Genomic DNA, 115343 nt, shown 5'->3' on the forward strand with positions numbered 1-115343 from the left:
TCATTCCAGCCCATTGTTACCTGCTTTGGCATTTCGCCAGCTTCCAGTATTTCGATATGGCGGGGTATTTCGTAGTTAATCGCTGCTTCGGCAAATCTAAAGCTGTTGATATTTTTCACTTCAACTTTATACTTGGGCAAAGTTTCTTCGCCCGGCTTGCGAACAGAAATATTCGGCTCGCAGCGCATAGTTCCCTTTTCCATATCTGCAGCACCAGCGCCAACATAGCGAACAATTCTCTGCAACTCCTGTAAAAAAATGCGGGCCTCTTCGGCAGTCTCTACATCTGGTTCGGTTACGATTTCTAATAACGGACAACCAGCACGATTAAGATCCACCAAGGAATACGGCAAGCCTTCTGGATGGGTGTTTTTACCGGCGTCTTCTTCCAAATGAGCGCGGGTGATGCGAATGCGCTTCGTGTATGCCTCTGGATTACCGCCCCACTGGGCTCGACTTGAATCCGCCGGCACACTGATTTCCACCCAGCCATTTTTGGCAATCGGTTCATCGTACTGGGAAATTTGATAACCCTTTGGAAGATCCGGATAAAAATAATGCTTGCGGTCGAACTTGGAGAATTCTGGAATTTCACAATTCAAAGCCAAGCCTACCATAACACCCAGACGCACTGCTTCTTTGTTTAATACCGGTAAAGTTCCTGGCTCAGCAGTAACAACTTCGTCTATATTAGTATTTGGCTGTTTCTCATCAGGATTATTCGGTGCGCTCGAAAACATCTTGCTTTTAGTAGCAAGCTGGACGTGGATCTCTAATCCAATGACTGGTTTATAACCTTTTAGTTCCATAAGTTACTTTTGATGAATCAATTTTTTTATCAATTCGTACGCAAACCTTTTACCTCGATGTTTTTCTCCCCAATAATTCTGCTGAGTATTAATACTCTTTTCCAAATCAAGAAGTGATTTAATCTCTTCTTCGGTCTCTGCGTGCTTGTCTGTTCTTAGAAAATCAATCGCTGCTCTATGTTTATCTATAACTGGGGCGAAATCAACCTCGAGCCAATCAAGCAAGGTATTTTTTTCTTCATCAGTTAATTCAACTTTTGCATCTTGAGAGGTTAATGCCCTGAACATATCTGGATACTTATCCTTAATAGCAAGACTTACGCCTGTCTCAAATACGTCCATATTCTTGAGCATTGTGCCAATATCAGCATTTTGCTTTAACTCAAATTCTGCATTAAGCTGATTGTAATCAATTTCTCTGTGCATATTTTAAATTGCTTTCTTAGTGTGCCAATCGGTTGCATCCTGATAGGCAGCTCCGACGTTAAAGACTTTTTGCTCGCCCCATTGCGGGCCGATAATTTGCAATCCCACCGGCATCTCTTTTTCTCCCCCATCGCTCGGCTTTGCAAAACCGCAGGGAACAGATAGCCCAGGAGTCCCTGCTAAAGAACCAGGGATATTCAACTGATCGGCAATATAACCAAACAAGGGGTCGTTAGCTGCTTTGCCTAAAGGCAACGCTACATTCGGAGAACTCGGCGCTACTAACACATCTACCTGCTTAAATATTTCCTCGAACTCTCTGAGAATCAATCGGCGCACGCGCTGAGCTTTTTTGTAATAAGCATCGTAATAACCAGCAGATAACACATAGGTGCCGATCATAATTCGGCGCTTGGCTTCGTCGCCAAAGCCTTCGGCACGGCTCTTCATATACACGTCCAATAAACTGCCTTCTTCTGATGTTGAATGGCCGTAACGGATGCCATCATAACGCGCTAAATTAGATGATACTTCACTGGGACAAACAATAGCATAAACCAAAGAACCATATTTCGTGTTCGGCAAGCTCACATCGACAATTTCTGCGCCCAATCCGCGCAGAACCTCGATCGCCTCCATCACTCTAGAACGCACATCTTCTTGCATACCCTCTATAAAGTACTCTTTAGGGACGCCAATTTTCATGCCTTTAATATCGGCATTGAGAAGCTTCGAGTATTCTGGAACTTCCATAGGTCCTGTTGTAGAATCTTTTTCGTCCTGTCCGCTAATAACTTCGGCAATCATCGCCAAATCGCGTACGCTCTGTGCCATCGCACCCATACTGTCTAATGAACTTGCCATCGCTGCTACCCCATAACGAGACACGCGTCCGTAAGTCGGCTTCCATCCGCTCACGCCAGTTAAAGATGCTGGTTGGCGAATGCTGCCACCGGTTTCTGTTGCCAAGGCCCAAGGAGCGAGCCCTCCCGCAACTGCAGCAGCGCTACCGCTGCTAGAGCCGCCTGGCATGCGAGTGGTATCCCAGGGATTGCGAGTCGCTCCGTAGTAAGAAGTTTCACCGCTAGAGCCGTGCGCAAACTGATCCATATTGGCTTTGCCGATCATCACAGCTTTCTGTTCTTTCAATTTAGCAATTACAGTGGAGTCATAAGGAGGAATATAGTTATCCAAAATTTTCGATGCAGCCGTGGTGCGAATGCCTTTGGTTAAAAACAAATCTTTTGCCGCAAACGGAATGCCGCACAAAGGAGGGTTGCCGCCTTCTGCAGCAATATATTCATCGGCCTCTTGCGCCTGACGCAAAGCATCTTCTTCGTCTACGGTAATGAACGCATTCAATTTATCCTGATCGCCGACCGGAGACAATTCTTTAATGCGTGCCAAAAAATATTTCGTCAGTTCCACCGACGAAATCTCTTTGCTATCTAATTTTTGACGCAGCTCATGCAGCTGCAGCTTTTCCCATTCCATTACAAAATTGATTTCACTTTATAGTATCTATCTTTGCTCTGTGGAGCGTTTTTTGTTATATCGTCTTGGTATTCGATCATAACGGCTTTATCTGGGCGCACAACATTTTCCAAACCAGTTACCGAAGAGACGATTTCCAGCCCTTCTGTATCGACATCTTTAAGCTCGTCTACATAATCCAAAACAGAAGACAGGTCGGTTTGGAATTTTTCCACTTCCCCGTCTCGCAGCTCTATACGCGCTAATTGGGCGATTTTTTTGACTTCATCTGTACTTAACATAGCTTAATTATAATGAAATTATTCGAAAAAGAAAATACTGTATAGAGTGGTTCTAAGTATGGATTTAACCGCGAAAAATTGCTATACTTAGCCCAATCATTAATCTCTATGTATATATGTGGATTTTCTTAGGAATTATTGCGATTGCAGTAATCGCTATAATCTTTGTTTACAACTCGCTTATTCGCTCCCGCAATCGCGTGGACGAAGCATGGGCAGATATCGAAGTTCAGCTTAAGCGCCGCTATGACCTGATCCCTAACCTAGTAAATACCGTTAAAGGTTTTGCTGCGCAGGAATCCGGCGTGCTAGAACGCGTCACCGAAGCCCGCACCCGCGCGATGGGCGCGCACAACCCGGCCGAACAGGCTCAGGACGAAAACATGCTGTCCTCTACTTTAAAAAGCTTGTTTGCTGTTGCAGAAAACTATCCTGACCTAAAGAGTAACCAAAATTTTGCTCAATTACAGGCAGACCTTACTGACACAGAAAATAAGATTCAGGCCGCTCGCCGATTTTATAACGGTAACGTCCGCGACTTTAACACCAAGATCGAAGTCTTTCCTACTAACTTGTTTGCTTCCATGCTTGGCTTTACCAAGCGGGCGTTCTTCGACATCGACGACAACGGCCCAGAAAGCCAGAATGTTGAAGTTAAGTTTTAAACTTCAATTTTCAAGTAATTAAGGATCAAAAGTCGCGTGCTCACTTACACAGAAATTGGTAAAAATAAGACCTACTCAGTTTTGCTGGTATTTATATTCCTAATCGTCATCATCGGGTTAGGCTGGTTTGCGTCGCAAATGTACAACAACCCGGCCATCCTAATCGGCGCTGTGATCTTTAGCTCGGTCTCTGCTTTGATTTCTTATTACTACTCAGACAAAATCACTTTAGCTATTTCTGGAGCTCAGCAAATTGATTTAAAAACCCAGCCGCAGCTCTACCAGCTGGTAGAAAATCTAACCATCACTGCCGGCCTGCCAATGCCGCGCGTGTATATCATAGAAGACACGGCATTAAACGCTTTTGCTACCGGACGCAATCCCACCAATGCTGTCATCTGTGTTACGACCGGATTATTGCAGCGACTAGACAAGACCGAACTGGAAGGCGTACTAGCCCACGAACTCTCCCACATTGGCAACTACGACATCCGTTTTATGACCTTAGTGGTGGTGTTGGTCGGCGTAATCACATTACTCGCCGACTGGATGCTGCGCCTTTCCTTATTCGGTGCAGGTGATGACGATAATAACAATAAAAACCCGATCTTCATGCTCATCGGAATCGTCTTAGTGATTGTCTCTCCTATCATCGCTATGCTTATCCAGCTCGCTGTCTCTCGCAAAAGAGAATTTTTAGCCGACGCATCGGGTGCACTACTTACTCGCTACCCAGAAGGGCTCGCATCCGCGTTAGAAAAAATCGCCGGCGATAAAGAACCGTTAGAAGCTGCTAATAAAGCTACTGCTCATCTATATATATCAAACCCGCTTAAGGAACACGAAGGCGATTCGCAGAGCTGGTTCGCTTCCTTATTCAACACTCATCCGCCAATCGAAGAGCGCATCAAGCGTTTGCGCGGGATGGGCAAATAATTTTACAATTATGGGCGAAATGAACAACAACCCCGACATCATCCGTTCGCTACTGAACGCAGATGAAGATATGTATCCTAAATTTACCGAAGCCCAAAAGCTCCAGGAATTGGAATATATAAAATCGCATATTAGCCACTTGAAAGAAAAGACACTCGACGCCTTAACCGATCCTCAGAGAACCTCCGAAGCGCAAAGATATTTCGATCAAACCGAATTCTGGTCCTACAAGTTGGATGAATTTTATAAAAGGTATCCGGATTTACAACATTCCACATAACCTCACCACAGCAGCACAGACCCCTCGAATATGAGCTTATTCATCAAGCCAGATTTGTCGTTACTTAAAATTCCAACACGCAGGTCTTTTATCTTTTAAAAAATTTTCCATTATCAGAAACCAAATCTCAACTTGACAAATTACTAACTTTTCTGTATAATGCCTGAAGTTAGTATTTATTGAGTTATTGAGGAAATTTAGGAGGAAATATGCCAAAACTAAGTCCGCGCCAACTAACCGATATTGAGTTTTGCGAGCCCGATCTGATCTTTAGGTTCCAGCCGAGAACGTCTCTGGCTCAAGTAATTTTCGATCAGAGAATGAAAGAGCATATCCATGACTCAGGTTTTAGAAGTCACTACGAAGAAAGTTACCTTAACGACGATGGAAGAAACTCCATAATCCCAGGCAGAGCGATCTGGCCCTGGCCAACACCCAAGGATATGGAGTTTGATGATTTCTTCACCGAAGAAGATTATCAAAGCGCATTTCCTATGAGTTCGGTTCGACCACAGCGCACACAACCCGCTCTCGACTTAACTGTATTAGCCGACGAGGCCGAACGATCTACTGAAAATTTCTTCGAACATGAATTCGAAGAACAGCGACAAGCTCGGTTGCTTGAAGAGTTCGAGATCGGCGATCGGGCCGAAGCCTACGGAGAACGTCTCCGCAACTACGGAATCTGAACGCCTCCGGTGAAAACGAACCGCGACACAAATTAGTGTCGCGGGTTTTTTATTTAATTAGCTTAGTCGCTATGTCCATCCCAAATCCTCTACTCATCAATTTGCGCATCCATTTCTGCTTGTCCTCATAATCAAGCTTAGCCAGCAGAGTAAAATCCTTAAAATCCCTCTGCAAATATCTTTTGGCAATTTCTAATTCATCCTTTACAGACACCAGCTCTTCTAATTTCTCTTCAATTAATTCCTTCGGCAACTTTTTTTCGTAAAGCTTTTTCTTCATCATAAACCTACCCCAAGTTTTATAATTTTTCATGCTATTAATAAAAACCTCAGCGTAGTTTTCGTCATTTAAATATTTATCCTCAAGCAGTGTCTGAATTGCGCGGTTGATAACTTTTGTATCATAACCGCGCTTGCTCATTTTTTCTTGCACTTCGCCGACTGTGCGCATGCTCAAATTGAGCAAGAATAAGGCATATTGGTAGGCATGATCGTAGTCGGACGGGTCTTTTAATGGCCGAGCTTTTTTAAACATTGTCATATGATTTAACCGGGTTTTTCCGTGTTACAATTTAGGTAGATATAGCGTTATTATAGTAGCAGACAGTTCTTGACATAGCGACATAAACACGATATAACTTAATTAGCAGTCTAAGAGCGAGAGTGATAACAACACTTTTTCTCGACCGCCAACTAGGGCGGAGGCGCTACTATATATATGAATAATTTTGCTTTTATTTTAGAAAGGCTTTCCAGCCGTGCCAAAAATGCGCTTATTGCAGCGCAGATGGTATCCGAAGAACTCCACCACGATCACATCGGGACGGAGCATTTATTGTTTGGGGTGGTTGCAGAAAAGTCCAGCTTTGCCGGGGAGATCTTAACCAAAGCCAAACTTACGCCAGATCTAATCAAATCAGAACTAGAACTTGTTAACCAAAATAACCAAATCACGGTTTGGAAACCGGTTCTTTCTGCGAATTTAAAAACCGCGATCGAAAAATCGGCTATCATCGCCAGCCAATACGGTTACCAATTTATCGGCACCGAACATTTCTTGTACGGACTCATTACCACAGAGCACAACCGAGCGCGGGTGATTTTATCTAAGCTTGGAGTTGACATTGGCGAACTTGACCACAACCTAATTACAGTTTTCGAAAATATTTCTAAATTCCCAGAGATGCCAAATGATGGCATGCCGGGCGGTGCGCAAAACCCAGACGGTCATATGCATCAGTCCCCTGTCGGACCAGATCCGAAGCGCGGCAACATGCTGGAATATTTTACGACCGACTTAACCAAGAAAGCCGCACAAGGAAATATTGATCCGGTTATTGGACGCAAAAAGGAAATTGAACGCTTGGTGAGCATTCTTGGCCGACGTACTAAAAACAACCCGGTCCTCATCGGTGAAGCCGGCGTCGGTAAAACTGCTATTGTTGAGGGTTTGGCTTTAGCTATCGCCAACCGCGAAGTGCCAGATACTTTATTAGATAAAAAAATCATGGCGTTAGACTTAGCGCTGATTGTTGCCGGTTCGATGTTCCGCGGCGAATTCGAAAACCGCTTAAAGCAGATTATTGATGAAGTTAAAGCTAATCCAAACGTAATTCTATTTATAGACGAACTCCACACCCTGTCTGGCGCCGGAGCAACCACCGGCAGTTTAGATGCAGCTAACATCTTTAAGCCGGCCTTGGCACGCGGGGAGCTTCGCACCATTGGTGCGACTACTTTAGCCGAATACAAAAAGCACATCGAACATGACGCCGCCTTAGAGCGCCGCTTCCAGCCAATCTTGGTCGAAGAACCAAGCAAGGAAGAGGCTTTGGCTATTCTTAAAGGAATCCGCCCAAATTACGAAAAACACCATAACGTTCATATTACCGACGAAGCGCTGCAAGCAGCCGTAGACTTGTCCGACCGCTACATTCAGGATCATTTCCTGCCAGACAAAGCTGTGGACCTAGTAGACGAAACTGCCGCGTTTTTGCGCAGCATTCACAGTAATTCAAAATTGGCCAAAACTAAGCGCAAAGTAGAAACCGAATTAGAGCAATTAGAAGAAGAGAAAACTAAAGCAGTGCTCTCACAAGACTTTACCACTGCCCTGCACCTGCGCGCACAGGAAGAGCGCCTGTTAGCTCAGAAAAAGGAACTGGAAACATTGAGCAAGGAAGACACAGGTCCGGTCTATTCCATCTCGGCTGAAGACATTGCCCACACAGTTTCTTTGATGACTAAAATCCCCTTAAAGAAGCTGGCCCAAAACGAAATCGGCAAGCTTACTAATTTAGAAAAGACTTTAAAGGCCCGTATTGTCGGCCAAGACGAAGCACTCGTCGAAATCGCCAAGACTATCCGCCGCTCCCGTGCCGGCTTAAACGACCCTAAACGCCCAATTGGCTCTTTCATGTTCCTCGGTCCGACCGGCGTGGGCAAAACCGAAACAGCCAAGATGATAGCGCAGGAAGTTTTCGAAGATGCCGATGCTCTCATCCGCGTAGATATGTCTGAATTTATGGAACGCCACAACGTTGCGCGCTTAATCGGCGCTCCGGCCGGCTATGTAGGATACGAAGAAGGCGGCCGCTTAACCGAGGCTGTTCGCCGAAAACCCTATGCAGTAATCTTGTTCGACGAAATCGAAAAAGCCCATCCCGAAGTGTTCAACGTTTTGCTTCAGATCTTAGAAGACGGCCAGCTAACTGACGCGCAAGGCAAGCGTGTCAACTTCGCCAATACGGTCATCATTATGACTTCCAACTTGGGCATGCAGGAACTTAATACCGCCAGCGTCAAGATCGGCTTCGCAGACCGCGACGAACAGGTCACAGAAAAAGCCAAAATGGAAAAGGAATACGATCGCATCAAGGAAGGCTTGCTCGAAAAGCTTAGGAGAGACCTGCGTCCGGAATTCCTAAACCGCATCGACAAAGTGATTATCTTCCACCCTCTCGGTATGGCTGACCTCAAACGCATTACCCAGCTACAGATTAGCGACCTTCAGAAGCGCCTAGATATTCAAAAGATAAGCTTAAAAACAACTCCAGCTCTGATAAAGTTCATCTCCGAAAAAAGCTTCGATCCGCTCCAAGGGGCACGCTATATTCGAAAAAATGTTCAGGATTTAATTAGCGACCCGCTGGCTGAACAGATCATTCAGCAAAACCTCAAAGAAGGCGCAACGATTACAGTTGGCGTAGACGGCGAAAAAGTTTCGTTTAAAACCGAAAAAAGCAAACGCGCCGCTGCTGTACCAGCGTAACCTAATAATAAAACCCCTCACTTAGAGGGGTTTTTACATGCCTGCTGGTCGAAAAGAAGGTTATTAATAATGACGGTATTACCGTCTGGATCCACTATGTGCAATCCTCGTTTTTCGAAATCTGAGACCTGTGCACTTTGGGTAAACGAACCTAAGATGAGCCTTTTGATGACCATGCCTAGCTCCTTTGTGCCAAATTCAAACCTATATCTGCTCTGGTACTGTTCGGATGGGTAGAATTCGATGAGAACATTGTTCATCTTGCAGGAAAAGTGCTGCGGACCATCGCCATGCTTTTCTTCTATTAAATCCAAGCCAATCGCCTTGTAAAAATCTCGCATGCGGCTTAGCTGTCTTGTATAAACAACCATGCTTAACAATCTTGCCATATCCCCTCCTTCGTTTTCCACTTATCTTATCATAGCTTGAATGAATCTTGAACCCAAGCATGCGATGATGAGTATATGCCCAACTTTTATCCATCGCTATTGGACATTGCCTTCCCTAAACAGTGTCTCAACTGCCAAACCTGGGGAAAGTACATCTGCAGACTCTGCAGGCAAGGTTTAACATTGATCCAACAACAACGTTGCATAGTGTGCCAACAGCCGAGCCAAATGGGATACACTCATGCAGATTGCAAAACAGATCATACCCCCGACAGGTTGATTAGTATTTTTAAATATCAGGACAAGCTGGTTAGCAAGATGCTGAACACCGGGAAAATCGGTTTAATCTCCGACCTGTTTTTCGAGCTGGCATCAATAGGATTCGAAAAAGTTGATGTTAGATATCAAAGTTTAGATAAATTCGTACTTTGCCCCATCCCGTTGACCCGGTTTAAAAAACGGTTTCGCGGCTTTAACCAAAGTTATATCATTGCACAAATCTTTAGCTGGCGCTTTAACTTGGCTATTGACCCTGTTCTGATCAAATCAAAATCCACCAGACAGCAAAAACAACTCAACCGCCAGCAGCGCCAGGAAAATTTAACAGAAAGTTTTTCCATCAGCGACCCAAGTTATCTGCCGCGCCAAGTTCTACTAATAGATGATATTACCACGACAGGTTCAACTTTTATCGAAGCCGCTCGGGAATTAAAGGCAAATGGCGTAAAAACAGTCTGGTGCTTAGCTCTGGCCCAAGATTAACCAAGACCACATTGACCAACGCTGTATTTTTAGATAAGATAGTAAGGATTTATGGAGAGGTCGCATAGTGGCCTAGTGCGTCGGTTTGCTAAACCGATGTACGGTTGTAAAGCCGTACCGAGGGTTCGAATCCCTCCCTCTCCGCCAGAAAACAATCACAGCAATGTGATTGTTTTTTGTTAAATAAAAAACACGGAAATATTCCGTGTTATTTGTCTTCAAAGCGATAGTACATTACTGCACGCCGCGGGATCCTGCGGATAATATGACGCGTTTTACCCGGCGCTATCTTTTCTACTTTGCCTCGATCTTCCGCCGTGATATTACAGATGGTAACAAACATCACCTCTTTCATCTTGTTGGTTACTGAAAATTTAGTTGAATAATTTGCTGCGCGTCCCAAGTTCACGTTGAGTTTGTTGGAAATAGACGCACCTGTAGCGTGGGCCAAATCGAAGGTAATCGCGTCCCACTTAAACCCATCTTCTAAATCGTAGCCTTGCCCAAACCCTGCTGGAAAACCCATAATCTTTCCTCCTGAAAAATCAATTACTAACTAAAGAGTTTACCGCTCTTTAATGGTATCGTCAAGAATGGTATCGTCAAGCCGGGTGATTGTTTTTGTTGACCAAATTATATTTTTATGATTCAATCAAAGGTCAGCATACGCTGAAAAACATCTTCAACAGGAGGAAGTATGGATCTTAACGTTGTAATGACTTCGGCAAGAATACCAGCCGTAGTGAGCCAAGCTACTGAAGAAGTAGCCAAAAGGGTTCTATCGAGAGCTATGAAAGCTTCTAATGTTCATACGGTAAATATCATAGACCGGGATACACAGCCACTTAAGCCACGCTATCCCGATGGCGGCTTCAACATTTTTCTAGACAGTTACATACTGACGCCTTACTCAATGTCCGGCAAAGTATTGGCCCCGGATCAGATCTGGAAAACCACCTCCAATATGTATGACAATCATCTCATGTACACCCCTTCGGGTGAAGGCATGCTGATAATTGATTCTACCAGCGACACGGTCGTAGCTGAGTATACGGACTACAACCTATATATCTTACTTGATCCGTATGCCCTATGCTGCATTGCAAACAGAGGATGGTTGTATATCTTTGAGCAAATTCTCAAGGAAACTCTGCTATATCTTCCAGCCGGACCTCCGCAAATTTGCGAGATCTACGATGGCCGGTTCAGGATCCCTAAGATTGCCGACATTAAGGATATGGTCGGCGACCTCAGATACCTACGCGATCAGTTAGCCAAACATGTAGGAACAGGGACAGAATTGTACGATCAACTGGCAAAAATTTCCGATACGGACCCAAGCGAACGGGTACTAAAACAGCTCGCCAGGATCCCGGAAATTAAAACCATGTCCATAAAAAAGCAAAGCATTACAATCGTCACCTATACCATGTACGCTGAAGATCGTAGCCGGCATAAAATTCATGAACTTGGCCCTTTCCGGATAACTTTGAACTTCGGCGAAAATGCCAGTGCGGAATTCAGAAATCAAGGGCACAGATATGGCGGTTACGGACACCCTCACGTTGATAGGGACCGGGAAGGATACTGGTGCATGGGAGAAGGCTCAGCTATCCTTGACTTGCTAAAAACCTTTGAGTTCGAAGCAGCTATCTTGTTTGCCATCAAGGCAATTGAGTCAGTCAATCCTCGTCCTGACTATCTTAGCATCTTAAGACAGTTTCCCATTGTGGAAGAAAGGTTAAAATACCCCAAAGCAGAAGCAGAGTTGGACGAACACTCAAAAGAATCCTTTCTAAAAATGTACAGCGACGATAATGACGGCATTCACAAGCGGATTCTAGGTAAAATTCGTAATTTCCAAAACTCCGCGAAAGGTGCTCAAAGTGAATTATTTCTAAGCGTATTCGGTTCCACTCTCATAAAAGAGCTTGCCGACCCGAATGGTGCCAGGAACTTAACCGAGAAGCTACAAAGCCAGATTAAGGAGCTTAAAGACTTCCCATGGGTAGATAGAGTCACTATTCGAGACGATCTTGTTGGCGTTCGAACTGTCTCGATGGTCATTACAGATACAGACACCCAGGAAAAATTCAGAGTCGGACCATTTGGTATTGCTTATAATTTCTCTGATGGCACAGTGAAGGTGCAAAGCGAACGACCGTTCATGGTCAACGGGCAAATCTACCAGGCTCCCCAGATCCCCAATGAAGATGGCGACCTGATACTCAGCCAGCTCACGATGACTCTCCCAGAACTGATGGGAGAGCTAGAAGTAGCAACCTGTACAGAGCTGTTTGTAAATTACATCGCCACTTTCTCTAGCGTAACCCTCGGAGTCAAACCCCCGGAAACGCTAAGAGTGATTAAATAGAACAACCCCTGTTATTTACAGGGGTTTTTACTTGACAAAAGGCTTCTCCCCCGCTACTATAAACAGCTATAAAGGAGGACATATGCATGGGCAAAAAGAATAAGCCAGACAAGAAATCGGAAGATGGTCCTGAGATGGAAACTGCTAATAATGAATCGGCAAATAAAGCCAAAAACGCAGCCGAGGCGGAGCAAGCAGAGGAAGCGGTAAGCGAAGCTGTCGATGATGGGGAGGTTCTGGAATTACCGGAAGCACCACAAGCGGAAACCAAAACTGCAGGCCAGCAAAACGAAGAAACAATAATCGAAGTTCTGGAAGCCGAAGTTGTTGTGGAGACCAAGCCTGAACAAGCAGAACCAGATGAAGAGGAAGAGGAAGGAAAAGAGGAACCTCCTCAATATACCTATCACTGGGATCTTGCCAGGCGACCGGCTCAAGATTTTAAAAAACCTCGTTACTTTGCAACCAGCGCCGAATTGCTCAGAGTTCCTGCAACGATTCCCGTTATCCACGTCAGCTTATTCGCAGCTATGAAGATGTATCTCATGCTCAGTTATATCGAGCAAGAGATTGGCTGGCTGGGAACGGCATACAGGCACAACGAGAAAGATTTTCGAATCGCCGATGTATTTATCTTTCATCAAGATATCAGTGCAGGGCACTCGGAGCTGTCAAAAACCAGCATGGCTGACTTCATCTGTGAAATGATGGGCACACCAGATGGTGAAGAGATCTTCAATAACACCAAATTTTGGGGACACTCTCATGGCTCCGGCGGCACATTCCCCTCCGGCCAAGACGACACGCAGGCTGAGTCCTTCGCTCAGGGCGGAGAAGATTTCTTTATTCGAGGAATTTTCAATCGACAAGGGGATATGAACTTCAGCGTCTACGACTGGGAAAAAGGGATAGCCTTTCACAGGATACCTTGGCTCATTCAAGCTGCGCCTGCGGATATGCCGGCTGATACCTATGACCGACTGAAAGAGTTTATTCTGCAGGAGATGAAAACCAAAGTCGTCCATCGCCGAAAGGTATACAAACACAAGCGCGGACGAATATCTAAACGCGGTAAATCATGGATAGAACGGACGTTCGACACATGGCTTGGAGGATAAAGGATGCTGGATACAATAAGGCACATTGATGTTTTTTCTGCGGCTCAGTTTGGAGACCTTCGCGTTGACATTATCGGCGCTGGCGCTACCGGCTCCCGGATAGCGTTAGAGCTGGCAAAGCTAGGCCTCTCGAACATTCACGTTTGGGATTTTGACAAAATCGAATCCCATAATGTCCCCAACCAAGTCTACGGCAACAATCATATTGGCGAAGTCAAGGTGGAGGCATTAAAGAGGATCATCGAAGAGCAAACGGGCACCGTCATCACTTGCCACGAGGCAAGAGTCGACGGCACTCAGGAACTTGGAGATGTGGTATACTTGCTAACTGACACTATGGCCTCCAGGCAGGAAATCTGGAAGAATGGTCTGAGGTACAAGCCTCGGACTAAACTGATGATAGAAACTCGCATGGGTGCCAATAGCGGTCGAGTCTACTGTGTTAACCCTTCTTCTCCCAAGGACGTGAAGGGATGGGAAGCAACTTTATATTCTGATGATGTGGCAGTAGTTTCTGCCTGCGGAACTAGCATAACAGTTGGAGCAACCGCAGCTATGGTTACGGGCTATGCCGTTTGGCAGCTGATCCGTTGGCACAAAGCAGAAACAAGTTTAAAGGAAAACAAGGAACCTGATGACCGACCCGAGAATGAATTAATTTTTTCGGTTCAGCCAGCAATGGTTAATACGTCTGACTTTTAGGAGGAAAGAAATGATCGAAGAAAATGACAATGCTAATGGTCTCACTAAAACAATTACCGTCAAAATGGGATCCTACCCGGGGGGCAAGGTTAAACCCTACACCTTTCCCGAGGGCACCGATTATGGCGAAGCACTTCGTCAGGCCAACTTGACGCGAGGCAATAACGTTGAGGCTCTCGATATTCGAGTTAACGGCCAGAAGATCAGCAGCCCCGATGCTCTGATCGAAGAAGGAGATCAAATTCTCGTCTTCGAGAACATCCGAGGCAATAATTAAATTCAAACGCTCGAAAGAGCACTTACACAAAGCACGGTTTACTGTGCTTTTTTTATTTGCAGGTCTTGGAGGCTGGTTATGCTAAAATATAGCTATTAGCTTGCTACATTCAAACAAAATCCGCATAATACTAATCTTCTTCGGACCTGTAACAAAGCCCCTCTTAGCTCGTCTATATGAATGAACATACAAACATAAATCCTAATATTATAGTGCTCGCAAAGTCCGGAGCCCAAGAGGCTCTGGCCGATATCTACGAAGCGTATTACATGCGGGTCTACCGATTTGTGTTCTACCGGGTCAGTCATAAAGAGACGGCCGAAGATATCACGGAAGATGTGTTCATTAAGGCATTTGCGAGCCTCAAAAACCTTGAAAAAGTAGAAGCTTTCGAAGGATGGCTATTCCAGATTGCCCGCAACATGGTCATCGACTATTACCGAAAAAAGAAGCAGCTCGTTCCCCTGGACAGTATAGAAAACACCCTAGAATACGATACTAATATAGTTGAGATCATAAACCTACAGATTGAGCAGTCGATACTCATCAAACTGCTAAAAGAGCTAAACGACGAACAACAATCGGTAATTAAGATGAAGTACTTTGACGAACTCGACAACTCCACCATCGCTACCGTCCTTAATAAAACAGAAGGCGCAATCCGAGTAATCCAACATCGCGCCATTGCGAAACTTAAAGACATCTTTGACGACACCATCTCCAAACAATAATGAAGGTAATTAAATACAATTCAGGAAATTCAGATTCTCTCTCTAATGAGAATGATTTTGATTTCGTCCAGGAATTTACCCAGGAAGAAATGAAGATCGTCGAAATGCTTTCATCTATTCCTAAGTCTAAAGTCCCAACCCCGACCAAGCAATATCGTTTCGCCCAGCAAAAGCCAAGTCTGGCAAATTCCCTGCTCCAATTCCTGTCCGGCAACAAGCTTGTTACTTTTACGGCAGTGTTTGCGTTAATGTTAGTGGGAGCTTATACTGTTGTCCAAAGCGCCGAAGACAGCTTGCCGGGGCAGCGCCTATATTCCATTAAGCGCGCCGGCGAAGAAGCCCGCATCAATCTGACCTTTAATAAAGAAAAAGCTGCCAATCTTCACTTAGCCTTAGCAGAAAAGCGACTAGAAGAAACCAAGCGGGTCATCGAGTCCAATGACCCCAAACTGGAAGCTGCCGCTATCACCGCCCTTACCAATCAAACAGAAAAGACATTCGAAGCAGTGTCCCAAATGGCTACAGCTAAGGCTGTCTCAGAAAACGATACTACTCTCCTAAGCAACCTCGTAGCAATTAATAAGCAGCAAAAGACAGTCTTGGAATCTGCGGGGAAAACCGAGCAAAGCAAAGAAACTGCAGCAGTAGCGTTATCTGCTACCAAACAGGCCAACAAGGCCATTGCTATGATGATTGCCACTGTGAATGAGCAGATCCTACTGGACTTGCCAAACAAAATCTCCATAACCGGAGATGTAACCAGCTATGCAAAAAATAAGTTGGTTATAGAGAAAAATTCCTTCATCATCAATGATGCCACTATCTTACTGGATGAATCCGGAGATATCGTAGAAAAATATGATAAACTGGAAGGAAAAATTACAGTGATTGGCACTAAAGACAACAATACTCTAATCGCCAAGAAGATTATCATTATCGATGGCCTAGCTTCCCTAACCCCAAGCCAGCCTCAAGTTAAGGGTACAGCTACAGTTACACCGAAGCCCGAGACAAAAGCCGCTACTCAGCCAACTACTACTCCGACTCCGAAACCAGAAACAAAGCCAGAGCAAGAACCAAGCACCACAGAACCTCAGAAGCCTGCTCAAGCTCAAGCTGGATTCATCTTAGAGCCAAGCGACAGCCAGTACGCGCCATAAATTTTCGATTTATCCTTTCTGGATCGCTGCCCATGAAACTCACGGGCAGAAATCCCGAAGCGATAGTACCTGACGATACACAAACCATCAAAAAAACGAGCCTATTCTAGAGTCTGGCTCGTTTTTGATTTAGCTGGATTATTGGTATAATAAACTGGTACGGAGAATACCAAAATCGAGATATACGGAGAGGTCGCATAGTGGTTTAGTGCAACGGTCTTGAAAACCGTCAGGTCTCAAAGCCTCGAGGGTTCGAATCCCTCCCTCTCCGCCAGGGATTTTTACACACTTACAAAAATAAAATGCCCCCAAAACAACCCTTAAACGTTTTTGAATGGGATGCGCCGGAATTTAGGCACTACCCTAAGAATCCTGCTTGGTACATTACCTTGCTCATTCTTGTAGCTTTGCTCATCACCTATGAGATTATTGCCAATGACTATTTTGGCGCAATAAGCTTAGCGGTTGTTGCTGGGTTTGTAATTTTCTTTGGACGCCAAATCCCTAAACAGATACCTATTCGAATCAGCGACCAAGGAATTCATATCAACAATGACCTTATTCCGTACCAGCGCATCAAGCACTTCTGGGTCGTAGATGACGCGGCGCACAAAACTTTGAATATAGAAACTACCGCTTACTTAAACCATCAACTGACAATCGAACTGGAAGATATGGATTCCGATGAAGTGCGCGAATTTTTAGCTGATGTACTGCCGGAACACGAAGAACCTCAACCCACCACAATGCAGAAAATCTCCCACCGCATTAAATTTTAAACTACAGCCACAGCTTACAGGCTATGTTTACACTCAATACTAAAATCGAACGACTGCCTGGCATCGGACCAAGCTTAAAAAAGACCCTTAACCGCTTGGGGCTTTTTTATATCGAAGATCTATTTTTCCACCTCCCTTTCCGTTATATCGACTTCTCTAAAAAGATCCCTATCGGCAAAGCCGAGCAAGGACAGATGGTAACACTGGAAGGACAGATCCGTAACATTCAGGCGCGTCGCTCATTCCGCAGCCGCCTACAGTTTACAGAGGCGATTTTAGAAGACAGTACCGGAGACATCCACCTGATGTGGTTTAATCAGCCGTACTTAGCCAAACAATTTGCAGAAGGCGACCAGATCATAGTAGCTGGAAAGGTGGAATGGTATAACCGGAATCAATTAACCAACCCGTACTGGGAGAAGATCTCAAACACTGACAATGAAGCTCATGGAAAAATTTTGCCTATCTATCATTTGACCAAGGGAATTACAAACCTTAGATTAGCTAAACTTATTAAAATTAGCTGGGATAACACAAAAAAGGAATTTACAGAGCTCTTAAGCGTACCTCTACTGAACAGGTTCGAACTGTCGTCGCTAAGCGAATCGGTTCAAAATCTCCACTACCCTACCGACCAAAACCAAATCAATGCCGGCCGTTTTAGAATAGCAGTTGACGACTGCTTGCCACAGCAAGTTGCATCTACCATTAAGCAGCGTGCCCTTAAAGGAACCAGAGCGCCCAAACTGAGCAATGACGTGGAAGCTATAAAAAACGCTGTCAGTAAGTTGCCATTCGAACTCACCGATAGCCAAAAACGTGCCACTTGGGACATTCTGCAAGATATGTCCAAAGGGTCGCCTATGAACCGATTATTGGAGGGAGACGTAGGCAGCGGTAAAACAGTAGTGGCCTGGCTGGCTAGTTACATGGCCGCTTTGGACGATTACCAGACTATTATCCTGGCTCCAACAGAGATACTAGCTAGTCAGCATTTTGATACTTTTATCAATCTAGCGGGTCCGATGAGCAGCCAAATTGGATTGCTCACGAGAAACTTTTGCAAAATCAACTCTGAAGACGTTCCTAGGGATGAAATGTTAAAAAGACTTGCCACCAATGAATTAAAAATAGTGATCGGCACACATGCGCTGTTATCAGAGCATATTGATGTAGGAAAACTTGGGTTGATCGTAATAGACGAGCAGCATCGTTTTGGCGTTGCCCAAAGAGCTTTTTTGCAAAAGACTCATGGCAACAAATCTGGCGACAACGAAGAAATCCCGCACCTATTAAGCATGTCTGCAACACCAATTCCTCGCACGCTGGCACTTTCGCTTTTTGGAAATTTAGATATCTCGCAGCTAAATCAAATGCCAAAAAATCGCCAAAAAATTACCACCCAGCTATTTTCCGAAAGCAACCGCGCGGTGGCTTATGCTAAAATCCGCAAAGAAATAGAAAGCGGCCGACAAGCATTCATCATTACTCCCAAGGTAGAAGAATCGGACACGAAAACTAAGTCCGTAAAAGCCGAGTTCGAACGCTTAACAAAGCTTTTTCCAGAATACAAGCTAGGTCTGGTATACGGCGCTTTAAATGGAGAAGAAAAAGATAAAGTCATGAATAGTTTTGCCAATAAGGAAATCAACATACTGGTAGCCACTACCGTCATCGAGATTGGCATCGATATGCCAAATGCAACGGTTATGCTAATTGAGGGTGCAGAAAATTTTGGTTTAGCCCAATTGCATCAGCTTCGCGGACGGGTTGGGCGCGGTAGTCACCCAAGCTACTGTTATCTCTTTACCACTACAGAGGAACACATGGAAACCAAACGGTTGAAGATATTTGAACAGATCTCGGATGGCTTTGCATTGGCTGAATACGACCTAAAAGAAAGAGGGTTCGGGGACTTATTCGGACAGCAACAGTCCGGCTTCAATTTCCGCTTTCCCGAATTTGTAACCATAGCTGCCCTGCAGAAGGCACATGAAATAGCCACAGAGCTACTGGATTCTGATCCAACCCTCGCTGACTATCCTAAACTAAAAGAGTTATCTTCCCCTTATTTGCAAACAATTCATACAGAATAATTCTGTTGACAGCTCCTGACAGTTTTGGTATAAATATCAGGTGCACCCCCTTGAGCTTGCACAATTTTAGTTAGATAGGAGAGGAAATATGAAAGGAAAGAACGGGAACGGAAAACGTAACGGCGCGGCAGAGAGAAAACAATGTTCGGGATGCTTCATACTGATGGCAGAACAGGAAACCGGCATGCAAAAAAAATACGGCAAGTATTTCCACGCAGGACCAGTATGTATCAAAAAGTACGACCAGTATGAACAGAATCGAAAGGACAAAGAAGCCTCTCGACCGACCGCAGTGAATGCTGCACAACCCCTTGCCTCACCCGCCTAACCCGTTTAAGAACAAAGAGCGACCCCCTTGTCGCTCTTTTTATTTCGCTTGTGCCATATTAGACTATTTTAAATTTTTTATAGACTTTAGGCTCTTACTATGGACAACATCGCCGAAGCCCAATTTCTTAGCTTCCTTCTGTCTCTTATCGACTTGCGATACTGTACGGACTTCTCCCAATAGGCCAATTTCCCCGAAAGCGGTAGTTTCTTTACTCCAAGCTTTGCCATTATACGAGGAAAGGATAGCCATCACCACCGGCAAATCTGCGGCTCGCTCTGTGACTTTGAAACCGCCAGCCACATTCACATAAACATCCTGATTGCTTAAGTTTATACCCAAGGTTTTTTGCATTATCGCTATCAACAGCTGCAAGCGATTTACATCGAATCCAGATGCCACCCTGCGGGGATAGCTGGCGTTGGAAGTGTTAGTTAAAGCTTGAATTTCTACCAATAAAACTTTATTGCCCTCCAGCAAGGTCGCAACGCAACTGCCAGCCAACGCCTGTCCCTTGTGCTCCAAGAACATTGCTGCCGGATTATCCACTTCTACCAAACCGACGTCGCGCATCTCGAACACACCGACTTCGCCAATGCTACCAAAACGATTCTTGCTACTGCGCAAAATTCTTAAATTACCTAAGCGCTCTCCCTCTAAATACAAAACGCAGTCGACCATATGCTCGATTGTCTTAGGGCCGGCCAAAATCCCTTCTTTGGTAACGTGGCCAATAAGAATAATGGTGACCTGCTCAGCCTTAGCTAAACGAATTAAAGAGTTGGTAACGTATGAAAGCTGAGCCACGCCACCTGTGACGCCGCCAGCACTGTCGCTATACATCGTCTGTACGGAATCGATAACCACAACTTCGGGCTTTGCGGATTGGATAGCTGCAATACTTGATTCTAAATTAGTCTCGGCCAGCACCATTACATCTTGCTTTAGGCCCAAGCGATTATTGCGCATTGCAATCTGTTGGCTCGATTCTTCTCCAGAAACATATAACGCTGTGTGTCCACTGCCGGTTAACAGGTTAGCCAGCTGGAGCGCCAATGTAGATTTTCCTATTCCTGGGTCGCCGCCTAGCAATATCACCGAACCTGTAACGAGGCCGCCGCCTAAAACTACATCTAATTCGTCTATTCCAGTTGAAATGCGAAGAACTTTACTCTGCTTTACTTCCGATAATAAAATCGGCTTAATTACAGTCGCGGAGCCACTAGCAAAAGCTGTCTTTTTTGAGGACTGAACCATCTGCTCGGTAAAGGTATTCCATTGGTCGCAAGATGGGCATTTTCCTTGCCAGCGAGGACTGTTATAGCCGCAATTTTCGCATATAAACACTGTTTTTGTTGCCATATATAAATTATACCGCAAAGCCCATAAAGGCTCTATCAATATTGCATAGAGTTTAAATTAGTAAATATACAAACAAAAAGTACTACTTTCTCACTAGTCCTCGGCCCCCCAGTAATCTCAGGTAAGGCCTGCGGAATCGTTCGAAAGCAGCACTTTTTGTTTTCTTAAAAACTATCTCAAAAATAAGTAATACAGAGAGCCGTCTTGGTTATTGCGGAAGAACAATACATTGCCGTCAAAACTCAGGAACGGATCCTGCACATCTACGTTCGTTCCGGGAGCAAATTCGGTGCGGCTGCCAGACATGTCGATCTTGTAAACCGTATCAGTGGTGATACCCTGATTAGCAGTGCCCGCTGTCGGTACACCAACAACAATTGCCGTGCTGTCTTTGGTCCACACAGCTTTGGTAGCAGAAGTCGTCACGCCCAAGCTACGGCTTTCGTTAGTGATAACGTCGAAGTAGTAAAGTTCGTAAGTAGAAGAAGAGGAGTTATACCTAGTGAACAAAAACTTCTTGCTATCTGGCGACCAGACTACTTCCCGGTTATAACCATCGCGAATTAGAGACTTAAAAGTTTTACCGTCTGGAGTGACAGTGGTAATGCCGTTACGGCTCATGTCCGAAGTTTGAGTCCTGTAAAAAGCAATGTGTTGACCATCCGGGGAAACACTGATGACATTGTCCGGTTCGTACAAGTCTGTGAGCAGCTGATAATTCTTTGTATCGGGATCGGAAACATTTAAAGTTGCTTTGCCGTCATTGCCAACCCATACAAAATAAATCCTGTCGCCATTAGTGTTCCAGTCTAAGCTGCGAACTTGCAGAGGCAAATCTATATAATTACCGCCATCTGGGCTATAGTAGCTCCACTTTCTGCTGGTGCCGCTTCCAGATTCTGCAATATAACTATTACCGACATTGGGCCACAGAATCTTGGCAATGTCGCCTTTCGCTGGAACGCTAATTTCTGTCTTATCGCTGAGCAATACAGAAGCAGTATCGATATTCATGCTGGTGCGGAATAATTGCCCTTGTCGATTAAAATAAGCAATGCCATCGCCCTGGAAAAATAAAGCTGGACCGATTACGGATTCGTCAGTTAATTTGGTGGCCTGCTTGTTTGTTGGCGTTTCCTCTATGGGATCTTCCTCAATTTCTGTCGGCTCCTCGACTATAACCGGAGTTTCCTCTACAACTTGTTCAGGTTCTTCTTTAGATGAACGCTGCCAAATGATAAAGCCCAGTGTTCCGACTATGAGGATAAATATCGCGCCTAAAATGGCAATTGCTCTTTTATTCACAGTGTTTTTGTTTAATTTTGTTTCAATTTGTTAGGTTTTTTACACCTATTTAGTTGTTCACTTTTGTTCATTATATCATAATATTTGCAAAAGAACAAACCAGAGAACACCCCTATTGAGTTAATCCAGTGCTGGGAATTGCGCTGCCCACATTCTTGCAAGCCTCGACAAAACTGCTACCCAAAGTATCACCACGAAACCAATCCACTGCCCACGTGATGGGACCACCAGCAATTGTGGCAATCCAGCCGCTGCCGTCTGCACCGCTTGCATGACAGGCGGCCACAAATAGCACAAAAGCTAGCACAAAAATCATCAGTACAATTACAACGATAATAATGTTAACAGTATGAACCAACCAGCGCTGCCACCAAACTAATTTCACTCTTAAAATGAAGGCCACCAAGACGATTATTTCCATTAGGATAAAAGTAAGGCCGAAAGTTGGAACCAGTCCATCGAGGCAGGCCATATAGGCCTTATCCAGAATAGCGGCCAGACCAGCCTTGGCCGCCTGCTTAGCAGCTCCTTTTTTATCTCCGCTCAGAGCTTTGCTTGCGATATCCTGTATCTCCTTTGGGTCTATTCCACCCTTAGCTCCTTTTGCTCCGCCCATCTTACCGCCCGCGCCTGCACCCATCTTACCGCCTGCACCTGCGCCAGCTCCCGCGCCGCCTGCCTTTGCGCCCATACCACCTGCGACTCCGCCCATCTTACCGCCCGCGCCTGCACCTGCGCCAGCTCCCGCGCCGCCTCCAGGCGCACCTATGCCACCTTTAGGCATAGAATTACCCCTAGCTCCGCCCAACTGAGACATCTTAGAATTCATTGCATCCGGCCCCCCTGCCCCACCATAACCTTTCAGTTTTTTAGGATCCTTGCCTAACTTTTCGAAGGCTTTGCTCTTTTGAGCAGGATCTTTTAATTGATCGGGGTTATCATTTTTCTGAGCGGCGGAGCGCTCGTCCTGCTTTTGCTCCTTTTGCGGGTCTTTGGATTCATTATCCTTCTGATCTTTTCGTTCATCATCTTGTCGGTCATCTTTCTTATTGTCTTGCTGCTGGTCTTGAGGTTCTGTATCTACTTCGGCATCATCAGCAGAATCTTCCTCACTTTGATCTTCTTCATCATCCACATCCTCCGACCCTGCAACAGTCTCCGCAGACTGCTCATTAAGCAGCGCTTGCTGCTGACGGCGCAGATCTTCTTCGTACTTCTCATTTGCTTTGCGGCTCTCTGACTTAGCTTGAGTTTCATTTTCCTGGATCATCTGTTCCATCGTTTCATCGTCCACGTCTAAAATCGGCTCCTGCTCCATGCGCTGCCGCTCTCTTTCTATTACATCGTCCGGCAAATACATTTCTGGCTTATCTTTACTAGCCTTAAACTGAGCCGGCGATTTTTGAATACCACCTTGTGGCGGCCAGTACTCTCCGCCTATTTTTTTATTCAGCTGTGCTTCGTCCCATGCCTCTTCTGCCAACTTTTTATGAATATCCTGACCCTTGTGATGCAAACTGCCATCTTTGTTGTATACATCCTGCGCACTGTAACCAAAACTTTCGTGGAACCCGCCAGAAGTAGCCATGCCCTCATAATTTTGCATACCGCTCGGCAAATGAGCCACTGTGAGCTGCACTCTTCCACCTGCGCCTTTCTTTAAAGAATACTCAGCTGCTATTTGGTGCATTAGCTTCCCGACGCCCTTATACTCATCGCCATAAGACTTCATTGACTCTACGTACACCTTAGGTTTATATTTTCCAGACGGATCCGAACCATAAGTGAGGCGCTCGTGATTTTGGTGGAATTTGCCAGTTGTTTGTAAATCCTGAAGCTCAGTCTGACTATAATATTTTAAGAGCTCTTTTCCCACCATTCGGTCTTTGGGATCAAAAACACCAACCTCTAACATGTCCCCATACTTACCAGCTCTAACGGTTACGGGAACTTTGCGGTTGGTGCCTTTTTCTATGACAAAACCCTGACCCACTTTAGGGCCAAAGGAATGAGACTCTGTTAATGAATCCACTTTAGCTCGGTCTTTTGCATCCGACGCCATAGGATTACCTCAAATCTTCTTTGCTTTGCTCTATCTCTAACAGCTGCTTCGGATCGGTGGTGATAATCTGGTCTTCGACATAAGAAGCATAAACCTTGATGGCTGCATGCTTAAGACCGGCGAAGAAAATACCCTCGCCCACATCGCTTTCCAGTAATAAATACTTCTCACCCTCCGTGAGGAAAAATGTTTCAGTGACAATATCGATAGCAGCAGGACTTTGCTTAAGCAGCAACTGAATAGATGAGTTCGTAACAATCGGCTTGCCGTAAGTACTGGCCATGAAATCGGCTACATCCTGAGTAATGGTGGTGAGTCCTAGATAATACTTACGGGCTCGCTTGGCAATACCGAATACGAACCGAGCGGAGTCTTCGTGCTGCATCAAGATCCAGGCTTCGTCCAACACCAAAATACGTTTCTTTAATTCGCTTCGCACCACATTCCAAATGTGGCCAAGAATTATATACATAGCAATCGGGCGCAACTGCTCTTCTAGATCGCGGATAGAAAACACCAGCAGCTGATTCTGCAGCACTACATTGGTTTGGTTATTTAATAATCCGGCAAAAGTACCTTCGGTGAACTTGCCCAAGCGAAGCGCCAAGCTTTCGCCGCCAACCATGCCTCCCAAAATTTCTATCAAATCGCTCATGACCGGCATTTCGGCGGTAGCGAAATCAGAATTCTCGGTAATATCTTTTTTAGCATAAGTCTGCCAAATCGCCTTATCCATAATGGCTTCTTCGGTCGGATCCAGCTTGCCCAACACCAAGCCCATTAAGCCGATGAGGCTGATAACCGCGCTACGTAAAATATCTGCCTTGTCCTCGTCTTGCAAACCGATCGGCAAGTCAAATGGATTAATACGAAAATCGGAGTTAAGAGAAATGTTTAAGAAGGTTCCGCCTACAGCTTCGGCTAAATGCTGATACTCATTTTCGGGATCGATAACAATAACTTCGATGCCGATCATCAGCGAACGCAAAATTTCTAATTTTACGGAATAAGACTTGCCAGCACCAGACTTAGCGAACACAACGGAATTAGCATTTTCCATTGCAAAGCGGTCGAATAAAACCAAACTATTATTGTGGCGGTTAATTCCGTACAGAATACCGTCGTTGCCGGTAAGATCCGAAGATACAAACGGAAAAGTGCTAGAGAGCGGGCTGGTATTAAGGTTGCTGGTTACATCTAGATCATCCAAGCACAATGGCAAAGTAGAATTATACCCCGCCTCTACCGCGAGCATGGCGCGTTTGGTCACTACTAATTTCGCACCCAAAGCGCTTTCTAAAACCTTAGAATTCTTGTCTAGCTCTTCGAGTGAGTCGGAGTACAAAGTAAAGTAAAGGGCAAAGCGGAAGAAGTGTTCTACTCCCTGCTGCAGCTGATCGCGAAGCTCTTCTACGTCGTGGTAAGCGGTCTCCAGCAATGGGTTGCGGGCCAAGCCTTTTTCCTGTTCGATCGTAATCTGGGAGCCGATTTCACCCACTTTGCTACGCAGTTTTTTAAGTACCATGCCGGAATCGATCGGGTAAATGAACATGGATACATCTAGAGCGCTCTCGGAGTTGATAATAAAAGATAGCCAGTTAGAAGACAAGAATCGCGGATATGCCAAAACGAAAAAGCTGCGCCCAAACTTGCCGTTAAGTTCGAACCAAGAGTTGGTAAACTTTAAGCTGCTGGGAGCTAGTAAATCTTTTAGGGTAGTGACGCCTTCCCGATACTCTTTCTCTACTTCGGCCAGTTTGCCCTCGGCCGAAATCTTACCTTTAAGGTGTTCGAGCTCTTCCTTCTTCTTTTCTAATTCGGTTTTGTTAAATGAAAATAAGCTCATTATTTTTGAATGTTTTTAATATCGGCTTTGCCTAATTGACTGGCATCGATGCTCGGACCGGACGCAAAGTTATAAGAGTTGTACACCAGCTCTATGAGCTGGTCGGTGGTGAGCTTTACCACGCGCAGCCCGCTGCTACCTAAAGCCGCCGCGACAGTATTGGTGCGTTCATCCAACTGTTTTTTGTAAGTCTTTAAGTTAGATTCCCTGTCCGTAATCGCTTTAGTTTTTCCTGTGCCGAAAATCTTGCTAAAAATGCTGATGTTAGTCGGATTAATGCTCGTATCGTAAGGCACGATGACGTAAAAGTTCTTGCTCATGACGTTGGCTGTTTCTACCAAGCGGTCGATAAACTCTATATATTCCTGAGTCTGCATGCGCAGCAACTCGTTGTTTTGCTTTTCCATCATCACGCGCAGCTTTTCTGTATATTCCGCGATATCCATTTTGCGGGATTGGATCAAAATCTGAACATGAAATTCTAAAGAGTTTAAAAATCTTTGATAGCTATAAATAAGCGCGTTCTGCTCTTCTTCACTTTTTAAATCGAAGTTGGTGCTAGACACCGCCAATACAGTACGCAATGTGCCGTTATCCATCACGATTAAATCGTCACGGATTTCTGCGAGACGTAAAAATTGCTGTGTCGGATTGCCTATTTGTTGTTTTTGTTTGTTTAACGCCATTATTTAGCCTGATTTTGTTTGTTTTGATTGATTCTTTCGATCAGTTTGGTTTCTTCGCTCTGCTCCTTATTAAGCAAATAGTTGAGCTCCTTAATCTTTAGAGCAGTTTCCTTTAGGTCCTTTGGAGCGACTTTTTCTTCTGTTGGGATCGGCAGTGTCTGTTCGGCTTCTTCGTGGCCTGTCTTGTGGTAAACATACTGCTTGGGCCCGAACAAGAATTTAATAAAATTACCGAAGCTAGCATAAAGCGGCCGGCCGTTTAATTTGCCAAAAGTTAACGCCAGAGCTGGAACGCCAGATCCGAGACCCGCTACCACAGTAGCTGGAACATTTTTTGTGATAGTGAAGATAACAAAGGTGAATACGCCTGCGCCAAAAATGATCGCAAACTGCTTAAAAGTTAAGCCTGCGATAATCTTATCTTCTACATCGGTAAATTGTGGGACTGGGAATTGCATGTTAATTATATCACTTATACACGGTTGACCTTAAGCGAAAGCAGAATGTCGCTAACGAATTCAAATTCCTCTTGAGATAAAGCCAAATTTTGGGTACGACCAGAGAGCATGCTCTTACCGTAATTCAAATAGTCCTTATATAGAGGGCTGTTTTCGAAACTGGTGAGGACTTGGAAGTATCCCTGTGTGGAAGCAAGATTTGTAATGGCTTCATGAAAGGTTTTACGATTCTGAACATGCAAAACCGAGCTGGTTATAGCGGCGACGTCCTCTGGAGACTTTAATTCTATATTCTGCGTAGGAGTATAGTTGTAAGCAGCCTGGCTTACAGGTTGAGCTTGGGGAATTGGCTTTGGCTCTACAGGAGGCATAGGAACAGACTCTTTCGCAGGTGCGGGTCTTTGGGGCACAGAAGCAGGCTGAGGCCTTGGAGGAGGAGCTGTCTGCACTGGCCGCGGCGCTGGCCGAGGCGCTAATTGTTGAGATGATGAGGCAGGCGAATATTGTGCGGGATTCGGTTCGGCTTGCACTTGATCCGGCCTCATTATCAAATGAGGGCGAGGATTAATTGGCGGCATAGCGGCGGTAGAACTCGGCCTTGGAGTCTGCGGCATCGATTGTGGCTGTTCCGAAATCGGGGTAGGTCTAGAAGCACCTGGCTTAGGAACATTGACTTTGCTCGGTAAATTGCTTATATGAGACAGGGAGGACGCATTGATATGAGGCAACGGCTTAGAAGGTTTTGGTACAGGCTGAGGCGCAGGTTGTTGTCGTGCCGGTTGCGGTCTTGGAGGAGGAGCTGTCTGCACCGGTTGCGGCGCGGGAACAGGCTGTGGTCGCGGTGCCGGCCGTTGAAATACTGGAGCAGGCTGAGGTACAGGATTTGGAGCAGGCTTCGGTTCTGGCTTTGGTCCCATTAGAATTTCTTCCAATTCGGCTACCTGCTTATCATTCATAAGCTCTATTAGCGCCATCCACTCTGTTTTTTCCTGGTCGGTTAAAACATTGGAGGTGCGTACCAGGTTATGTATTTGTTTTAATTTTTGATCGCTAAGCATATATTTATGAATTTTTCTTTTTGCGCTTTTTTTAAGTCGTCCAATTTAACCTGAATTTTGAGAAGCTCAACCTGGCGATGCTGGCGGGCCTTAGCTTCTGCATCAATATCTATATTTGTGGGGGTGTCGTAAACCAAACCTTTTTTATCCTGGCCGCCGAGCTTAAGCTTATCTTTGGTTCCAATTTTATACAAAGGCGGTGCGTCGGGCTGAGAAGGAATAATTGGTACAGGTTTTCGTTTTTGTATAGGCTGTGGCTTAGGAACAACCGGCGGCTCTACTACTGGAATAATTGTTTGCTGAGCAGCGTACTGTTCGGCACCTTCCGCCAAGGCATTATCCATTTCTTCTAAGTAAGCTTCGAATTCTGCCATTTCATCTTCAGGAATCTCTTCCGGTAACTCTTCCCAAAACTTCGCATACTGAGCCATGCGGTCATAGATTCGGAAAATATTCTTTAGAATTTCGCGTCGGGCGATAGTAAGTGTTTGAGGGTTTGGAGAACGGTTTATATAGCGAATCTCTTCTAACACATCGTGACGAATAGTGACGGCATCCGCTAAATCCTTAATCCAGTTGGAAATGGTGGGCGGTACATTTTTCTCCTTCACTACTATTGGCTTATCCCCCAGCAACTCCTGATGCTGTTCAATAATGCTCTTTAATCCTGTTATAAGCTCTACCTGATCTGGAACAGAATCGATTAGCTCTATATAATCGGATAATTTTTCTTCCAGGTTAAAATCCGGGATCTCGTAGGCAGTTAAAATGGATTCTTTAACCAAATTCATTAGTCTCTGCGGGCTTAAACTGCTCATGGTTAAATAGCTCAGCTTGAGATAAGCTTTTTTATCCAGCCTCATCTCATTATCCCGATTTGAGGCAATCAAAAGCTCGCGGGCAAGAATATTGTCCTGGTATTGGATTGCATAATCGATTTTTGATTGCAGAGCAGTGTTCATTTCAATTTATTTTTATACTAAGTCGGGAGGATTAAAATCCGGCGGTAAAGGGTTTGCGCCAGTAGTTGTATTGTTCGTTCCGGGGTTTGTTGTCCGACCACCTGTGCCGGTTCCACCACCAGGAGGTGTGCCAGGATTAGCCGGTGGCACATACGGTCTAGCCATCGTCGGACCGCCTCCTGCTATAGGCCCGCCTCCGCCTCCCGGTGCGCCAGGAGCGCCAGGGGCTCCGGGAGTTCCAGCTGGGCCAGCTGGGCCTGCTGGGCCAGCTCCGCCCGCTGGACCTGTTCCACCCCTGCCTCCACGTCCACCGGTTCCGCCAGTCGCACCAGCTGCACCCGTGGCGCCTGTTGCGCCAGGGGCTCCAGCAGCGCCGCGTGGACCTGCTACAAATTTCCTGCCTGCGACATCCTCTAATGCGGCTCTAATCTCCTTGCCCATATTTTTGCCCATTGCCTTAAAATCATCCTCAGTGATCACATCCAAAATCTGACCAGCTCTCTCCTTAGACATATCGCGTTTTACCTGTTTGGCCTTCTCTGTAGTATTCAATGCAGACAACCATTTAACCAACCCTGGGGTGGCTTCTTCTCTATTAGTTGTAGGATTGAAATGCTTAATATCGCCTTCTTTAACATCTTTGATTCCCAGCTTTGCAAACCGTTTTTCTACGTCCACCATTTGCGCCTGGTAAGACTTGATGATGCCGCCGCCACTAGGCATGTTCTTTACGGCATATCCCAAAGGAATAGCGCCGTTTTTAGCTGCGGTATTGGAAATCTCTCTAAATACGTTGGTCTGGTTGCGTTCGGAAGTCTTAAACTTATCTTTCACCATTTTCTCCAAGCCGACAATATTGTACTGGTAGGGATCCCCATTATCATCCTTCATGTTCTTCATAAGCTTGTCGGCCATTCCTGTTTCGGCAATCTGCTTAACATATGCTCGCGCTTGTACAAAATTATTCTTCTTTAAAGCATCTAAGAAACCGGCTTCCAGCTGATCATAATCTAAATCCAAATCGGCAATTTCCTTCTTTTGCTTCATAACCTCCATAGCTTCTTCCTTCTCCAAAGCCTTAGAATATGGGCGCTGGTATTTTTCTGCTTCTGTATTTAGTCGGGTAACTTCTTTTAGCAAAGCCTCCTTTACGCCATCGTTCATAGGGCCGTTGTAGCCCAGCTCTCGGCGCTTCGCTTGATCATTATCAATTACAGAAGTAGCATCGGCAATTTTCCTCTGCAGTTCATCCGTTATTTTTGTGGTGTCCACTACTGGTTCGATAGGATCACCTGGTGCCATTAATCCCTGCTGAACAAGCCCGCCTGGATCGGTGACTATGCCGGTAGCCGGGTCTACGACTTCCGGATGATCAACCTTCATGTCCAAATTAACCTGCAAGTCTGCCAGGCTCACTTCGGTCGCTCCGGTAGCAACTGCATTGTTTACTGCATCTTCCAGAACATCGCGGCGAGCCTTAACTTGAGCTTCCTGATACTTAAGATCGCGGTTGCCAGGATCCTTCAAAACAGCCTGTTCTGCCTTTTCGGAATCTTCATTCAATTTCGCAAGCTCGTCCTGAGCCTGAGCCAAAGTCAAACGGCCGGCTGATAGATCATTATATTTCTGCTGATCAGCGTCACGCTGGTCTGCTACGCCCCTAATTTCATCGTCATTCTTGATTTCCGTAGCAATGCGCTGATTGCGTTTTGCTTCTTCGAGCATAGGCGCACCAGGATCTTTTCCGCGCAGCTTGCGCCATGCCCACTGGGCACCCATGATTTTGTTTTCACCAAACGGCTGCAAGAAATTACTAACTTTCTTAAAGTCATCTGCAAACCGGCCGTTCATCTGTTCCTTTGGAATGTCGAAGTAACCTTTCTTAGCCGCCTTTAAGAACTCTTTCGGCCTTGCTACTGCGCGAATGGCTTTTTGCAAGCCAGGCTTCTTGTCTATGCCAAACAGCTTAGAGTTAGCCAAACTGTCTGCGCCGGTATCCTTAGCCCATTTGCCGCCCCAAACGGCTGCTTTGCCGGCGCCGCCGGCCACGGCCAATGGAGCGGTTTTGGTAACGAAGTCAAAGCCCTTCTTGGCAAACTTAACAATCTGCTGGGCCCCAACCGTACCGCTGCTTTGGGCAAACTTCATACCAAGGAACAGGAAAAACAGCACGACGAAATGCGAAATAACTGTAATTACATACTCAGCCAGCTCTCCGGAAATCCCTCCTAGCAAGAAGGTGCGATCGCGTCCCGCTACCACTGTATCGCCATTCTTGGAAGCAAAAGTTGTAGCCATTAGAGCGGCAATATTTAGGAAGAATGCCAATATGGGAACCGTAAAGGCATGCTTGATAAACATATCCCACCATTGATCCCAGTACTTTTTTGTATCCGGTAAAATTCTGGCAACGTAGGCTATTGGCGACACCATATACAAAATCCACAGCACAACCAGCCTGATGATAATGAAGGCGATCAGTGCGACGAAGGCAAAAAATGCAGCTATTGCCAACACAAGTAGTATAATAGGCTTGGTAAGATCACTAGCACTGGCATCAACCGAGAAGTTGCTGCTATCCGTAACTCCTGCACCGCTGCTTTGACCCCTAAAAAACTTGATAGGATCAACCATCAATTTTTGACCGAGCGCTTCTATGACCTTGCTTTCTGCTGGCAGGAACTGAGCCTGCACAGTGTCGGCGATACCAACTACTCCTTGCGCAATGACCAAGCTAAAATTGACCAGCAATGCCATCAGCACGAGCCACAAAATAAAGCCCCGGGTTTTGCCAGAATCATCGACTTGAAACAGAACACGCAGACCCATCCATAACAACGCGACTATGAACCCGATGTTTGCTAGGTTGCGCATAATGACCCAGCCCGGGTAAATGAAGTTTACGAACTCATCTTTATGAGCGTAAATATTTAGCAATGCGTTCAAGACCGGCACAAGAATGAACGCGAAGATCCAATAAATTACACCAGTAATTAACAGAACAATGTAAGAAATGACCCTGCGGATAAAGTTGAATAGATCGCTTCCGTTAGATTTTTCAGGATCTTCGTTGGAACTGGTGGTTTGGGTCACTGTGTCCGCAAAGCCAAATTTTGCATAATTGTCATCATCGCATTTTGCTTTTTCTTCGTCAGTAGTTTTTTCCGCCTTACAAGCAGCCTTAATATCGTCTATTTTTTCGTAAACTTCTACAGTAAATTTTTCTAATCCACCAGATCCAGCAATTAAAATAACACCATTGCTAACCAACAAGTTAAAAATCGAGATAGGGATACTGCCCTTTGTGCCGCCTATGGCAGGCAAAGCAACGAATTCCGCAGAGCCATAAGGCTTACCAGCCTCGGGGGTTTTTGTTGTATCTACCTTGCTTAGCCATGCCTTAGATTTCAATAACGGGCTGTAATCGTACCCTCCCGTCGGAGGGATGTACTCCGCCTGAGAAGGATCCCCCAAATCACCAGTGCTGTGCTTTGAGCTAAAAATTAATCCACTACAATCAGTACCAGTAAAAGTCGGTAGACAAGCGATCTTGCTCTTCCCCTTAACAGACGAAGCATACCCAAAATATATAACACTGCCGATGTACTTAGGAGTAAAATCTACCCCCGTCCAGCTATCGTCTTTTTGAGGCAGGGTAAAATACTGGAGTTTACCTAGCGGAGTACCACCCCATTCCACATGGACTTTATCCAGACCGCCAGTACCGGCAAATCTCATATCCCCGTCTGTTTTTAGAACGCGATATTTTTTTCTTAGGCCATACCCGTCTTTATTGGCCTTTATGGCAATAGATATCTTTTGATAATCAACAGTTTGGGTATTATCGGTGTCACCATCCCCGCTGCCTTCCACATTTGGCAAGTCTCGAGCTGGGGGGCTATTATCCGTTTTATCCTTATTATGCTGAATAGTCTGATTTGCCAACCAAGTTCCGGACCTGTTTGAACCGCCATACATATAAGCGTACAAGTAATATTCAGACCGGTACGACCCGCGTATGCTTCTAACGCTCTGTTCCAATTTTTCGACAGTAACACCATTCTTGCGGCAATGAAACCCGTACGAATTATTCGCTTCGTCATAATACATCTTGGCCGTACAGAACAGTTCGTAATTTGTAGGGCGAACTGTGGGTATATAAGAAGTCAAACCTAACGCTGCAACATACGCATAAACCTCAAAAGTATAACTATTTTCCTTATTTTGCTCCTTACATTTATCTGCCAATTCCTTAGTAATCGGAACCTTCATATAAATATCGAATGGTTCCTTAGTACCTACAGTGTCTTTGCTCAGCAACATCTGGTAGCCGCTGCTGATGACGCCTGCTGTGTCAAAAATACGGCCAATAGAAACATTGGTACAGTCTACTGCCGCTTGAGCTTCCGGTATAGATGTTAGTGATTCAAAAACAGCTCTACCGTCTGAATTAGGTGAAATAAGACTGAGAAAAGGCAAAAACAAAGAAGCGATCAGAATCCCCAGGACAGTTTTCTGGAAGATTCCAATGCCTCTTTTACTATTCCTGCTGCCGGCTTTATTCCGCAGTTTTTGAGTCAAAAATTGAATGAATTTTGGTATTGATTTCTGTATCACAAGGGCTAAAATAACCTCTTAAACTTAAAATAATTATACCACAGATAACCCTAAAAACCCAAGAAATTTTTCGCACCAAAAAACCACCCTTCCTGGGTGGTTTTTAATTATGACTTTTATGGCATTTCGCCGCGGGGAGCGAAGTTAGAACGTCTCGGGGAGAACTCAGAAGTTTGCACCCCCTGGACGTTGCCGCCGCCAGAACCCCCGGAGCTTGGTGTGCCCGGCGGAACGATAGGAGGAGTAAATCCTGGTACGCCGCCCTGAGGCAACTGGGAAACCAAATCCCCGATCGTCCCATTAAGCGCTGTCATGCCGGCTTCCTTAAAGATTTTACCGCTGCTCTTACCGCCAGTGATTAAGTTGGTAAGGAAGTTGCTGGCCACATCAGACAAGAAGCTCGCGTAGAATGGCAAGTTGTCGCTCTTCAGCTGAGAGCCCTGATCCAAATGCTGCTTAACAAAATTAGTTAGCTGATCGCTTACAAAAGTTGCAGGAGAGTCTATTACCGGACAAATGTCTGAAACAGGATCAGGGTCTTCTGCAGGCAACTGTTTAAGCTTGGCGTCGAGTTCGTTAAACTTAGCTTTCGCTTTGTCCAATTCTGCCTGAGTTGTTTTCTTGGCGGCCAATGCCTGCTCCAATTTAACTACTATATCTGCCGCAGCCACTACTTCTGCAGATAACTTTTCCCACTTTTGATCGATAGAAGCCTGGCGGCCCACTAAATCTTTACAATCACGCGGCGGAGCAAAGCCATTGCTCTGCTGAACTTCCTTAGTGGCAGTTTCCATACCAGCAGCTTTTACCTTTTGAGCATTATCTTGGCTGACTTGAAGCTGAAAAGCCGGGCTGGCATTTTCGGCTCCATATGCCGCCAAGCAACGCAGAGAGTTTGCATCGTTAACATTAAGTTGCGGAGTGCTGCCGCACATCGCTCCCAGATAGTCTTGGGCTTTGGTTGTAGCAAATGCCTGGGCTACCTTAGCCTTGTTAGGCAATTTTTCACTCTGAATTAGAGAGCGAAGCATCATCTGGGTACGGGCGTCGCCCTTATAATTCTCGTTAATATACTTCATCGAGTAAATTTGCACTCCCACAGCATCGGCATAAGCCAAGTAATCATCAATCTTATACTTCTGAACCATGCCGTTAACCAGCTTTGTGGTTAAGTTTTTGTTGAGGTTGAGCACCAGCTTAACCATGAAGGCTTTAAGCACGTCTTTAATGCTAGCGCTTTGGCGAGCCTTTAGATCTTCGATTACCACGCGCAATGCCTCACTGGTCTTGCTAAATTTATCCTGCTCTCTTTGCAATTCCTGGCCCATAGTCACGGTTACTGTGGGAGCAGCCCGCAAAGCGGTTACATAAATATCAATACATTCCTTGGCTGCGGTGGCCTTAACTATTTTCGCAGTCAATTGAGTAGACTCACCGATGCCTCCACCGATTACGCTCAGAAAGGAGCTGGAAGCAACATCTGTAAAGCTTTCTACTGCATCGGAGTTATCTGCAGCTGCGATGACGGTCGTACAAGTGGAGCTCAATGTTCCACGGATGGAATTAATCGCGGCCGAAGCATTGCCTGGCAAGCCAATTAAATTATTTGTCGTGATCACTCCTGTCGTCAAAGGAGACAACGGCAATTCCGAAGTAGGAACAGCCAGCTGCGCCTGAGCCTGCGCGCTAAACGAAAAAATCGCTCCGCCTAGGGAAGCTAGTGTGATGCTAAAGATTAAAAAAGAAATTAGGGCGCGCTTCATTAGAATTTAATTTTGTGTTTATTTTCAATCTGAGTTCTCAAAGACGCCAGGCGGTCGGTTAGGCTGAACATGGCGCTGCTGTACTGAGCAATGTTTTCATCGCCTGTCATGAAAGCCAAACCGAGCTTGCCGATTGTTTGATAATACAAGGTATTGTATCGGTGATAATCTACCAATTCGGTAGGAACAGGAATGCCGTTTAACGATTCGATGATGCCCTTCACCTGGTCCTGAGTTTTTTGTAAAAGATTTTTATCGGAGCTGTTTAAATTTGCAAATAGTTCTGGGGTATTGTAGTAACTTTCGATCTGCAGCATTTTGTTTGCGTAAGCTTCTACTGTCTGTTGGTTTGTCGGAATCATCTCTTTGATCGGAATCAAACTCAACTGCTCATTGCTGTACAATTGTTCGACGCTTGGAATTTCATCCAAGCCGATTGCTTCTCCTAATACTTGTCCATTAGCCTGGCCGCGGTCCAATAGTGCAAATTGGTTTTCCAAATGATTGATGTACTCTTCTGTTTCTGCATCCAATCCATTTAATGCGTAGACTTCGCTGCGAACGTCTTCGTACGTCAGCATAGGTTCTTGAGTCTCCTCTGCCTGAGTAAACACTGCCGATAATTTTATATCCATTCTAGGAACAATTAAAACAGCAAAAACTAAAACCGCCGCGCCTAGCAAGTAAGCGTGGTTGCGAGTGAAGCCTAAGCTTTCTAAATTTGTGTTTTTGTTTTGCATTCTTGTTTCTGTAAATTGAGTTGGTAATAACGACTACGCGCTACGCAGATGTTCCTACCTGCGCGATTGGATAAATTAAATACGGAACCGCACACGGTACCGGGGCAGGCAGATACGTACCGAGTATAAATGTTCCCGGCTTTACCAAATTATAAAATGGGTACAACTGCGAACCATGAGCCATCGTTAAAGCTATCGGAGCACCATTAAATGAAGCGACAATCGTATGGGCAACTGGGCATAGCGGAGTCGGCGGAACAAATGCTGCTACCACTCCTCCTACCGGAATACCGGAAGGAAGTATAGCCGCTTGGGTGCTTGGTACTTGTCCAGGCAAAACAAAAAAAATCCCAGTTAATAAAAGAACGGATAATATTTTCTCAATAAATTCGTGTTGCATATTCAATTTTATTTTTATTTTTGTTTCGTTTGAGCATTTTGCCGTGGCAAAACTTTCAATCTATAATATTATTATAGCAGAAATTAACAAATTTTGCAAGTGACGAAATCAAAAAATATTTTTATTCTCTTGACACTCTCTTCCCTGCTTTTAAGCGCCGGTTGCATACGGCAAAACCCCCAAAATTCTACCCCGCAATTGAGAGAAAAAAATGATTACAATTCTGAAAATTTAACTGCAGAATCAAGCGAGTACGAAAAAGAAATGGACAAACTTTACAGCACACCTGTTCAAATTGGAAACAATAAACTACTTGTGCAAATCGCCGACACAGACAGTTTAAGGCAAAAAGGATTGTCTGGAACGAAACGGCTTACACACAACCAAGGCATGCTGTTTGATTTTACAAACACAGCAAACCGACGTCCAAGTTTTTGGATGAAGGATATGAATTTCTCTATCGACATTATTTGGATAAAGGATAATAAAATAATCGGGATAGAAAAATCTGTACCGGCACCAGAAATCAACACTCCGGACTACGAACTAAAGACCTACTCCCCTCCCGGCAGCATCACTCATGTTCTAGAAGTAAATGCGGGATGGAGCGATCAAAATGGAATTAGTGTCGGCGACAAAATAGAATTGTAGCGCGTTCAGCTCGTAAAACCTTTGAGCTTTAAAAAAACTCCTCGCATGGCGGGGAGCTTTTAAATTATGCAATAAAATTTTAAGTTGAGCAGATCTCAAATTTGTTCGGAAAGTTTGATCCACTGTTCGATGCTCAATTGCTGCGGCCGGAGTTTTGGATCCAAATTTACTTTCTTTAAAACTGCTGCCACTTGTTCTTTACCCAGACCCAGATTGGAAACTAAAGTATTATGAATTTGTTTCCGCTTCCCTGTAAAGCAAGCGCGCAGAAGTTTAAACAGTTTTTGCTCGTCTGCAACATCATACTTTGGCTGCTCATGCAGCTTGATGGTTATAACGGCACTATCAACTTTTGGAGCCGGGTAAAATTTTTCCGCGCGCACGATCTCTGCTAGTTCAGCTGTTGCATAGAGTTGGACAGAGATAGCCAGCAAGTTAAGATTGCCTTCTTTAGCAGTAATGTTCTGGGCGACTTCTTTTTGCATCAACAGAGTCATGCTGACCGGCTTGCGCTGCTGCTTTAAGAAATACTGTACTATCTTTCCGGTCACATAGTATGGAATATTAGCGACGACTTTATAAGAACTCTGCTTGCCAACCCCAGCCTGCGCCAAAGCTTCGTCTATATTCTCCTCAAGCACGTCGCCCAAGACATAACTAAAATTTTTATTCTTATTGCGAAGCGAGTTTAGCACGTTGACGAACTGCGGATCCTTTTCTATGGCTAACACTTGGCCGGCGCGGTCGATAAGAAATTTGGTAAGGTTGCCAATGCCGGGTCCGACTTCTACGATCACATCAGCATTGCTTACATCTGCGCTATCCAGCATATCCTGCAAAACGATTTCATCCATCAAAAAATGCTGCCCGTAAGTTTTGTTAGGGCTAAGTCCATAATCCATTAGTAATTGCTTGAGTGTTTCTGGTGTCATATATTTATTCATCGAAGGGCTCGTAAGAATAATCATCTTCATCGCCGTTTAAAGCAGCAAGATTGCCTTTGGCTTTGATAACGTTCTGAGGCAGGGCCCGTAAAATACGGGACGGCGAATTATTCTGAAAACTGCCGTACATCTGCCTGCTTTGAGCATACACTAAAAACAGTCGCTTGCGGGCGCGCGTCAGACCCACGTAGGCCAAGCGTATTTCTTCGGCTAATTCGGACGGGTCCAGCAGGCTGTTGGAATGAGGCAGCACCCCTTCCTCCAAACCCACAAAAAAGACCGTGTCAAATTCCAGCCCTTTGGCGGCGTGCAGGGTCATTAATGTCACCAGATTTCTGGTATCGCTGGTTTTGTCCAAATCTGTAATTAACGCGACTTCCTCCAAGAATTCCTGCAAGCCTTCCTGCCATGGCAGATGATCAAACTTGGAAGTTACGTTGAACAATTCCTTGATATTCTCTATGCGGGTCTCGCCCTGATCGGTCCCGTCTCTATAATAATCCTCTATCCCGGTTAGTTTAACCACTACTTTTAACAACTCGCTTAGCGTGGTCTCCACTGGCACGATCTGCGCCTTATGCAGCACTCCGTAGAAAGTTTGAAGGCTCTCGCGCTGGCGCTGCGGCAGATTTATACCAAGCATCCGTGTCATGGCTTCGTTAATTGTAGTTACCCCTGTCTGGGTTAAGACGAACTCGCGAATCGCGTCCATAGCCTTGTCGCCAATGCCGCGAGGGGGCAAGTTAACTACGCGGCGCAAAGAAGTGAATTCAAAAGGGTTTACCAGCAGCCGCAAATAAGCCAGGACATCTTTGATTTCTTTACGTTCGTAGTATTTAACGCCACCCACTATTTGATAGGGAATCCCAGCCTCAATAAAGACTTCTTCTATTTCACGAGACTGGGCGTGCGTTCGGTACAGCACGGCAATCTCGTCTAAGCCATCGTGCTCCTTTGACAGCTGCGGCACGAGGCCAAAACCGCGGCTACTATTTCCAAACCCGCCGGTCTTATAATTCTGTCTTTGCTTAGCTAAAAATTTATCCAAGATTGAATAGGTTTGTGTTATCGGTTCGTCGGCGTACCCTGCTTCTGGCTCCTCTTCATATTCCAGCTCGCCTCCCCCCGATTCGGCCTCATCGGCCCTGCTAGCTAGTTTAACAATATTCTTTGCCACATAAATTGCCTCTGCCCGACCGTCAAAAACCTCCTCGATGATTACTTTGTCTCCTTCATCATTGTCGGTCCATAAAGTTTTCGGCTTTTGCTCGGAATTTAGTTCTATAACTTTTTGTGCTGCTGCCAGAATATTTTTAGTGGAGCGGTAATTCTGTTCCAGCTTAATCACCTGCGCTGCAGGGAAATCTTTTTCAAAGTTTAAGATATTAGCAATGTTGCTGCCGCGGAAACCATAAATGCTTTGAGCATCGTCTCCTACCACAAACAGATTCCCTTTGTTGGCTAGCAAGTGCAAAAACATGTATTGAGCCTGGTTAGTATCCTGATATTCGTCCACTAAAACATATGGCCAGAGAGTTTGAAACTTGCGCAAAATTTCTGGGAAAGTCTCGAATAAAATAATCGGCAGCATTAGCAGGTCGTCAAAATCCACAGAATTTTGCTTGTATAAAAAGTCCTGATAGCGAGCGTAGACCTGTGACACAAGTTCGTGCATATGGCCTTCCAGGCCCACTGCCATATTGGCTGGAGTTTGCAAAAGGTTCTTGGCTCCAGAAATGTACGCCCTAAATAAAGTCGGAGCATACTGTTTCGGGATATTTAGATCCTTTAAGATGTCTTTGATGATTTTTACTTGATCATCACCATCCAGAATCGCAAAGCCAGAATTATATCCCAGCTTGGCAATATACTTGCGCAAAATTCGTACACCGATGGAATGAAATGTCCCAATTGCCGGCTGCGAAGTAAGTTTTGCGCTCGACTCCTTGAGCAAAACATTGACCCGGCTCTGCATCTCCTTAGCAGCTTTGTTAGTAAAAGTCACAGCTAAGATCTGGTCTGGCTTAAAAAGGTCCTGTTCTATAATGTAAGCGATACGGTAAGTGAGGACCCTGGTTTTGCCGCTGCCGGCACCTGCCAAAACCAAAACCGGCCCAAGGGGGGCGGTCACGGCGGCTAGCTGTTTGTCGTTTAATATAGAAAGATTCATGCGCCTAAAAATTATACCATTTTTAGGTTGAACTTATGTCCACCTAAATTTGACCTGCCTTAAGCCAAATTCCCTCATATTTATGCGCTAATTGTATAAAAAAGAGCTTAAGTTCGGGGTAAATTCTGAGTAATCCCCAGGCTTGCTTGAAATACCGATATGACCCTGTTAAACTTGGATAGTAATTGCTCAACTTGTTAAGTTTTGTTAGCAATTTTTGCTTTAAATAAGCCAATTTAGACTAAAAATTATTCATATATTTCGGTGGCACCGGGGGTGATAATGTCCGTTATGGAAGGAATCAGTGCTGATCGAAAATATGTATTGTTAGGCAAGCTATACCCGCTTCACATTTAACTCAATATATCCTGAAACAAGTTAAGAGATACTGGCTCATTGGTCAGTATGTCTTTAACAAGATCTGGCACTCACTCAAAGCCCAGTACCCTCGTTTATCCAAGCTATACACTAATCACTTCCCTTCTGTTCAAATCGGACAAAAGATGAACGGATGGGATTATTCCATCAACTTCTCCAGTGAAATTCTAGTCGGAGCAGTTGTTTTTGTTGTAGCGATTATCAACCTAATCGTCTTCAATCCATTACAGTCTGAATATGATCACAATGACAACAGCTTATTAGCTCAGTTATTGCGCTACCATCCAAACCTCAACGAACAATTAGCCGACAAGCAAAATACTATCAGCACTAAAGTAGCCAGTGAAGGCGTATTCTCCCAAGCTAGCGCCAGCAACAACAGCCTGTTAGGTACGACCGAAGGCGCAGAAATTTTGGCCGAAGAATTTCAAATTGAAGATAGCGGCATTACCAAGCCAAACCCGGACAGTATTAAAAGCTTAGCAGCGCGCCAGGTCCAAATTTATAAAACCAAGCCTTTTGATACAGTTTACACCGTTGCTGCTCAATTCGGCCTAACGCCTAAGACTATCCGCGAAACCAACAGCTTGCCTAGCAATGCTTTGCTGGCCGATTGGGACTTAATCATCCCTCCTGTAGACGGTGTTGTGATTCAAGTTACCAACCCAAATCTTACCCTATCTGACGCAGCCCACTACTATTCTGCCGATATTAAGCAGATCGTTGCGCGAAACGGCTTGGAAGACGATGAAGACATGGTGGAACTAGGCGGCTATTTGGTTATCCCTGGCGGCAGCCTGCCAAAGCCAAAGGTAGCTACTCCGGCTCCGTCTACTACTAATAACAAAAAGTTTACCCCTTCTGTACCTCGCTCTGTAACTATAAAAGGTAATCACCGCTTTGCACCAGGATACTGCACAGACTACGTAGCCCGCAATGTGGCCGGCATTACCTGGGGCGGCAACGCCAACCAATGGATCACCAACGCTAAGGCTCAAGGCGTTAAGGTTGACCGCAATCCGGTAGCAGGCGCAGTACTGGTTACCAGCGAAAACCGACGCTATGGCCACGTAGCCAAAATTGATAGCGTAAGCGGCGACAAGGTTACCATCTCTGAGTGGAACTATGCCGGCTTGTACAAAAAGACTGTTCGCACTTTGGACATTAGTGACCCGATCATCAAAGGCGTCATCCATCCAAATCAGAAGTCTAATTAAAAGATAAATACTAAAACCGCCCTGCTGGGCGGTTTTTTAATTGCAAAATATTATCATTTACCGAATAATATTTATTTACTGAATGACGGAGGCGGCTCGGTTCGGGAGTTTCGCACCGGAGCTTTATTCTGAAGCAAGATATCGGGATCGGCCACATAGATGATGCCGATAAAGAATCCCGCAATAAATAATACAATAACAGCAGTAAGCCAGATATTAGCCCGGGCTTTGGCCACCATGGCAAATTTCGATCCCATTTCACTGCGCACAAAATTTAATTCTCGGTCCACTGCACGGGGCGAAGCATTCTTACGGAGAGTATCGTAGTAGCCCTTATCATGCTTTGGAGTCGGCGGTGCCAGCAAACGGACCAGGTCGCTGCGCGACACTATGCCAAGCAGCTTATTAGCATGATCTACCACAGGAATAGGACTCTGATTATAATTTACAAAAATTTCGGCAAGCTCATCAACCTCAATTTCGGGATGAAGAAAATAGGTATTTCTGCTCATTACATCCTGAGCGCTGATTTTGGTAAGCTGCTGCGCTGCGTAAGGCAATTCTTTGGCCTGCCCGCTTAAGAACTTGGTATCCTGCAAAACCCTCATGAATCCCGGCAGGTAAAACTTAGAATCACTGGAAAATAATTCTTTCTCTGTGATCATGCCTAGCACTGTCCCCTGCTCATTAACCACCGGAACGCCATGAAAACCATGACTATGCATTAACTCAGCAACTTCACTGAGCGGCATAGCAGGAGGGATCGTCATTACTGACTTAGTCATTAAATCACTGACTAACATATGATTTAAATTATTATGTTATTTTTTAACGCGGCCGTTACTGGATCCACCCGGAAGATTGCTGGTTCCAAGATCGCCCAGCTGGAGACTCTGGCCTTCGCCAGTAAAGTCGTCAGTTGCAGAAAAAGTAATATTTTTAAACAATGTAATCGCTTGTCCTGCCTGAGAGCTGGACGGAGTTGTCTTTACTGTAAACTCTAGCTTCCGCTGAGGCCTTCCATCGCCGCTATGAGCCAACAATTGGCCGACATTCCAGGTAAGCTTGCCTGTGGTGGCATCATATTTGACCAAATTCTTTTCTGACTGAGTAATTGAGCTTGTATCCAAAGACACGCCCACTTGAACTGATCCGGTTAACACCCCATCTCGGAAATCATTGGAACTATTATCAAGGAACAGAGAAACTTTAAAGCTGCTTTCTTTGCCCACAGTCGGCGGCAAGCTGCCGCCGGCATGATCTACGCTTCCAGTAAGCTTGGCCGGACTAGAGATTTTTATGCTCAAATCTGTCCCAGGAATAAAGGTGCTGTTCTGATTAGATTTTATCCGCGGCTTAATTACTACTGTTAAGCTCTCATCGCCAGAATCCGTGGCAGGATCTTTAATCTTAAAACTAAATTTAACTGTACCCGAATCATTAGGATTAAGGCTCGACAAAGCTGAAAGAGAAGAGCCGTTCCAGGTTACTGTCTGGTCTTGAACATACCCGGATTCGGTTTTGATGCTGCCTGGCGCAATAGCATCCGATTCTATCTGCGCTACCACCTGCGCTCCCGTATTCACAACTTGGGTATTGTTTTGGAATCTAACCTCTACGCTCACCGTATCGCCCGGGTCAACAATGCCGCCCGCTGCCGTGCTGCCTGTGGTTCTGGCTTCTACCGAGAGAGGCTTAGTTGCTATAGAAGTCGCAAAGCTGGTGCTGGCCTGAGTGAAGTAATTGCTATTATCATCCAGTACCAATAGTTCGGCGCGAAAATCGAACGATTGTCCAGACCTAGCGGTTTTAAACGAACCCTGAAAACTAATCTTTCCATTACCATTCGCCTTGAGCGTGCCAAGATTCCAAATATTATTGCTCAAGGAAGGTTCGGGACTGGCCGATCCGTAAGTGAATCCATTCGGGTATGTGATTTGGATGCGGGCATTGTCTATATCTTTGCTCGAACTATTGCGGTAGAACAAATCATACTTTACAACTTCGCTATTATTAGTTTCCTCAGGGCCCGACAAATCCAAAACCACATCCGCAGCCACCAATTTGGTAGTATGAGATGCCTCTAAAGTAAATGGTGAATTAAAATTATCAAAGCGGTAACGTAAACGCGCCACCAGCTTCTTTTCATCGTTCACATTTCCTTGCGCAGTGGTCTTAATTATCAACGCTGCATTTTGGCCAGTACCTAAATCCGGCACGGCAAAACTGGATCCGGAAAGATTCTCTGCCTTAGGGGTACTTGTGCTATAAGTAACTCCTTCGTCATACACCAGCTCGAGATTCATATCCACCAGCTTTGAAGGATCCTGATTCAAAATTTTTACTTTATAAATGAGTTCGCCGCCGGCTTGGGTTGTCTCTGGCGCGTCAATGGTCATCTCTACTTTAGCTTTTTGAGTGCGCTCTTCCTGTCTGGGCCAAAATGCGAACGCAGCCAAAGCCCCGATAATAAGTACGCCAACAATAATAGCAGCTACATACCATTTGTTGGCTGCTAAAAAGGCTCTAAAACGAGAAAAGCCGCTCTCACCCACAGGCGGAGTCGGTTCGGGCGGAGTCAGATCGAATTGATTAGGACTATCCGGACCTTTTACTTGTTGAGGAGTGAAGTCTTCCATTTACTTAATTATATCACGAGAAAATAGCTAGGGGCCCGTAATTCGCGCTCAAGCTGAAAACTGGCAAATTTTGTAAGCAGCATCAACAGTTCTTTAACATCTGATTCTCTTGCATCTAGCACATCGGCAGCCCCCCTATTTTCATGTATTACAGATTCTGGACTAAGCAAATCCTTCAACATGTTATAAGCTGAACGAGAAATGCTTTGCCCTGCGCCGGACGAGTAGTCCAAGCTAAAGCTGCCATCACTATAACTAAAATATATCTGCTTAAAATCCGGGACAGGGCGTTGCTCCAAAAGCCTAGGAGCAAACCCAAGAGCGATCAAACTGTGCAGGTAAAATTCCGACACAACCTGCGGGCTTTGTTGAGGATGATCGTTGAGCTGCCGAAGACTATGGTTATAGATCCTATATAAATCAGAGTTAGGCTGGCCATCTGCCAACGAACGCAGAACAAGCTCCTGCATGGCCAAAACAGCATGCATAGCCAGCGAGCTTTGCATGACCTCTGCATATTTTTCAATTAATACTACGTTGATGACTTTAGCCAAGCCGCCGTTGCCAGCCAATGTAATTTTAACCAGGTTATAAGGCTGCAGGTTGCCGCTCAGCTTGCTGGTCATTTTTTTGGCCGATTTTACCATAGCCCTCACCTTGCCTTCGTCCTCTGTTAAAAAAGTGAGGAGCAAATCTGCCTCACTTAGGTCCTGGCTCTTGATTATGAATCCGCTAAGGACTCTTTCGGTGGACATAGTTACCTTCTCTGATTAGCTGGTGCATAATTTGGACCGCTGTTGTTCTTAAAAATATTAGGATCGGCTACGTAAATAATTCCAACAATAAAACCGGTGATAAACAACACCACCGCAGCTGTAACCCAAATATTGGCACGCGCCTTGGCCACATAAGCAAAAGTCGAGGTAAATTCGCTGTGAGCAAAGTTAACTTCGGAATCGATCATGCGCAACTTGGGCGGCTGTTCCTTATTCGGTATATAAGAGCTTTGCAACATGGTTGGAGAAAAAAATTTAATCAGGTCGCTGCGGGAAATAACTCCTAATAATTTATTAGTACTGTCTGTAACAGGAACCGGATTAACGCGCTGTTCGGCAAACATGTGGGATACTTCTTCGATTGTGCTGTCCGGACGGGCATAAGGGATGTTTTGGTTCATAATCTCCTTGGCTTTGGCATTCACAATCTGATCCACCACATGAGGAAGGTTTTTGCCGCCACCCTGAACATACTCCATATTAGAAAGCATATGGATGTAAGTGGGCAAATACAGATGGGAGTCGGCGGTGATGAAATCACGTTCAGAAATAGTTCCTAAAACCCTGCCTTCTTCGTTCACAACCGGCACGCCTGTAAAGTGGTGGGAGTGCAAAATCTCTGCTACTTCGCTTACTAAGGTCTCTGGACCGACGGTGATGACTTTTGAGGTCATTAAATCTTTGGCTAACATAGTTTTATTATATCAGAAAAGCCACCGAAAACGGTGGCTTTAAAGGATTTTTTATGAATTTATCGGGGAGTAACCCCCCCCGGGCGCCCCCCCTGCCCCCCCCCCCCCGGGGGGGGGAAAAACCCCCCCCCCCCCCCCCCCCGGGGGGGGGGGGGTGTGTGTCCCCCCCCCCCCCCCCCCCCCCCCGGGGGGGGGGGGGGGGGGGGGGGGGCCCCCCCCCCCCCCCCCCCCCCCCCCCCCCCGGGGGGCGGGGGGGGGGGGGGCGGCCGCGGGCCCGGGGCCGGGCCCCCCCCGGGGGGGGGGGGGGGGGGGAACAAACAAGGGGGGGGGAAAAAAGTAACCACCAAAAACCACCACACAAAACCAAAAACCAGTAGGGTTAAAAAGGGACTGTTCATTTTTATTAATTATACTAATAATAAATTATTTGCCGCAGAGCCAAAGGCAAGGCTGGCTGTCTGCGGAGGCAGAGGTGGCGGTAGGACGCTTATCGGTGTCTATTAGGAAATTTTGAATAATCTCCTTTGCCTCAGCTTCACTCTTAGCCTGAGCAATGGCATTAGAAAAAGCAGCCATTTTTTTGTCTAATTGACGCTCCAGATAAGTAGTCCAACCCAGCAAAATGGCACTGGTGACTAAAACCATAACTAAGGCATATTTTAAACCTTGTACTGCGTTCATGAGATGATTAGATAATTATTCAGAAACCTTAACTGTTGCATTCACCGTGGCTACGTCACTAAACAAAGGATGCTTTGCTTGGGTATCGTATAGGCCTATCAAAAGCCCTCCTGCTATCAATCCCGCTACAAAAGCAAATATCGTTTGTCTATAAATAAAAGATACTGGTTGATTCATTATAAATGTTTAATCAGCTGTATCTTAATTATAACCTGTTTTTGCTGCCGATTTAGTAACTTTTCATCTGGAATGTGGATAACTAAACTCCCACTAGACCAAGCCAGATTCCGACGCCGTTTACGCTGGTCTGGACTTCATAGTCAACTTCCACTTCGAGGCTGGTTTTAACCTGGTTGATAAAGGTCTTTTTGCGGTCCACAATGATGGTCAATACGTTGGCCAAATTTTCATCGGCGGTTGTGTAATACAAATCAACTAGCTGCCCCACCTGAAAACCGCTTTTCTTGCGCAAATCCTGAATGGCACGCTCTAATTCTCGCGCTAAGCCTTCATTCTTTAATTCCGGCGTAATTTCCAAGTTCAAACCAACGCTCAATTTTCCTTCAGATTTAACTGCCCAGTTGCTGCGCTCAACAACTTCGGCGCTGGTGACCTTTTTTACATTCAGCTCCTCCGCCAAAATAGCTTCGAGGGACGAGTCCAAAGCCTGACCTTCTTCGCCAAAACTATACTGCAATTCTCCCAGTGGTTGACGGACCTTTAGATTCTGCTCCTTGCGCAAGGACAAGCCGAGCTCAACCAGGCTGCGCATCGCTTCCATTTCTTCCAGAACGCTCTCCCTGTAATCGCGCACCTCGCTCCACTTGGCCAAGTGCACAGATTTTTCTCCTGTTAGATCCCTATAAATTTGTTCGGAAATGTACGGCATGATCGGGGCAAGCATTTTAGAGATTTCCACTAGAGTAAAGCCAAGCACAGACAAAGCTGCCTTGGAGTCTTCATTACCGGCCTTCATGCGATCGCGGCTGCGTCGAACGAACCAAGTAGAAAGCTCTGTTACCAAGTCGCTCAAAGCGCGCCCCGTCTTGGTAGTGTTATAGCGGTCCATTTGTTCGGTAACTTCTTTGTGCGCGGCGGCCAACTTAGTGAGCATCCACACATCCATGCTGTGAGTTACATTTGGAATTTCTGTACTGACTTTGTCCTGGCTGTACATGCGGAAAAATTTAAAGGTATTCCACAAAATTAAACTCAGCTTGCGGTTTACTTCCGAAACCCCCGTCTCGGAGAAGCTTAAATCCTCTCCGGCAACCACCGGGCTGTTAACTAGATAGAACCGAATCGGATCCATGCCATAGCGTTCAATCAGTTCGTACGGATCCGGGAAGTTGTTCTTGGATTTGCTCATCTTGCTACCGTCTTCAGCCAGAATCGTACCGGTAGTTACCACATTCTTAAATGGAGCTTTATCGAACAATATCGTACTCATCACATGCATCACATAAAACCACGCGCGCGTCTGAGGAATGTATTCTGCCACAAAGTCAGCCGGCATGCGCTGTTCAAACAATGCCTGGTTCTCGAAGGGAGCGTGAAGCTCCGCAAAGGGCATGCTGGCAGATTCCACCCAGCAATCCACCACTTCCGGAATGCGTGTCATTGTCGCTGCGCCCCACAGGGCTAGGTGCCGCTGATTCGCACTTAGCGCACTTCAGCTTTACTTTATCGATATAGGGCTTATGCAGATCCAAAGCATTCAAATCATTCGGGTCATAATTTGGATAAACTTCATCGAAGTTAACTGACCGCTCCTGCAATTCGGCGATTGAGCCAACACAAACTACGTTATCGCAGCTTTCTGAATCGCATTTCCAAAACGGCAGCGCGGTAGCCCAATAGCGATTGCGCGAAATATTCCAGTCCGGCGCATTGGTAATGCCTTGGGCAAAGCGGCCTTCTTTTAAGTGCTCCGGATACCAGCTCACATTCTGGTTCAGCTCAAGCAAGCGCGGCTTCACCTTCTGGATATTAATGAACCATGCAGACAATGCGGAATAATACAAAGGAGTGCCGCATCTCCAGCAGTGCGGATAGCTGTGGGTAAAGTTGAGCAGTTTGTAAACCAAGCCTTTTTCGCCAAGCTCTGCCAGTACAATCTTATCTGCATCTTTAAAGAATTTGCCCTGCAAAGACATTGGGGCAGTGTCTAAAAATTCACCCTTATTGTCGAGCATTTGCTGGCGGGGCAAGTTGCGGTTCTTGGCAGCTACGTAATCTACTTCTCCGTACATCGCTGCATTATGAACGATGCCCGTACCGTCTTCTACGGTCACATAGTCTTCAATGTAAATCTTCCAGGCGGTGTTGTCCGGATTCTGAATGACGTTGGCGTACAACGGTTCATAAGACAACCCTTCCAGCGAACGGCTGGACACTTCCATCTTTACTTCGTACTCGCCTTCTAAAATTTCCAAACGGTCTTTAGCTAAAATGTAATTTTGGTTGTTTTGTTCTACCACTACGTAAGTTATGTCGGGACCGATATTCAGCGCCGTGTTGCCGGGCAATGTCCAAGGAGTTGTCGTCCAAGCCAAAGCGAAAGTATTGTCGTTGGTTAAGAAGTCGACGATGCGCTGGCCGGGGGTCAGTTTGAACTTAACAAACACTGATGTTTCGGTAACATCCTGGTAGCTGTTATCCATCGCAACTTCAAAGTTAGACAGCGGGGTTTCGCAGCGGCTGCAGTACAAAAGCACTTTATTGTCTTCGTAGATCAAGCCTTTATCCCAGGTTTGTTTAAGAGCCCACCACACGCTTTCCATAAAAGTGGTGTCCATGGTCTTATAGGAATTTTCAAAATCCACCCAGCGCGCCATGCGCTCTACCATCTGGCCCCAGTCGGCAACGTAAGTGAGTACGTTTTCGCGGCAGGCGGCATTAAACTTATCTACGCCGATTTCTTCGATCTGCTTTTTGCCGGAAATCTGCAGCTTTTTCTCAACGATATTTTCGATCGGCAAACCATGGCAATCCCAACCCCACACGCGACGCACATATTTGCCTTTCATAGTTTGGTAGCGTCCGAACACATCTTTTACCGTGGAGCCCAAAATGTGGCCATAGTGAGGTTGGCCAGTTGCAAATGGCGGACCATCATAAAAAATAAACGGTTCACCGTCTTTAGTCTGTTCTAGCGACTGCTCGAACATGCTTTGCTCTTTCCAGTATTTTAAAACTTCCAGCTCCTGCTGGTTAAAATCCAAAGCGGTTCCTTTATGTTGTTCTGTATTTTCGTTCATAATTTTTACATTTGTTCCGGCGCCTGAATACCAAGCAAGCCTAGTCCGTTTTTTAATACTTGAGCGGTTGCCATTATTAAGTGCAGTCTGAAGCTCTGAATATTCTTATCTTCTTCCTTCAAGATTGGAGAAGCTTCATAAAAGGTATTGAAGTCTTGAGAGAGCTCGAAGAGATAGTTGCACAATAAGTTAGGAGTATAATTTTGCGCTGTCATTTCGACTACTTCTGGGAACTGATTAAGTTTGCGCAAAACCGCAGAATCTTCTACAGATATATTTTTAATTTCAAACTCCTGGGAATCTCTAATGCCTGCTTTGCGCAAAATCCCATTAATGCGCGCATGGGTGTATTGCAAATAAGGTCCAGTATTGCCTTCAAAACTGAGGGCTTTATCCCAAGTGAATACGATATCGCTCTTATAATTATGGGAAAGATCAAAATACTTTATTGCCCCTTGCATAACTACCTTGGCTGCAGATGCCTTATCTTCCAGTCCTGGATTCTTCTCTTCGATAATTGCCAAGGCTTGCTCCTGAGCTTTTTGAATAAGTTCGTTAGCGCCGATGATGGTTCCCTTGCGGGTACTCATCGCGCCTTCCGGCAAGCTGAGGAAACCGTAGGCAATATGAATAGCTTCGCTCGGGCTTTCTATAACCCCCAATAGTTCGAGGATTTTAAAAGTCTGGTTGAGCGTATGGCTCTGGCGGTTATCAACTACGTAAATTTGCTTCTCAAAGCCTTGCTGCTTTCTATATATATAAGTAGCCAAATCGCGCAGCAAATAAGTAGTGCCGCTGTCCGATTTTACGAGCACAGCCACACCCAATTTATGATCCTCTAAATCGACAATCTGAGCGCCTTGGGATTCTTGCAATAACCCTGCGGTCTTTAAGCGGTCTAAGACATCCTGCATTTTGTCGGCAAAAAAGCTCTCCGGCCAGTCATTGTCGCTTTTACGCACGCCCAGGTCATCATAAATAATGCTGTATTCTTGCCAACTCCAGTCGCGGAATTGCTGCCAGATCTTTTTAACCTCTTCATCACCCTGCTCTAACTTTACAAACTCCTGCTTGCCTTCTTCGCGCAATTCCGGATTAGCTTCAATTTCGGAATTAATTTTTACGTATAGTTTATTAAGTTCGGTAATCGGGTCTTTTTCAATTACAGACAGGTCTCCCCACTTCTTGTAAGCTAGAAGCAACAAACCGAATTGAGTCCCCCAATCACCTAAGTGCGTATCGGATTCCACGTTAAAGCCGGTAAACTTTAGAAGCTTAAACAGCGAGTCGCCGATAATCGCCGTTCGCAAATGTCCTAAGTGAAGAGGCTTAGCCATATTCGGCTGAAAATATTCCACCAAAACCTTTTGGTTGGCGCCAATTTCCGATTTTCCAAAATCATCTTTGGTTTGCAGAATGGTTTTTAAGTTTGCAGTTAAGTATTCTTCGCTGAGAGTGAAGTTTATAAATCCCCCAGCATTCTCTATCTTAGAAAAGTCTGTGCGCGGTCCAGGTCTTTAGCCTTGGCTGCGATCGCGGCTGCAAATTCAGCCGGGTTCGACGCAGGGGCGACATTAAATTTCTTATACAGCACCATAGCCGCGTTGGTAGCGTAGTCTCCAAAGCCGGCTTTTGGAGTAGAGACATCAAATAATGTAGAGGAACCCAAAACCTCCCCAGATTCCTGAGGGCTAATTTGCTGAATTGCTTCGGAAATCAATTGGGAAATATACGCTTTCATAGGGTTTATTATACTGGATATAGCCGCTTTTTTAAAGCGAAATTTTAACTGATTCCTCTGTATTTTTCGGTTTTCTTGCTAAAATTAAGCTATGAAATCCTTAGCAGTCAACAAACGGGCTCGTTTCGACTACGACATCAAAGACACCTTTGATGCCGGTTTAGTATTGGAAGGACGAGAAGTTAAGTCTGCTAAAACAGGCAATGTTTCTCTTACGGGCAGCTATTTAAAAGTTAATGCCAAAGGAGCTACTTTAGTCGGCGCTCATATCGGTGCTTATAAATACGCACCTGTAGAAGACTATGACCCCACGCAAGAGCGCCAAGTATTACTGAACAAAAAAGAACTCAACCAGTTACTTGGAAAAGATAAAGGCAGTATTATTGTTCCTTTAGAAATTTATATCGGACCACGCAATTTAATTAAACTCAAAATCGGCGTTGGGTTTGGACGCAAGAAACAAGATAAAAGAGAATATATTAAAACTCGTGATGCTAAGCGCGAAGCCAACAGCAACACTGATCGTTAGCTTAAAATATTAAAAACAGCTCAGGAAACTCCGCTTTGGTCTTTTAAAAAATTTTAACAGGATTTGAACCATCCTGTTTTATAATGAAAATATGAAACTCAAGTTCAATCGAGACATTATTTATATAACCATTATCGTAGCGTTAGTGGCGGGGCTGGCTCAGCTCTATTTTTCCTTAAACTTCCAGCCGGCGTGGGAAGATCATAGAGCCCGAGAAGTTAAGGTTTACTACAGCAAAGAAGTTGCCGCTAATGAACTTCTCATCGACCAAATCCTGAACGCCAAAAAGTACGTACACTTCAGCATCTACACATTTACCATGCCCGACATCAAAGACGCTCTCATCGCCGCAAAGTACCGGGGCCTGGAAGTGAAAGGAATTATCGACAAGGAACAGACTGATAAAATCGATGCGCAGAAAGCCATCGTCAAAGAGCTGCGGGCTGCAGGAATTCCTATTGGTTTTCAGGATCACAGCGCAATCATGCACTTGAAAGTTCTAGTAACAGACCAGTCGTATGTTTCTGGTTCATATAACTGGACAGCCAGTGCGACGGACAAGAACGACGAAGTTATAGAAGTGAGCCGCGACCCAGAGCTGCGCATCCAATACCAAAAATTGTTAAATAAAATGTTTGCGCTTTATCCCCCGCAGCTGTAACGCTTAGTATACGCAATCCGTTATACTAAATGTGATATAATTTTTTATATGGAATCTTTAACTCTCACCGACTTATTCTTCTGGTTAACGGGCCTGGCAGTAATATTAATTACTGCTTTGTTAACTGTGGCGCTGGTATACTTGATCTCTTTCCTGCGCACTATTAGGCTAGTTGCCAGACAAGCACAGCGTGCTACTCAGCTTGTCTCCGAGGACTTAGTCGAGCTGAAAAAAAATATCAAAGACCAAGGTTTTAGCATAAAGTCATTAATTAAATTTCTGTTTGGTTTAAAGACCAAGCAAAATAAAAGGAAGTAATTATGAAAAAGTCACAAAAGAAGGCAGTCGCTGTCGGGGCAGGTTTAGCCGCTGTGGCCGCAGCAGCCGCAGGGGTATATTTTTTAACCGGTAAGAATGCTAAGAACCGCAAAAAGCTAGCGAAGTGGGCCGGCGATATGCAAAATGATGTAGTTCGCGAGCTCAACAAAGCGGGCAAACATACCAAGGCTAGCTACCACAAAGTAGTTGATACGGTTGCTAAGAATTACAAAGGCATCAAAAATGTAAGCACTGCCGAACTGGCAGAAGCAGCAGCAGAATTAAAAGGCCATTGGGAATCCATTAGCAAGGAAGTTGGTAATGCGGCTAAAGTAGTAAAAAAAGCCCTCCCAGCCAAGAAAGCAGTCAAGGCCGTAAAGGCAACAGTCAAAAAAGCAGCCAAAAAGGCTACAAAAAAGACCACTAAAAAAGCCAAATAACAGCTTAAAACCTCACCAAACCCCGCCTAAGCGGGGTTTTTGAATTTCTTGACCATAACTGATATATTTGGTATAGTAATCAGATTCAACACCAAGGAGGACATGCAATGTCATGAAAAAAGAAGTCAATATAATTGACGCTGCCATCATAGATATTGCCTGCAAAAATCCCGACATATCGGAAATCGATGGAGTCAGATTCTGGAATATTCCTGAACCTGAACAATTGATACTCGAGCAATTGGGAAATAGCAGCGATATCCAGCAAATCCGAGAACGGATAAAGAAGCTTAAGACAGGGAGGTTGATCCTGACAAAATCAACTGGCAACGGAAAAAAGTATAAGCGGTTAAGCATAAACGAACAGTTCTTTGTTCGTATTAACGGCTATGCTCCGGCAGTCCAGGCGAGCAAACCTGAAGTAAAGGTGGACTCGCCGTCAGAACTCCCGGCATCGGTTCCAACCGTTCCCGTACAGCCATCGGTCCTTGTTCCCCGTCCTAACATTCGAGGTAAGAGCAAACTTATCTACGTGGCCGTAGATTTTGAGAATATCCTCTACTCCGAACGTCAGTACGAGACAAGGGTTTCTTTTTACCGCCTTAAAGAATACATTCGAACTTTCGGAGCCATTCGGCAAGCGCAGATCTTTTTTCCGCTCCACTATTTGGACCGCAACAAAAGCCGCGAGGTTACATACCTCACAAGCACGCGCGGCGGCGGTTGGCAAGTAGTTATCTGCGGACAGTCCACTAAAGACAAGGATCAGGTCGATTTCCATATCGCCCAAAGCGTTAGGGATCAATGTTACCATGACCCGGATCTGGACATCTGGATAATTTCCCAAGATTCGGACTTCGTGTCTTTGGTGGAACAGTCTAAAGATCGCGGCTTGAATAATATCAAGCTTTTGGATCCATTCACTATTCCGTTCTTGCTCGGGGGAGAACCGCGGGGCACCTCCCAAAAAATGAGCCGCGCTTTTTCTATGGTCAGCAACGAGATTGACCGTATTGGAGAAATCCCCCATGACAACGAAAGTGCCGCAGCAAAACTCATCCGCTACTCGGCAGGGTTCGTACTGCTCAACTCTAACTCCGACAACTATCCTCATTTGGATTCTTTGTACAACGACCTTAAATTGTTCTTAGAGAAGAATTGTCCGGGCGAATTCAACTCCGACCCAGGCATCTATAAGACGATAATAAAGGTGTTTAAGGACAAGGGTATAGTTGCCCGAGTTGGCAAGGCAGATGATGGCAAAATCATTGTTAACCCGAGCCATCCTCAACTTACCAAGCTGGCACCGCCTCATTTTGTCGGCGCACTGTCAGCGATAAGCGGCAACGGCCACCACGAAGTTGCCGTGGCATAAAGATTTAAACCTCAGTTTTCACTGAGGTTTTTTTAATCTTCCGGGTACATTATGTCTACGAACTCAGCTGCTTTCGCATGGTAATTATGGTACAACCGCATATTCTCCGAATGCTTTAACCCGTTAAGCATCATGCCTATTCGTTCGTTTTGCATATACTTATCTTCTGTCGGAAACTCTTTATAAAACTGTTTGATATGTTCGATAGTAATCCGTTCTTTCAGCTGTTGCGGCATTAGCAATCGGCCAGTGGTCATATACCCAAGGATCTGAAAGAGCATTTCGTCCTGATGAACTGTGTGCCACACCTGCTCGACCGAAGTGCGGTCGGCGTTATAATCCGGCAGAATACTTAACTGAGCATCGGGGTTTAAAGATTTAAAAACATTATAAAGCTTGCCGCCAATTTCTATTTGCTTAACTACCTCGGCGTTAACGCGCGCATTCATATTGGCTGCGTGGCGAGTTTCATTGTAATCCTTTAAAATGCTTTCTGCTTGGTCCAAAGAATCTGCAAAGTCTAGGCGCTGCAACGTCCAAGGTAGTAAATCTTTCTCATTCTCCTGCCGCTCCGTTTGCTGTTCGGCCCTAACAGCTCCCTTCTGGGAGTAAGGAATTACAGTTTTACCCTCGCTGCTTCTAAAGACCGGTTCGGGCATTTGAAAACCGCTATCCTTCTTTAAAAATTCATTTTGATCGGGATGAGATCCGCCTTCGCTTAACATAATTACAATATTTAATTGCATTTTAAGAATACCATAATTGCTCGGGCAAATAAAAAAGACTCGAGTGAGTCTTTAGTTATTTTTGGCGGGAATAAAATCCGCGGAATCAAAGCGGCCGTTGATAATACGGCCATCTAGAGCTCTCTCGACTACGTATTGGCCATGCGCATCTTTAATAAAGATGCGAGGCGAATGAGGGGTGCACGGATGGGCCGGCTTGATTTGATCGACAAAGAATTGCTGTTCCTCCATAAAAGGAGGGTATTCCCTGCTGCGAGATTCTCTCGGACGCAAGATTACAGGATCACCAATGGAAAGGTGAGATGTCCCAAGTTCAACTTCCAGTTTCTGCATGACTAACCTCCTAGGGTGTTTTTCCTATTATATAGCAATGTTTTGATCTTGACAAATCGGCTATTTTACCGTAAAATACTGTGGCTGGGGATGCCGGATTTCGACAGGACTTCGACATCGCTCTATATGCAAGACGAGCCAGCTTGCAAGCTCGTAAATCTTACAAGCAACCATAAGTGTAAACTCATGGAACAAGGTCGTTACCGCATTTAAAAATGCGCAACTTGCACCTGCGTTCGCTTAACATTTAGGCAAACGCCTGGTCCTCTGCCCCGCTCTGGGCAGAGATCCGCCAGATTATTTTGAGCTATAGTGTTGTTGTCCGATATATGCAATAACACCGAAATTTTATATATCGACCATTAGCTTAGTTGTTCGTTGTAAGGCTAGTGGTAACTTAAACGAACTAATCTTGTGAACAATGGAACGGTGAAAAAGACTTGGACGCGGGTTTAACTCCCGCCATCTCCACCAACCTAAAAACCCTCTTGTTGATGAGGTGTTTTTTGTTTATATTTGACACGATGTCAATAAACGATATATTATCAGGCATAAGCTCCGGCTTAGTTTTTAGATACTACAAATCTTAGGAGTGAGTATGAAACAACTTAATTTACAAGGGCCTATCTTTTTAGTTAGGCACGCCGCTTACGCTAACGGCCCCAATCCGGGCTTATCGGAGTGTGGCAAAGAACAGTCTTTAAGGCTTGCTAAAAAGATAAAGAGGAGTATTAACGAAGCGGGTTGCGAGATCACGATCTGGTCCTCCTCCGCAAACCGCGCAGTAGAAACAGCCCAGATTATCAGGCAGGAAATGCAACTTGCCGAAATGATCGTGGAAGAAAAATTGTGGAGCGATAATTCTCACCGTGAGGATTTCGAATGGCTTAAGCAAAAACTTGAAGGCCACAAAGGCGGTGTTTTGATTATCGTGTCCCATTTTGAATACGTCAGGCTATTTCCCGCTGAGATCGGCTTCAAATGTAATAGTGCTGGCTATGCCGAGGGAGTTAAAATCGAAAATGGCAATTGCGTTGATTTCTAGAATATCAAGTACAGTATTTAGACAATCCCCAGAGACCACATCAGGGGATTTTTTATTCCCCAAATTTATCATCCCATACATCTACATGATCTCTTCATACGGGTGTTTAAGGTTTTTTGAGATGGTGTCCGCCAGTAAACTAGCCACCAGCTAAACGCTGGTGGCTTTTATCTTTGCCTGCCGTAGCAGGCATCTAACACTTAGAAGAGCTTTGGCAGTTCTATCTGATGATGTTCTTGGTTCTGAACATAACGCTTAACTATTGCTTCATCAATGCCTACAGTGGATACAAAGTAGCCTCTGGCCCAAAGAGCTCCTTTAGGAAACCGCTTAGTCTTCTTCTTGAGCCAGGCACTTGATTTAGACTTAAGAACTGCCAAAGCATAGGCAACAGAATACTTGGGTGGTATTCCAATGTAGAGATGAATATGATCATCGCCAATGTGCCAAGCAGACATTTCCCAGCTTTTCCACTTGCAGATGGCCAGAAATATTCTTTTGAGTTCAGCTTTGGTATACTTGTCTTGCAATGCCTTGTTTCGATACCTTGGAGTCCAAACCACATGGTAGAAACAACGGTAAGTGCTATGTTCAAGTTGGTACAATCTTCGACTTGAAACCATTTTTAAAATCACCTCCTTTCTTGCTTGAGGTGATTTTATTGTAGCGTGCTTTTGCCGAGAGCTACGCTTTCAAACGCACACCCCAGCTAAAGCTGGGGGTTTAGATGGGTAAAGAAAAACACCCTTGCGGGTGTTTTAATATTGTATAAATTAGGGACTAGAAATTTAATACTCCTGCCAATCTTTCTGCTAGAACTTGGATCTGGGAATATGCTTTGTCGAAGGTATTGGCTAGGACTGCATGAGCTGGATTGTACCCCCAAGAGGTTAGAATCTGCATAGAAGGAATACCAACTAATGCTCCGACAGAGATAATCTGCAAGGTGCCAGAATTGTTGATCAAAGTACCGGCAAGATGTGCTTGTTCTGAAGTGGAGAGGTTTGGGGCAGTTTCCATAAAAGAAACATCTCCATAAATAGCATTTCCAAACGAGAAGCCCAAAGCTTTAAATACAGCGCTAGAAGTAAATCCAGCCTTCTTGCCACCCGTAATAAGGTAACAGGTACCTTTGTCCGAACCTCTGTCCGAGCAAGCAATCGATCCGTCCCGAACGGGGATAAAGCTACCAATTTCTAAAGCTAAATCGGCGTTATTAGCTGGAACGACATTCGTCCATGTATTAAACCCATAAGATAAATAAGCTCCGGCAGAAGTATACGGCCTGCGCTTGCCATCGCGTGTGAGCGTGTAAATCGTTCCGTCTGAAGTAATGATGTTAGTCCCAAGCGCATGAGGCTGTTCGACGGGTGCAGGATGACTGCCGTCTCCTGTCCAATTTCCACTCGCTGCCGCGGCCACCTCACCAAACAAGCCAAAAACTGAAAATGAATCGGTTTCGCACGTCACGGTATTGGCATTTGTATCTACCGTGCAAGGAGCCAACGATGTCCATACCCCGCCACTGTAATGCCAGATTTCCAAAGAAGACTCATCAATACCATTTAGGTCATCTTCATCGTAGGTAACAGTAATTTCGATAGGCTCGTCAAAGCCGGGGGCAACTCCAGTGTTAACATCGTAAATATTCTTTAGATCGAACACCAAGTTGCTTGCGGTCTTACCTGTTGGAATTCCTGTGCCATTAAGACCGTCTGCTGGATCAATTAATTTAATTTGGTAGAACAGGTTATCTGCCGTTGCTCCTGCAGGAATATTCAACAGAATAGTGTTTCCGCCATTTGTTAACTGAGCAGTACCTCCTGTAGATGCATCTATGGCAGTGGTTTCATCTGCTAGGATTTCGGCCGAACCAACACAACCATCTGTTGTAAATGTTGCGTTAGGGCTGGTAGTCGAAACAGATGAAGAATCTACAGAGACCACACTATAATGGTACGTGGTACATGCTATTAATGACGAAATAGTTTTTGAATGAGACAACACTCTGGGAGAAGTGTCGGTAACAGGAGCAGTAACAGTATGGGTTGAGGTTAATCCGTAAGTCATTCCTGTAGAAGCCAGTTTGTTAGTAGTCCAGGTAATTACTGCGCTTGTTGTAGATGGCGTTGCAACGACCGAACTAATAATTGGCCCTGTTGTATCAATAACCAAGGCTTTATTAGCAGCCAGATTAGTGGCTGGAGTAAAGTTCACCATTGGGTTTCCGTCCAGATCCGCGATGGTGCCAGAAATTGACCTAACTGTTAAATCCGAACTTAAATCACCGGCTTGCACAGTGTAATCACAAGTTCCAGTAGTATTAGAAGTAACAGTAAAAGTACAAGTTCGATCCGTAGCACCTGTCTCAAGGGTTACAGTAACGTTACCGGTCGAAGACACGGCTTTGGAAAACACGACATCAATGTCGATTACTTCCCCGACACTGTACGTGCCGTCAGACTTACTAGAAGATATGGAGGCAATGATAGGAGCGGAAGTGTCTAAGGTTATTGCTTTGTCGAAATGAACTGCCCAGTTGTACAAGGTATTACCGTGCAGAGAAGGAGTGCTGTCTGTATCACGCAAGTTACCGCGAGCAGACCCTGCTACGGAAGCTCCCGGCTGAGACCCCGGGGTACCCGTGTACGCGTATCTCAGTCGCTGGTTTGACCCAGTAGGAGTGCCAGACAAAGTTATCTTGACCGTATCACCATCTAAAATTTCTACTGAGCTGATCGTAGCCGAAGAAGTTGAGTCATAGTATTCAAAACCATAATTAGCTTTAGCACTTACTATGGTCGTATCAAAAGCTAACTCACCTCCTGGGACATGAAAGTTGGCCAGTATGACGTTGCCAGTACGAACGATAGAATCTGGACTTAACGGCCGCCAGTCTTGGTGATCAATCAAAACTTTTTTCATTACCTTGCCGTAATACTCGCCCAACCATCGATAACTTGCTGCGGTTAAATGCGCTGAGTCAGAATAGTTTAAGAAGTATTTTGGACCGACCAATATAATTTCGTCTGGATTATTCTCCGAGGCGGATAATTGAGCGATGGGAATACCCGAAGTAGCGGCGTTATATCCTGTATGGGAACTCATTTGGTCGGTAAATAATGGGATATCACCAGATTGACCAGTAATAGCCTTAACATCAGTTTCATAATCATTCTGCCACTGTACCAAATATGACTCATAAGCAGCACTATTCCCTGCCAAATGGTCTGATTCACCGTGAATAGTAGTTACTCCCACAACTCGGGCAACCCGCCCTAAAGCCGTAGCGGCATTTTTTACGTTCGTTACCTGAGTCATACCAGTACTATAAGGACCTGTTCCCTTCTTTAAACCAGAATAAGCAGTCCCACCCACGCCATGACGAGTGACTACTGACTGATAATTTCCACCCGGAGATAAAGAAGTAAGCGTGTTCGCTAAGGCACTGCTCATAGTTTCTACTCCGCTCTCAACCAAGTTGACAAGGGACGCCCCATTTAGCATTAGATTACTATATGGCTGAGTAGTCGATAGCGCCGGTGCGCCATTAGTGCCTGTAGAAAGACTTTGACCTGTAGAAAGAATGTGATTTAAATAATCAACCTCGTCTATTTGTACAGTGGCACTGCTTAAAACTGGAGTACCGATCGCTGGCGAGTTGTTTGCAGTAGGTGTGACCTCAAATTTGATGTATTTGTTTAGATCATCAGAAGTAATTGTGTAATTTTGGCTAGTAGCGCCGGAAATTGCTGAATAACTCCCTCCAACAGTGTCGGCTCTAAGCCAACGGAAAGAAGTGCTTCCTTCGGTGTCGCCATTAGGATCGGCAAAGGTATAAGAGCCCACTAATAATTCGCCTACAGTTGGCGTGCCAGTAATGGTAACAGATACAGCCGAAGGAGCCTGAGGGGTGGCAGACAGCGGCGTTGCTGTGGCAACTGCTGAGGTATCGCTGGAGCCGTTTGTATTAATGGCAGACACCCTAAAGTTGTATGAGGCGCCATTTGTTAAACCGGTAACAGTAGCTGTGCTTTCGTTCGAAGTGCCATCATTAAAGGTTGCCCATGAGGAGTCAGAAGCTAGTTTATATTCAACTAGGTAATCTGTAATTGGCGAACCGTTGTCGCTTGGAACCGACCAAACCAATTACACTGCACCATCCCCTGCATCTGCTTGGGTAATAGATGGTACACCAGGGCCAGCAGCCGGTTCAGTAACAGTTATGCTTCGAAAGGTCGTTGTTACTCCCGCGGAATAATTCTGCAACCACACCGGAGCGTTGGTAAAAGTTCCCCATGCTTGAGTACCTGCCGGAGTCTGTGAATCATTAAAATAAACTTCGGCTCCACCCTCTTGCAAAACCACTAGCTTCAGAGTTAAATCCGTATCGGCAGTACAACTAATTCCAGTCAAACTTGTTACTCCAGCCGAAGAGCCGTTGTTCCATGAATATAATTGCCACGCACCAGCATTCTTCGTGACAATATAGCTTGTTCCCGCGTTAATGATATCCATGTCACCATAACCAAACTCAAAACTATTGCCAGAAGTACAATGAGAGGCTCGCATCACCACTGTAATTTCAATATCACCGTCGGTCCGGTCAAAAGTATCGTCAGATTCAACGCCATTAGTACCCCAATTATCGTTGCCGGTTACTGTCAGCCCGTTGTTCTGTTGGACATTTCCTGCAGAACCACCTATCCCATTGACGGCAGAATCAGTTTCATTCCACTTATCAGTGTCAATTATTGTGCCACTAAAGTCATCGGACAATGCGTAACTGTTGGGGGTTGCTGTAATCGAGGAAGAAAAAACACCTGTACCGACCGAGTTAACGGCCGCGACTTTAAAATTATAGCTTTGCCCGTCGACCAAGCCAGATACAAACGCTGACGTAGAGGTAGACGTACCGTCGTTAAAAGTCATCCAAGTGGTTGGTTCGCTTGAGAGCTTATACTGCACAATATAGTCAGAAATTGCAGCACCACCATTGGACAGTGGGGTATCCCAATCCAAGCCAACTTGCCCACTAGAACCAGTGTCGGCTGTGAGAGCCTGGGGAGCCGAAGGGGCAGACAAGGCCGGAGTTGCCGATTCCGCGCCAGAGGCAGTCCCAGTCCCGATGGAATTAACAGCTGAAACCCTAAAATCATAGCTTAGATCATTTGTTAAACCTGTTACGGTTGCAGAGGTAGTAGTGGACGTACCATCGTTAAAAGTCGTCCAAGTGGTTGGTTCACTAGTCAGCTTATACTCGACCAGGTAGTCTGTAATTGCCGCGCCTCCATTACTTCCAGGGGCAGTCCATGATAATACTACTTGACCTGAACTTGGGCTGGCGGTTAATCCTGTTGGCGCATCAGGCGCAGCTGGATCGGATACATCCACAATAACACTATATACAGAAGTGGTCGTAGTGGAACTATACGAAGTGGTCAAAAAATGGCCAGTCGAAAAGGTTCCCAAGCTTATAGAGTTTACGCCGCCAGCCAAGAGATCGGTATCTTCTCCTGCATCTTCAAAATCATTATCCTCGTTGGAATCTTGATACAGCTGAAAAGTGACGCCTTGCGTTGGATTCACGGTCATAACAGAACGATAGCGCCGGTTAGCTACTATGGATACTCCAGTGCTAAGCAATGATTCCCAATTACCGCCATCCAAACCGTAAGCTAAGAAGAAGTAACCACTTGAATGACTCAAAATAAAATAATTATTAGATGTCACGGCATCTAAAGTGGTGTTGGAACCATAAACCATAGGGGCAGCAAAAGTGCCGATATTACTAAAGGAAAACTCTGTGGTTATTACTGGCGAATCCTCCCTGCTGTACTGTTCTTGACTTACCAGCCTAGCTCCCCCCCAGGTGTTATTCCCAGTAGTGGTTAATTTATTATTCTGCTGTACCAAGCCGGACGTCCCCCCTGCTCCGGCTGTATCTACTTCAATCCACTTATCGGTATTAATGGTGGTGCCTAGAAAATTATCTGATAGGGCGTAATTGGTGGGAGTGGCTGTCACGCTAGAAGAATTTGCTCCCGTTCCAACCTCGTTGACTGCAGCAACGCGAAAATTATAACTCACACCATTAGTTAAACCTGTTACTGTGGCAGCTAATGTTGTTGAAGTGCCATCATTAAGAGTGATCCATGTGCTAGGCTCGCTATTTAATTTATACTGCACTATATAATCGGTAATCGCGCTGCCGCCGTTGGTTAAGGGTGAAGACCAAGTCAGGCTTGCCTGACCATCTACTCCTGTACTTGCTGCCAGACTCAAAGGGGCAGAAGGCACGGAAAGCGCTGGGGTCGCAGAGTCGGGCTCCGATGAATCCCCAGTCCCCACCAGATTGGTAGCCGAGATTCTGAAGTCGTAACTCAAACCATTGGTTAAGCCTGTAACAATGGTGGCGGTTGTAGTAGAGGTCCCGTCGTTAAAAGTGGTCCATGTAGTGGGCTCGCTAGACAACTTATACTCCACTAAATAATCTGTGATCGCCGATCCTCCATTATCAGCTGGTGCGGACCATGTCAAAGCCACCTCTCCGGCTCCCGGAGTCGCAGACAAATTTGTTGGAGCATCTGGCTCCACGGCATCTACTCCCTGAGTAACGGACAAGTTATCTATGGTAATAGTAGAAGTGTCATACTGCATTATTTGAATAGTATGATTGTTGAAACTATTCGGCGCCTGTCCAGCAGTCAGACTCCCGTTTGGCGTTGGGCTGTTATTTAAATATACATCAACCCCTCCTGCTTGCTTAATAACCATGCGCACATGAATCGGTGTTCCATTAGTGCAAGTCACACCTGTCACATCTGCAGAGGTATTAAAAGACCAAAGCTTAAAGGCACCACTTAATCGGTTAAGTAAAATGGTGTTATTTTGCAAGGTGCCGTTAACCCAGCTCCCGTAGGTTAAACCACCGGTGGTAGCCGCGCAGTTGCTTAAAGTCCAATCCGCCTCTATATTAATGTCGCCCTGGCTGCGGTCAAAGGTACTTACTGATTTTATGCCGTTCGAATTCCATGCGTTATTTCCTACCACAGTCAAAGATCCGTTCTGTTGAACATTACCAGCAGAGCCTCCATTACCAGCCCCTTGGTTTTCGTATTCCATCCATTTGTCTGTATCAATAGTAGTGCCAGAAAAATCATCCTCTAACAAAACAGCAGCCTTAGCCTGATTGTTTAAAGATGGTTGCGTGAAGAAACCTGAAAATACAGCTATGCACAGCAACACCGCGACAGATGTTCGTAGTATTTGTGGCAAATTTTCTATTTATTTTTGTTTCTTATGATTCCGAATAATGCTTAGATTCGTGCCAGCATCCTCAGAACAAACAAAGTGTATATCTGGCTTAATTATAACATAATATTTGGATTTTGTAAATACTAATATCTAAGTGGTATTTAAAAACGTAGAATTGAATACTCATACGTTCGTAATGCCTACTACACTCAACCCAGTTGACCTGCCCATGCTTTAGTGATATTTTACTTATTCTAGGAGGAAGTATGAATTCAGGACAAAAACAGTACGCAGACAATATGGTTCGTCATAATTTCGACGAGCTGGTACCGTTCTATACCGTTACGTATGAGGAGATAATCACTGACCCATCGGACTGCAACCACAAACCAAGCGATATTGACATTTCATCCCACCTTACGGGAGCCTTTGGTGCATTCGAAAATGAAACTGCTGCAGCCAAGATCATCGAATTCTGCAGGGAAAGAGATAACACTTGGGACCCTTTCACTTTTGAACAAATCCATAGCTACTTCAAAAGCAAAGCTGGAACAATCAAAGATAACACGTATTATTTTTCTTTTTGGGGTTTGCTCCTTGGCGAGTATATTGCCACCGACGACGTGGGCAATTATTATGTGACCAAGGGTTTCGTTGCCCGCTGCATCGAATCTGTCGAAGGCAGAAAAGCCAATCGAAGAATAACCGGTAATTGCCGTTTCAACTCGGCAACCGTTCTTGCACTATAAAACTTAAGGAGATGAAGTTTTTAAGCCGCTACGAACCCTCGGACGAAGAAGGTGTCTATAACGCAAAAGGATATTGCCGAGCCATCCCCAACCCCTTCAACGAGCCCATCGAAATTATGGCTTCGTGGGGCGCCCCTCAAATGGGAGATGAAAATTGCATGCTCGCCGATACGTGCGATGCAGACGGGAACACTGACGGCGAACCATATATTATAGAGGCGAAGGCTTTTGCAGAGACTTACAAAGTGCTGAGACTTACAAAGCTGCATTGACTGCCCAAAGCTGGAAACCAGCGCCTTTACAAATACCACAAACCGTGGTATTTTTATTTATTAAAATCACAGGAGGAATATATGGGAAAAATATTCTTAGGGCTTTTTGAACTGTCTGTGCTTGCTTGCACGAGCGCAATGAACAAACCTTATGGCGTTCAGATTGTAAAATACATCGAAGAGTCGTTAGGGAAGAAAGTTTCGAAAGGCGCAATGTACACAACCCTGCAGCGTCTCAAAAATAAAGGCTATTTAAGCACCGAAAAGAGCAAAATAACCCACAAAAGAGGCGGCCGCAGGCGCATTATGTATTGCATTACCGACGAGGGCAAAAGAGTCTTGCACGAAAATATGCAAACCATGACCGACCTCTTTTCAGCTCTGATCAGAGATAGCCAAAAAGGTGCGCAACTCAATTTATTCGACGAAAAGGAATCAATACAAGGGGACTCCCAAAGCAACATCTGGACACCATTCCAAGGCGAAGGATACCAACTTGTCGATTTGGGACGAGCCGCTCAATTTTTACTGCCTTCTCATAAGCTGCAAACCGAACTCGGCGAGAGCACTGTCGAAAAAGATCTGGAAAGGTTTATGTTCGACAATTTCGGTGCATTCAGCGCCACCACTCTGCCGACAGCCGGTTTCTGGAGAAACAATCAGCAGAAAATCGTTTACGACGAGTGTCGGAGATACGAAGTATCGTTCGTAGGCAAACAAAAAATTCCAGTGCTTCTAAAAAAGCTTGCCGATATTGCGAAGCATATCAAAGAGGATTGCATCTACTTTCAGGCCGGTCAATACAACTGCCTGATTTTCCCGAAAGAATAATTAAAAACCACTAACTAAATGTTAGTGGTTATTTTATTGATTGACCGAATTGGTCTGATACCTGCCTTTAGGCGTTGTGCTGATACTACATCCTCCCCATAATCCTAGGCTATTCTCACGGGCAATGCGCTCGGCATTTTTCAGCTCAGCCTGCTTAGAAACGTCCGGCGGGTAAGACACTGCAAAGGCGTAGCCAGACTTAACCAGCTCCAGATTCACAAACGTTCCATCAGCTAAGTAAACGTAACCCAGAAGCCGGCCGTAACGGTCCTTCTCGTTAACATCATGGACAAACCAGATGAACTTCCCTTCTACTAATTCCCTATTCTTTTGAGTCGCCTGCTCGGCAAAACATTGCACAGGTTTGCGAGGATCATTTTTTTCCGGGGTGTCGATGCCAATATACCGCAAACGACTATTGTTCTCCAGGACTATTGTATCGCCGTCGACAACCTGCTTTACCTTAACGTAAATTCTGCTGGCCGGCGCTTTGGATTTCTTGGGCTTGTTACGGGCCACATTTTGTTCCTTATCATTCGCTTTATTGGCCGCATTGGAAACAAGCGAAGCAGTATTTTGGTAATAGATGGTAAAGCCTATGAGCAAAGCCCCAAAACAGCACACTACCAACACCAAAAATAGTGATTTCATACAGCCCTCCTTAGCTGGTCTTCAAACATCTAATAGTGCCAGAAAATGGCTTATCTGTCAATGCTTTTTTCAGCAAGAAGTTCGCTATACTGAATATATGAACAAACTATCGAATAAACTATTATTGCCAATTGCATTCTTATCATTTGTAGCCGCTGGCTGCTCTCCGCAAACTCAAGATTCCAACCAAAATCAGGGCACCGACAACACCACCGCGAAAGAAACTCAGCAGGAAGCGGATCCCGTCTCCCTGCCGGCATTAATGCAAAAACAGTTCGACGGCCGCGACTTAACTTTAGGGCAAGTGCAAGCCCAAACAGCAACGTACACCCGCTACTATATAACCTACAAAAGCGGCAGCTTAACCATTTCTGGAATAATGAATATTCCAAAAGGGACCGGTCCGTTCCCTGTGGTAATAATGAACCATGGCTACATTGATCCGGCTATCTATACCAACGGCCGCGGCCTGCGCCGGGAACAAGACTATTTTGCCAGCCGAGGCTATATCGTCATTCATCCAGACTACCGCAACCATGCGCAATCCGGCAAAGACGACAATGTCGAAGGCAACATCCGACTGGGATACATAGAAGACGTTATCAACTCCATTTACGCGCTTAAGGCAGCTGATCTTGCCTCTGCAAATACTAACCGCATTTATATGATCGGCCACTCCATGGGCGGCGGCATAGCCCAAGCCATTATGGTTACCCAACCAGACCTGGTAGAAGGCTTTATGCTCTATGCTCCAGTATCCAGCGATGCAAGAGAAAGCTATTATCGCTGGACGGAGAGCCGGCCCGAAGCAGTAGCTCAAATAAAACAGCAGCATGGCGATCCGCAAACTAATCCTAAGTTCTGGGACAACATGTCGCCGGTCAATTTCTTCGACAAAGTTTCTGCGCCGGTAATGATCAACCATGGAGTAAATGATGCCGACGTTCCGCTGGAGTGGAGCCAACGCACTTATGATGCACTGAAGGCAAAAAACAAAGAAGTTGTATTCCACCAATACCCAGGCGAAGGACACGAATTCGGGCCGGCGTGGCCGACTGTAATGCAGCGCACCATTGACTTCTTCAACTCAGTAAAGTAAATGGCAAAATAAAAAAGGTGTCCTACACGGACACCTATTCGAATATCGAAATACTACCTGATGGGAAAAAAATCCGGTAAGGATTGTTTTGTGCTGTGCCACCATACAACACCTCGATTATCATTTTTTCCTGGTATGCTAAAGTCCTTACCCCGTTCTCAAACTCTCCTGTAACTGACTCAGCTTTAAATTTCTTACCAGTTTCGTCAGTCAAATAGGTTGCCAGAAGATCTTCGGAATTAAGCGAGACAGGCAGGCGATAATACCCACCATCATTATCACAACTAAACCGCGCTATATAACCCACATTGGTGGCAGATAGCCTCTCCATATAGAAGTCCAGGTATTTGTAATCTACCGTCCCCCCTCTCCAGGAACGGCCAGAGTCGACCAACGTATTAGAGGCCAAACTCTTAAGCACACCACCAGATTTTGATTCACCTGGTTTATTAAGTCTATTAAACTCAAACTTAAAGCCCGGGTTCTGAGCCACGAACTCGCCCATTACATCGGTTGTCACAGCTGGTAAAGCTACTCCTAAGATTGGGTGATGCTTTACATCTGCAGGAAATAACTCCACGACTCCCTCTGTGGTTTTGTAGTAATTATAGTTAGCCTGCCCGGTGATCGGATTGAATATCAAATCACCGCTGTTGTAAGTAAATAGGTAAAGTAACAGAAACCAACTGGCATACAGCGCAACTATTCCCGCCACTGCCCTTGTCCTCTGAAACTTGATAAAACTAAAGATCAAAAGGGGTACAGCGATGTACCATATTGCCGACACCACCACTGCAATTGTCTTGGCAAGGTAAACATTCTTTACACCACCGGAATTAAGAATCCCCTTAAAAGTGGATTGATAAAGAAAGAACCCTGACGCAATGTCAACTGCAATAATAAAAATACCGGCCAGGATAGCGACACAAATCACAATCCCTACACCCAGAGAGATCTTCGCAAACGTCTTCATATTTCCTCCTCTAAGCTGCGGTGTCTAAATTATGACGTCCGCCGACTTGCGGTCATTATATAGTTTATTTCAATTTTGTCAACTCGAACTGACAAAACCTACAAGCCCCATGCATTGACAAATACCACCGCATGTGGTATTTTTCTAAGTCTTTATGCAAGACCTTAAGGAGGATAGTAAATGAAAAGATTGTTGTTTTTGGTAGTAGCGCCCATCGCTTTGCACAGGAGCATCATGGATAAAATTACAACTGGCTTTAAAAACCACTGTCAGTCGCTTTCGGTGATAACTGCTGAAGCTCTGGAAGAGATTGAGCCGTACCTGAATGGTACAATCAACATCGATCGGGACTCTACGGCGCTGATCTGCACCGACCAGGTTCTGGAACCCAGGCAATATGTCTATAAAGACGTTCTCTGTGCTCCTATCCATGCAAAAGCCAACTTCGAATCGGAAGTCTGTGAAGAGCATTCAACCTGCTGGGACTGGATCATCCAATTCATCAGCAGGGATCTTAAGCTCATCAAGCACCGTGATCCCCAGCCGCACGTTACCAAGCGCCGGCCAGGCAGAGTACTCATCGGTGATGATCCCGACAAGATGGGATCAGCCGGAATTAACAACGCCCCAGGCGTGACAGCAACACCGCGCACGCCGAACCCGCAGAGACTGGACACCCCGCAAACAGTTACGGCCGAGGAGCGCGATGCGCGCAATAACGCATCCAACTGCGCCTAAAATGGCAATACAATTGTAGCCTTATATGGCAATCCGCTATCGTTATAGCGGATTTTTATTTAGACAGAACCAAAACTATTTTTCTATCCGGTTTCATTTCCTGAGCATGGTTGTCCCAATCTGCAGCTGCGTTGTGCAAATCCTGAAAAGTGAATTCATTGCCATTCCCCCGTTCTGTGCCAGGATCATTAATAATAAATTTACCATTCCGATAGCCGCGGATTACCACCATATGGTATGTGGGGCCCTCATTGCGGTACTGCTGACCCTTTATTAGCTTGGCATTGATAGGCAGCAATATAGGATAACCCGAAGCTAATTCTCTCTTGAGGTCCTGCTCAGTAAAACCAGCTATTTGAGTCACTTTCAAAGAGAAAGCCCCTTCAGCCATTCTGGTTGTAGCGTCCGCACCAGTATCCACATTGAAACCCAAATTAGCATCCTCCCAAATTTTTAAATTATCAATAGATTTTTGGGCTTCACTTGACTCAAGCGTATTGGAAGTATTGCCGCTCAAAAACGCATTCGCCATAGTGATGCTTGTCTCTTCACAGTCTTCATTGCGGCTCCAGTTATCATTGGGAGCTTGCGGGCTAAAGGGTATGGGGAGAATTACCTGATCGGGCAAATTCTCGGACCGATCGGAAGAAGCAGGGAATGATTTTGTAAAAGTAAATAAGCCTGCCACGGCAAGGGCGACTATGCCAATTGCCAAAGGTAAATTAAAAAGTTTTTCTTGTGCGCTCATATTAAGTATTTTAAGGTTGTACCGTATGAATCGGATATTTAGCAACAATTGTTTCAGAAAATATTTGAAACTTTTCTTAACTAACAGCGATTTTACTAACATGGAACAACAAATCGAACAATCTCAAACCCCAACGAGCAAGCCGCATTACCACGGTCCCGTGGTGCGCTACCTGTTTCTCACTACAGCCGTCATGCTGCTAGTGAGTCTCCCCTATGCCACTAAAGAAGCCGGTGGATTTTCGCAATCGGTATTAGTTATGGTCATTGCCATATTAGTTATAGCTGCCGGATTCACCAGCCGTATCCAAAAAGCCGGAGTGGTGGTAGATTTTGTCATCGCCATGATCGGCTTCTTTATTGCCGAAAGCTCAGCGCTAAGTCTGTACCAAGCAGAGAATTTAGATACTAAAATCTTCACTACATATCTGGCCGTTTCGATTATGATGCTTTTTGCTATGTACTTTAGTATCCGAAGTATAGTAAGATTGTTTTACACAGACAACGATTCGCGGACGGGGTAATTTTTAGGGGGGTGTATGAGCAGCAACGAAGCTGATAAGATGATCTTGAAGGAATTAAAAGCTCGCGCCGAGAAAGAAAAGCAACTGTAGGTTAAACAGATGCTGCGCCAGGAACAAACAAGCAGCCGCGCCGAAAAGGTTTCCGAAGAGACCATTCGCGCAGGGGTTTTATCATCTCTTCTTAAGCAGCCTCAGCACATTTATATCAATGTAAAGCAACAAAGGCTTTTTCTGTCTCCGGAAGGCAAGGTGGATCTTAAGTCCGTACCTTTAAGAGAAAGGGTTTTAGCAACAGGCGAAAAGGTGATTATCCTCACAGATACCAGTGAGTACAGTGCGGCTGTCATTAGCGCCGTAAGATGTAAAAATGCTACCCAGCTCGGCCAAACCGATATCGTCGTTCAACGCTGCTAAAAATAAAATGAATCCGCACACAGCTACTTAGCTTAATGAGCGGATTTTTTTATTTACCCTTATTTGAAACATTTTTACTTCCGGGACGATTTACCTAACAGAGGGAAATAAATAATAGAAAGGATATATATGAACGCATACAACTCAAACGCTACCCGCCCCCTATACCGCGGCACGCAAATTGTCTGGTATATTCTCGGCATCATCGAAGCCCTGCTGGCATTCCGTTTTGTCCTAAAGCTGCTAGGAGCAAATCCCAATGCAGGGTTTACCGACTTCATTTATTCTGTCACCTACCCTTTTGCGGCTCCCTTCCTGGCTGTATTCAATATCACCCAGGTAGAAGGCAGCGTCTTTGAATGGACAACTTTGCTAGCGATGCTAGTCTACTACCTCATTGCCCTAGCCCTTATCCAGCTATTTGTTATGAGCAAACCAGTTTCCACGCCCGAGGCTGCGGTAAAGTTAGACAACCAAGAATAGGCAGCAGTGAACTGCTGGTCAGTAACCTTATATAGAATCAACAAGAATAAAAAAACGCAATTATAAAAAGCTGCGAATTACTTCGCAGCTTTTGTATTATCTACTCTCCGGTTCGGGCATCGCCTCCAGCGGTTCCACCTGAGGTATAATCTCAGTCTCAACCACGGGCCCAGCCGGATCCAGCCGGACGAAATCTTCGCCTTCGGTTGCAACATACTGGGCAGCGGCGTTTTCGTTTACGACAACAGGATCCCCGTTGTCATCCAAGCCAAGTCTTATGGCCGCGTCGTTATTCCGCCTAATCATACGCATGGAAGCGAGCGCGAAAAGGACAAAAATCAGAACTATAAACACAAGCCCCAGACTGTCCCCAGTGGTTGAAAAAAAGAGAAAAAGTGAAAACATAATTGTGCCTCCTAAAGGTTATTCGAACCCAGTAGTATATAAAAAAATTGGCCGGCTGTCAATCAGCCGACCATGGCAATTATTGCTCCTACAGCAGCCACCGTCATAAGGACCAAAGATATATACCCCACGGCCTTAGACCACAGACCGTTGACCCATTTCCCCATTACGTTGCGGTTGCTGCTAATTTTAACAATAAAATAAATAATGAACGGCGCTACGATACCGTTTAGCACCGCCGACCAAATCAGAGCCTTAATAGGGTTAATACCTATCAGGTTGAGAGCAAAACCAAACATCATGGCAAAAATTATTACCCCATAGAAAGCCTGCGCGTGCTTGAGTCCACGATTAAGGCCGAAACTCCAGTGGAAGCTTTCAGCCAGGGCATAAGCAGCGCTACCCGCCAGTACCGGAACTGCCAAAAGGCCGGTTCCAATAATTCCTAATGCAAACAAAGTATAAGCCTGTTGTCCTGCTAATGGTAGCAAGGCTCTGGCCGCATCTTCGGCCGTGTTAACCATGATCCCCTGAGGAAAAAGCACGGCGGCACAAGTAACTATCACGAAAAACATCACTACATTAGAAAACAACATTCCAACAGTAACATCTAAGCGCATGCGGCGCACTTCCTTTTTTCTCAAAGACTGGTGGCGAAGCTTGATGTTAATCTTCCCGTTTGCCCTACGCTCCTCTACTTCCTGTGAAGTCTGCCAAAAAAACAGATACGGCGAAATTGTAGTTCCAAGTATTGCGGTCACGATAACAAAACCTTCTTTGGTAAGAGGCATGTGGGGCACTAGTGTATGGTACCAGATTTCCTTCCAGGGAAGATTATCCAGAGTTAGAGCTGTAGCAATATATAGAAGTAATACAAAAGAGAGATACTTTAGAAATCTTGCATAGCTGGAATAAGAAACGAAGACCTGCAGCCCCATACTAACAATCGTAAAAATTAAAAGCAGGGTGAGAAAGTGAAAGCCGGGAAGCATTAATTGGGCAGCTTTAGACATCGCCCCTAAATTTGCTCCCAGATTAAAAGTATTAGTGAAAAAAAGCACAGCAGCCAAAACTGCTACCACATTCTTAGAATAGCTAGTGCGAATATTAGACGCCAAGCCCCGACCAGTCGCCATACCAATGCGCGCGCACATCTCTTGAATCGTAGCCATCAATGGAAAAGTCAGTGGCGCGAGCCATAAAAACATATACCCAAACTGGGCTCCGGTCTGTGAGTAAGTCGCTATGCCAGAAGGGTCATCATCGGAGGCGCCGGTTGTTAATCCTGGGCCAACAGCATGCCAGTAGTCTTGAGCCTCATGCAAAGGCTTGTTTAAAGAACTAAGCGCGTGCTCGCTGCCAGCAATGGCATCTTCTAAAGCTTTTGCAGGAGCCTCTGCAACTTTAGTTATTATTTCTTCGGTTTTCATTTAGGGCTTGTTTTGATTTCTATTAGTTAAATGGCAGAAAATGCCGCTGTCTCAACAGCACTCCTCGCTTCGCCATCCGGCTCGCTCGTGCGTTTGCGGACTGTCTCGCCATCGGCATTTTCTGCCAATATGTCCTAATAATAACCAAATAAACAGCCTTTGACAAATTCAGGCAGAAAAGTTATAATATACAACAGTTATACTAATATTTAAGCCCTCAATTGCAAAAGACCAGAGTTAACAAGCAAATTACCGCACCGGAAATCCGTCTTCTAAACGATGCCGGCGAACAGCTGGGAATCTTCCCTATAGCTAAAGCGCAGGAATTGGCAGCTGAATACGGCTTAGATTTAGTAGAAGTGTCTCCAGGCGCACAGCCTCCTGTGGTCAAACTTATCAGTTTTGATAAGTTTAAATACCAGCAGAAGAAAATGGAGCAGCAACAAAAAAAGAAGGTTAAGAAAGTGGAAGTCAAAACCATCCGGTTGAGCGCCAAAATCGCTTCTCACGACATTGCCACTAAAGCCAAGCGCGCCGATGAATTCTTGCAGGATGGCGACTGGGTAAAACTTGACCTCCGCATGCGAGGCCGTGAACAAGCTTTTGTGAATCTGGCCGAGCAACAGATGGAACTGTTTAAAACTTCGCTTACTACCCCCTTTAGAATCGAAGTGCCCCCAAAGCGTGCTGGTAATTCACTTAGCATGACCTTGGCTCCATCAAAATAATTATTTCATTTAACATTATGCCTAAAGCAAAAACTCATCAAGGAACCGCCAAACGTTTCCGTAAGACCAAATCCGGCAAAATTATGCATCGCGTAAGCGGCCAGGATCACTTTAACAGCCGCGAAACTGGCAAGACCACCAAGAATAAGCGCCGTGACGTAACCATGAGCGCTGCTAACAACCGCCTTAAGCAGTTGATTGTTCACAAGTAATTCTGTAACCATATAAACCCATGACAAGAATCAAACGAGGCGTTGCTGCTAGCAAGCGCCGTAAAAATTTAATTAAGCGAGCCAAAGGTTTTGACAACCGACGCTCTACCAACTTCCGCCAGGCACGCGAGGCTTTGCTTAAAGCAGACAGCTATGCATACCGCGACCGCCGCAACAAAAAGCGCGACCAGCGCGCATTATGGCTTGTACGCTTAGGCGCAGCCCTCCGCGACAATGGCACTACCTGGAGCAAGTTCGCAGCAATACTTAAAAAAGAAGGCATTACCGTTAACCGTAAAATGCTTTCCGAAATGTCCATCAAGGCTCCAGCCGGATTCGACAAATTAGTAGCAGACTTAACGAAATAATAAAAACCGGCTCCGGCCGGTTTTAAATTTTTAAAGACCGGCCAATGCCGGTCTTTTAATTTGTACGAATTGCGGATTAGCGATTAGTGCCAGTTGCCGGTGTTTGAGTCTGCTGTTGATTTTGGTTCTGCTGTTGCTGTTGCTGCTGTTGGTTGTTAGTGCCATTAGCGGTATTAGCTTTGTCTTCGCGGATCTTGGTCATAACTGTACCATCTTCTTTGATGTCTTCGTAGAACAAGATCTGGTCGCGGTTGATCTTCATTTCATCTACAGGACCATGCAGCTCTTTGCCTAACTTAACCAGCAATAGTTGCTGTTGTTGCTGTTGCTGTTGCTGACCGTTCTGACCAGAACCTTGCAAGCCTGGTTGAGGAGCTACCTGAAGATAATAAATGTCTGTCAAAGTGGCGTAAGTTGCGCTAACATCGCTAAGCTTGCCAAAGTAAACCTGGCCGTTTGTTAAGAATACAGCCTGATACCCAGACGGCTTGGATTCTTGAGCAGTTGTAGATGCATTATTGGCTGCATCGGACGGGAACAAACGATCGCGGAACAATGCTACGCCCAAGATAATTAATAAAATTACTACTGCCAAGATCACCCAAGGCAAATTGCTGCGGCCAGCAGATTGGTTCATTCCAAATGACTGACCATTACGGTTATTTTCTTCTGACATATTTGTTTAGTTAATTTAATTTATTAAAGGATAAGGAAACGGGAACTGCTCAACAGCGCATAACCACAAGGTGGTTATTGCCGGGAGAAACCCATCGGACAGGCTCATCAGCAATGGAGTCGGTTTGCTTTAGGGTCCATTCCCTTGTTAATTCATTTAGGATTTTAACCCCCATAACAGGTACTATCCCCGCATCCGCCCTTTTATCGCTGGGAGCGAGCACAGGTTCCGGGATAAAGGAATCTTGGGTTGTCTTTATGGCTATTTCGGGCAAATTATTAGGCACCGAAAGTAACGCCACTGCATAGTCTGTTCTTGCTTCAGAGATGGCGATAGAATTACACCCTTGCCATAACATTAAGCTCACTGTGTCTGAGGAACTGCCGCATAAAACAGCGTCTGCTTTTGGCAATGAATTAGTTATCGTCACCGTTGAGCTTGCCGAATTAGCTAACTCCAATACAGCTTTGTTTTCGGTTGCAGGGGATATTGGTTCGAATTTATTTGCCTGACCAGAAGCAACTTGTGGTCCTAAGCCGCTTAATAACACGCTGGTTATAGCAATGATTTTGTATAATATCTGTCTCATTATTCTGTAGGTGCTGCTACTTGATCCCCGGCGACTTGAGGAATAATTGTTTCTATCGGCTGGCCTTTATCCTTATAGATAACCGTGGTCATCTCTACTGCATCATTATTCTTCAAATTACTTAAAATGAACATGCTCGAAGCAGCAATTGCCAAAACCATCGCTAGGGCCGGCCATAACCAGACTATCTTTGTATCATTCGGGCGATATGTTTCTATGGGATCGGCAAACTCGAGCATGTCGACGCCTGATTGATGGGAATTTGTGATGCCCAGGCTCGGCACATATTGACTGCGCAGATCTGTACGCCCTTGCAAAATCTGCTCATGGCGCATCAGCATTTCTTTTTGCTGTTCCTGTTCTGCGGCAACCCTCTTTACCAAACCGGACATCTGCAACACATCGGTGCGCAGCTCTTCCAGGCGCATCTTGGTTACTAAAGTTTGCAGGCTATGATGAGAACGAGCCGCTTGCGGACGCTGCTCTAAACGAATAGGAACGCTGTTCACTTCGCTAATCAAGTAATTAGAAGTCACAACCGGGGACTCCTGGACTCCGCTTTGCGTCTCCCCTTCTTGCGTGTCAGCTGCCATAGGTTCGATTGCTACAGACTCGGGCTGAATAAATTCTGCGACATCAGATGCTGCAGGATTGCTTAACAAGGATTGAATCTCGGACTGCGTCGTATACCAGTTGCGGCCTATTTTTGCAGCTCGCAACTTACCAAGCCGACAAAGCTGTCCTAAATAATCCTGGTGGTAGCCAGAGATTTGGGCAGCTTGGGATAAAGATATCCTGTGAGGGAATTGGGTTTTGATGAGGATTGAATCCACTTTTACTTTTGTTTCAGCCAGTTTTGGCATATTGCAAAACTCTGTCATTAAATATTTAGCAACAAGGTTTTACTATGAGGTTTACCGAATTATTATAGCACATTTGGGTGCTTTGTGTCAGGTTTTGTGAACTTATCTAACTTTTTATACTTGACGGATATAGATATTAAAATGTATGATGATTTTGCGTTAAATTTTTAAACATTCAGACAAACATGCCACGCCCCCTCTCTCCATTCTCACAACAAATTCTTCTGCATTTGCAAGACACCGGTCCACAGATGCTGCACAAGCTGTATGAAAAGTTCGGAGACAAAGCCAGCAAGAAAAAAATTTATGACACCATGTTTCGCTTAGTATCTCAAGGTGTTGTAAATTTGCAATCCGACCGTTACAGCGTTAGCGAAGATGCCAGTATTCTAATGCACACCATCAGCAAAGAGCGCGACGGCATCTGGAAAATGGTTATCTTCGATATCCCAGAAACCCAGCGCCAGGTTCGCAATGTACTGCGCGCCAAGCTTATCTCTTTAGGGTTCAAAAAATGGCAGAACAGCATTTGGATGTCGCCTTACACCTTGGCTCCAGAGATTGAAGAAGAATTAAACCAACTTGCAAAAAAATTCTTTATCCGCTTAATCAAAACTTCCGACATCAACGACACCACCGACCTCGAAAAACTGTTTAGAGAATAGTTGTATTGTTGAAAAATAGAAAAGCATTACTTTAAGCGTACTTCATCGCCCAGCTGCCATTTGCGAAAGCAAATGAACAGCGTAGCGATTCGGGAGCGCAAGTAATGCTTTTTTATCTTATATCTACCAATCCAAAGTTCCGCCGGTCTTATATTCAATCACGCGAGTTTCGAAAAAGTTCTTTTCTTTGTTTAAGTCTACCGCTTCACTCATCCAAGGAAACGGATTCTCTACATTAAATTGTGGAGGTAAACCAATACTGCTCAGACGACGGTCAGCAATATGCTCGATATACTGCCTAAAGCCATCGGCGTTCATGCCAAAAATTCCTTTCGGAAATACTGTCTGGGCGAAAGTGTATTCCAACACTGCTGCTTCTTTAACCAAACTAATGATCTTCTCTTGGAATTCCGGAGTCCAAATTTCCGGCTGTTCCTGACGAATAGTATTAATCAAGTAGATGCCGAAGTTTAAGTGCATAGATTCGTCGCGCATAATGTACTGAATCTGCTCGGCACTGCCAACCATCTTCTTTTGGCGTTGGAACCCGAACATTACGGCGAAGGCGCTATAGAAGAAGATTCCTTCCATGATGAGAGAGAAAACGACAATATTCTCCACAAACTTCTGATCTGCTTCCAAAGTGCCTGTTTTAAAATCTGGATTAAAGATGCCTTCGTTAAAAGTGAGTACAAAAGAAGCTTTGTTATAAATAGAATCGATCTCGCGGTACATGTTGAAGATCTTGCCTTCATCCATTCCCAAGCTCTCTACGATATATTGGTAAGCGTGAGTGTGAATGGCTTCTTCGTAAGCCTGGCGAAGCAGGTACATGCGAATTTCCGGGGAGGTCACGTGCTTGTATGCGGCCATGACGATATTGTTAGCAGCAATGGAATCTGCGGTCGTAAAGAATCCTAGTACGGTCTCGAAGGCCTGGCGTTCGTCATCGGTGATTACTCCAGGGTTCTTCCATTGTTCGATGTCGAGCTGCATGCCGATTTCGGTAGGCAGCCAATGGTTTGCATTAGCGGCCAAGTAGGAATCCCAAGCATAAGTATGCTTCATCGGGTAAAGCTGAATTACGTCGGCATCCTTACCATTAATAACTCGGCGGTCATTGATGTTTACTCGTTTGTCTGTTTTTGTGATGGGCATTGTGATTCAGAAATTAATGGTAACAATTATTGGCAGGATTCACAGCTTGGATCATCCAAGCGGCAAAGCTTGAAATCGGCTTGAGATAGAGACGGGCCGCTGGCGGTAGCTGGTTCGTTCTGAGTGAGGCCCAGCATCGCTCCCAAAGTTGCACTGCTTGCCTGTTCTGGCTCGACTTTGATAGTAACAGATTCTTCTACAATTTGAGTTTCTTGCGGGGTGCTGATGCTAGATACGACTGTTTCGGTGATTACAGCGCTAGGGGCTGGTGCTGAAGCAGGCGCACTTGCGGCGAATGGGCTAGCTGCTGCCATGGCGATTTCCGGAACAGGCTGCTGCGCCGGAATAGTCTGCGGCTGTTCGCTCACTGCATCGGCTGGCGCAGAACCGCCGCGGACATGAGTATTGCCAAACTCCGAAGTATTGACTGTAGACTTCTCTACCTGAGAGGCAGCCATAGAACGCAAGTAGTAGGTCGTCTTTACACCCATATCCCAAGCGTACAAATAGATATCGTTAATATCTTTACCGGATTTGCCGGCGTAGAAAATATTTAAGGACTGGCTTTGATCGATCCATTTGCCACGATAAGCTGCGGCCTTAATGAGCCAGCGAGGATCGATTTCGAATACTTCCTTATACCTGTCTTTAAGATCCTGAGGTACATCCGGAATCTCAGTCACGCGGCCATCGTAAAACTTAAGCTTAGATAACATTTCTTCGTTCCAAATGCCGCGGGCTTTAAAGTCTTTTACTAAGTATGGATTGACGACAACGAAATCTCCAGAAATATTAGCCTTTACGTAGATGTTCTTGTAGATCGGTTCGATAGCAGGAATAGCCCCGGAGATGTTAGAAATGGTCGCTGTAGGCGCGATAGCCATACAGTTGGAGTTGCGCATCCCATGCTCGCGGATAGCGGCTCTTACGACGCTCCAGTCCATTTGGCCGGTGCGAGATACAGGAATTTCTGTGCCGCGTTCGGCTTCTAGCAGACCAATGGTATCTACAGGAAGAATACCCCGGTCCCACTTAGAACCACGGAAGGAAGCATAAGCGCCGCGTTCCTTGGCAAGTTCGGTGGAAGCCAGAATTGCATAATAAGCGATCACCTCTTGACTGCGGTCAGCCAGTTCTACCATGTCTTCGCTGTCGAAGTTGATGCCCATCTGGTAAAGCGCATCGTGGAAGCCCATCACGCCCAAACCGACTGGGCGGTGCTTTAAGTTAGAATTGCGGCCTTCGATAGTCGGATAGAAGTTTAAGTCGATCACATTGTCGAGCATGCGCATAGCCACGGTGACAGTGTATTTGATCTTTTCCACATCGAGCTGGCCATTGGCTAATACATGGCGAGCCAAGTTAACAGAGCCCAGGTTGCAAACAGCAGTTTCTTCTGCGGTGGTATTTAAAGTAATTTCGGTGCAAAGGTTGGAGCTGTGAACCACGCCAGCATGATCCTGCGGACTGCGAATATTAGAAGGATCTTTAAAGGTAATCCAAGGATGGCCGGTTTCGAACAACATGATTAGCATCTTCTTCCACAAATCTTTTGCTGGCATTTGACGGAATAGATGCAATTCGCCGTTCAAACCTTTTTGTTCGTACTGTTCGTAGCGACGCTTAAATTCTGCACCGTAAATCTCATGAAGGTCCGGTACTTCGTCCGGAGAAAACAGCGACCACATTCCCCCGTTCTTTACGCGTTCCATGAACAAGTCTGGTACCCAGTTGGCTGTGTTCATGTCGTGAGTGCGGCGGCGCTCGTCGCCGGTATTTTTGCGAAGCTCTAAGAAATCTTCAATGTCCCAGTGCCAGGTTTCGAGATAAGCACAGGTTGCGCCGCGGCGGCGGCCGCTGCGGTTGATGGCAATGGTAGTATCATTAGCGATCTTTAAGAAAGGAATTACACCCTGGCTTTCTACACCAGTCTTCTTAATGTAAGCGCCGGTGCCGCGGAGCTTGCTCCAGTCGTTGGCTACGCCGCCTGCCCACTTAGACATCTGGGCGTTATCGCCGATAGACTTAAAGATGTTATCTAAATCGTCTTCGATTGTAGTTAGATAGCAAGAAGAAAGCTGGGGATGAACAGTACCGGCATGGAATAAAGTCGGCGAAGACGGCACAAAGTGCAAAGTCGAATTAATTCGGTAGAATTCTACGGCGCGGGCTTCTTTGTCTTTTTCGTTCAAAGCTACGCCCATAGCTACGCGCATCCAGAACATCTGGGGAGTTTCCAAAATCTGCTTGGTTTCTGGGTGCTTGGTAAAATAGCGGTCGGTTAGAGTTTGAATACCCAAATAGTTAAGAAACCCGTCGCGTTCGTTAACTAATTCGGAAGCCAGATACTCCAAATTAAAAGTAAGCATTTTTGGATCCAAGCGGCCTAAAGAAACGCCATCCTGGATTCGCTGGATAAAAATCTGGCGCAGCTGGGCTTCTAAAGCTTTCGGCTCAAAATCAATCTGATCGGCACCGATAACTTCCTTATAAAGCTTATTAGTCAGTGCGCGCGCGGCAACATAAGAATAAGCGGGGTCCTTTTCAATGTAAGAGCGGAGCACCATGATCAGAGCGCGCTCGATCTCGGCAGTGGTAATGTCTTCGTACAGCTCTAAACGCAACTGGTTCATGACCATATTAACGTCGATGTCGCCTGCGTATTCGCCCAAAATCTTTTCCAGGCTAGCCTGGACCTTTTGCAAAGAAAAAGGCTCCTTCACGCCATTGCGCTTAATAACCATCAAACCGGCTTTGTCGATTTTCTCCAAAACTGCCTGCTTGGCAACTTCGCGTTCTTTGGTGTGCTCGTAGCGGTAAATGATGTAAGCCTTGGCTACTTCGAACAAACCCTGTTCCATTAGTTTGCGCTCTACAGAATTCTGAACGTCTTCTACGCCAGGAGTGCGATCGGTAAAATTCTGCTCTAGATCTTCAATTACTTTCTCGGTGACATCTCGGGCCAAAACCTGGTCGGCTTTAAAATTAACTTCAACGTAAGCCTTGTTAATGGCGATTTCAATTTTCGCGACATCAAAAGGGACGATTTCGCCGCTGCGCTTTTTAATTTGAATGAGTTTGTTTGATGGGTTCATGATTATTGGTTTGTTTTTAAATAAATAATAGTTTTTTGCCAAGCTTCTGCTGTGGCGCTCTGTAATTGCTTAAAGCTTCAATATGGCTTCTTTGAATTCTTGAATGTCTTCGAATTGCCTGTAGACGCTGGCGAAGCGGATATAAGCAACTTTATCGACTTTGCGGATAACCTTCATGATAATCTCTCCGATCTGCTCGCTGGAAATTTCTCCGCCCGAAGCTTTCTTTTGAATCTCCTGTTCGATTTCGGAAATTACTTTGCGAAAAGTGTAATCCGTTAGGCTGCGCTTTTCGAAGGCTCGCCTGAGACCTCTCTGCAGCTTGTCGCGCACATAAGGCTGGCAAGAACCGTCGCGCTTTTTGACTGATAAATCGAGAATTTCGATCTGCTCGTAAGTGGAGAAACGGAAATTGCATTTCTCACACTCGCGGCGGCGGCGAATGGATCCCGCGTCTTCTACAGGTCGCGAATCTACCACCTTAGTGTCCTGATTTAAGCATTTTGGGCAATGCATTGAGTTTCTTTAGAAAATAAGAGGCACAAAATGTTGTGTACCTACATAAATTATACCCCTAGATGTTGTGTTAACCCAAATTCTGAGAATTTGGCACACTTGAGGTACTTTTTATTTTTGGTCGATCGTTTGCGGGTAGTTATCCACATTAAAAAGAAAATTCCCATTCGGGAATTTATCTAAACCTTACTTTAGTTAACAAATCTTGGGGCCGACCCCGGGAACCGTTTTTAGTTCACACAGGAAATTTTTTGACCCTTTCTAAACTGCCCAATTATCTCGAAAGTTCTAGCCAAAATCCTCTCCGTAGCCTCCTTAGTCGCGTGAGCGGTATGGGGAGTTAAAAGTACATTTGGCATTTTTACTAGCTTTTTCTGAAGAGCCCAAATTTGCCTAGAGTCGGCCATAGAACCAGAGTTAGATCCCGAAAGAGCATGAAGCACCGAAGGTTTGGCCTCGAGCTCTAATACGTCGCTTACAAAGCCCCCTAAACGCCCGGATTCCAAAGCCTTTACAACTGCCGACGTGTCCACTACTGCTCCCCGGGAAGTATTGACCAGCAGCAGGCCAGCCTTGGCCTTGGCCAAGAATTTGCCATTTACCATCTTAATAGTAGATTTTAAAGCTGGTACATGAAGGCTAATGATATCACTTGAGCTAACCAGCTTATCTAGGCTTACATAGCGCAACACGCCACGTTTGACTAAGTCCTGATTCTTTCTTTCGTCATAACCCAACACCTTCATCCCAAAACCGCTAGCTATAGCAGCAACATGAGCCCCAATGCTGCCTGTGCCAATAATGCCTATAGTTTTGCCATACAGCTCTCGGCCATTATAAGTTTCGAACCCAAATTTCAAATCTCTGCCCTTTTTGAAAGCGGCGGGGAAATTGCGGAAGTTATTCATAATCAGGCCAAACACATACTCGGCAACGGAGATAGCATTTTGACCGGCGCAATTCGCCACCATAACACCTGCGCTAGTAGCTGCTTTTAGATCAATATGATCAAACCCCGCCGTGCGGGTGATAATTAGCTTTAAGTTAGGCAGGCGCTTTATAGTATCGGCTGTTACCTTAGAATCCACATGAACCGACAGCACTTCGGTATGAGCGCTGGGAAAATTGTTACGGCTCAGACTACTGCTATGAATCTCTACCTCCAATTTTTTTACGTATTTAGAAATCAGCGCGCGTTCATCTTTGGAAACATCGTAAAACACAATCTTATGCATAGGAGTGAATTAATATTTTAGGCAAACTACTAAATCAGAGACGTTAGAACCGGTAATACCGGTGAGGATTGATGCGTTGATATCCGAAAGCACCGTGTACTCGTCATGGCGGTTCAAATGATCCTGCAAATCTATGCGAAGCCGCTTAGCCATTTCCAGATTATTCCTATCAACCAAGCCGCCGGCCACATCGCTGTTATCACGGCCGTCGGAAGCTAAAGATGCAAACACCGTATCCTCTTTCATGGCCAGAAGAGCAGCCAGCGCCATTTCTTGATTTCGGCCGCCGCTGCCGGTCACAGAAGGTTTGCCGGAGCTATGCTTTTGCAGAGTTACCACGCTTTCGCCGCCGGCGATAAGGCATTCCCCCCGCTTTACAGAATTGACTATCTGAGAAGCCAGCTCGCTCGCTTCGCCAGTAAATTCCGTGCTCCATATCTTCGGCCTCAGGCCCAAATCTGCAGCCTTGTCTGCCATCGCTTGCAACGCTACTTTATTGCTACAAAAAAGAATATTGTTAACCTTCTCAAAATATTTCTTATCCTTAGGAGTTTCTACCAAACCGCAAGAATCCATTTTACACCTATCGAGTATCTGATACTTGTTAAGGATATCCATTGCATCAGAGACTGTCGTTTGGTCATACACCGTAGGACCGCTAGCAACAAGGGATTTATCGTCTCCAGGAACATCGCTGAATATAAGACTGATGACCGTAGCAGGATAAGCTATCTCAGCTAGGCCCCCACCCTTTACCCGACTCATGTGCTTGCGTACGATGTTCGTCTCCTTAATGCTGGCTCCAGCTTCGGTGAGTGCTGTAAAAATCTTGCGTTCTTCGTCTAAAGTCACGCTTTCCGGGCTGCACAGCAAACTGCTCCCGCCGCCGCCTATTATAGCAATCACTAAATCCCGCTCCGTCACATTATTGAGCATAGTAATAATTTCTTCGGTAGCAGAAACATTGGCGCTACTAGGGAGCGGATGAGTGCCGATCCGGCTGACAATTTTGCTAAGATTAGCCTCTACTATATCGATTATTACTCCGCCGTTGATCCGGCTCAACATCTGCTGCTCTATTTGCTCCGCAACCGGACCTGCTAGTTTGCCCGCCCCGACAACGACAACTCTGTTGAAAGGCTTTAAGCTGATTGGCCGCCTGTTGATATACAGGGCATCTTCCTTGGGGTGGTATGCAAAATTAGCCTTCATCAAATTTACAGGATGGATTGCGTTCAATCCTGCTTCTAAAATGCGCAAAACCTGCTTGCGCTCGGTAGAAGTAGCCAATTGGGTAAAATTATCGAAGACCATACAATACCTTATTTTTTAGGAGTATTTTTGAATTTATCTGTCTGGCTCTTATGGTACAAAGATGAAGCTGCAACGAAAGCTATTACTAAAAGCACAGCGGCCCCCAACCAATACCATGTGGTAGTTGGTATGCTCTTTGACTCTTCGAATTGAGGAACACTCTGGATTTGCTCATCTAAAATAACTCGATTGCCGCGAGCGCTTTCCGGGCGGTCATCCGAAGCCGCCGGTTGCAATACCGACTGAGACTGGTCCGAAGACTGGTCTGTACTGCCTGGATCGCCAGGGGTGATAGTTTGTATTTGGGCGATTTTCATATATTTAAATTATTTAAGATTAAAATTATTTATTATTCCACGATAATATAAGTACCGGCAACTTTAGCCCAGCTCCCCCCAGGACCGCTGTTAAAGCTTTCGCTAATCAAGCCGCTATCGTAAGTAAGGCTCGCACCGCCATCCATAGTAATCTGCTTGCCAGTGACTGCCTTAAGCGAACTTCCCCCATTAATGCGCACATTACCGTTTTGCGCCACGATCGCTACAGCACCCGCACCTCCAGACAGATAGATGGCATCATTACTCCCGCAACCAGGAGCTACAGGGCACGCACTAGTTGTAATAAGAAAGGGGTAGCTTCCTGCCGTACCTGACCCGGCAAAGTTAGACCCTCCAGCGACGTTGATCCACCCGTCAGAAACAATTGCGCCACTATTACTGCCATACGATGAATCTAAGCGGACCGTACCGCCGCCGCCGGTTGTAATATTTCCTGTTACCCACAGAGTACCTGTTACAGTTAATGTACCGCCGCCGCCGACCGTCAAGTTGCCGTTAATCTTTTTTGGCCCGATCGTGGCGCCTTGCCACCCTACGTTATAGTCTCCATTATGAACGCCGCCGGATTCCGCGTCTTCCTTCCAGTTCTCTATGTTGCCATCGGACAACGGCATTGGCTGAGGGGTTGGGTCCGGCCTGCTAGTATTACAGGCTTTATTAGTATAGCTGGAAGTTTGACAGTACAGAGGACCAGAAACAGTAGCCCCCATCACATTATTAGCCCAAGCCAAGTCGGTACCAGTCGTTCCAACATACACTCCAGTATTATAAGTATTACCGCCGATCATGGAGGTGCCGCCACCTAGATAAATTTGGAAGTAGCCGTCTAATCCGGAGGGGGATGTGTTAGCCCAGGTACCCGCAGATTGTCGGCCAATTTTAGCAGTACCATTAGCATAGCTAGTATTGGCGCCAATGATGTAGTAATTAGAGGCATTGGAAGAACCATCGAGAACTATCCAATATGTCTGAGAAGGCTCTAAAATTGGGGTGGGCGGCATAGTTACATTTACCCATCCAAAGTTAGTGGTAACACTGGCAGCGGATAAAGTAGCGGACATCAAAGTAGTACTGCTCGGACTTCCTGAGTTGTCTGTGACAATGCGAAGAGTTGAATTTGAAGGCGAACCATTTTTTCGTATATATAGAGAAATATAATTCATTCTTTCCGAGTCAGAAACCCTAAAGCTCTGCGCAAAATCTTCCGTCGCGGTTGCATTTCCATATGTTATGCAAGTAGAGCTCGAACAGCTGGAAATCGGCGTCGGACTGTTATTAGACTGATCAGCAAAAGTTGCCGGGGGGTTGGCGGCCGATGCGCTGCCCGTAATGCGAACGCCGGTTGTGGCATTAATAGTACCGTTCGAATAAACATTACCGTTGATTGTCGCGCCGCCGGTCATCACAAAACCACCAGAGCCAGCCTGAACACCATAATTAAAGGAGATAACTGTAGAGTCGATCCCAACGCGAACTTTTACTGTGATCTGTGAAGTCGGATTAGTGCTATTTGGAATATATGCAGTGGAGGTAACTTGCTTATTAGTCGCATCAATATTTGTCACAGTAGTCGTGTAAGTCCCTTCGCCTATAGCCACGTTGCTTTCCCCCACGAAAGAAGTATTTTGATTCAGCTCATACACCGCCTTATCCAAACCAGCCTCTGCCATATGCAGCAGCTGGGTATTGGATACTGCCTGCTTGCTGGATTTAATCTGCACAGTAGTATAACCCCAAACTACTCCCGACATGGTCATAAGCACGGCCATAATGACCAGGCCGACAAGCATTACATATCCTTGTTGTTGTGTTTTTTCCATATTAACGGTTTCTTAAGAATATAGTATCTGTAGCGCGAGCAGTAGCTGCACTAGTATTACGGGTAGTTACTCTGGTCTGCAGATCTATAGTCACTGCGGTGGCTGCAGTTACATCGCCATTATTATAAGTTAGGGCAAAAGTTTGAACGTTCTCCGCAAGACGTTTTGATCCCGGAATGCGAACGCTGCCGCTACCGGCCTCCGTGACCTGATTAACAGAACCACTGGTTAAACAAAAAGCCATATAATCAAAAATTCCGCTTAGCAAGTTTCCGCTGCCATCCAGGCCTGGAATCTTTACCACAACACAATCGTTGTCAGTGCTATAAGATGTGCCGGCAATCGTGCGTGGAAGTTTTCTATATTACTGGCCTGGGCCACATACTTACTCATATTATTCATCGTGCTGCGTACAGAACTTGTAGCGCGCACATCTGCTTGCTCTAGTATGAATATCTTCTGATGCCAGTCAAACAAGCTTAACAGAGCTACCAGAATAATAGCGAACAGCGCTATCACTATCACCACTTCCATTATAGTAAAACCTTGTTGCTGGCTCGTACCTTTATGATTCATTGCCCCAGCCCTCCCTCGGTAATGTAGGTTTGCAACTCTACCGAATTATTGCCGTTACTGCGGGAATTGCTCCATGTAACTCTCACTGTAACATCCTTTAAGGTGTCGTTTACGTCTACGACAGTAATGTTGCCTGCGCCGCTTGGGATAGATGACATTAGCGAATCATTGAATGTTCCGGTACTGGGAATAGAATCAAAGTCGGTAGTACGGATTGACTGCATTTTTTGGTCGGCAATGCGAGTCGCGATCTCTTTGTAGCGCGCTTGTTTGTTCAATACTACAGAATTGGCGCTCATCTGAAGCAGTACTAAAGTAAGCCCGATGATGAACAGGGTCACCACGACTTCGATAATAGAAAATCCTGATTGTGTTTTTGTGGAATTTTGAAGACGCACTTTTGTTTCGTACAATTAGTTTCTCTCTATTATATTAGCAGTTTTTAGCCGAAAAATCATGACCGAATAGCGTTTCTATTGATTATTTAGACGACTTTTGCTAATATAGCTAAGTACTTGGCGAAGTTGTGGGCCATATTTAATGGCTCTAAGCCCGCCTGGTAAGGAAAATTAAATATTCGGGAGTAGCTCAGCGGTAGAGCTATCGGCTGTTAACCGATCGGTCCTGGGTTCGAATCCCAGCTCCCGAGCCAATCAAAATGCATCTCTTCAAAAGAGGTGCTTTTTGATTTATTTATAGTACCTTTCGCAGGTCTAAAAACTTTTGTCGACAATTTGCTTTAACGGAGCTATTATTTAATTAATTAGCGCTTATAAATGCTGTATTTAGACCAAAGGGATACCTACATTAATAGTGTTTTAGACAAATACAAGACAAACGGTCTTACTGTTTTTCTAAGTCCCACTGTCGCTTATATAATTAACCCTATCAAGGCCATAGTAAGTACGTGGGCTGGAGGCCAATTAAAGGCGATCGAGTTATCAGGCTCTTTTGCCAAGGGAACGGCAACAGCCCTGTCTACAGATGCTGACCTGTTTATTTCTTTAAAATCGGACACCACTCAAAGTCTTAAAGATATTTATAAGATGCTCTATAACAGAATGAAAGCCAACGGTTACTCTGTAAGGGAGCAAAATGTATCGATAGGTGTGACTGTTAATAATTTTAAAGTTGACCTTGTTCCAGCCGTTCATAGAGGAGGTCTGACCAGAGACCATTCTTTATATCGTAGAAAGGCTGACACTTGGACGCAAACCAATATTTATAAGCATATTGACTTGGTAAAAAATTCAAAGCGACTAGATGAGATCAGGGCTTTAAAAATATGGAGAACACTTAATGGACTAGATTTTCCTTCATTCTATCTTGAACTTACAGTGATTGAAGCACTAAAAGGACACGGATTTAACAAACCAGGGCAAAACTTACTTACAGTGCTGGATTATATTGCAAACAAATTTACTTATGCTCGCGTTGTTGATCCTTCGAACACAAATAATATTATTTCAGATGAACTTACGGCAGGAGAAAAACAGACTATAGCGAACTTGGCGAAAAACACACGCCAGAAACAATATATGAAAGATATTATCTGGTAAATATGGCAAAGAAGAAAATAAGTATAAAAGAAATATTTGCAGGGCTCCAAGATCAAATGGAGGCGCGGTTAACATTGAACAAAAAAGTTCTAAACCATCCCGTAACAAAAGGCGATGCGTCTGAATTGGAGTGGTTAGATATGCTTAGGCATTATTTACCGCGAAGATATTGCGTTGATAAAGCCTTTGTCATAGACAACAAAGGCAACATAAGCGAACAAATAGATATTGTTATTTTTGACCGTCATTATTCGCCATTTATCCTGCATCAAAACGGGGCTATTTATATCCCAGCAGAATGTGTCTATGCAGTCATAGAAGTAAAGCCCACTATTAGCACTGCAACAATTGAGTACGCCGCAAAAAAAGCTGCATCTGTAAGGAGATTGCAGCGTAGCAGTGCTAAAATCGTACAGGCTGATGGAAGAGAGTTTGAACCTAAAAAGGCACCTAGGATTATTGCTGGGTTATTAGCAATAGATGGCAATTGTAGTAACGCGGCCTTAAACAAGCTAAAAAAGATGAATGAGACGCAGCTGATAAATATGGGATGCGCTCTCAGCGGCACATTCTTTAATGTTTTAGATTATAAACCTTGGGGAAAGCTAAACAAGGCTAGAGATTACCAAGTAAAAAATAACGATAGGAATAGTTTGATATTATTCTTCTTAACATTAGTTAAAGAACTGCAAAAAATGGGTACGGTGCCAGCCATAGAAATTGGTACGTATTTAGATAACCTATAAAGATATGCCCGTAGTTGAACTAAAAGGCACTGAACCAACTCCAGAAAAATAGCTGAAGAAATCAAAAGGATTTTTTCCGATACAAATGGTTGCTTTGGAAGAATAAACTCCTGGGGACAGAGACCTACCAAGTATGTTTACATTGGATGTGTTTCTGATACTGATTTTATTGATTTTATAGCTAGCCTTAATGACGACCAACGGAAAGGCTTAATGAGAATGCTTTCCTATTTTGAGATACATATGGAGCCGCTTAAAAGCATATTAGAAAGTCATACGGAAATGTCTTTAGATAGGTTTTACGCGGAAACAGCCTGGTCACACTTTGCCATAGTAATTATGTTCGGTCTTTTAGAAGTAGCTGTAAAGGTGGGTAAAGGTATAGCCATCGAAGACTTCTTGGGTGATAAAGGCAGAGAAATTAAAGCTTTTTTTGTTAAGTATTTAGATGTTGAGAGGCAAACAAAAATTGCTGAAGACTATAAACCGATTGATGATACAAGAAAATTAACGACTTTCGAAGATGTGGTACAAGATATGTGGGATGAATACCGATCAGGTTTCGTACATTCAGTGGGCGTTCATTCTGTACCTCACGAACCAGTTTCTTTCGGTGATGGTGGAGAAAAGGACGGTATTCCAGTAATAGCAATAAGCAAAGAGGTTCCTGTATTTACTTGGCTAATTATTACTTGGCAGGCTATTTTTAAGTCCTTAGGTTTCAAAGGTAACTTAAATTCAAATTAACAAAAAATAATATGGAAACTAAAGCTCAAGATTTTGTCAGGAATGAAATGTTAAAAAACGAAAATAGGATTTTTGTTGGCAAAATTATAACTATCTCGGTTTTTTATTTGGTCATTACGCTCCTACTAAATCACATACGTACCACTGCATCGTTATGGATAGTATGGCCGTTGATAATAATTCAATTTGTATTGTATTTCTCCATTTTTGTCGCGACTATTTCACGTGCTAAAGTCTTCGGACTAAAAAATTGGTCAGCATTTATAATCTTTCTAGTATTGGCTGTACTAGGTAGAATAAATGACTGGGAAATGATAATTATCCCAATAACCGTTTTGGTTATGACCATACTTTCCGTAATGAACAAGAAGCTATCGGCACAAGGTCAATTTATATTGATGCCAAAAAACGAACAGTAAGATATAAACCATTAACTTTTAAATATGAAGGCTATAAAACAATTTTTCTTGGCTTTATTTAGCGCCTTGGCCGCCTTAGGACTTTTTGCTGCATTCGTAGGTTTCATAAATGGGTATTTTGGATATAATGCAGGGATGTTTTCTGTGTGGATTTTTCTAGGCTTATTCTTCGTCTCAGTAATTTACTTCAATTATCGAGACAAAAGCTTACCCGCAACAACTAATATTAAGAACCTTTCTACGGAGGCTGTTAAAGGCGGGTTTAAATTCGTAAAAATAGTTTCTTTAACTTTTGCCATATTAATCGGAATAATAATTAGTATAGGTGCATTCATTTATATCGCTGCTCAAATTGGTAAATTAGGGGCTTTGGGAATAATTATAGTCCTTTTGATAATAATTATATTTCAAATCTCTAGCCTACTACAGAGACTGGATCAATAAAGTACGTTCTAACATCGCTCACAACTCGGAGCCATCAGAAAACCACTAACTCGTTTAGCGGTTTTTTGTTATGCTTAGGTTATGATTAGAAAAATTCCGTCTAATGCTCGCTACAGGGCTGAGCACGACTGGCTTACAACCTACCACCTGTTCTCCTTTGCCATGTACTTTGACCGAGGCAATATGAATTTTGGCGCACTCCGGGTTTTTAATGACGATTACATAGACGGCGAAAACGGTTTCGGCGCGCATCAACACGACAACATGGAGATTGTTACCATTATCCATGAGGGCCGGCTTACTCACCAAGACAGCCTTGGCAACACAGGCATAATTAGCAAAGGCGAAGTTCAGTATATGTCAGCGGGAACAGGGGTAACGCACGCCGAAGTGAATCAGGAGAAAGCTCCAATACACTTATATCAAATTTGGATAATGCCGGATGAGCAAAATTTGCCGCCTCAATATGCACAGAAGGATTTTAGCAACATAGAATCAAATGCCCTCGTACCGGTTGCCTCCGGGCAAAACCTGCCAGGCGCAATTCCAATTCGCACCAACTCCACCATATACCTTTCTAAGCTCGATGCAGGGCATGCTATAACACACCGGCTCGAACCTGATCGCGGACTGTTTGTTTATATCAAAGAAGGATCTTTGGAGATCAATGGTACCCAGTTTGCAAAGGAAGACCAGGCTAGAATAATGGATGAAGACCTGGTCCTAATAAAAACAAATGGGAATACTGAATTCGTTGCTATTGATGTGCCAATGAGGCTGCCTATTTAGCAATTACGGCGTTTAGAATATATAATATAACTGTCGATACTATATTATAGTAAACAAGCATATGCGCATTACATCTGGTTTCCAAAAACTGATGCCTTCCATTTTAAGCGGTGCAGCAGGAATTGCTATGCTTATTTATGGAGTGAATAGTAGCAAGTCCCAAATCCAAATCTTCGGGCTAGTTATCTTCATAGTCTCAATGGTGATTATGATGAGAACCAGACGAAGGATTGCATGTGATATAAAAAATAATTAATCTACCAATATGACAAACAAAGAATTTTTCTTGGAGACATTAAAAGAAGAGGTGCAAAAGTTTCGGGTAGCTATTGATGCTTTGCCGGACGACCAGCACGGATACAAGGTTCATGACCGCGCCCGTACGGCAGTAAACTTAACTGCCCAGCTGGCTGTCCAATGGAAAGCCATGTCCGGAATTATAAACAACGGTACGCCTGACTTTAACCCTCACGATATGGACGACCAATCTAAGGCGGATATGCTGGCTAAATTTGACGGGAAGCATCGCGCAGCTGCAAAAGGACGTTGGAGCTATTTCCGACGCAGAGTGGGAATCTGGAGATGCGGCTATGGGCGAAGAATGGAAGGATAAGAAATTTAAGATGGTATGGGGATTCTTTTTCGATGCGATCCATCACCGCGGACAGCTTGCTACCTACCTCCGCGCAATGGGCGCAAAGGTTCCTCCTATCTACGGACCATCCGCCGATTCGCAAAATTAAAAAGTTTTGTCCCGCAATTTATTAGCCTGATCTAAAACCGCTAACCAGTTTAGCGGTTTTTTGTTATCATTACTGTATGAAAAACAAATACGTTCGATTCATTGTTTCTATAATTATCCCCCAGCTCGCTGGCGGCATCGGTTCCATCTTTACCTCATCTAAGATCCCGACCTGGTACGCATCAATTCAGAAGCCGGCGCTTAACCCGCCTAATTGGGTTTTCGGCCCGGTATGGACTACCCTCTTCCTATTGATGGGTATTGCGTTTTATATCGTTTGGACAAAAGGCCGACAGGGAACAAACATCAAAGCCGCGACTGCGATTTTCATTGTTCAACTAATAGTAAACACTTTTTGGTCTATCGCATTTTTCAACTTCCAAAGCCCGTTCCTGGCCCTGGGAGTAATTGCCGTGCTGTGGATACTGATCTTAATAAACATCGTTCTTTTCTACCGGGTTTCCAAGACGGCAGGGTTATTGCTGATCCCTTATCTATTATGGGTGTCTTTCGCAACCTACCTCAATTATTCAATTTGGAGATTAAACTAGTTTGATGAAAGCTCGCATTTCCAGCGGCACAGCCCACACTGTTCCGCCTGATTTAAAAAGGCCTTAACTTAAGCTCCAAGGCCTTAGCTGCCTGGAACGACCTCACTCCCCTGGCCCGCAACGAATGGATCTGCTGGGTTACTTTTGTTAAAAAACAAGAAACCAGAATAGACCATGTTAAGCGCACCGTCATTCATTTAAACGAAGGTAAGCGCCGCCCCTGCTGCTGGATCGGCTGTCCGCACCGCAAAGACAAACCGGTGAGCCCATCGGTAAAATCTATTCTGGCACTATCTAAGAAAATATAATTAAACCACTAACCAGTTTAGTGGTTTTTGTTATTATTTATCTATAACATTAACTCGAAATAAAATGAAACAAGGATCATATGTGGATGGGTTCGTTATCTCCATCCCAAAAAAGGCAGTGCCAAATATAAAGAAAATTGCTACTGGAAGCATGCGCGGTATGGAAGAAGTTCGGCGCGTTGGACTACAAAGAATGCAAAATTGATGATGCTGCTCCGAAATATGTAACCTTTACCTTTGCTAAGATGGCAAAAACCAAGCCGACCGAAGACGTGTGGTTCTCTTTTATTACCTTCAAGTCCAAAGCACATCGCAACGAAGTAAATAAAAAGTCATGGCTTTCTTCGATAAAAAGTACGGTGACAAAATGGATATGCCGTTCGACATGGAAGCAGCTTCTCCTATGCCAGGCTTCCAAAGTTGAAGTGGGAATGTAAACAACGCTCACAAAACACGGCGAAAGCAGCATTGCTATCATTAACCAAAACTTGTATGCAAAAATTATTCCCCACCTATGGTTTGATACTCAAGCCAAGGAGGCAGCAGAATTTTATACTGCTTTGTTTCGGACTCTCGGGTAAAAATACCACCACCTTACATAACACGCCCTCTGGCGACTGTGACATTGTCACTTTCAGTGATGGGATACACCATTATGTGCATGAGTGCAGGGCCAGCATTCAAAGTTAATCCATCGGTATCGTTCATGGTGAATTTCGACCCTTCCCGCATAGAGAATGCCAAAGAAAAACTGGATCAAGTATGGAAAAGGCTTGCTGATGACGGAAAGATCATGATGCCGCTGCAAGAATACCCTTTTAGCAAACATTACGGCTGGGTAGAAGATAAGTTCGGTGTTTCCTGGCAACTAATGCTAACGGATCCGTCTGGTGATGAACGGCCAAATATTATTCCTTCTATGATGTTTATAGGGGAAAATTATGGCAAAGCCCGCAGAGCTACAGATTTTTATCTTTCTGTATTCAAAGACACGGAACGGGGCACTATCGCCACCTATCCGGCAGGCATGAAACCAGACACAGAGGGTAACATTATGTTTACCGATTTTAAATTAGAAAAACAGTGGTTTGCAGCCATGGATAGCGCGCGAATGCATGACTTCAACTTCACCGGAAGCAATTTCCTTTATCATTAATTGTAAAGACCAGGAAGAAATGGACTATTACTGGAACAAGCTCACCGCGATACCAGAGTCCGAACAATGCGGCTGGCTTAAAGATAAGTACGGATTCTCGTGGCAAATCAACCCAATAGAAATGAGTGAGATGATGGAAAAAGGAACACCAGAACAAATTGACCGAGTTACCCAGGCTTTTTTGCCAATGAAGCGCTTAGATCTGGCAACGCTCCGCCAAGCTTACGAAAGAAAGTAGCTTAATGTTATACTTAATCTAGTAATTAACATAAATTTATGGATTGGCATATAGTAGCCTTAGCAGGGCATTTAATTGGCTTCGCACTTGGAGCTGGAGGGGCAACCATCAGCGACATCACCTTTCTTAACGCAATTCGCGAGCGAAAATTATCAGCAGAGCAGCACCGCTTTCTGATGATGATCTCTAAAGTAGTATGGCTGGGATTCATTTTACTGGTAATCTCTGGGGCGGCAATGTTTGCTCTTATATACATAGAGAACCATTCTCTGCCGATGCTCGCTGCTGCCCGATGGCAGGCAAAACTGACATTAGTCGGAATTGTATTGATTAACGGTATATACTTTAAAGTCAAAGTCTTTCCAGCGCTAAAAAACATGGTTGGCCAGGAGCTAAATCACAAGAGTATTGGCGTGAGCTTATGGAGGCTCGCCGTGCCTGGCACTATTTCTATCTTATCCTGGTATAGCATCCTAGTATTGAGCATTTTACCGCGAGGATTAAATATTCCCCTTGGGTATTTTATCTTCATTTATGCAGTGCTGCTGATTTGCGGAATTATCATCAGCAAAACTTTGCTAAAAAAACTGCTGGGCAATTACAGTTTGTCTCTCCATAACTAAACTGCCAAACAAAATTCTACTCTGATCAAGAAATAATTTAAAAATGACCTTCTTTTATATCGCAGTTGTGTTGATAAATCTGCTCGCCTTTGCGGTAATCGGCTCAGATAAAAAGCGCAGCATCAATAACGGCGAACGCGTTAGCGAAGTAAACTTATTTTTTGTGGGCCATATTTTTTTGGCTCTGCAGGGGTGTTGCTGGGCATGCTCGCTTTTAGACATAAGACTCAAAAACTCAAATTTATTTTTGGCATCACTATTCTGCTGCTGCAGCAAGTGATTACTTTTTACCTGCTTTGGACAAAATAAAAAACCGGCCCAAAAGGCGGTTTTTATTTTAAGTGGTTTTGCTTTAGAAAGTAGAGTCTCCTTAAGGTCAACCGTAATGGCCATGTTTAAAGCTTCTGTGAAAGTAGAACCCATAGCCCGTTTCCGAATATCCTTTAATTCGGAGTTGTAACCGATTAAATCCACCACGATGCCTTTGTTGGTTTTAAAAGCTTTCATAGAGTTCCCCCGGCATATCCATGACGATAAGAACCCTAGGTTGTCCCCAAACTTCAGAAGCTCGGAAAAGTTTTTCCACATCTTTGAAAAATTTGGAACAAGCTCTATTGGTTTTCTCCAACATGGTGCTCGCTAAGGTGGACCACTCTGCGAAAATTTCTTTTCCATCGTGGGTATCGATGCGCATAACCACATCACGCGCTGAAGATGACCAAGCTTTCAATATTGCTCCCTGGCTAATCGCCAAGTCAATCCCTTCTAATTTCATACTTCCTCCTAAGTTAAGCTAGCTGGTTATGATACCTAAAAAGAGGCCGTATGTCAACTTCCTGATTTTGACCCATCTATCAAAATCCAGTACTATTAAATTAGCAATTAAACATTTTTATTATGGACTCTCAACAAAACCATGGTCAAAACCACGGGCACCATGACCAAACCAAACATCACGAACCAAAGAGCACCTTAACCGGCTTGGAAGGTTTCTTCGACACTTACTTGCGCGAAAAGGCTCCTTTTCAATTCCCGCCAAATGCCCGCGAATGGATCGTAAAGTATGGTCCCTGGATTATGCTGATTTTCGTGATCCTCGGCGCCCTAATCCTCATCCCTGCAACGCTAATCGCCCTTGGCCTGACTGCAGTGAGCGTCCCATTCGCTGCCGCAACAGGCAATCTTGGCCTTACCGGTCTAGGCGTAATCAGCTTGCTGCTAAGCGTAGTTGTACTGATTATGGGAAAGCAGTGGCCATCCCTGCTTTAATAGAGCGCAAAATGTCTGGCTGGCAATTAGCTTATTATGCCTCCCTGCTGTCCGCCGTGAGTTCGTTATTAATGATGAGCATCCTCGGCGCAGTTATCGGTTTAGCTATCAGTATGTATATTTTGTTCCAAATCCGCTCCTACTATAAATAATTTATTAAAATAATATGAAAGTGAAAGTTGAACAACACTTCTTTTCCGGAGGCCTCTGGATCGCAGCCTGGCTGTTTACCATCGGCTCCTTAGGACTATCTTTCGGACAAGGCGTCCTGGCTATCCTGCTATGGCAGTTCTACCTAGGCCGACACTTTGGTCCATAAGACAAACACCTCGCCCAGATGGCGAGGTGTTCTAATTTAGCTGGGCTTTACAGAAACATTTGAAAATGATAACATTCAAAATCAAATGGAGGACATATGAACTTAATCTTACCCGTCGATTATGTGAATCTCTCTTCTCTTAAGAGAATTAACCCGCGCGTATACTTCCTGGCCGGGCCGATAATGGGAGGAGATGACTGGCAAGCCAAGGCCTGCAAAATGCTGGGTGAAAAAGATCCCGGCTGTGTAATTATCAACCCGTGCAGATATGGAGTCGATCACGAACTGTACCCCTACGCACTACAAACCACCGACAATCTTAAAAGCGAAGAAATCTTCCCTAACCAAACTAAGTGGGAGCGTTATTACATGCTTCAGGCGGCATCAAAAGGCTGCCTAATCTTTTGGCTGCCGGAAGAAAGCAAGACTGATCCCCGACCACCAGAAAAAGGGCCCTATGCCCGGGACACTTATGGTGAAATCGGTGAGTGGCGATATCGCCTGAGCCAAAAACGCGAAGCAGAAAGACCATGGGTTCCGGAACACGAAGTCAAGGTAGTGTTCGGAGCTGAACCGAACTTTCCAGGACTAAGCATTATCAACAAAAACTTGCAGTACTGTCATGGCATAGAACCTAATAGCGAAAGAGAACAGGTCCCCATCTATACTACCCTCGAGGAGACTGTAGAAATGGCAGTAATGATGGCAAAAGGCGGACACCGTTTCGCTGGAGCACAAATTTAAAACGAGCAGTAAGCTCGTTTTTTTTATTTGCCTGCTTATTCACCTTGGTCGTAGTTTTCCAGATAAGTAGTTAACTGGCGATTAACTCTGATAAAAGTAGCTCGCTTTGGAAATTCCTTGAGCTGGCGAGCGCCGATGTAAGTACCAGTACTGCGCAAGCTGCCGAACAGTCTTATACGTGCCGTTGTCTAGGACCAGCTTCAGCCGGCCGGCTTTCGACCTTTTACCAGGATCCGTCACTGGATCCTTGTAAACGTCGCTCCAGATACCGCCGTTGCGAACTGCCGAGGCTTTGAAAGCAAACTTCATGGTATCGCGATCAACCTTCTGCAGCAAGCCGCCGCCCGATCCAAATGCTACGTTATCTGCAGACCACTTGCTAGCCTTCATGGCTTCCAGAATGGTTCCAAGCATGGGATGGGTAATGCCATCGCCCTGGATAACCCGAACTTTCGGATTAAGCAGCTTGTAGCCTTTGTCGTTGTAAGTGAAGCCGAAGCGCTCTCCCAAAATGTCGAGAACTTTAACCACGACTTCCGGAGGATAACCGCTGTCGGGCCGGACGACTAGAACGCCGTCTCGGTCGAGAACCATTTCTTTCAGCTTATTACCCCACAACTCACGGCAAGCATAAAACACATCATAGCTGTCGCTAACCACAGCAACCAAACCTGTCGGAAAAGAAGCCAGCATATTCGCATAAGCTCCCTCTTCTCGATTGCACCCCCACGAGGTAATCGTGCTGTGTTCCGCAGCTGGAATCGAAAATCCGGCCATAGCTTCGTGATAATACTTAGCTGCCAGAGTGACTGCGGCCATGGTATCGGTTCCCTTAAAATTAATTAAGTGAGCCGCACCGCCAATCGCAGCCGATTCGTCCGAAGTGCTGCCGCGATAGCCAAAGTCATGAAGCTTGAAGTCGATCAAGGCAGGGTCGCCAGTTTCGCGAAGCGCCCGCATGATCAATTCGCGCATAGCACGGCTCTGGGTAGCGACAGTGATTGGATACCAGATCTGGCACAGGATCGTTTCTAGATAGTTAGTCAGCCAAGGCACCTTGGGATCGGTGTTCTCGACTGTCATAAGCACATTAGAAACAGGCATAACTGATCCTTCGGGAACAGCTTTGATCCTTATCGGTAAGCGGCCATTGTGCTTGTCGACAATGTGCTGCCAACCCTCTTCGTTGAACAGGGTAGCATCGCCAAAGTGCTGAGCAAAAATTTCCCGCGCTTCAACAATATCTTCCTGAGTCACAACTACACCCTCTAAGTGGCGCTTGATCAAATACTGCAGGCCGAAGAAAACAGCTTGCGGAAATATTCCGCCGCGGCTTTCCAAAAAAGAGAACACAGTCGATGTATTCGGAGGATACTGCCTCCAGTGACTAACCTTATAGCTGTCGCTCATTAGAATTATGTTTTCGTGTTTTCTGTTTAACATGATATTCACCTCGCACTTTTAGCCAAAGTTTGGCCTAAATATTCCTTGAGCATCTCTACCAGGGGCAAGTGCTCGTCAATAACTTTGCCTTCCAGTTCACTCAACGGGACCCAAGCCAAGGCATTCAAATCATCGCTGGCCTGCGGCCGGCCATAAATATACTTAGCAACAAAGAAAGCAGACATTACTCCATCCAATCCGCCGCGATACCGCCAGTCGGCGATTCTCGCAGAACCGAGATATTTATAACAATCAGTTTCGATGGAACCCACTTCTTCGAGGGTTTCCCGCTTAGCAGCCCGCTCGAGGCTGGGATCCGTAGGATCTACAAATCCGCCCACGAACCGAAATTTCTCGCCGTCGCCGATCTTATGACCGAGCAGCACTGACTGATCGCTGTCTCTAATGATAGCCGTATCCACCACCTGGTAAGAGGTAGGGAAAGGCAATTTAGAAGCATAGATCATGCCAACCCGGAAGTCGGGACTGCCCAGAGCTCCGACCGCTTCCCGCATTTCCGTGGCATTGTATTCCTGACCATTACGATCACTCTGAGCCTCAACCAATTCGGTACGATGCTTGCCCTTATAATGCTCAAAGAAACAGTCTCTCGAGCCATAAAGCACAGCATTCGTAGATGGAAAGTATCCTTCGATAATTTCGTCCAGTCGAGCGGACCAGATTTCATCGCTGCGATTGTCCTCGATTCTGGCAATTACAACATCTGGGAAATAGCGGCTGATCATCATCGATCTGGTTTCGAAGTCCAACGGGTTACGCCTCGATAAAGGCAACGGAGAACACCCTATCACAACCAAAACTCGGTCATGATGAGCCAAAGCATAATTCAATATGAATTTATGGCCTGGATGAAGGTACGGAACCTGAAAACGCCCAACGACAACAGCAACATCTCTACGCATATAATTTCCTCCCTAAATATGAAAAGGTTCTGTCTTAGCTGTTGAGCTAAGGTCTCTGTGGTGTACGGCCACAAGGATCTTGTCTTAACAATGATTTGTTATTAGTGTATTATTTACACTAACTAAAGATAAAAAATATTAAAGAACCTCGATCACTTCTACATTGAGTGAACGGAATGCATATAACTTTGCCGGTCGAAACTTGCCTCCCCTACGCTCTTTGCCGGTATCTTTGAGTATCCCTAAGCTGAGTATCTTCTTTCGGAAATTACGCTTATCAATATCTTTATCCAGTATCAATTCGTAAGCCTGCTCTAGTTCGGTTAAAGTGAATTCCTTAGGCATGAACTGCGCTACTATAGTCGTGTAAGCCGCTTTCGTCTTCAGCCTGTCTAAGGCAGTAGCAATTATCTCTTTGTGGTCGTAAGCCATGCTTGGTAATTTTTTTACATTTTGCCACCATGAGTCGGCAGAATTTTCCCGTTCGCGCGTACTAAGCCGATCCCATGGAACAATCCCCGTATAAGCCAAGGCCACTACACGGCCGCGCGGATCGCGGTTGATATCCGAAAAAGTATACAATTGCTCTAAATAGACTTTGGAATCTATCACACCCGCTTTATCGCGAAGCAGTCTCTTCACGGATTGCTCCGCATTAACTTCCGTAGGAAGAATCAGCCCGCCCGGCAAACCAGCTTTATTATTGAAATAAGGAGGGACATTAACCGAGACCAAGCGAATCAAAAGCTGGCCGTCGGCAACTGTCCAAAGTGCTGCGTCGGCGGCAATAATAGCAAATTTAAGATCCTTAGGATCCAGCGCCGGTTTAAACAATTTGTTCTTAGCTGTGTTCTTCATACATACCCAGTATATACTAGTTATTAGTTAGTGTCAAGTTTACACTATATATTTTAATTGGCTTATTTATAGGGTTATTTCTTAGGAAACTGGAGTTTTACACTTTTACCTTTTGCTTGCCACTCGATAATTTTGCCTGCTTCTATTTCTATTGGGTCAGCTTTGCGCAATCCCCTCGCCTGGTTGGGCCTAAGTATATTATAGTGAAAGGAATCTTCGAGAGCATTATTGATCTCCCATAAGTTTTCAGTGCTTGTCATCCAGCTCTTATCTTTTATCTTAGATAGGTCAAAGGGTCTGGAAAATTTGCGCAGAGTCTTATGGCCGCTGTCTTTAAAGTACTCATGAAAATACGACATGGCCAATTCGCGTACAGTTTTATAAACCGGCTCACGATAACGCAGCACGGCGTGATTGGTCTTGCTGATAGCTCCCCACAATCTATTTTGACGGAATAAAGCGACTACATGATCGTCATCATTTTTCGTTGTCACTAAATCGAGCAATAATGGCTTTTGCCCATGATACCAGAGCGCCACGGCCGCCAGTAAAGCCCCTTCCATGCAATGGGCTGTCTTTAGTCTGAGTACTTCCCGCGGCGAGCGGGATGTATCGCCTTGCTCTTCAAAATTGATCGGCAGCCTATTAAGATAATCCTGAATCTTCTGAGGCGTATTAAGTTTTTGTAATAGTCTGAGTTCAGCATTGTTAAAACCGAAAAACTTCTTCATATATATAATCATGACACAACACAGCAAGGTGTCAATAAATTTTGGGGCGAATCGGGCCTTTGCCCAATCCTAAAAAAGTGCTACGATAATAAACTATTGTGAGGAGGAATCATGAATAAATACAGAGTAGCTTTTGGCAGTAAGAAAACCCTGCTGGCCGTGGTTCACTGCGAAGATGTCGAGCATTCGATCCGCAATACCAGACTCGCTAAGGAAAACGGAGCCCATGGGGTATTCCTTATTAACCATAATTTCGGACCCAAAGAGTTAATGGAAAACTATCGGGCAGTTCGCACTGAATTTCCAGATTACTGGATAGGTATTAACCTACTTGGTGTAAGCCTGAAAAACATTTTCGATTACGCCACCCGCCATGTCAATGGTATCTGGACAGACAACGCCGGCGTGCCAGACGAGGAATGGAAGCGAACCCGCGGGAAATGCCAAGCCGACGATTTCCTTAAAGAAACAAGCAATTGGCCAGGGATTTACTTTGGCGGAACAGCCTTCAAGTACACGCATCAGGTAAACGACGACCCGGCGACCGCTGCAGAGAATGCCATGGCTTATATGGATGTAATCACAACCAGTGGATCGGGTACTGGCAGTGCTCCAATGGTGGACAAGCTAAAAGCCATGCGCAAAGCAGTCGGTAATTTCCCCATTGCCAATGCAAGCGGCAACAGTCTTGAGAACGCAATAGATTTTTGCGAGCATGTTGATTGCCTTATCACAGCTTCATCTTTACTCAAGACCAAAGTGCGCACCTACGGACCCGATGAGTTCGATCCGGACAAAATCTACCAGATGGTTCGACTACTGGAACAGCTAAGCGATTAGATCTGTAAAAATTATAAAACCGCTGCCATTTTGAGCAACGGTTTTTATTAATTTTTTCAAAAAATTTTCGTCTATATATAAAAACTGCCTTTAATGGCAGTTTTTTGCTTAGGACAGTGAGCTTTAAGCCTTTGCCACCGGCTGGGTACAATGCTTGCAGCGTGAGGCCTGATAAGGAATCTCCCCCAAGCATTCCTCGCACGCTTTACTGGTCGGACTCCCAGGCTTAGAAACCTTGGCTAAAATCTTCCCCATGGGTACCACCACAAAAAAGTAAATTGCCGCCGCCACCAGTACGAATGCAATCAGAGCATTCAGTAGCTTGCCATAACCGATTGCGCTGCCATTAATGACAAATGCCAGCTTCGAAAAATCGGGCACCTTGGCTAAAGCAGAGATAAGTGGTGTAATTACATCTGCTACTAATGAATTAACTACGCTTCCGAAGGAGGCACCAATAACCACACCAACCGCTAGGTCTACGACATTGCCCCGCATTAAGAAAGCCTTAAAGCCTTGTAACATAATTTTTGGATTAATTGTTTGCTCTTAAAAATACTATCATACTCTGCACCATAAAAACAGAGAAAAAAACACCCTGTTGGCAACAGGGGTTTTTAATAATGCTATTTAATTTTTGTTTTTATATTTAGTTGTTATGGCAAGTAGCCCATAGTTCCTTCGAACTTGTAACCGCCTTTGACAGCCGCATCTCGTTCGGCAGCCTGCGTGGTATAGAAGTGATCGCCCAGCTTAGAATTATTTAAGCGGTAGAGCTGTGCGCGATTACTGCTAGGGCTATTGTAGATGTATCCGATGATGCCCTCGCGAGCATATCCAGAAGCCTTGGCTTCGGCATCGCTGGTAGTATAGAAGTGATCGCCGAATTTGGCGCTCCATAGTCGGTATACTGCGATACGGTCGCTGCCCGGAACGCTAAGCATATTGCCCGCAATTCCTTCGGATACATATCCGCGCTTTAATGCATCGTCGCGTTCATCCATACGGGTAGTATAGAAGTGATCGGTGGTTTTAGAATTCCATAATCGGTAGACTGGGATGATTTCGCTGCCCGGGCGAGGAGTACCGCAAGTGTATCCTACGAATCCCTGCTGTACGAAACCTAAGCCTAAGATGGCATCACGCTCTACGGTAGAGGAAGTCGCCAAATAATGCTTGGATGAATCGTTGTACATGCGATACAAAGGGCTAGATCCGGTTACCTGAGTCGGATAAACATAGCCGATTGTTCCGTCTAGCTTATAACCGTAAGTCTGCGCGCCGGCCAAATCAGTCGTATAGTAGTGATCTCGTCGTTCTGCATTATAAGATTGGTAAAGAGGCACGGTGCCAGCAGCCTGGTTTGGGTAAATATATGTTGTAATGCCTTCGGAAGCATAGCCGCTTGGGGCAGTAGCGCTGGTGCTGTAATAATGGTCGGTGTCGCGAGCGCTATAGTAGCGGTAGAGGGCAGTTAAAGTATTAACCGGGCCGTCTACACAATTGGCGGCAATAGGAGGCTGGGTAGTCTGATTGATAGTTACCGAATAAGTTTTCTCTGCGTAAGAGGTCTTGATTTTAGCTTCTGGGAATGGTTCCCCAACACCAGCTCCATGAGGAGCATCGAGACGCTGGCCGCTGTCAGTAACTCCTACTTTGATCTTGTAGGTGCCAGCTGCAACAAAAGTTGCGCTGATCTGGCCGCTGTTATCGATGCTAACTTTAGCCGGTGGGGTAACTCCCACAATACTGAAATTATATGGCTGTATGCCGCCAGTCGCAGAAACCTTTGCGTTGTAGGGAACATTAACTGTGCCGGATGGCAAAGTACCATCGCCTGTCAAAGTTAAGTCTCCACCAGCAATTATGATACATGTCGCATTCGCGCCGATGCGCAAGGAAGCTTCTTGTCGTGTCGCAATTCTAACGCGCGCGCGGTCGTACCCTAAACAAGAAAGAACTTGATCGTTAGGAATGAGGCGCAGCTGGCCATCCTTCACCAGATAAATCGAATTGAAAGGAGTATTAGGTACGCCGCTTACAATTTGATTATCCCGTATTTGTGCAGGGAACTGAGGATTACAGTAAATTGGTTCTGCTTCAGGGATGCGTTCATGAGCTGGAATGCCGTTGCGAATCAATGCGGGGTTTAATCCCAAACATGCCATCACCTCTTCGGCTGGGTAAGGTAACGGATGCTTTACACCGTCGCCCATTTTGAATACATAATTCGGATTGCTCAATAAGCGGATGTAAGTTCCTGGTGGATAATCATCTCCTGGATCGGAATTAGTTTTTACGATCTGCACAGATGTCTGCGCACGATATATGCCATCAATGGTAAGAATCAAGTTGCTCGCGCCATCGAAAAACTCTTTAGGCAAATTAGTTGGCACAGTCCATTTGGTGGAGCCGGAATTTTCCTCTTCTTTCACGATCACCACTTGAGGAGTACAAGAAGGAGGAATAGCATTGGTACAGGCCGCCGGACTGCTTGGCTCCAAGACTAATGAGTAGACAGACCTTCGTGCGCTATCTAAGCGTGGAGGACTATTCCACGAAATGCTATAAGTCTGACCCTGCACCCACTTTGCATTGGGCTCTGGGTTAACAATCGAAATGTTAGGATCAATACACGGATATCGGATACAATTAAACACAGGAGTGCATTGCTTGTCTATTGCAGGATCGCAAGAGGGTGGAGGATCACAATGGGTTGTTACCCCGTCGATCTCACACATAGGTTGCGGGATCGGAGCCGGTCGTTCTACGTCGGCACTGGAAAACAGACTGCTTAGGTTTACACCTAATAAACGTTCGGACATTGGCGTAGCCATAAATGCCAACGTACCTCCCAAGACAACCAACAGAGCCAAAAGCAACCGAACTTTTCGGTCGTGATGCTGGGGCTGGTTTCCCTGAGGAGGGTTTGATCCATTATTAAGATGGTTCATTTTTCTTTATTTAATTGTGTTTTTATTTTTGTTTCTTAAACAAACTCTGCGTTTGTTTGTACTTGTTACTTATATCATACCATAGATTAGAAAAAATTTCAAGTTTATCCTCTGGAAATTTTCATATTCCTTTGCCACAATGTACATATGGATTTATCAAATGTCGGGTTAAAGCATTACACCACACAATATCCGAAACTCCAAGAGTTAGCCACCCAAGAAAACTTGGGTCGCATTTTTAGCGAACACAAGACCGATTGGGATATGGTCACAGCATCCGGACCCATAAAAGGCATTATACTCACTACAATGAGACAGAAAACTTTACCAGCAGATTTGCCGAAGGTCGGCGACTGGGTGGTATACGAAATAATTCCTGGAGAACGCAAAGCAAAAATTTTACGCACCCTCCCCCGCTATTCTGTATTATCCAGATTCAAAATCAAAGATGAAGCCGAGCAGATTATCGCAGCCAATATTGACCTGATGTTTTTAGTGCTGAGCGTTGATCAAATTTACAACGCAATGCAATTGAACCGCTATCTGACAATCGCACAAAACGGCGGCATCACTCCCGTCATAGTGATTAACAAAACAGATAAAGCGCGAGGAGCAAACTCTCTTGCAGGGGGAATAAAAAAACTTCATCCGACTCTAAAAATTATCTCTACCAGTGCAAAAACAAAAATCGGCCTGCAAGAATTAGAAAGAAATATTTCTGCTGGGCAAACTGCTGTGTTGGTCGGAAATTCCGGTGCGGGCAAATCAAGTATTGTAAACGCACTCTTAGCTGACAGTAGACAGGCAACTAAAAATGTAGGCAACGAAGGACGCGGCCGGCACACTACCACCCGCAGAGAAATGTTTGTTCTGCCGAATGGCGGAGTTGTGATCGACACCCCAGGCATGAGAACCTTAGAAACCAGCAAATCAAGTGGCAGTATATTTAGCGAACTAGAAGTGCTAAGTCGTAATTGCAAATTTCGTAATTGTGACCATATCAAGAGCAGCGGGTGCGCTCTGCAAAAAGCCCTCGTGGAAAAAACTATCACCGAAAAACAACTTCAACAATTTATTGCTCTGACCAATAGCCCTACCCCGAGACCAAGCTATCACAAATCAAGTAGATAGATAAAATAAAAAAGTAGTCCATATTGCTGTAGCGTAACTCATTACACAGCCGCCAGTCACAGGCATATGACATGGTCGGCGTGGTAATTCTGGAGCGTAACAATATGTACTACTTTTTTATTTGTTATTTCTTGAACTTTTTTTAGCTTTAGAGTGCTTTGGACAGCGGCAATGCTTACCGATAAATTCATCGAAATATTCCTTGCCGTAATCATAAAATAGTTCTTCACCTGCTTTGATATTCCGCTTTGCCTTAATCTTAATGCGTTGTGCATACTGAATAGGTTCGCAGTTTGGCAGACAAGAATGGTTAATGTAACGAGCTATATTTTTTCGATTGGTGCCATCGATAGTCCATTTCTTGCCCAAAGCAAACAGGTATTTCCCGCCCTTTTTTTGAACCTGTTCATCATTAAGCAGCGGTCCCACATACTCGATAATAAAGCTGCCTTTTTTTATTGGCTGTTTTGTAAATAGGCCTAGGCCTGCAATAGAGCGCTTAACCTGCAGCTGCTCCCTTAGATCTTTTTGTTCCTTTTTCATTTCTCAAAAAAAGACTGCCTTTGGGTATTCCAAAGACAGTCTTTGGTAAATAGTTTATTTGGCCAATTCGGCTTCGATCAACTCCTTAAGTTCGGTACGATTTAGCACCTTGTTCTGCTTTTGGCCGTTGATGAAGAAAGTTGGCGTCGAATTGACACCGATCGCTTCACCGTCTTTATAGTCGGTGTTGATGATATCTGCATACAGGCGCTGCTGAACAGCTTGCTTAAACTGGTCGACATTCAACCCGAGCTCTGCTGCGTACCCTGCAAAAATATCTATTGGGGTAAGGCTAGTAGACCACTCGCTTTGCTTTTCGTAGAGCATATCATTCATTTCCCAATACTTACCCTGTGCACCGGCAGCTTCTGCAGCCTCAGCAGACACATGGGCATTCGGGTGAATTGTATCTAAAGGAAAATTTCTAAACACGAAATTAAAGTTTGGATTATCTTTATACTCGTCTAAAATCGCCTTGACTTCTGGCTGAGCAGCCTTGCACGCAGGGCACTGGAAATCACCAAATTCGACAATAGTAACTTTAGCATCACGACTGCCAGTCATGTGACTGTTTTCTCTTACCAGAGAATCTTTATCTACGGGAGCACCAGGCTCTTTAGGCTGAGGGTTTGCAAAAATTGCCAACAACACCCCTCCGATAATTACCGCACCTGCAATTCCTAATAAAATTTTTACTTCTTTAGACATTGTTAACTTCCTTTTGGGGCTTAGTAGCCTTCCAATGAATTACTAATAAAATTAATACGCCTGTAAAACCAGCGAAAGCGAGCAGCGGAATAGTCACAAAGCCAAACCATTCGATAAACTTTGTTGTGCACGAAACGCCGGCAATGCAAGGCGCTGCTGCCTCTGGCAAAATTTCGTAGTAAAGCAAGTTGTGATACAAGCCAATAATCCAGCCTATCGCTGCTAATACGAACGCCGGCAGGAGCATATCGCGACTTTTCTTGTAAATCGCAAAGCCGATTATCACCACCAAAGGGTACATGGCAATGCGCTGGTACCAGCACAGCACGCAAGGAGGATAATTAGCGATCTCGCTAAAGTACAGACTTCCCAGCATTCCCACAAGGCTGCCCGTCCATGCTAAATACAATGCATTCTTTTTTATTAAATCAATCATAAAATCATTATATCACAACAAAAAATGGTACAATTCTTATATATGAAAAGGTTAGCTATATATTCATTCTTCCTGACCAACTTTGCTATAACCCTAGGTTTTTGGTGGTATTTTAACGGCGAGTCGTTCGTTGCTGGAGGTATTCCCGTTAAACTCCTGATGATCGGAAAGCTATCCGGCCTGATCGCGACTATCTTTGCATTAAACCAGCTGCTGTTAATCGGCCGCATCAAATGGATTGAATCCGTGTTCGGATTGGACAAGCTTTCTCGTGTCCACAAGTGGACAGGCTACATTACTCTCTTGCTCATAGTAAGCCATGTCAGCCTGGTGACCAGGGCCTACTCCCTGATTAATGACATAGGTTATTTCTCGCAGTACTTTTCCTTTCTAACCGAATACGATGACGTAATTTACGCATTCATTGCACTGGTGATTTTGTTCACCACGGTCGGGCTGTCTATTACCATAATCCGGCGGAACTTAAAATACGAATGGTGGTACTACGTTCATATTTTTAACTACGCGGCTTTCTTTCTGTTTGCGCTGCACCAGTTTGAATACGGATTAGCAAGTTCCAGCGAGTGGTTCCGAGCTTACTGGCTGGCGCTGTACAGTTTTGTAGCTTTGCATATTTTGTATTTTCGGTTTTTTAAGCCGTTATATAATTTTCAACGCTTTGGTTTTACTATCGATAAGGTTGAATCAGAAAACGGCGTAGCCACCAGCGTATACATTACCGGCAATAACATCGAGAAATTTACACGCCGCAGCGGACAATTTATGATCTTCCGTTTTTTGCAAAAAGGTTTTTATTGGCAGAAGCATCCGTTCTCTTTATCCTGGGGAGCGCACAACAAGGAAATCAGGCTAACCGCTAAAAAGCTGGGTGACTTTACCGAACTAATGCCAAACTTGAAGCCAGGAACTAAAGTTTTAGTCGACGGCCCTCACGGAGTATTCACTTCGGATAAGATCAGGCAAAATAAAGTCTTATTAATCGCCGGCGGGATAGGAATCACCCCGCTGCGATCCCTGAGCGAGGAGTTGGCGGGAAATATAGATCTTACTCTTATATATAGTGCTAAAACGAGAAACGAAGCCGTACTCCTCGAAGAACTAAAAAACATTCAAAATTTTAGCAGCTCACAGCATCCATTCAAACTAATAGAAATCTATTCCGATGAAAAGGTAACCGGCGCAGAACACGGCATGCTTAATAAGGGTAAGCTGGTTCAGTTAGTGCCGGATCTTACGGAACGTGACGTCTTCTTATGCGGCCCCCCTGCCATGATGAAGGCGCTAAAAAGCGCCATGGCCGAATTAGGCCTGCCTAAAAAACAACTCCATTGGGAACGTTTCGCGTTGTAAACCGGCTAAAAGCCGGTTTTGTCTTGCTAACATTACTTTTGACATTTTGTTGAAAAAATGTTATAATGCGAGTGATAATGGAGGATATATTAATGAACAATACTGTTGCGGCGATCGTAACCGGATTTCTATTCGCATGGTGGCCGCTTATGATGCAGCGGACCAACCTCAGTAGCTTTTGGCAAGGCGCTGTCTTCTCGGCATTTGTGACTGTGAGCATGGTAATACCTGCTGTCCTCAATGGAACCGCCTCATGGCAAAACGCAGACTGGAAATTCGCGATCATAGCAGGAGTAAGCGGTGCGCTCGGCATGGTAGTATTTACCAGCATGCTTTCCAGCTCTACCCCCATAGAGATCGGGCCATTACTAACGACTATGCTCATCACTCAAGTGGCTGTAGCTGCAATTTACCATGCGGTGGTAAATGGCGAAGTAAGCAGTAAAAAGATTGTCGGATTCGTTCTGACAGGTGTCGTGGTTTATCTGCTCAAGTAGTACAGTCCTACCAGGCCTAATCAGGCCGGCTAATATTTTAGTTAGCCGGTCTTTATTTTTTGTTCAGAAGATCTTGATGAGTTATTCACAACTAAAACTCTTGACGCTAAGATCGAAAGAAATTAAAATATCTTCTTAACCAAAATAAAAACTAAAGGCTGCAGGGTTAGGGTGCAGCTAAATAAGGAATATATGAGGCTCCTCATAATAAGCGATGACGAGCTCTTCGCAAAAAAACTCGACCTCAGCCTTAGGCAAGTTCATTTTAATGTCGACGTAGCCGGGACTGTGGAACAAGGAGAATTCTGGGCACGCAGCACAGATTATGATTTGGCGGTTGTCGAGCATTCACAGCAGTGCAACGCCACCAACATTTGTAGGGAAATCAGGGCCAGGGGGCGCAATACCATTATCATGGTCGTCACCGAACTGCTATCCAGCGATGAAGCTATCGAATTATTTAACGCCGGTGTAGATGACTACATAAGCAAGTTCAGCCACTTCTCAGAAATCATTGCCAGGATTAAAGCCTTGTTGCGACGACCTAGACAAATGATATCTGATGAGCATACTTTAGGGGATTTAGTATTAGACGCTCGCCGCTACGTAGTGCGGCGCGGCAAAAAGCAAGTTCATCTTACAAAAAAAGAGTTTGGCATTTTAGAATACATGCTGCGCAACAAAGATATTGTCTTAACGCGCACCGACCTTATCGAACATGTCTGGGATATCAATACTGACCTCTTTTCCAATTCGCTAGAAACTCATATCTTAAATTTAAGAAAGAAAATAGAAAAGACAGGACATCCCAAGCTGATCCACACCGTTTCCGGACGGGGTTACAAGATAGCCCTGCAGCCATAATTTAGACTCTTTTGCCTTATTTAAGCCATTAAACGCCTCGTCAGCGCCTTGACTGAGCCCATTTTTGCTTCTATAATTAAGAACTACCAATTAATAGTAAAAAATATGTTAAGCAGACTGAAGTTAATATTTGCCTCCATTTGGGCAAAGATCAAAGGAGCGGGAAAATGGCTAGTTGGCGGATTAATCGCATTGGTTTTAATCGTCGGGGCAATCATTGGGATAAATCAAAATGATGACAAAAAATCCGATACCAGCGATCAGCCGGAAATCGCCCAGGTTTACGAACCTTCTATTAGCACTCCTCTGCCGCCAGATAACAACAGCGAAAGCGCCTCTTCCGGGCAGGTCGCGGGTGACAGCACCACTAGCGTAAGCGCTACTGTCAACGACCAAAGCACCTCTGCCAGTGAACCAGCAACTACCTTCATCGCTCCGGCTGCAGGCGTTGATCCTAGCCAGCCTATTAAATACGAAAACTCAGCGTTCGGCCTAAAAGCAGTGCTTCCGGCAGGTGCAAAAGTAGACGAGCAGGCAGGAACAGTCACTTTTTACTCAGCTTCCGGAAAATTACTTTACAACGTAAATGTAGTCGACTCTAAGGATAGCTACGAAACCATAACAGCACAGCTAAAATCCAGCAGCGAAGTGGGTAAGATCTCTAAGGCGACTTTCGCCGGCTCAGAAGCTATACAGTTCTCTACAAACAACTTGACCGGTTATGTTGTATTAAAAAACAGTAAAGCGTATTACTTCATCGGTAACAGCTCCAGCTTAAACAACATCACTATATAATTAAAAAGCACGAGAATCTCTCGTGCTTTTATAATTTAGAATTAAGCAACTGCTTCTACGTGGACCGCTCCTGATTGCGGAATATTAACGCTAAAGATCGGCAGGCCTTTGGCAATTCTACCTAGAGTCGCTCCAAGCTGGTCGTGAAAAACTTCATCAATCGCTTTTCGCAAACTCCCCTCTTCGACCACCTGACCGGATGCCTTAAGCTTATAAGCCAACGGCTTGGTAAGTTTGCCCAATTGCTGCTCGTGCAACCGCTTTTGGTAAACGAACACCTGAGTGTCGCCGTTGTTTGGCTTGACCCCATAAAAGTCTGACTCAATCACCAAAACAGCTTTTTCGGCATGATCGCCGTTTAAAACAATCTGCTTTGCGCCTTCATCCAACAGCTTTGGAAGCTGTTCTAGAATAAATTCAGTCTGATCCTCCGACAAATGATAGTCTTCGGGATGCTGGGTTGCAAAGTTGATGTGCCCGCAGCCAAGACCGGGCCCAGCACCCTTTTCCAGTGCATGAGCATCGGTATGAAACTTTAGATTAAAAGGGCCACCGTAGGTTTCGGTAATGGTATCCAGCACCATTTTAGGATCAGCTTTGATTTCCAATTTGTTCAAAGCGCCTAAAGTGATAATTAAATCGCCGATGTCAGCACCAGGCTTAGAAATAGCCGGGATACGGGCCTCATCCTCTTTTTGTGGAGAACGTCCGTCTACACAGCGACTCTGCAAGTTGGTAAATTGGACAGGAAATTTATTGCTGTCTACGAACTGTTTTGCTTCTTCTTGATTCATGGTTCCTCTTACGTATATTTTACTTATCAAAAAACTTAGTATAGCTTAAAAATCGCTAAAAGTCAATAAGCTGTATAATAAAAACCGCACCTAAGAATGCGGTTATTGTGGTATTTGAGTTGCCCCGGCCGAAACCGATTTTTCCAACTCTAATATTTGATGAAAAACTTTTAGCTCGCCCTTCATAACGATAATATAACCTTCAACGGTCAAATTACCGAACTGTCCTTTAAACTGGTTAAGGATAGCTCGGATGGCTCCCTGGGCTGCAGAGACCTTCCGGTTAAACTTACCTTCCTGCGCGGTTTTATCTTTGCAATCCGAGTAGTCGACATGAGTAACAAGCAAAATTTTCCTTACTCCGCAATCAAGATTGCGCTTGATCATGCTGATCGAGTACGGACGGTCCTTGTTGTAATTAAAAGCGAGGGAATCAATTACGTCCTTATTGCGGTAAAAGAAATAGTCGCGTACGGCAAGTTTCTCTTCTATTAAATTCCGATAAGCCATTCCCAAACTTGCATTGTCGGAAGCTATCACCATCGTCTCTGCGCGCACGAAAGGATATCTGACACTGCCTACCTTTTTGATGCCAGCGTTCATTAAAGGTTCCTCCTAACATATTAGTGCAAACAAAAACCTATTGTACATAATTTTTCAGTCTGTGTCAACCTCTCATCGCTTTAACCTACAACGCACTGCTCAGCATTACTCTTTATTTCAGAAATTGCTAAAATACTTGCATGCAATCCTTTCAAAAATTATTGGAATCTTATGATTATAAGTTTCCTCCAGAACTTATAGCACAGGCTCCGGTTTCGCCCCGCGACGCGGCCAAGCTGTTAGTTTACGATCGTACCACTGGCCAAACATCACATGACATTTACAGAAACATCCTAAAACATCTGCCTAAAAACTCAGTGCTGGTTTTAAACCAAACCAAGGTTGTGCCAGCCAGGCTGGAAGTCATCAAGCCCAGCGGAGGCAAAGCCCGTATTCTATATATATCGAGCGAAAAAGAGTATCTTATATTTTTAAGCGACCGGAAACTCGAGCCGGGCAGCTTGGTTAAAATGAGTTCAGTTACACCAAAAGGCAAAGCTATAGCATTTACCGTTTTTAAAAAATCGGACCAGTTCTACTATTTAAAACCATCATTTCCTGTTAAGAAAGTTTATGAAGTACTAAACGAATATGGTCAAACTCCGCTGCCTCCTTATATCAAAAGTCCACGCCTGAAAGGGAAAAAATTACTAAAAGAATACAACACAGTTTTTGCCAAAACTTTAGGCTCAGTTGCGGCACCAACAGCCAGCCTGCACTTTACACCAGCCTTGCTTAATAAAATTCAAAAAGCGGGAATTCAAATTGTTTATACAACACTGCATGTTAATCTTGGCACTTTTGCACCACTTCACGAAGACCAGTGGAAAAAGCAAAGGCTGCATGAAGAATGGTATGAGATTAGCAACGCCGCTGCAAAAACCTTAAACTCGGCAAAAAAGTCCGGGTCCACGATCATTGCGGTAGGCACAACGGTTGTGCGAACACTGGAATCAGCCAGTAACCCAGCAGGAAAACTAACTAAACTCTCGGGAAACACACACCTATTTATTACAGAAAGGACCAAGCTAAGGTTTGTAGATTCCTTAC

At 44.9% G+C, this 115343-nt stretch carries 121 protein-coding genes, 3 tRNA genes, 1 other RNA gene and 2 pseudogenes (2 of these 127 only partly in view); 61 read left to right on the forward strand and 66 right to left on the reverse strand.

Features of this window, described 5'->3' with window-relative positions:
• The 4 genes in view from gatB to gatC are tightly spaced (at most 3 nt apart) and all read right to left on the reverse strand, a layout consistent with a single transcriptional unit that may run on beyond the window.
• Positions 1–809 carry the 5' portion of an Asp-tRNA(Asn)/Glu-tRNA(Gln) amidotransferase subunit GatB gene (gene gatB, locus IPM19_03375; protein QQS22648.1) on the reverse strand. The gene continues 745 nt to the left of window position 1, outside the view, so the window shows 809 of its 1554 coding nt (coding positions 1–809); its start codon is at positions 807–809; its stop codon lies off the left edge, out of view.
• A 3-nt stretch (positions 810–812) separates the two neighbouring features.
• Positions 813–1235 carry a hypothetical protein gene (locus tag IPM19_03380; protein QQS22649.1) on the reverse strand — a complete coding sequence of 141 codons (423 nt, stop codon included), beginning with the start codon at positions 1233–1235 and terminating at the stop codon, positions 813–815.
• 3 nt (positions 1236–1238) lie between these two features.
• The gene (gatA, locus tag IPM19_03385; protein ID QQS22650.1) at positions 1239–2729 is read right to left on the reverse strand and encodes an Asp-tRNA(Asn)/Glu-tRNA(Gln) amidotransferase subunit GatA; all 1491 of its coding nucleotides are present in this window, start codon (positions 2727–2729) and stop codon (positions 1239–1241) included.
• Positions 2729–3010 (reverse strand): Asp-tRNA(Asn)/Glu-tRNA(Gln) amidotransferase subunit GatC, encoded by a 282-nt coding sequence (gene gatC / locus IPM19_03390; protein QQS22651.1) that lies wholly within the window; start codon positions 3008–3010, stop codon positions 2729–2731. Before gatC ends, gatA begins: the two co-directional genes overlap by 1 nt.
• A 116-nt stretch (positions 3011–3126) precedes the next feature.
• Between gatC and IPM19_03395 the strand changes: the two genes are divergently transcribed.
• From IPM19_03395 to IPM19_03410, 4 genes are all read left to right on the forward strand, one after another.
• Complete coding sequence (locus IPM19_03395; protein QQS22652.1) at positions 3127–3675, forward strand: LemA family protein; 549 nt, start codon at positions 3127–3129, stop codon at positions 3673–3675.
• 138 nt (positions 3676–3813) lie between these two features.
• On the forward strand, positions 3814–4611 hold the full coding sequence (locus IPM19_03400) for a M48 family metallopeptidase (protein QQS23421.1): 798 nt from the start codon (positions 3814–3816) through the stop codon (positions 4609–4611).
• 10 nt (positions 4612–4621) lie between these two features.
• Entirely contained in the window at positions 4622–4891 is a 270-nt protein-coding gene (locus IPM19_03405) for a hypothetical protein (protein QQS22653.1), read from the forward strand.
• Between the two features lie 209 nt (positions 4892–5100).
• Positions 5101–5580, forward strand: coding sequence for a hypothetical protein (locus IPM19_03410; protein QQS22654.1), 480 nt, complete (start codon positions 5101–5103; stop codon positions 5578–5580).
• 49 nt (positions 5581–5629) lie between these two features.
• Here the strand turns inward: IPM19_03410 and IPM19_03415 are convergent, their stop codons facing one another.
• The gene (locus IPM19_03415) at positions 5630–6115 is read right to left on the reverse strand and encodes a RecX family transcriptional regulator (GenBank protein QQS22655.1); all 486 of its coding nucleotides are present in this window, start codon (positions 6113–6115) and stop codon (positions 5630–5632) included.
• A 183-nt stretch (positions 6116–6298) separates the two neighbouring features.
• Between IPM19_03415 and IPM19_03420 the strand changes: the two genes are divergently transcribed.
• The gene (locus tag IPM19_03420; GenBank protein ID QQS22656.1) at positions 6299–8851 is read left to right on the forward strand and encodes an ATP-dependent Clp protease ATP-binding subunit; all 2553 of its coding nucleotides are present in this window, start codon (positions 6299–6301) and stop codon (positions 8849–8851) included.
• A gap of 17 nt (positions 8852–8868) precedes the next feature.
• On the opposite strand, the gene IPM19_03425 is transcribed toward IPM19_03420, so the two are convergent.
• Positions 8869–9240: a hypothetical protein gene (locus IPM19_03425; GenBank protein QQS22657.1), complete on the reverse strand. Its 372-nt coding sequence runs from the start codon at positions 9238–9240 to the stop codon at positions 8869–8871.
• A 228-nt stretch (positions 9241–9468) separates the two neighbouring features.
• On the opposite strand from IPM19_03425, the gene IPM19_03430 reads away from it, so the two are divergent.
• Together IPM19_03430 and IPM19_03435 are read left to right on the forward strand one after the other, a co-directional pair.
• Positions 9469–10002, forward strand: a complete 534-nt coding sequence (locus IPM19_03430; protein ID QQS22658.1) for a ComF family protein — start codon at positions 9469–9471, stop codon at positions 10000–10002.
• A 53-nt stretch (positions 10003–10055) separates the two neighbouring features.
• Positions 10056–10149: transfer RNA gene (locus IPM19_03435), tRNA-Ser, on the forward strand.
• 61 nt (positions 10150–10210) lie between these two features.
• Here IPM19_03435 and IPM19_03440 read toward each other — a convergent pair.
• Positions 10211–10528: a hypothetical protein gene (locus IPM19_03440; GenBank protein QQS22659.1), complete on the reverse strand. Its 318-nt coding sequence runs from the start codon at positions 10526–10528 to the stop codon at positions 10211–10213.
• A 171-nt stretch (positions 10529–10699) separates the two neighbouring features.
• Between IPM19_03440 and IPM19_03445 the strand changes: the two genes are divergently transcribed.
• The 10 genes from IPM19_03445 (at position 10700) to IPM19_03490 (ending at position 19567) form a co-directional block, all read left to right on the forward strand.
• Positions 10700–12376, forward strand: a complete 1677-nt coding sequence (locus IPM19_03445; GenBank protein ID QQS22660.1) for a hypothetical protein — start codon at positions 10700–10702, stop codon at positions 12374–12376.
• An 86-nt stretch (positions 12377–12462) separates the two neighbouring features.
• A complete protein-coding gene (locus IPM19_03450) occupies positions 12463–13494 on the forward strand; it encodes a hypothetical protein (GenBank protein ID QQS22661.1) in 1032 nt (343 codons plus the stop codon).
• A 3-nt stretch (positions 13495–13497) separates the two neighbouring features.
• On the forward strand, positions 13498–14196 hold the full coding sequence (locus IPM19_03455) for a ThiF family adenylyltransferase (GenBank protein QQS22662.1): 699 nt from the start codon (positions 13498–13500) through the stop codon (positions 14194–14196).
• A 10-nt stretch (positions 14197–14206) separates the two neighbouring features.
• The gene (locus IPM19_03460) at positions 14207–14473 is read left to right on the forward strand and encodes a hypothetical protein (GenBank protein ID QQS22663.1); all 267 of its coding nucleotides are present in this window, start codon (positions 14207–14209) and stop codon (positions 14471–14473) included.
• Positions 14474–14649: 176 nt separating this feature from the next.
• Positions 14650–15204 (forward strand): sigma-70 family RNA polymerase sigma factor, encoded by a 555-nt coding sequence (locus tag IPM19_03465; GenBank protein ID QQS22664.1) that lies wholly within the window; start codon positions 14650–14652, stop codon positions 15202–15204.
• Entirely contained in the window at positions 15204–16364 is a 1161-nt protein-coding gene (locus IPM19_03470) for a hypothetical protein (protein QQS22665.1), read from the forward strand. The genes IPM19_03465 and IPM19_03470 overlap by 1 nt, the downstream gene beginning before the upstream one ends.
• A gap of 186 nt (positions 16365–16550) precedes the next feature.
• Positions 16551–16638 (forward strand) — tRNA-Ser (locus IPM19_03475).
• A 28-nt stretch (positions 16639–16666) separates the two neighbouring features.
• Positions 16667–17143, forward strand: coding sequence for a hypothetical protein (locus IPM19_03480; protein QQS22666.1), 477 nt, complete (start codon positions 16667–16669; stop codon positions 17141–17143).
• 23 nt (positions 17144–17166) lie between these two features.
• Positions 17167–19239 carry an ATP-dependent DNA helicase RecG gene (recG, locus tag IPM19_03485; protein QQS22667.1) on the forward strand — a complete coding sequence of 691 codons (2073 nt, stop codon included), beginning with the start codon at positions 17167–17169 and terminating at the stop codon, positions 19237–19239.
• Positions 19240–19327: 88 nt separating this feature from the next.
• A complete protein-coding gene (locus IPM19_03490) occupies positions 19328–19567 on the forward strand; it encodes a hypothetical protein (GenBank protein ID QQS22668.1) in 240 nt (79 codons plus the stop codon).
• Positions 19568–19630: 63 nt separating this feature from the next.
• Here IPM19_03490 and radA read toward each other — a convergent pair whose 3' ends face one another.
• The 12 genes from radA to IPM19_03550 form a co-directional block, all read right to left on the reverse strand.
• Entirely contained in the window at positions 19631–20929 is a 1299-nt protein-coding gene (gene radA, locus IPM19_03495) for a DNA repair protein RadA (GenBank protein ID QQS22669.1), read from the reverse strand.
• Positions 20930–21100: 171 nt separating this feature from the next.
• The gene (locus IPM19_03500; GenBank protein ID QQS22670.1) at positions 21101–22234 is read right to left on the reverse strand and encodes a PD40 domain-containing protein; all 1134 of its coding nucleotides are present in this window, start codon (positions 22232–22234) and stop codon (positions 21101–21103) included.
• Between the two features lie 112 nt (positions 22235–22346).
• Positions 22347–24296 carry a hypothetical protein gene (locus tag IPM19_03505; GenBank protein QQS22671.1) on the reverse strand — a complete coding sequence of 650 codons (1950 nt, stop codon included), beginning with the start codon at positions 24294–24296 and terminating at the stop codon, positions 22347–22349.
• Between the two features lie 4 nt (positions 24297–24300).
• The gene (locus IPM19_03510) at positions 24301–26142 is read right to left on the reverse strand and encodes an ATP-binding protein (protein ID QQS22672.1); all 1842 of its coding nucleotides are present in this window, start codon (positions 26140–26142) and stop codon (positions 24301–24303) included.
• Positions 26142–26828, reverse strand: a complete 687-nt coding sequence (locus IPM19_03515; GenBank protein ID QQS22673.1) for a hypothetical protein — start codon at positions 26826–26828, stop codon at positions 26142–26144. The genes IPM19_03510 and IPM19_03515 overlap by 1 nt, the downstream gene beginning before the upstream one ends.
• Positions 26828–27286: a PrgI family protein gene (locus IPM19_03520; GenBank protein QQS22674.1), complete on the reverse strand. Its 459-nt coding sequence runs from the start codon at positions 27284–27286 to the stop codon at positions 26828–26830. Before IPM19_03520 ends, IPM19_03515 begins: the two co-directional genes overlap by 1 nt.
• Before the next feature lie 14 nt (positions 27287–27300).
• Positions 27301–28344 (reverse strand): hypothetical protein, encoded by a 1044-nt coding sequence (locus IPM19_03525; GenBank protein ID QQS22675.1) that lies wholly within the window; start codon positions 28342–28344, stop codon positions 27301–27303.
• Positions 28323–29306, reverse strand: coding sequence for a hypothetical protein (locus tag IPM19_03530; GenBank protein ID QQS22676.1), 984 nt, complete (start codon positions 29304–29306; stop codon positions 28323–28325). The genes IPM19_03525 and IPM19_03530 overlap by 22 nt, the downstream gene beginning before the upstream one ends.
• A 12-nt stretch (positions 29307–29318) precedes the next feature.
• The gene (locus tag IPM19_03535) at positions 29319–33923 is read right to left on the reverse strand and encodes a hypothetical protein (protein QQS22677.1); all 4605 of its coding nucleotides are present in this window, start codon (positions 33921–33923) and stop codon (positions 29319–29321) included.
• 116 nt (positions 33924–34039) lie between these two features.
• Positions 34040–35686: a hypothetical protein gene (locus tag IPM19_03540; protein ID QQS22678.1), complete on the reverse strand. Its 1647-nt coding sequence runs from the start codon at positions 35684–35686 to the stop codon at positions 34040–34042.
• A complete protein-coding gene (locus IPM19_03545) occupies positions 35686–36426 on the reverse strand; it encodes a hypothetical protein (GenBank protein QQS22679.1) in 741 nt (246 codons plus the stop codon). Before IPM19_03545 ends, IPM19_03540 begins: the two co-directional genes overlap by 1 nt.
• A gap of 40 nt (positions 36427–36466) precedes the next feature.
• On the reverse strand, positions 36467–36826 hold the full coding sequence (locus IPM19_03550) for a hypothetical protein (protein QQS22680.1): 360 nt from the start codon (positions 36824–36826) through the stop codon (positions 36467–36469).
• 198 nt (positions 36827–37024) lie between these two features.
• Here IPM19_03550 and IPM19_03555 point away from each other — a divergent pair, with 198 nt between their 5' ends.
• Positions 37025–37477 (forward strand): DUF192 domain-containing protein, encoded by a 453-nt coding sequence (locus IPM19_03555; GenBank protein QQS22681.1) that lies wholly within the window; start codon positions 37025–37027, stop codon positions 37475–37477.
• 95 nt (positions 37478–37572) lie between these two features.
• Here the strand turns inward: IPM19_03555 and rsmA are convergent, their stop codons facing one another.
• Both rsmA and IPM19_03565 read right to left on the reverse strand, forming a co-directional pair.
• Entirely contained in the window at positions 37573–38409 is an 837-nt protein-coding gene (gene rsmA, locus IPM19_03560; GenBank protein QQS22682.1) for a ribosomal RNA small subunit methyltransferase A, read from the reverse strand.
• A 4-nt stretch (positions 38410–38413) separates the two neighbouring features.
• Entirely contained in the window at positions 38414–40591 is a 2178-nt protein-coding gene (locus IPM19_03565) for a UvrD-helicase domain-containing protein (protein ID QQS22683.1), read from the reverse strand.
• Between the two features lie 503 nt (positions 40592–41094).
• On the opposite strand from IPM19_03565, the gene IPM19_03570 reads away from it, so the two are divergent.
• A complete protein-coding gene (locus IPM19_03570) occupies positions 41095–42186 on the forward strand; it encodes a CHAP domain-containing protein (GenBank protein ID QQS22684.1) in 1092 nt (363 codons plus the stop codon).
• Between the two features lie 71 nt (positions 42187–42257).
• Here the strand turns inward: IPM19_03570 and IPM19_03575 are convergent, their stop codons facing one another.
• The 10 genes from IPM19_03575 to IPM19_03620 form a co-directional block, all read right to left on the reverse strand.
• On the reverse strand, positions 42258–42971 hold the full coding sequence (locus IPM19_03575) for a CBS domain-containing protein (GenBank protein QQS22685.1): 714 nt from the start codon (positions 42969–42971) through the stop codon (positions 42258–42260).
• 36 nt (positions 42972–43007) lie between these two features.
• The gene (locus IPM19_03580) at positions 43008–44825 is read right to left on the reverse strand and encodes a hypothetical protein (protein ID QQS22686.1); all 1818 of its coding nucleotides are present in this window, start codon (positions 44823–44825) and stop codon (positions 43008–43010) included.
• 8 nt (positions 44826–44833) lie between these two features.
• On the reverse strand, positions 44834–45580 hold the full coding sequence (recO, locus tag IPM19_03585) for a DNA repair protein RecO (GenBank protein ID QQS22687.1): 747 nt from the start codon (positions 45578–45580) through the stop codon (positions 44834–44836).
• A 2-nt stretch (positions 45581–45582) separates the two neighbouring features.
• A complete protein-coding gene (locus IPM19_03590; protein ID QQS22688.1) occupies positions 45583–46293 on the reverse strand; it encodes a CBS domain-containing protein in 711 nt (236 codons plus the stop codon).
• 423 nt (positions 46294–46716) lie between these two features.
• A complete protein-coding gene (locus IPM19_03595; GenBank protein QQS22689.1) occupies positions 46717–46974 on the reverse strand; it encodes a hypothetical protein in 258 nt (85 codons plus the stop codon).
• Positions 46975–46989: 15 nt separating this feature from the next.
• Complete coding sequence (locus IPM19_03600; protein ID QQS22690.1) at positions 46990–47151, reverse strand: hypothetical protein; 162 nt, start codon at positions 47149–47151, stop codon at positions 46990–46992.
• Between the two features lie 82 nt (positions 47152–47233).
• The gene (locus IPM19_03605) at positions 47234–48595 is read right to left on the reverse strand and encodes a class I tRNA ligase family protein (protein QQS22691.1); all 1362 of its coding nucleotides are present in this window, start codon (positions 48593–48595) and stop codon (positions 47234–47236) included.
• Entirely contained in the window at positions 48498–50234 is a 1737-nt protein-coding gene (locus IPM19_03610) for a class I tRNA ligase family protein (GenBank protein ID QQS22692.1), read from the reverse strand. Before IPM19_03610 ends, IPM19_03605 begins: the two co-directional genes overlap by 98 nt.
• Positions 50235–50239: 5 nt before the next feature.
• Positions 50240–51721 carry an arginine--tRNA ligase gene (argS, locus tag IPM19_03615; protein QQS23422.1) on the reverse strand — a complete coding sequence of 494 codons (1482 nt, stop codon included), beginning with the start codon at positions 51719–51721 and terminating at the stop codon, positions 50240–50242.
• Entirely contained in the window at positions 51718–51975 is a 258-nt protein-coding gene (locus IPM19_03620; protein QQS22693.1) for a hypothetical protein, read from the reverse strand. Before IPM19_03620 ends, argS begins: the two co-directional genes overlap by 4 nt.
• Before the next feature lie 91 nt (positions 51976–52066).
• On the opposite strand from IPM19_03620, the gene smpB reads away from it, so the two are divergent.
• From smpB to IPM19_03645, 5 genes are all read left to right on the forward strand, one after another.
• A complete protein-coding gene (smpB, locus tag IPM19_03625) occupies positions 52067–52504 on the forward strand; it encodes an SsrA-binding protein SmpB (GenBank protein ID QQS22694.1) in 438 nt (145 codons plus the stop codon).
• A 91-nt stretch (positions 52505–52595) separates the two neighbouring features.
• On the forward strand, positions 52596–53165 hold the full coding sequence (locus IPM19_03630) for a phospholipase D family protein (GenBank protein ID QQS22695.1): 570 nt from the start codon (positions 52596–52598) through the stop codon (positions 53163–53165).
• Positions 53166–53213: 48 nt separating this feature from the next.
• On the forward strand, positions 53214–53483 hold the full coding sequence (locus IPM19_03635; GenBank protein ID QQS22696.1) for a hypothetical protein: 270 nt from the start codon (positions 53214–53216) through the stop codon (positions 53481–53483).
• Positions 53484–53485: 2 nt separating this feature from the next.
• Complete coding sequence (locus tag IPM19_03640) at positions 53486–53923, forward strand: hypothetical protein (protein QQS22697.1); 438 nt, start codon at positions 53486–53488, stop codon at positions 53921–53923.
• A gap of 112 nt (positions 53924–54035) precedes the next feature.
• Positions 54036–55298: an NYN domain-containing protein gene (locus tag IPM19_03645; protein QQS22698.1), complete on the forward strand. Its 1263-nt coding sequence runs from the start codon at positions 54036–54038 to the stop codon at positions 55296–55298.
• A 32-nt stretch (positions 55299–55330) separates the two neighbouring features.
• Here the strand turns inward: IPM19_03645 and IPM19_03650 are convergent, their stop codons facing one another.
• Both IPM19_03650 and IPM19_03655 read right to left on the reverse strand, forming a co-directional pair.
• Entirely contained in the window at positions 55331–56044 is a 714-nt protein-coding gene (locus IPM19_03650; protein QQS22699.1) for a hypothetical protein, read from the reverse strand.
• Positions 56045–56095: 51 nt separating this feature from the next.
• A complete protein-coding gene (locus IPM19_03655; protein QQS22700.1) occupies positions 56096–56377 on the reverse strand; it encodes a hypothetical protein in 282 nt (93 codons plus the stop codon).
• Between the two features lie 86 nt (positions 56378–56463).
• Here IPM19_03655 and ssrA point away from each other — a divergent pair.
• Positions 56464–56851: a transfer-messenger RNA gene (gene ssrA / locus IPM19_03660) on the forward strand.
• A gap of 124 nt (positions 56852–56975) precedes the next feature.
• A complete protein-coding gene (locus IPM19_03665; protein QQS22701.1) occupies positions 56976–57422 on the forward strand; it encodes a histidine phosphatase family protein in 447 nt (148 codons plus the stop codon).
• Between the two features lie 200 nt (positions 57423–57622).
• On the opposite strand, the gene tnpA is transcribed toward IPM19_03665, so the two are convergent.
• The 3 genes from tnpA to IPM19_03680 form a co-directional block, all read right to left on the reverse strand.
• Positions 57623–58045, reverse strand: a complete 423-nt coding sequence (gene tnpA / locus IPM19_03670) for an IS200/IS605 family transposase (GenBank protein QQS22702.1) — start codon at positions 58043–58045, stop codon at positions 57623–57625.
• A 157-nt stretch (positions 58046–58202) separates the two neighbouring features.
• A complete protein-coding gene (locus IPM19_03675) occupies positions 58203–61571 on the reverse strand; it encodes a fibronectin type III domain-containing protein (protein ID QQS22703.1) in 3369 nt (1122 codons plus the stop codon).
• A complete protein-coding gene (locus tag IPM19_03680; protein QQS22704.1) occupies positions 61572–64700 on the reverse strand; it encodes a fibronectin type III domain-containing protein in 3129 nt (1042 codons plus the stop codon).
• Between the two features lie 245 nt (positions 64701–64945).
• Here IPM19_03680 and IPM19_03685 point away from each other — a divergent pair, with 245 nt between their 5' ends.
• The 3 genes from IPM19_03685 (at position 64946) to IPM19_03695 (ending at position 66531) form a co-directional block, all read left to right on the forward strand.
• A complete protein-coding gene (locus tag IPM19_03685) occupies positions 64946–65428 on the forward strand; it encodes a hypothetical protein (protein QQS22705.1) in 483 nt (160 codons plus the stop codon).
• Positions 65429–65439: 11 nt separating this feature from the next.
• Positions 65440–65700: a hypothetical protein gene (locus IPM19_03690; GenBank protein QQS22706.1), complete on the forward strand. Its 261-nt coding sequence runs from the start codon at positions 65440–65442 to the stop codon at positions 65698–65700.
• 81 nt (positions 65701–65781) lie between these two features.
• Positions 65782–66531 carry a PadR family transcriptional regulator gene (locus IPM19_03695; protein ID QQS22707.1) on the forward strand — a complete coding sequence of 250 codons (750 nt, stop codon included), beginning with the start codon at positions 65782–65784 and terminating at the stop codon, positions 66529–66531.
• Positions 66532–66564: 33 nt separating this feature from the next.
• Here IPM19_03695 and IPM19_03700 read toward each other — a convergent pair whose 3' ends face one another.
• Complete coding sequence (locus IPM19_03700) at positions 66565–67182, reverse strand: thermonuclease family protein (GenBank protein QQS22708.1); 618 nt, start codon at positions 67180–67182, stop codon at positions 66565–66567.
• A 262-nt stretch (positions 67183–67444) separates the two neighbouring features.
• Between IPM19_03700 and IPM19_03705 the strand changes: the two genes are divergently transcribed.
• Positions 67445–68281, forward strand: coding sequence for an alpha/beta fold hydrolase (locus IPM19_03705; protein QQS23423.1), 837 nt, complete (start codon positions 67445–67447; stop codon positions 68279–68281).
• Between the two features lie 34 nt (positions 68282–68315).
• Here IPM19_03705 and IPM19_03710 read toward each other — a convergent pair whose 3' ends face one another.
• Positions 68316–69254 carry a hypothetical protein gene (locus tag IPM19_03710; GenBank protein QQS22709.1) on the reverse strand — a complete coding sequence of 313 codons (939 nt, stop codon included), beginning with the start codon at positions 69252–69254 and terminating at the stop codon, positions 68316–68318.
• Positions 69255–69434: 180 nt separating this feature from the next.
• Between IPM19_03710 and IPM19_03715 the strand changes: the two genes are divergently transcribed.
• Entirely contained in the window at positions 69435–69992 is a 558-nt protein-coding gene (locus IPM19_03715; protein ID QQS22710.1) for a hypothetical protein, read from the forward strand.
• A gap of 55 nt (positions 69993–70047) precedes the next feature.
• On the opposite strand, the gene IPM19_03720 is transcribed toward IPM19_03715, so the two are convergent.
• Positions 70048–70740, reverse strand: a complete 693-nt coding sequence (locus tag IPM19_03720) for a C39 family peptidase (protein ID QQS22711.1) — start codon at positions 70738–70740, stop codon at positions 70048–70050.
• A gap of 64 nt (positions 70741–70804) precedes the next feature.
• Between IPM19_03720 and IPM19_03725 the strand changes: the two genes are divergently transcribed.
• The 3 genes from IPM19_03725 to IPM19_03735 all read left to right on the forward strand — a co-directional run bounded on the left by IPM19_03725 (position 70805) and on the right by IPM19_03735 (position 72160).
• Entirely contained in the window at positions 70805–71263 is a 459-nt protein-coding gene (locus tag IPM19_03725) for a hypothetical protein (GenBank protein QQS22712.1), read from the forward strand.
• 99 nt (positions 71264–71362) lie between these two features.
• Positions 71363–71677: a hypothetical protein gene (locus tag IPM19_03730; GenBank protein ID QQS22713.1), complete on the forward strand. Its 315-nt coding sequence runs from the start codon at positions 71363–71365 to the stop codon at positions 71675–71677.
• A 129-nt stretch (positions 71678–71806) separates the two neighbouring features.
• A complete protein-coding gene (locus IPM19_03735) occupies positions 71807–72160 on the forward strand; it encodes a YggT family protein (GenBank protein QQS22714.1) in 354 nt (117 codons plus the stop codon).
• A 96-nt stretch (positions 72161–72256) separates the two neighbouring features.
• Here the strand turns inward: IPM19_03735 and IPM19_03740 are convergent, their stop codons facing one another.
• On the reverse strand, positions 72257–72565 hold the full coding sequence (locus IPM19_03740) for a hypothetical protein (protein ID QQS22715.1): 309 nt from the start codon (positions 72563–72565) through the stop codon (positions 72257–72259).
• 62 nt (positions 72566–72627) lie between these two features.
• On the reverse strand, positions 72628–73995 hold the full coding sequence (locus tag IPM19_03745; GenBank protein ID QQS22716.1) for a divalent metal cation transporter: 1368 nt from the start codon (positions 73993–73995) through the stop codon (positions 72628–72630).
• Between the two features lie 221 nt (positions 73996–74216).
• Here IPM19_03745 and IPM19_03750 point away from each other — a divergent pair, with 221 nt between their 5' ends.
• The 3 genes from IPM19_03750 to rplT are packed head-to-tail and all read left to right on the forward strand — an operon-like array spanning position 74217 to position 75303.
• Positions 74217–74723, forward strand: coding sequence for a translation initiation factor IF-3 (locus IPM19_03750; protein QQS22717.1), 507 nt, complete (start codon positions 74217–74219; stop codon positions 74721–74723).
• 17 nt (positions 74724–74740) lie between these two features.
• Positions 74741–74935 carry a 50S ribosomal protein L35 gene (locus IPM19_03755; protein QQS22718.1) on the forward strand — a complete coding sequence of 65 codons (195 nt, stop codon included), beginning with the start codon at positions 74741–74743 and terminating at the stop codon, positions 74933–74935.
• 20 nt (positions 74936–74955) lie between these two features.
• Positions 74956–75303, forward strand: coding sequence for a 50S ribosomal protein L20 (gene rplT / locus IPM19_03760; GenBank protein ID QQS22719.1), 348 nt, complete (start codon positions 74956–74958; stop codon positions 75301–75303).
• A gap of 76 nt (positions 75304–75379) precedes the next feature.
• Here the strand turns inward: rplT and IPM19_03765 are convergent, their stop codons facing one another.
• The 3 genes from IPM19_03765 to IPM19_03775 are packed head-to-tail and all read right to left on the reverse strand — an operon-like array spanning position 75380 to position 77431.
• Positions 75380–75979, reverse strand: coding sequence for a hypothetical protein (locus tag IPM19_03765; protein QQS22720.1), 600 nt, complete (start codon positions 75977–75979; stop codon positions 75380–75382).
• A 49-nt stretch (positions 75980–76028) separates the two neighbouring features.
• Positions 76029–76568, reverse strand: a complete 540-nt coding sequence (locus tag IPM19_03770) for a hypothetical protein (GenBank protein QQS22721.1) — start codon at positions 76566–76568, stop codon at positions 76029–76031.
• Entirely contained in the window at positions 76568–77431 is an 864-nt protein-coding gene (locus tag IPM19_03775; GenBank protein QQS22722.1) for a helix-turn-helix domain-containing protein, read from the reverse strand. Before IPM19_03775 ends, IPM19_03770 begins: the two co-directional genes overlap by 1 nt.
• Positions 77432–77616: 185 nt before the next feature.
• Here IPM19_03775 and IPM19_03780 point away from each other — a divergent pair, with 185 nt between their 5' ends.
• On the forward strand, positions 77617–78096 hold the full coding sequence (locus IPM19_03780) for a hypothetical protein (GenBank protein QQS22723.1): 480 nt from the start codon (positions 77617–77619) through the stop codon (positions 78094–78096).
• Between the two features lie 123 nt (positions 78097–78219).
• On the opposite strand, the gene IPM19_03785 is transcribed toward IPM19_03780, so the two are convergent.
• From IPM19_03785 to IPM19_03830, 10 genes are all read right to left on the reverse strand, one after another.
• Positions 78220–79254: a ribonucleotide-diphosphate reductase subunit beta gene (locus IPM19_03785; GenBank protein QQS22724.1), complete on the reverse strand. Its 1035-nt coding sequence runs from the start codon at positions 79252–79254 to the stop codon at positions 78220–78222.
• 26 nt (positions 79255–79280) lie between these two features.
• A complete protein-coding gene (locus IPM19_03790) occupies positions 79281–82349 on the reverse strand; it encodes a ribonucleoside-diphosphate reductase subunit alpha (protein QQS22725.1) in 3069 nt (1022 codons plus the stop codon).
• A 69-nt stretch (positions 82350–82418) separates the two neighbouring features.
• Positions 82419–82865 carry a transcriptional repressor NrdR gene (gene nrdR, locus IPM19_03795; GenBank protein ID QQS22726.1) on the reverse strand — a complete coding sequence of 149 codons (447 nt, stop codon included), beginning with the start codon at positions 82863–82865 and terminating at the stop codon, positions 82419–82421.
• 230 nt (positions 82866–83095) lie between these two features.
• Positions 83096–84100, reverse strand: a complete 1005-nt coding sequence (locus tag IPM19_03800) for a hypothetical protein (GenBank protein QQS22727.1) — start codon at positions 84098–84100, stop codon at positions 83096–83098.
• A gap of 9 nt (positions 84101–84109) precedes the next feature.
• Positions 84110–85414 carry a DUF4147 domain-containing protein gene (locus IPM19_03805; protein ID QQS22728.1) on the reverse strand — a complete coding sequence of 435 codons (1305 nt, stop codon included), beginning with the start codon at positions 85412–85414 and terminating at the stop codon, positions 84110–84112.
• 8 nt (positions 85415–85422) lie between these two features.
• Positions 85423–85731 (reverse strand): hypothetical protein, encoded by a 309-nt coding sequence (locus IPM19_03810; protein QQS22729.1) that lies wholly within the window; start codon positions 85729–85731, stop codon positions 85423–85425.
• 32 nt (positions 85732–85763) lie between these two features.
• Positions 85764–87572: a hypothetical protein gene (locus IPM19_03815; protein QQS22730.1), complete on the reverse strand. Its 1809-nt coding sequence runs from the start codon at positions 87570–87572 to the stop codon at positions 85764–85766.
• 1 nt (position 87573) lies between these two features.
• On the reverse strand, positions 87574–87876 hold the full coding sequence (locus tag IPM19_03820; GenBank protein QQS22731.1) for a hypothetical protein: 303 nt from the start codon (positions 87874–87876) through the stop codon (positions 87574–87576).
• Positions 87870–88148 (reverse strand): type II secretion system protein, encoded by a 279-nt coding sequence (locus IPM19_03825; GenBank protein QQS22732.1) that lies wholly within the window; start codon positions 88146–88148, stop codon positions 87870–87872. Before IPM19_03825 ends, IPM19_03820 begins: the two co-directional genes overlap by 7 nt.
• A complete protein-coding gene (locus IPM19_03830) occupies positions 88145–88561 on the reverse strand; it encodes a prepilin-type N-terminal cleavage/methylation domain-containing protein (protein ID QQS22733.1) in 417 nt (138 codons plus the stop codon). The genes IPM19_03825 and IPM19_03830 overlap by 4 nt, the downstream gene beginning before the upstream one ends.
• A 164-nt stretch (positions 88562–88725) precedes the next feature.
• Here IPM19_03830 and IPM19_03835 point away from each other — a divergent pair.
• The 14 genes and pseudogenes from IPM19_03835 (at position 88726) to IPM19_03900 (ending at position 96750) form a co-directional block, all read left to right on the forward strand.
• Positions 88726–88800, forward strand: a tRNA-Asn gene (locus tag IPM19_03835).
• A 124-nt stretch (positions 88801–88924) separates the two neighbouring features.
• A complete protein-coding gene (locus tag IPM19_03840) occupies positions 88925–89707 on the forward strand; it encodes a nucleotidyltransferase domain-containing protein (protein QQS22734.1) in 783 nt (260 codons plus the stop codon).
• Between the two features lie 2 nt (positions 89708–89709).
• Positions 89710–90453, forward strand: a complete 744-nt coding sequence (locus tag IPM19_03845) for a hypothetical protein (protein QQS22735.1) — start codon at positions 89710–89712, stop codon at positions 90451–90453.
• Between the two features lie 243 nt (positions 90454–90696).
• Positions 90697–91200, forward strand: coding sequence for a hypothetical protein (locus IPM19_03850; GenBank protein QQS22736.1), 504 nt, complete (start codon positions 90697–90699; stop codon positions 91198–91200).
• A gap of 443 nt (positions 91201–91643) precedes the next feature.
• Entirely contained in the window at positions 91644–92063 is a 420-nt protein-coding gene (locus IPM19_03855; GenBank protein ID QQS22737.1) for a hypothetical protein, read from the forward strand.
• Between the two features lie 81 nt (positions 92064–92144).
• Positions 92145–92852 (forward strand): pirin family protein, encoded by a 708-nt coding sequence (locus tag IPM19_03860; protein QQS22738.1) that lies wholly within the window; start codon positions 92145–92147, stop codon positions 92850–92852.
• 265 nt (positions 92853–93117) lie between these two features.
• Positions 93118–93465 (forward strand): hypothetical protein, encoded by a 348-nt coding sequence (locus IPM19_03865; GenBank protein QQS22739.1) that lies wholly within the window; start codon positions 93118–93120, stop codon positions 93463–93465.
• Positions 93443–93595 (forward strand): hypothetical protein, encoded by a 153-nt coding sequence (locus IPM19_03870; protein ID QQS22740.1) that lies wholly within the window; start codon positions 93443–93445, stop codon positions 93593–93595. Before IPM19_03865 ends, IPM19_03870 begins: the two co-directional genes overlap by 23 nt.
• 76 nt (positions 93596–93671) lie before the next feature.
• A complete protein-coding gene (locus tag IPM19_03875; GenBank protein QQS22741.1) occupies positions 93672–94145 on the forward strand; it encodes a tryptophan-rich sensory protein in 474 nt (157 codons plus the stop codon).
• A gap of 4 nt (positions 94146–94149) precedes the next feature.
• Positions 94150–94453, forward strand: a pseudogene (locus IPM19_03880) (YdeI/OmpD-associated family protein).
• Positions 94454–94590: 137 nt separating this feature from the next.
• The gene (locus IPM19_03885) at positions 94591–94890 is read left to right on the forward strand and encodes a DUF1428 family protein (protein QQS22742.1); all 300 of its coding nucleotides are present in this window, start codon (positions 94591–94593) and stop codon (positions 94888–94890) included.
• A gap of 30 nt (positions 94891–94920) precedes the next feature.
• Positions 94921–95847: pseudogene (locus IPM19_03890) on the forward strand (VOC family protein).
• Positions 95848–95885: 38 nt separating this feature from the next.
• Complete coding sequence (locus tag IPM19_03895; protein QQS22743.1) at positions 95886–96470, forward strand: hypothetical protein; 585 nt, start codon at positions 95886–95888, stop codon at positions 96468–96470.
• 43 nt (positions 96471–96513) lie between these two features.
• On the forward strand, positions 96514–96750 hold the full coding sequence (locus IPM19_03900) for a DUF1294 domain-containing protein (protein QQS22744.1): 237 nt from the start codon (positions 96514–96516) through the stop codon (positions 96748–96750).
• Positions 96751–96963: 213 nt separating this feature from the next.
• Here the strand turns inward: IPM19_03900 and IPM19_03905 are convergent, their stop codons facing one another.
• Complete coding sequence (locus tag IPM19_03905) at positions 96964–97245, reverse strand: hypothetical protein (GenBank protein ID QQS22745.1); 282 nt, start codon at positions 97243–97245, stop codon at positions 96964–96966.
• A gap of 122 nt (positions 97246–97367) precedes the next feature.
• Between IPM19_03905 and IPM19_03910 the strand changes: the two genes are divergently transcribed.
• A complete protein-coding gene (locus IPM19_03910; protein ID QQS22746.1) occupies positions 97368–97739 on the forward strand; it encodes a hypothetical protein in 372 nt (123 codons plus the stop codon).
• Between the two features lie 415 nt (positions 97740–98154).
• On the forward strand, positions 98155–98802 hold the full coding sequence (locus IPM19_03915) for a hypothetical protein (GenBank protein QQS22747.1): 648 nt from the start codon (positions 98155–98157) through the stop codon (positions 98800–98802).
• A gap of 81 nt (positions 98803–98883) precedes the next feature.
• Here the strand turns inward: IPM19_03915 and IPM19_03920 are convergent, their stop codons facing one another.
• The 4 genes from IPM19_03920 to IPM19_03935 all read right to left on the reverse strand — a co-directional run bounded on the left by IPM19_03920 (position 98884) and on the right by IPM19_03935 (position 102757).
• A complete protein-coding gene (locus IPM19_03920) occupies positions 98884–100245 on the reverse strand; it encodes a nicotinate phosphoribosyltransferase (GenBank protein QQS22748.1) in 1362 nt (453 codons plus the stop codon).
• Positions 100246–100250: 5 nt separating this feature from the next.
• A complete protein-coding gene (locus tag IPM19_03925; GenBank protein QQS22749.1) occupies positions 100251–101168 on the reverse strand; it encodes an NUDIX domain-containing protein in 918 nt (305 codons plus the stop codon).
• A 138-nt stretch (positions 101169–101306) separates the two neighbouring features.
• The gene (locus IPM19_03930) at positions 101307–102026 is read right to left on the reverse strand and encodes an NUDIX hydrolase (GenBank protein QQS22750.1); all 720 of its coding nucleotides are present in this window, start codon (positions 102024–102026) and stop codon (positions 101307–101309) included.
• A gap of 74 nt (positions 102027–102100) precedes the next feature.
• Positions 102101–102757: a hypothetical protein gene (locus tag IPM19_03935; protein QQS22751.1), complete on the reverse strand. Its 657-nt coding sequence runs from the start codon at positions 102755–102757 to the stop codon at positions 102101–102103.
• Positions 102758–102868: 111 nt separating this feature from the next.
• Between IPM19_03935 and IPM19_03940 the strand changes: the two genes are divergently transcribed.
• Complete coding sequence (locus IPM19_03940) at positions 102869–103597, forward strand: hypothetical protein (GenBank protein QQS22752.1); 729 nt, start codon at positions 102869–102871, stop codon at positions 103595–103597.
• Between the two features lie 123 nt (positions 103598–103720).
• On the opposite strand, the gene mscL is transcribed toward IPM19_03940, so the two are convergent.
• Positions 103721–104122 (reverse strand): large conductance mechanosensitive channel protein MscL, encoded by a 402-nt coding sequence (mscL, locus tag IPM19_03945; GenBank protein ID QQS22753.1) that lies wholly within the window; start codon positions 104120–104122, stop codon positions 103721–103723.
• A 131-nt stretch (positions 104123–104253) separates the two neighbouring features.
• Positions 104254–106551 (reverse strand): hypothetical protein, encoded by a 2298-nt coding sequence (locus tag IPM19_03950; protein QQS22754.1) that lies wholly within the window; start codon positions 106549–106551, stop codon positions 104254–104256.
• 147 nt (positions 106552–106698) lie between these two features.
• Between IPM19_03950 and rsgA the strand changes: the two genes are divergently transcribed.
• Entirely contained in the window at positions 106699–107682 is a 984-nt protein-coding gene (gene rsgA / locus IPM19_03955; GenBank protein ID QQS22755.1) for a ribosome small subunit-dependent GTPase A, read from the forward strand.
• A gap of 117 nt (positions 107683–107799) precedes the next feature.
• Here the strand turns inward: rsgA and IPM19_03960 are convergent, their stop codons facing one another.
• From IPM19_03960 to IPM19_03970, 3 genes are read right to left on the reverse strand one after another with little or no spacing between them, the layout of a single operon-like run.
• Entirely contained in the window at positions 107800–108225 is a 426-nt protein-coding gene (locus IPM19_03960) for an SET domain-containing protein (GenBank protein ID QQS22756.1), read from the reverse strand.
• Positions 108226–108279: 54 nt separating this feature from the next.
• A complete protein-coding gene (locus IPM19_03965) occupies positions 108280–108933 on the reverse strand; it encodes a thioredoxin domain-containing protein (protein ID QQS22757.1) in 654 nt (217 codons plus the stop codon).
• Positions 108926–109369, reverse strand: a complete 444-nt coding sequence (locus IPM19_03970; GenBank protein ID QQS22758.1) for a disulfide bond formation protein B — start codon at positions 109367–109369, stop codon at positions 108926–108928. Before IPM19_03970 ends, IPM19_03965 begins: the two co-directional genes overlap by 8 nt.
• A 42-nt stretch (positions 109370–109411) precedes the next feature.
• Between IPM19_03970 and IPM19_03975 the strand changes: the two genes are divergently transcribed.
• The 4 genes from IPM19_03975 to IPM19_03990 all read left to right on the forward strand — a co-directional run bounded on the left by IPM19_03975 (position 109412) and on the right by IPM19_03990 (position 112896).
• On the forward strand, positions 109412–110740 hold the full coding sequence (locus IPM19_03975) for a ferric reductase-like transmembrane domain-containing protein (GenBank protein ID QQS22759.1): 1329 nt from the start codon (positions 109412–109414) through the stop codon (positions 110738–110740).
• 92 nt (positions 110741–110832) lie between these two features.
• Positions 110833–111237, forward strand: a complete 405-nt coding sequence (locus IPM19_03980) for a hypothetical protein (protein QQS22760.1) — start codon at positions 110833–110835, stop codon at positions 111235–111237.
• 192 nt (positions 111238–111429) lie between these two features.
• Entirely contained in the window at positions 111430–112101 is a 672-nt protein-coding gene (locus tag IPM19_03985; GenBank protein ID QQS22761.1) for a response regulator transcription factor, read from the forward strand.
• Between the two features lie 105 nt (positions 112102–112206).
• Positions 112207–112896: a hypothetical protein gene (locus tag IPM19_03990; GenBank protein ID QQS22762.1), complete on the forward strand. Its 690-nt coding sequence runs from the start codon at positions 112207–112209 to the stop codon at positions 112894–112896.
• A 41-nt stretch (positions 112897–112937) separates the two neighbouring features.
• On the opposite strand, the gene IPM19_03995 is transcribed toward IPM19_03990, so the two are convergent.
• Both IPM19_03995 and IPM19_04000 read right to left on the reverse strand, forming a co-directional pair.
• Positions 112938–113690, reverse strand: coding sequence for a hypothetical protein (locus IPM19_03995; protein ID QQS22763.1), 753 nt, complete (start codon positions 113688–113690; stop codon positions 112938–112940).
• A 102-nt stretch (positions 113691–113792) separates the two neighbouring features.
• Positions 113793–114293, reverse strand: coding sequence for a hypothetical protein (locus tag IPM19_04000; protein QQS22764.1), 501 nt, complete (start codon positions 114291–114293; stop codon positions 113793–113795).
• A 140-nt stretch (positions 114294–114433) separates the two neighbouring features.
• Here IPM19_04000 and queA point away from each other — a divergent pair, with 140 nt between their 5' ends.
• Positions 114434–115343 carry the 5' portion of a tRNA preQ1(34) S-adenosylmethionine ribosyltransferase-isomerase QueA gene (gene queA, locus IPM19_04005; GenBank protein QQS22765.1) on the forward strand. It continues 146 nt past the right edge of the window, so the window shows 910 of its 1056 coding nt (coding positions 1–910); the start codon lies at positions 114434–114436; its stop codon lies off the right edge, out of view.

The sequence above is a fragment of the bacterium genome (assembly GCA_016699995.1).
GTDB lineage: Bacteria > Patescibacteriota > Doudnabacteria > UBA920 > UBA920 > UBA920.

Excerpts from the sequence above, each read along its gene's own strand:
- IPM19_03985 (QQS22761.1), top strand. The coding sequence starts at position 111,430 with ATGAGGCTCCTCATAATAAGCGATGACGAGCTCTTCGCAAAAAAACTC.
- IPM19_03960 (QQS22756.1), bottom strand. The coding sequence starts at position 108,225 with ATGAAAAAGGAACAAAAAGATCTAAGGGAGCAGCTGCAGGTTAAGCGC.
- gatA (QQS22650.1), bottom strand. The coding sequence starts at position 2,729 with ATGGAATGGGAAAAGCTGCAGCTGCATGAGCTGCGTCAAAAATTAGAT.
- IPM19_03395 (QQS22652.1), top strand. The coding sequence starts at position 3,127 with ATGTGGATTTTCTTAGGAATTATTGCGATTGCAGTAATCGCTATAATC.
- IPM19_03700 (QQS22708.1), bottom strand. The coding sequence starts at position 67,182 with ATGAAATCACTATTTTTGGTGTTGGTAGTGTGCTGTTTTGGGGCTTTG.
- IPM19_03515 (QQS22673.1), bottom strand. The coding sequence starts at position 26,828 with ATGGCGTTAAACAAACAAAAACAACAAATAGGCAATCCGACACAGCAA.
- IPM19_03600 (QQS22690.1), bottom strand. The coding sequence starts at position 47,151 with ATGAATCAACCAGTATCTTTTATTTATAGACAAACGATATTTGCTTTT.
- IPM19_03425 (QQS22657.1), bottom strand. The coding sequence starts at position 9,240 with ATGGCAAGATTGTTAAGCATGGTTGTTTATACAAGACAGCTAAGCCGC.
- IPM19_03520 (QQS22674.1), bottom strand. The coding sequence starts at position 27,286 with ATGCAATTCCCAGTCCCACAATTTACCGATGTAGAAGATAAGATTATC.
- nrdR (QQS22726.1), bottom strand. The coding sequence starts at position 82,865 with ATGCATTGCCCAAAATGCTTAAATCAGGACACTAAGGTGGTAGATTCG.
- IPM19_03455 (QQS22662.1), top strand. The coding sequence starts at position 13,498 with ATGCTGGATACAATAAGGCACATTGATGTTTTTTCTGCGGCTCAGTTT.
- IPM19_03420 (QQS22656.1), top strand. The coding sequence starts at position 6,299 with ATGAATAATTTTGCTTTTATTTTAGAAAGGCTTTCCAGCCGTGCCAAA.
- IPM19_03805 (QQS22728.1), bottom strand. The coding sequence starts at position 85,414 with ATGGTCTTCGATAATTTTACCCAATTGGCTACTTCTACCGAGCGCAAG.
- IPM19_03445 (QQS22660.1), top strand. The coding sequence starts at position 10,700 with ATGGATCTTAACGTTGTAATGACTTCGGCAAGAATACCAGCCGTAGTG.
- IPM19_03705 (QQS23423.1), top strand. The coding sequence starts at position 67,445 with ATGCAAAAACAGTTCGACGGCCGCGACTTAACTTTAGGGCAAGTGCAA.
- IPM19_03400 (QQS23421.1), top strand. The coding sequence starts at position 3,814 with ATGTACAACAACCCGGCCATCCTAATCGGCGCTGTGATCTTTAGCTCG.
- IPM19_03755 (QQS22718.1), top strand. The coding sequence starts at position 74,741 with ATGCCTAAAGCAAAAACTCATCAAGGAACCGCCAAACGTTTCCGTAAG.
- IPM19_03580 (QQS22686.1), bottom strand. The coding sequence starts at position 44,825 with ATGGAAGACTTCACTCCTCAACAAGTAAAAGGTCCGGATAGTCCTAAT.
- IPM19_03780 (QQS22723.1), top strand. The coding sequence starts at position 77,617 with ATGCCACGCCCCCTCTCTCCATTCTCACAACAAATTCTTCTGCATTTG.
- IPM19_03875 (QQS22741.1), top strand. The coding sequence starts at position 93,672 with ATGAAAAACAAATACGTTCGATTCATTGTTTCTATAATTATCCCCCAG.
- gatC (QQS22651.1), bottom strand. The coding sequence starts at position 3,010 with ATGTTAAGTACAGATGAAGTCAAAAAAATCGCCCAATTAGCGCGTATA.
- IPM19_03990 (QQS22762.1), top strand. The coding sequence starts at position 112,207 with ATGTTAAGCAGACTGAAGTTAATATTTGCCTCCATTTGGGCAAAGATC.
- IPM19_03590 (QQS22688.1), bottom strand. The coding sequence starts at position 46,293 with ATGTTAGCCAAAGATTTAATGACCTCAAAAGTCATCACCGTCGGTCCA.
- IPM19_03450 (QQS22661.1), top strand. The coding sequence starts at position 12,463 with ATGGGCAAAAAGAATAAGCCAGACAAGAAATCGGAAGATGGTCCTGAG.
- IPM19_03645 (QQS22698.1), top strand. The coding sequence starts at position 54,036 with ATGAAAAAAGAAGTCAATATAATTGACGCTGCCATCATAGATATTGCC.
- IPM19_03980 (QQS22760.1), top strand. The coding sequence starts at position 110,833 with ATGAACAATACTGTTGCGGCGATCGTAACCGGATTTCTATTCGCATGG.
- IPM19_03640 (QQS22697.1), top strand. The coding sequence starts at position 53,486 with ATGAAAAAGTCACAAAAGAAGGCAGTCGCTGTCGGGGCAGGTTTAGCC.
- IPM19_03935 (QQS22751.1), bottom strand. The coding sequence starts at position 102,757 with ATGAAGAAGTTTTTCGGTTTTAACAATGCTGAACTCAGACTATTACAA.
- IPM19_03840 (QQS22734.1), top strand. The coding sequence starts at position 88,925 with ATGCTGTATTTAGACCAAAGGGATACCTACATTAATAGTGTTTTAGAC.
- IPM19_03470 (QQS22665.1), top strand. The coding sequence starts at position 15,204 with ATGAAGGTAATTAAATACAATTCAGGAAATTCAGATTCTCTCTCTAAT.
- IPM19_03920 (QQS22748.1), bottom strand. The coding sequence starts at position 100,245 with ATGTTAAACAGAAAACACGAAAACATAATTCTAATGAGCGACAGCTAT.
- IPM19_03995 (QQS22763.1), bottom strand. The coding sequence starts at position 113,690 with ATGAATCAAGAAGAAGCAAAACAGTTCGTAGACAGCAATAAATTTCCT.
- IPM19_03770 (QQS22721.1), bottom strand. The coding sequence starts at position 76,568 with ATGAGACAGATATTATACAAAATCATTGCTATAACCAGCGTGTTATTA.
- IPM19_03785 (QQS22724.1), bottom strand. The coding sequence starts at position 79,254 with ATGCCCATCACAAAAACAGACAAACGAGTAAACATCAATGACCGCCGA.
- IPM19_03545 (QQS22679.1), bottom strand. The coding sequence starts at position 36,426 with ATGCAAAACAAAAACACAAATTTAGAAAGCTTAGGCTTCACTCGCAAC.
- IPM19_03690 (QQS22706.1), top strand. The coding sequence starts at position 65,440 with ATGAAGTTTTTAAGCCGCTACGAACCCTCGGACGAAGAAGGTGTCTAT.
- IPM19_03815 (QQS22730.1), bottom strand. The coding sequence starts at position 87,572 with ATGGAAAAAACACAACAACAAGGATATGTAATGCTTGTCGGCCTGGTC.
- IPM19_03430 (QQS22658.1), top strand. The coding sequence starts at position 9,469 with ATGGGATACACTCATGCAGATTGCAAAACAGATCATACCCCCGACAGG.
- IPM19_03525 (QQS22675.1), bottom strand. The coding sequence starts at position 28,344 with ATGCTTAGCGATCAAAAATTAAAACAAATACATAACCTGGTACGCACC.
- IPM19_03410 (QQS22654.1), top strand. The coding sequence starts at position 5,101 with ATGCCAAAACTAAGTCCGCGCCAACTAACCGATATTGAGTTTTGCGAG.
- IPM19_03950 (QQS22754.1), bottom strand. The coding sequence starts at position 106,551 with ATGAACCATCTTAATAATGGATCAAACCCTCCTCAGGGAAACCAGCCC.
- IPM19_03915 (QQS22747.1), top strand. The coding sequence starts at position 98,155 with ATGAACTTAATCTTACCCGTCGATTATGTGAATCTCTCTTCTCTTAAG.
- IPM19_03865 (QQS22739.1), top strand. The coding sequence starts at position 93,118 with ATGACAAACAAAGAATTTTTCTTGGAGACATTAAAAGAAGAGGTGCAA.
- IPM19_03510 (QQS22672.1), bottom strand. The coding sequence starts at position 26,142 with ATGAGCTTATTTTCATTTAACAAAACCGAATTAGAAAAGAAGAAGGAA.
- IPM19_03575 (QQS22685.1), bottom strand. The coding sequence starts at position 42,971 with ATGACTAAGTCAGTAATGACGATCCCTCCTGCTATGCCGCTCAGTGAA.
- IPM19_03595 (QQS22689.1), bottom strand. The coding sequence starts at position 46,974 with ATGAACGCAGTACAAGGTTTAAAATATGCCTTAGTTATGGTTTTAGTC.
- IPM19_03895 (QQS22743.1), top strand. The coding sequence starts at position 95,886 with ATGGATTGGCATATAGTAGCCTTAGCAGGGCATTTAATTGGCTTCGCA.
- recO (QQS22687.1), bottom strand. The coding sequence starts at position 45,580 with ATGTCCACCGAAAGAGTCCTTAGCGGATTCATAATCAAGAGCCAGGAC.
- IPM19_03480 (QQS22666.1), top strand. The coding sequence starts at position 16,667 with ATGCCCCCAAAACAACCCTTAAACGTTTTTGAATGGGATGCGCCGGAA.
- IPM19_03610 (QQS22692.1), bottom strand. The coding sequence starts at position 50,234 with ATGAACGAAAATACAGAACAACATAAAGGAACCGCTTTGGATTTTAAC.
- IPM19_03685 (QQS22705.1), top strand. The coding sequence starts at position 64,946 with ATGAATTCAGGACAAAAACAGTACGCAGACAATATGGTTCGTCATAAT.
- IPM19_03910 (QQS22746.1), top strand. The coding sequence starts at position 97,368 with ATGGACTCTCAACAAAACCATGGTCAAAACCACGGGCACCATGACCAA.
- IPM19_03825 (QQS22732.1), bottom strand. The coding sequence starts at position 88,148 with ATGAATCATAAAGGTACGAGCCAGCAACAAGGTTTTACTATAATGGAA.
- radA (QQS22669.1), bottom strand. The coding sequence starts at position 20,929 with ATGGCAACAAAAACAGTGTTTATATGCGAAAATTGCGGCTATAACAGT.
- IPM19_03530 (QQS22676.1), bottom strand. The coding sequence starts at position 29,306 with ATGAACACTGCTCTGCAATCAAAAATCGATTATGCAATCCAATACCAG.
- IPM19_03550 (QQS22680.1), bottom strand. The coding sequence starts at position 36,826 with ATGCAACACGAATTTATTGAGAAAATATTATCCGTTCTTTTATTAACT.
- IPM19_03965 (QQS22757.1), bottom strand. The coding sequence starts at position 108,933 with ATGTCTAAAGAAGTAAAAATTTTATTAGGAATTGCAGGTGCGGTAATT.
- IPM19_03465 (QQS22664.1), top strand. The coding sequence starts at position 14,650 with ATGAATGAACATACAAACATAAATCCTAATATTATAGTGCTCGCAAAG.
- IPM19_03730 (QQS22713.1), top strand. The coding sequence starts at position 71,363 with ATGCTGCGCCAGGAACAAACAAGCAGCCGCGCCGAAAAGGTTTCCGAA.
- IPM19_03540 (QQS22678.1), bottom strand. The coding sequence starts at position 35,686 with ATGAAGCGCGCCCTAATTTCTTTTTTAATCTTTAGCATCACACTAGCT.
- IPM19_03380 (QQS22649.1), bottom strand. The coding sequence starts at position 1,235 with ATGCACAGAGAAATTGATTACAATCAGCTTAATGCAGAATTTGAGTTA.
- IPM19_03440 (QQS22659.1), bottom strand. The coding sequence starts at position 10,528 with ATGGGTTTTCCAGCAGGGTTTGGGCAAGGCTACGATTTAGAAGATGGG.
- IPM19_03710 (QQS22709.1), bottom strand. The coding sequence starts at position 69,254 with ATGAAGACGTTTGCGAAGATCTCTCTGGGTGTAGGGATTGTGATTTGT.
- IPM19_03800 (QQS22727.1), bottom strand. The coding sequence starts at position 84,100 with ATGCATAAGATTGTGTTTTACGATGTTTCCAAAGATGAACGCGCGCTG.
- IPM19_03630 (QQS22695.1), top strand. The coding sequence starts at position 52,596 with ATGAAACTCAAGTTCAATCGAGACATTATTTATATAACCATTATCGTA.
- IPM19_03740 (QQS22715.1), bottom strand. The coding sequence starts at position 72,565 with ATGTTTTCACTTTTTCTCTTTTTTTCAACCACTGGGGACAGTCTGGGG.
- smpB (QQS22694.1), top strand. The coding sequence starts at position 52,067 with ATGAAATCCTTAGCAGTCAACAAACGGGCTCGTTTCGACTACGACATC.
- mscL (QQS22753.1), bottom strand. The coding sequence starts at position 104,122 with ATGTTACAAGGCTTTAAGGCTTTCTTAATGCGGGGCAATGTCGTAGAC.
- IPM19_03905 (QQS22745.1), bottom strand. The coding sequence starts at position 97,245 with ATGAAATTAGAAGGGATTGACTTGGCGATTAGCCAGGGAGCAATATTG.
- tnpA (QQS22702.1), bottom strand. The coding sequence starts at position 58,045 with ATGGTTTCAAGTCGAAGATTGTACCAACTTGAACATAGCACTTACCGT.
- IPM19_03620 (QQS22693.1), bottom strand. The coding sequence starts at position 51,975 with ATGAAAGCGTATATTTCCCAATTGATTTCCGAAGCAATTCAGCAAATT.
- IPM19_03850 (QQS22736.1), top strand. The coding sequence starts at position 90,697 with ATGGAGCCGCTTAAAAGCATATTAGAAAGTCATACGGAAATGTCTTTA.
- IPM19_03635 (QQS22696.1), top strand. The coding sequence starts at position 53,214 with ATGGAATCTTTAACTCTCACCGACTTATTCTTCTGGTTAACGGGCCTG.
- IPM19_03460 (QQS22663.1), top strand. The coding sequence starts at position 14,207 with ATGATCGAAGAAAATGACAATGCTAATGGTCTCACTAAAACAATTACC.
- IPM19_03930 (QQS22750.1), bottom strand. The coding sequence starts at position 102,026 with ATGAAGAACACAGCTAAGAACAAATTGTTTAAACCGGCGCTGGATCCT.
- IPM19_03405 (QQS22653.1), top strand. The coding sequence starts at position 4,622 with ATGGGCGAAATGAACAACAACCCCGACATCATCCGTTCGCTACTGAAC.
- IPM19_03505 (QQS22671.1), bottom strand. The coding sequence starts at position 24,296 with ATGGCGTCGGATGCAAAAGACCGAGCTAAAGTGGATTCATTAACAGAG.
- IPM19_03650 (QQS22699.1), bottom strand. The coding sequence starts at position 56,044 with ATGCAATTAAATATTGTAATTATGTTAAGCGAAGGCGGATCTCATCCC.
- IPM19_03765 (QQS22720.1), bottom strand. The coding sequence starts at position 75,979 with ATGTCAGAAGAAAATAACCGTAATGGTCAGTCATTTGGAATGAACCAA.
- IPM19_03565 (QQS22683.1), bottom strand. The coding sequence starts at position 40,591 with ATGAATCTTTCTATATTAAACGACAAACAGCTAGCCGCCGTGACCGCC.
- IPM19_03715 (QQS22710.1), top strand. The coding sequence starts at position 69,435 with ATGAAAAGATTGTTGTTTTTGGTAGTAGCGCCCATCGCTTTGCACAGG.
- IPM19_03720 (QQS22711.1), bottom strand. The coding sequence starts at position 70,740 with ATGAGCGCACAAGAAAAACTTTTTAATTTACCTTTGGCAATTGGCATA.
- IPM19_03695 (QQS22707.1), top strand. The coding sequence starts at position 65,782 with ATGGGAAAAATATTCTTAGGGCTTTTTGAACTGTCTGTGCTTGCTTGC.
- rsmA (QQS22682.1), bottom strand. The coding sequence starts at position 38,409 with ATGACACCAGAAACACTCAAGCAATTACTAATGGATTATGGACTTAGC.
- IPM19_03790 (QQS22725.1), bottom strand. The coding sequence starts at position 82,349 with ATGAACCCATCAAACAAACTCATTCAAATTAAAAAGCGCAGCGGCGAA.
- IPM19_03940 (QQS22752.1), top strand. The coding sequence starts at position 102,869 with ATGAATAAATACAGAGTAGCTTTTGGCAGTAAGAAAACCCTGCTGGCC.
- IPM19_03490 (QQS22668.1), top strand. The coding sequence starts at position 19,328 with ATGAAAGGAAAGAACGGGAACGGAAAACGTAACGGCGCGGCAGAGAGA.
- IPM19_03845 (QQS22735.1), top strand. The coding sequence starts at position 89,710 with ATGGCAAAGAAGAAAATAAGTATAAAAGAAATATTTGCAGGGCTCCAA.
- IPM19_03415 (QQS22655.1), bottom strand. The coding sequence starts at position 6,115 with ATGTTTAAAAAAGCTCGGCCATTAAAAGACCCGTCCGACTACGATCAT.
- IPM19_03975 (QQS22759.1), top strand. The coding sequence starts at position 109,412 with ATGAAAAGGTTAGCTATATATTCATTCTTCCTGACCAACTTTGCTATA.
- IPM19_04000 (QQS22764.1), bottom strand. The coding sequence starts at position 114,293 with ATGAACGCTGGCATCAAAAAGGTAGGCAGTGTCAGATATCCTTTCGTG.
- IPM19_03870 (QQS22740.1), top strand. The coding sequence starts at position 93,443 with ATGGGCGAAGAATGGAAGGATAAGAAATTTAAGATGGTATGGGGATTC.
- IPM19_03735 (QQS22714.1), top strand. The coding sequence starts at position 71,807 with ATGAACGCATACAACTCAAACGCTACCCGCCCCCTATACCGCGGCACG.
- IPM19_03570 (QQS22684.1), top strand. The coding sequence starts at position 41,095 with ATGAACGGATGGGATTATTCCATCAACTTCTCCAGTGAAATTCTAGTC.
- IPM19_03745 (QQS22716.1), bottom strand. The coding sequence starts at position 73,995 with ATGAAAACCGAAGAAATAATAACTAAAGTTGCAGAGGCTCCTGCAAAA.
- IPM19_03925 (QQS22749.1), bottom strand. The coding sequence starts at position 101,168 with ATGCGTAGAGATGTTGCTGTTGTCGTTGGGCGTTTTCAGGTTCCGTAC.
- rsgA (QQS22755.1), top strand. The coding sequence starts at position 106,699 with ATGGATTTATCAAATGTCGGGTTAAAGCATTACACCACACAATATCCG.
- IPM19_03775 (QQS22722.1), bottom strand. The coding sequence starts at position 77,431 with ATGCCAAAACTGGCTGAAACAAAAGTAAAAGTGGATTCAATCCTCATC.
- IPM19_03655 (QQS22700.1), bottom strand. The coding sequence starts at position 56,377 with ATGCAGAAACTGGAAGTTGAACTTGGGACATCTCACCTTTCCATTGGT.
- IPM19_03665 (QQS22701.1), top strand. The coding sequence starts at position 56,976 with ATGAAACAACTTAATTTACAAGGGCCTATCTTTTTAGTTAGGCACGCC.
- IPM19_03810 (QQS22729.1), bottom strand. The coding sequence starts at position 85,731 with ATGAAAATCGCCCAAATACAAACTATCACCCCTGGCGATCCAGGCAGT.
- recG (QQS22667.1), top strand. The coding sequence starts at position 17,167 with ATGTTTACACTCAATACTAAAATCGAACGACTGCCTGGCATCGGACCA.
- IPM19_03605 (QQS22691.1), bottom strand. The coding sequence starts at position 48,595 with ATGACACGCATTCCGGAAGTGGTGGATTGCTGGGTGGAATCTGCCAGC.
- IPM19_03900 (QQS22744.1), top strand. The coding sequence starts at position 96,514 with ATGACCTTCTTTTATATCGCAGTTGTGTTGATAAATCTGCTCGCCTTT.
- rplT (QQS22719.1), top strand. The coding sequence starts at position 74,956 with ATGACAAGAATCAAACGAGGCGTTGCTGCTAGCAAGCGCCGTAAAAAT.
- IPM19_03860 (QQS22738.1), top strand. The coding sequence starts at position 92,145 with ATGATTAGAAAAATTCCGTCTAATGCTCGCTACAGGGCTGAGCACGAC.
- IPM19_03855 (QQS22737.1), top strand. The coding sequence starts at position 91,644 with ATGAAGGCTATAAAACAATTTTTCTTGGCTTTATTTAGCGCCTTGGCC.
- IPM19_03970 (QQS22758.1), bottom strand. The coding sequence starts at position 109,369 with ATGATTGATTTAATAAAAAAGAATGCATTGTATTTAGCATGGACGGGC.